Genomic DNA, 112,951 nt, shown 5'->3' with positions numbered 1-112,951 from the left:
GCTCACCGACCTCGCCGCGCTCACCGTCGTCCAGGATCCCGTCCACGCTCACCGCCGACTACGACCTCGCTCACACCCTCCGCCACAAACCACCCCCGCCCTGCTCCACCAACCCCAGCGCGGCCAGTTCGCCCAACGCTCCGAAGACCTCTCCGGGGGTGAGCCCGGCGACCCGCACCAAGGTGTCGACCGACACCTCCCGAACCGCCGGGAAAGCGTCCCGGGTTCGGCGTGCCTCCTCGGAGGCAAGGTCTAGTGGGAGTTCGGGCGCTCGTAGCGGCATCAGCAGTTGCTGCCCCATCGGCGCCACCAACTCCAGCACCTCGGCGGCATCGGTCACCAGCGTGGCTCCCTTGCGGATCAGCTCGTTGGTGCCGGCCGAAGTTACGGACATGACCGACCCCGGAACGGCAGCCACCGGGCGCGCAAGATCACCGGCGTGACGGGCGGTGTTCAGGGATCCCGATCGCAGACCCGCCTCGACCACGACGGTGCCGGCCGTCATCGCGGCGATCAGCCGATTTCTCGACAGGAACCGCTGCTTCATGGCGGTCATCGCCGGCGCGAGCTCCGAAACCACGACGCCGTCGACTCGGATCCGATCCAGCAAGTCCCGATGGCCAGACGGATAAGCGCGATCAACCCCGCAGGCCAACACGGCCACGGTCGGTCGGCCAGCGGCGAGCGCCCCTTCGTGGGCCGCGGCGTCGATCCCGTAGGCCGCGCCTGACACGACGGTCCAACCAGCCTGGGTCAGGTCATGGCCGAGTTCGCGGGCGACCGTAGTGCCGTAGGCGGTCGACGCCCGCGACCCCACGACCGCGACACTGCGACCCATCAGGCCGTCGAGGCGACCGGCGCCACGGACCCACAAGCACCACGGTGGTGCGTCGAGGTCGGCGAATCCGGCGGGCCACTCGGCGTCGCCCGGAATCACCACCCGTATGCGATGGGCGCGGATCAAGCGGCCCATGACGTCTGTGTCGAGCGCGGCCACCCGGGCACGACACCGTTCAAAGCGCACGTCGCCTGGGTCGGTCACCCTTCGCCACGCCTCCGTGGCATCGAGCCCGGCCAGCAGTGGCGTGACGGCCCGGTCAAGCGGTTCGATCACGCTGCTGAGCAGCAGCCTGGCCAACCGATCGGGCATGTCCTTGGCTCGCAGGTCGAGCTCCGTTGAGGTCGCGGTCATGCTGCGGCCTGCCCGGCGCGCAAGGCGAATGCCTGCAGCACGTGGGTGGGTGACGGACGCTGCGCGCCCGCCAAGTCGCCCAGCGTCCACGCAAGACGCAGGCAGCGGTCGTAGCCGCGCAGCGTCAGGACCCCGCGGCGCAGTTGTTCATCCAACGGCGCCGTGGTGGCGGGCGGCAGGAGCCACGGCCCGCGACGCAACGCAGCGCCTGGGGCTCGTCCGTTCGTGGCCCAGGGCTGACCCCGCCAACGCCGTCGCTGTTGCTCCCGCGCCGCGTTGACCCGCTGGGCGATAGTGGCGGTCGGTTCCCCCGGGGCCGCCCCCGAGGCGCGAGTGACGGCGCGCAGCCGCAATTGCACGTCGATTCGGTCCATCAACGGACCGGAGAGGCGGGCGCGGTAGTTGCGCAACACCAACGGCGAGCATCGGCAACTCTTGGTCAGCGCCAGGCCGCAAGGGCACGGGTTTGCGGCGAGCACCAACAGGAAACGGGCGGGAAAATGGGCCGAGCCGGATGCCCGGTTGATGGTGACCGTTCCCGATTCCAACGGTTGGCGCAGGGCATCCATCACGTCGCGTCGGGCTTCGGCGCATTCGTCGACGAACAGCACCCCCGCGTTGGCCTGCGAGACGGCTCCCGGCCGGACTCGGCCGCTGCCGCCGCCGACCATCGCCGCCAGACTCACGCCGTGATGCGGCGCAACGAACGGTGGGGTGCGGATCAGCTCGCCGTCACGGAGCAACCCCAGCACCGAGTGGATCGCCGTGGTCTGCAACGCCTCTGCCTCGACCAACGGAGGCAGCAGCCCGACCATCCGCTCGGCCAGCATGGTCTTGCCCGCCCCCGGCGGGCCGACCATTGACACGTGGTGGAATCCGGCCGCCGCCACCTCGAGCGCGAACCGCGCTTCCGGCTGCCCGATCACATCGGCCATGTCGGGGGTGCGGCCCGCGGTCAGGTCTGCGGCGGGCAGGGGTGGTGGCGCGGGAGGTTCGCGTCGTGATTTCAGGCAGCGATAACGCCCGACGACCTCGGCGAGGGTTTGGACGGGAACGACCTCGATCCCGCTGATCAGCATCGCTTCCCGGGCGTTGCCCACCGGCACTAAGAGGGTGTGGAAGCCGGCCTCGCGGGCCGCAAGCGCCGCCGGGAGCATCCCCCGGATCGGGCGAACCGATCCGTCGAGTCCGAGCTCGCCCAGATGAACCACATCACGCACCAGCGCGGCCTCGATCGTGTGGTTCGTCACCAAGGCGGCGACGGCGATTGCGAGGTCATAGCCCGAACCTTGTTTGGTCAGGTCGGCCGGTGACAGGTTGACGGTGACCCGGACCTTCGGCAGTTCCAGGTCGGTGTTGGCGGCCGCTGCCTTGATTCGGTCGGGCGCCTGCTTGCAGGCGGAATCGGGCAGGCCGACGACCTGCCAGATCGGGGTTCCGGATCCGGTGTCGGCCTCGACGGTCACCACCCGACCGGTGATGCCGTAGACCGCAACGCAGCGGGTCACGCCCAGCGTCACGGCGTGACCTCCCGCAGGTGTTCGACGTCGTCGACGTGTCCCTCGGCGATGACAACGCCGACCAGATCGACCCGAATTACCTGCAATCGGGTGTGCTGCGCGGCGGCCCAAGCAGCACCAAGTCGATAGAGCCGGCGCAGCTTTGCGGGCTTGACCGCCTCGACCGGGCGACCGAAGAACGCCGTGGCGCGGGTCTTCACCTCCACGAACACGATCTGTTCGGATGCGGCGTCGTAGGCCACCACATCCAGTTCTCCGATCGGGCAACGCCAGTTGCGATCTAGCACCCGCCAGCCGAGCGACTCCAGGTAGTCAACCGCCACCTGTTCGCCCTGCTCACCCAGCGTCACGCGAGCCGTCTGTTGCGTCGACTTCTGGGTTGCCTCTTGCGGCGTCCTTTGCGTCATGGACCTCACCTCCACCGCAACCATCCGGCGTAGGTCGACTCCCCCAACAGCGCGCGACCGGCTTCCTGGGGAGGACCGGTCGCGCGTTGGAGGGCTGTGGAGAACTACTCGGGCATCTCCAGCTCGGTGGCCGGGAGCTCCTCGACGTTGACGTCCTTGAACGTCAACACACGGACGTTCTTGACGAATCGCGCCTGCCGGTAGACGTCCCAAACCCAAGCGTCATGCATGCGTACGTCGAAGAAGACTTCGGCGCCTTCACCGCGCACCAGCACGTCGACCTCGTTGCAGAGGTAAAACCGCCGTTCCGTCTCCACCACGTGGCTGAACAGGCTCACGACATCGCGATACTCGCGATAGAGCTGGAGCTCCTGTTCGGTCTCATAACGTTCCAGGTCTTCGGCGCTCATGCGCCCTCCTTCACAGTCGTTACCGACAGATGGGCATCATCAGCGGAGGCCGGCAGGTTGTCCACGACGAATCGTCGCCATGACCGGCGGTGCAGCTCACACGCGCCGTGCTCGTCGATCGCCTGCAGATGATCGGGCGCGGAATAGCCCTTGTTGCCGGCCCAGTTGTAGTGAGGAAAGCGCTCGTGGAATTCCACCAGCATCCCGTCGCGCTCCACCTTCGCCAACACACTCGCAGCTGCCACCGACGAACATTTCAGGTCGGCCTTGATCATCGTGTGGACCGGCGGAACGAGCGGGCGATCCTCGACCAGGGCGAACAGCCCCACCTGTTCTGGGTTGGTCAACCAGTCATGGTTGCCATCGAGAATCACCAGGTCCGGTGTCACGGTCAGTTGGGCGAGCGCCCGCTGCCCGGCCAAGCGCAACGCGGCGATGATCCCGATCTGGTCGATCTCGTCGGCCGAGGCGTGGCCAACAGCGTGATCCAGCGCCCACCGGCGGACCAGGGGCACCATCGCCTCCCGCATCGCGGGGGTAAGCAGCTTGCTGTCTTTGGTGCCGACCGGAGCGCTGCGGGTCGACTCGTCAATCACGACGACGCCGACGGAAACCGGGCCGGCGAGCGCGCCGCGGCCGACCTCGTCCATCCCGGCCAACACCCGGTAGCCGTCACGTTGCAGCGACCGCTCGACGCGCAGACTGGGCCGTTTGCTTGCCATCACTTCACCTTCGAGAAGACCTCAGGGTGTGAATCGACGCTCTGGACCCGACCGACTGGCCAGGCGATGGCGACGACCTCACCAGTGATGTCCTTCTCCGGCACAGAACCGGGAACTCCGGTGCCGTCGTCGTGGCCACGAGAGTCGTACGAGTTGTCACGATTGTCACCCATCACCCACACCTTGCCCTGCGGCACGGTGATCGTGAAGGGGGTTCCGCAAGGGTGCGACCCAGCCTTGAGGTAGGCGGTCTCCTCCAGCGTGGTGCCGTTGACTTGAAGCTTGTCGTTGACACAGGCGACCTTGTCGCCAGGCAGGCCGATCAACCGCTTGACGACATGTTGGCCACCGCCGGGCAGGACGCCGACGAAGGTCAGCGCGTCCTTCAGACCGCGCACCAACGCGTTGCTGTTCTCCGGTCCGGGCGGGCCCCAAGTCGTCGGCTGGACGAAGACGATGACGTCGCCGCGGTGTAGCGGCGCGTGCTGCGGCGTGAACTTGGAGACCACGATCCGGTCACCGACATCGAGGGTGTTTTCCATCGATTCCGACGGGATGTAGAACGGCTGCGCGAGGAAGGTCTTCACCATGAAGGAGATCAACAGGGCGATCGCGGCGATGACCACGAACTCCTGCAAAGCATTCCCGCGGCGCTTCTTGCCGTGGACCTCAGCGCGGGTGGGCACCTCGCCCGGTGCGTATCCCTCGTCAGGGGATGCCGCATCCGTGTCGCGGGGTTCCTGGGCGTCATCGGTCATGCGTTAGGCACCTTGTCGAAAGTTGTGGAGTAGTTAGACAGCCAACCCATTCTGTCCATCGGCCAGGCGATTGCAACCGCCCGCCCCGTGATGCTGGACATGGGCACGGATCCGTCTGCTCCCCCGGAGTCGTTGTCATGGAATCTGCTGTCGCCGGAATCGCTGCGATGGTCGCCCATCACCCACACCTTGCCGTCAGGCACCCGGATGTTGAAGGCACCGTCACAGGGCTGGTCTCCGGGATAAAGGTAAGGCTCATCGATGGCGATGTCGTTGATCGTCAACTTGCTGCCTGGGTGGCAGGTCACGTGGTCGCCGGGAAGCCCGATGACTCGTTTGATCAGGTGGTTGTCGCCCTCGGGGTAGAGACCGACGAACTGCAACGGCCGAACCACGATGCTGCTCAGGGTCGAGCGCTTCACGTTCGGCTCCTCCAGCCAGTGGCCGGTGTCCTCGAAGACCACAACGTCGCCGCGATGCAGCGCCAACGGACCCGGGGTCAGCTTGCCGACGATGACTCGGTCACCGCGCACCAAGGTGTTCTCCATGGATCCGGATGGGATCCAGAACGGTTGAGCCAGAAAGGTCTTGATCAAAATCGACAGCACCAGTGCGACGGCGACAACGATGCCCAGTTCGCGCAGCAGCGATCCCTTGCGCTTGCGCGGCTGCGGCAGCTTGCCGACCTGCTTGCTTCGGGTGCGCCCGACGATCGCGTCGAGCTGCGCGCGCGACATCGATGAGGTGCGATTTTCGTCCGGAGGTTCCGGCAGGCGTACGGGCTCCTGCTTGCGGGCGGCCCGCCGGGCGTCGCGCACGCGCTGAAGCGAGATGGCGCGGGTGTGCTCGTCCTGGCTCACGGCTCCACCTTCCCCATATCGCTGGGCGGCCAATACCGCCAGCCGACCGTACCGATGATGTCCGATGCCTTGACCGTTCCGCCGCCTGGGTCACCGAGGTGATTGCGCGAGTCATCGGAGGCTGCCCGGTTATCGCCCATCACGAAATAATGGCCCGCGGGCACCGTGGCCACGAACGGCTGGTCCGACGCCTTGGTTCCCGCGGCGAGGTAGGGCTCGGTCGCCACGACACCGTTGATCCGCAGCACCCCGCCGTGATCGACCGTGACACGGTCGCCTGGGAGTCCGATGATCCGCTTGACGTAGACCGTCTCGCTGCGAATGCCGAGGAAGTCACCGACGGACCGCAACGGTCCGCTGCCACCACCGGGAATCACGAACGCGTCGTTCGCGACGAAGACGACGACAGCGCCACGCTTCAACTGAGTGTGTTTGAGCACCGCGATGTGATCACCCGGACGCAGCACCGGTTCCATCGAAGCGCTGGGGACCGTGTAGGTCTCCAGCACCATCGGGCGTACGACAACGACCAGGAACGCGACCACGGCCAGGGCGATGATCCACCGGCGCGTACGGCGATTGCGCGGAGCCGCCGAAACGGGGCCGGTCGCGGCTGGCCCCACCTTCGCAGATGACGAAGGCGGCGCCGTGTCATCAGACACAGCGCCGCCCTCGGGGATCACGAACGTCAGGCCTTGGTGGCCGGCGTGTCGCGACGCTCCTTGATCTTGGCGGCCTTGCCGCGCAGGTCGCGCAGGTAGTAAAGCTTGGCGCGACGGACGTCACCGCGGCTAACGATCTCGATGTGATCGACGACCGGGGTGTGCAGCGGGAAGGTGCGCTCGACACCAACGCCGAAGCTCATCTTGCGCACGGTGAAGGTCTCACCGATGCCGCCACCGTGGCGACGGATGACAACGCCCTGGAAGACCTGGACGCGCGAGCGGGTGCCTTCAATGACCTTGACGTGGACCTTGACGGTGTCACCGGCGCGGAACTCCGGAACGTCGGACCTCAGGCTCTGGGCGTCGAGTTCTGCGAACTTGTTCATGCGAACTTCTTCCTGGTGGCGCCACAGGTCGCCACGATCGATCGGGATCGGGTGCTTCTGCCGGTATGAGCCACATGACCGCTGGTCACTCCCCCTGTGGCGGGGGCGGGCAGACGCAATAGGCAAGTTTGCCAGACCAGCGGCGGTTGGCGAAATCCTGAGCGGTCAGCGGCGCTTGGTCAGGTCGACGGTCCCGGGATGCGCACCCTCGCCCGGGCGCACCCGATACCCCGCCTTGCGATAAATCCGCAGGTTCCGCTCGCTCCGCGCGCCGGTGTTCAGCCAGAGGGTGCGCACGTCGCTCGGCGCCTGCCCTTCGGCGAAAGCCAGCAGTTCACGACCCAGCCCACGCCCTTGCAGATAGGGCGCGACCATCAGCCGGCCGATCTGCCACGTGGTCTGGTCAGCGGGATCCCGCCGCGAACGTACGGAGGCCACGAGCCGGTTCTGCGACCGGAACACCCACGTGATCCACCCGTCGAGATCGGCGACGATCTGCTCGAGCGTCTCCTGCCCCGCGCCGAACATCCCGTAGCGCGCAATCTCCGGAGCCCAGCAGGCGCGGGTCAGCACCTGCAGGTCGGCCGCGTCGGCAGCTTCGGCGAGCCGGCCGTCGAGTTGCGCGAGACCTTCGGTGGCGACAGCGGCGGGCAACAGGTCGGGCCGACGAGCGGCGGTGCGGTCGAGCCGCTGCTGGTGGCGCCAGGCCGCGATCCGGCCGTGGTCACCGGACAACAGCACCTCGGGCACCGCCATGCCGTTCCAATCGGCGGGCTTGGTGTAGACGGGGTATTCCAGCAGCCCGTCCTCATGGGATTCCTCGACCAGCGACTGGGCGTTGCCGATGACTCCGGGCAGCAGTCGAGCGATCGCCTCGACCATGGCCAACACCGCGACCTCGCCGCCATTAAGGACGTAATCGCCGAGCGACAGGATGCGGACGTCGTAGTCCCGCCGCGCGTGCTCATAAACCCGCTCGTCGATGCCCTCATAACGTCCACAGGCGAACACCAGGCGCTCGCAGTCGGCCAGTTCGCGCGCGATCGCTTGGCTGAACCGTTGACCGCCCGGGCCGGGGATGATCAGGGTCGGCCGCGAATCTCCTTCGGCGGCAAGGGAATCCAACGCTTCGGCCCATGGCTGGGCTTTCATCACCATTCCGGCGCCACCGCCGTACGGTGTGTCGTCGACGGTGCGGTGGCGGTCGTGAGCCCAGTCGCGCAGGTCGTGGACCCGCAGGTCGAGCAATCCGTCCCGGCGCGCCTTGCCGATCAGCGAGAGATCGAGCGGGGCGAGGTAGTCGGGAAAGATCGAGACGACGTCCAGCCGCACGTCACTCCCCCAGTTCGAGCAGGCCGGGCGGCGGATCGGCAACGACCTTGCCTGCTTCCAGGTCGACCTCCGGCACGATCTCGGCCACGAAAGGCAAATAGGCCGTACGCCCGTCGGGCAGTTCGATCTCCAGCAGATCCTGGGCGGGCCGCGAGTGCAGCGCGGCGACTGTGCCGAGCGGCGCACCGTCGAGGTCAACCACGGCCAGGCCAACGAGGTCGTCCTCATAAAAGCCGTCGTCGTCCTCGTCGTCCGGGGCCGCGAACAGGCGGGTGCCGCGCAGGCCCTCAGCGCCCGTACGGTCGTCGGCCTCGACGAACGACAAGAGCTGAACACCGTTGTGCAGCCTGGCAGTTCGAATCGTCAACGGTCCCCGGTCGGGCTCGGTGGCGAACTGCGCGCCCTCCACAAAACGCTCCTGCGGGTTGTCCGTGTGCGTCTGCACGGTCACCTCACCGCGCAGTCCGTGGGGTTTGCCAATGCGGGCCACCAAGACGTCGTCCATGGCCGACATTGTCCACTGCGCAGGCATCGTTCGACGACTTGGTGTCGCCCGCCCGCGGCCGCCGCAGTTTCGATGGCCATTCAACGACTTTTCGCAGCCTTCCAACGGCATCCGGCTGGCTAGTCTCAAACTCATGTCAGCTGAGCCGACGTTCTCCCCCACGGCCACAAAAGCACTACGCAAAGCCGACCAGCGGCTCCGCGCTGCGGGTCGCGGCCACCACGACCAGCGTTACGCCGCTTGCCGATTGGCCATGAGCCGCTTGAGCGAGCTCAACCAGTTCTACGTCGCGCTCTACCGCGACGAATCGACGGTCGTCTTCCCGTATTCGGTGATGAACGACCAGTTCTGCGCACCGGAGGTCCAACACTTCGGCGCGCGCGGTTTGTGCGCCTGGATGCGGGCCTCGCGCCACACCTACCGCTGGCACGATGACAACGGCGCTTTGATCCTGCGCGGCCAGGACTCCGGGGCCGAGCAGCAACTGCGCGACGGGGTGGTCGTGCCCTTGATGGACCCTGGCGCCGAAGACCCGATCGGCTTCATGGCCTTCCTCAGCGCGGAAGCCGGCGCCTTCGACGACGAGTCGGTGCGCTGCGCCGAGTGGCTGGCGCGCGCACTCGTGGTGAGCGTTCGCCGGGATCAAGAGGACGCGGTCGACCTCGACATCTACCACCTTTATCCGGAGCTCGACAGTTCGGCCGTACGCAGCGAGGAGGACTTGGTCCACCTCGTTGCCGACCGTCTCAGCCACCTCGGGGCCGCCCTGGACGACGTCCTGCGCGCCACCCACAGCGGCGACCTCGGCGCTGCCCGGGCAGCAGCCCGTAATGCGCAATCGGTCTGTGAACGAGCGCAGGTCGAGGCGGCAGAACTACTCGTCCGCCAGAATCCGCCAGCGCCCGACCCGCTGCAGGAACTCACCGAACGTGAACGCGAGATCGCCCTGCTGATCAGTCAGGAGAACCTGCCGAACGCGGCCATCGCACAACGGCTGTTCATCTCGGAGAAGACGGTGAAGGGTCACGTCGGCAATGTCCTGCGCAAGCTCGGGGTGAGTCAGCGGTCGGCGATTGCGTGGATCATCGCGCAGGACCCGGACGAGTCCCGGTCCCTCGGGGACTCGAAGACGGGCCTTGGTCCCGTAGTCGTGACCGCCGGCTGATTTCTACCGTCACCGGATGAGCAATCATTCGGATAACCCAGTCCCGCCGAACCCCGATGACGACGTCGGGAACTGTTGTGGCCGCACACCCTCGGACCTCACGATGTTCCTCAGCCGCGACCTGGCTCGGCTACGAACGGCGCTGTGGGACGTCTCCGATTCGACCGCAGGCACCCCGCTGAGCGTTGACCTGGCGGTGGCGCGGGCGCGCCAAATGGGCGACCAAGCACAAGCTGCCAGCAGCGAACTGGCGGCCGCGCTGACGGCGCGCAAATCGCGCGATCGCTAACCGAAGCACCCTCGTACGGGGTGGACCACCTGCCGGTGGTCCACCCCGTTTTCGATGTCTGGACGAGCGTCAAGGGGTGGTCCCGGGAGAGTCTCGGGTCGGTCCCCGATGAAGTCGGGCCTTGGTCCCGTATCGGCGACTACCGGTTCATTTCTAACTTTCAGGGGTCGGAACAACGCACCTCCCACCACCGAAAAAAGGACTTGATCATGAAGACCATCGCCCGCCGCTCGGCTTCCCTCATCACCGCTCTCACCCTCTCGGCCGGCATCGCCGTTGGCAGCGCAGACCTCGCGTCCGCAACGCCCACCCCGGTCAGCAACCTGCACTCCACCAGCTGCCCCGCCTGGATCCAGTCCGGTCAGACCAGCGGCTGCGTGACCCGGTTGCAGCAGTTGCTCAACACCAAGGAGAACGCCGGCCTGGCGGTCGACGGCATCTTCGGCGCCGCCACCGTCAACGCGGTCAAGAAGTGGCAGTCCGCCCACGGCCTGGTGGCGGACGGCATCGTCGGTGCCGCGACCAAGAACTCGATCGACCCGGTCCCGACCACTTCGCGGAACCAGGCAATTGTCAACGCCGCCAACTCGGCGCTGGCCGGCACCAAATACCTCTACACCTGGGGCGGCGGCCACGGCGCGACCGCGGGGGTCGCCACCCGCGGAAAGCAGAACGCGGCTGGGACGGTCTATGGCTACGGCTTCGACTGCTCTGGTTTCGCCCGACTGGTCTACGGCCGAGCGTTCGGCTACGACAAGCTCGGCTCCGGCACCTCGGCTAACCAGTCGACCAAGGGCGTCATCACGACCTCGCCGCAGCCAGGCGACCTCGTCTTCTTCAGCCGGGCGTACAAGAGCGCTGGCTGGACCTCGGTGAAGAACAACGTCGGCCACGTCGCGGTCTACCTCGGTGGCGGCATGGTCGCGCAGGAGTCCAACTACGGCCACGTGCAGAACAAGGCCTCGGTCGCCTCGGCTGGATCCACCTACGTCACGACGTTCTACGAGCACTTCAGCGGCTGATCGCGAACCTCCTCTCAAACCCGGTGGGTCCGCGACCGCGGACCCACCGGGCACTCCGTCCCTCCGCACCGAAAGGCACGCCCATGACCACGTTCACCCGCCGCAGCGCCGGCCTGCTGACTGCCCTGACGTTGACCGCCGGCATCGGCGTCGCAACCGCAGACGCCACCCCGGCCCCACTCTCCCTGCAATCGACGGCCTGCCAGGGGTGGATCCAGCAGGGCCGCATCGATGGGTGCGTCACCCGCCTCCAACAACTGCTGAACAACCGTCAATACCAACCGATCGCGGCCGACGGGGTATTCGGTTCCGGGACTGCCAGCGCGGTCAAGAAGTTCCAGCGCGACCAGGGTCTGGTGGCCGACGGCATCGTCGGCGCTGCGACCAAAGCCCGACTCGACCCGGTTGGTCCGGGCCATGCGGCCGCGGTCGTCACCGCCACGAATCAACTGATGAGCGGAACGAAATACCCGTACGTCTGGGGCGGCGGCCATGGCGCAAAGGTCGGCGCGACGTACGGCGAATCGAACGCCGCCGGAACGACGTACGCGACGGGCTTGGATTGCTCGGGATTTGTTCGCTGGGCCTACGCCAAGGCGTTCGGCTATGACCGGCTCGGTTCGATGGGCGCGCAGAACCAGGCCTTCCTCGGGACCAAGACGACCAACCCGCAGCCGGGCGACTTGGTGCTATACGCGGCGCGCACCAGCCCGACCAGCTACCACCACATCGCGATCTACCTCGGTGGTGGAACCACCTCAGGACGGATCGCTCAGGAACGCACCTTCGGCAGTACGCAGGTCTACGGCAACCTCAGCACGACGCCCGCCCAAGACCTTTACGTCTTCGTTCACATCCCGGGCTGACAATCGGCTCCGGTCGGCATCACCAGCGACAGCGCGGCGACCACGCAAGCCGCCACCAACGGCAGCAGCATCGCGGTCTGGACCCCGGCCCGATGGACCAACAGGCCCATCGCGCCGGGTCCGATCAATGAGGTGGCATAGCCGAAGGTCACCACCAGCGAGAGCCCGCGCCCGCCGCCGAGCATCCCGGCCAGACCGTAGATCTGCGGCGCCACCAGAGCCATGCCGGCGCCGACCAGCGCCCAGCCGAGCAGCAACAGCCCGAGCGGTTGCACCGTGACCGCGAGTAAATAGCCCAGCACTGCCGTCGCGGCCCCGCAGCGCACGACCATCCGGCGCCCCACTCGCTCGACGAGGTGGTCGCCGCACATTCGGACCACAACCATGCAGATCGAGACGACCGCGAGACCCCAGGCCGCCTGGCTCGAGGAGATCTTCGCGACGTCGCGGACGTGGACCGACGACCAGTCGAAGGCGGTGCCCTCCGCTAATCCGAATCCGATCGCCATCGCTGCCAGGACATACGCCGCCCGCGGCACCGCACGTCGTACGCCGTCGGCATCGTGATGGCTGACCGGCGAGGTGTCGGCCGACCAATGCGCCACCAGCGGAACACAGACCGCGTTCAACACCGCGGCAATAACGAGCACCGCCACCGCAACGGTCGTTCCCGAGGCAATGGCCCCGACGCCGATCACCAGCGCGGCACCGGTGAACGACCCCACCGACCAACACGCGTGGAACCGGCTCATCGAGGAGTGACCCCTGGCCCCTTCGACGCCCACCGCCAAGACGTTCATGGCGGTATCGGTCAGACCGTTTCCGAGCCCGTAGACCAGAATTACCGCGACCGCGATGGGCAGTGTCGGCGCGGCCGCGAGCGCCAACAGCCCTACCGCCGCGGCCGCCATGCCCAGCAGTGTCGGCCGTAGCGCGCCCACCCGATCTGCCACTCGCCCGGCGATGTTGATGCCCAGGATCGCCGCGCAGCCGGCGGCGAACAGGAACAGCCCCAGGCCGCGCGAATCGGTGCCCCAGCGGGTTGCGAACAGGGGCATCAGCGCCCCGATCGAACCGACCGCGACCCCGTTGCACCAGAAGGCTGCAACGACGCAGGCGCGCGCCGGAAATGAGGCTAAACGCAGGGTCCGCGAGGCGTCTTTCGAGAGCATCTCGAGAGTGTCCCGCAGAGTGCCAGCACGGTCGAATCGGTACTCCCTGTGAGACTCCCGGCTTTTACCAGAGAGCAGTTCCGTGCACAATAGATAATTCTGTCGTCTATGGATCGCCCGGGACAGCGCGCGTTCCACGAGGAGAATCCCAGTGCCAGTTCTGGAGGCCCGACACCTGTTCAAGGTGTTCGGAAGCCGGTCGAAGGAAGCAGTCAAGAGGCTCCGAGCCGGTGACGATCCCGCCGTGGTGAGTCGCGAACTCGATGTCACCGCCGCGGTAATCGATGCCGGATTTAGTGTTGAACAAGGCGAAATTTTCGTGGTCATGGGGCTGTCCGGCTCCGGGAAGTCGACCCTGATCCGGATGCTCAACGGTCTGCACTCGACCAGCTCCGGCGAGGTTCTGGTGCATGGCAAGGACATCGCCCGGATGAACCCGGCCGATCTGCGCGCCGTGCGCCGCGATCACATTTCGATGGTGTTCCAACACTTCGCGCTGCTGCCGCACCGCACCGTGCTGGAGAACGCCGAGTACGCCCTGAAGATCAAGGGCGTCGATCCCGCCGAACGCTCGAAGCGAGCCCGCGAAGCGCTGGCCATGGTCGACCTGGAAGGTCAGGAGGACCGGTTGCCGGCGCAGCTGTCCGGCGGTATGCAGCAGCGCGTCGGCTTGGCTCGGGCGCTCGCCGCGGACACCGACATCCTGTTGATGGATGAGGCTTTCAGCGCGCTCGACCCGCTGATCCGTCGCGACATGCAGGATCAGCTGCTCACCTTGCAGAGCAAGCTCGGCAAAACGATCATCTTCATCACCCACGACCTCAACGAGGCCATGCGCCTGGGTGACCGCATCGCGATGATGCGTCACGGCAAAATCGTGCAGATCGGCACCGCCGAGCAAATCCTCACCGACCCCGCCAACGACTACGTCGCGCAGTTCGTTGCCGATGTGGACCGCGCGCGGGTGTTCAACGCCGACGCCATCATGGAGAAGCCGGTCGCCACGATCGGCGAGGGCTCCGGCGCCCGAGCCGCCCACCGTACGCTGCGCGAAAACCAGGTGCCCGGGCTCTTCGTCGTTTCCCGGGACCGCAAGCTGGTCGGTTACGTTCTCGACGACGATGTCGCCGGTCTCAAGGATCAGCCGATGCGCGACGTCATGCACCCCATCGAGTTGGCCGTGCCCCGTCACACGCCGGCCGCCGAGCTGTTCACCCCGTCCGCCGAAAACCGGCTGCCGCTGCCGGTGGTTGATGACGACGGCCGCTTGGTCGGCGTCATCCCGCGCGTCACCCTGCTGTCCAAGCTCGGCGCCGGCACCACCGCGCACACCAATTCCGAGGAGGACATCGCGTGAGCGCGATCCATTCTGAAACTCTCAGTCCGCGCATCCACGTGGGTTCTTGGGCCGATTCGGCCGTCTCGTGGCTTACCGACCACGGCAGCTGGTTCTTCACCGGTCTCGCCGATGCGGTCACCTGGGTCGTCGGCAACATCGATGACGGCCTCCGCAATATCCCGATCGTGCTGCTGGTGATCCTCTTCGCGCTGATCGCTTGGTGGGCCCGTGGCTGGCGCGCGGCCATCGGGTCGGTGATCGGGTTCGTCCTGATCGACGCCCTCGGTGCCTTCCCGCACACCCTCGACACACTCGCCCAGATCCTGGTTGCCAGCGTTCTTGGTGTCCTGATCTCGGTCCCGCTCGGCATCCTCGCCGCGCGATCAGACCGGACCTCCCGCGTCGTACGCCCGGTGATGGACTTCATGCAGACACTGCCGGCGTACGTCTATCTGCTGCCGTTCCTGTTCTTGATGGGCCTCGGTGTGCCGAGCGCTGTGCTGGCCACGATCATCTTCGCGATGCCGCCCGGTGTTCGGCTTGCCGAACTGGGCATCCGACAGGTCGACAGCGAAATCTTGGAAGCCGGACAGTCCTTCGGGGCGACCAAGTGGGAGGTGCTGCGCGGCATCCAGTTGCCGCTGGCCCTCACCACGATCATGGCCGGCGTGAACCAGGTGATCATGTTGGCGCTGTCCATGGTTGTCATCGGTGGCATCGTCGGGGCGCCTGGGTTGGGCTCCGATGTGATGTCGGCGCTGTCCCAGTTGCAGGTCGGCCCCGGTGTCGAAGCCGGACTTGCCGTCGTGATCCTGGCGATCTACCTCGACCGCGTCACCGACGCGCTCGCCAAGCCGCAGCTGGGTCTGCGGTCTGAACTTGCCACCTTCAAGCAGCAGCGCGCCCAACGTGACGTCGCTGTGGCTGAGGTTGCGTGACACGCATGGGAGCAACTGTGAACCGTAGGACCTTCGCTCTGCTGATGGCCGCCGGATTGGGTGGCACAGCCCTGTCCGGCTGCGCCACGGCCAACGACGAGGAGAAGCGTGGCGGTGGTGAAGCCGGCGGGATCGAGGCCAGTTCCGGCAAGGCGATCACCATCGGCTACATCGACTGGGATGAGGACGTCGCCGTCACCCACCTGTGGAAAAAGGTGCTGGAGAACAAGGGCTTCAAGGTGACCATGCAACATGTCACCGACGCCGGCCCCGTCTTCGTCGGGCTCGACAAGGGTCAAGTGGACCTTTACCTCGATGCCTGGCTGCCGCTGACCCACAAGGTCTACTGGGACAAGTACGGCAAGGACCTCACCGACCTCGGTGTTTGGTATTCGAACGCGAAGCTGACTGTCGCTGTCCCGACCTACATGGACATCGATTCGATCGATCAGATCGCCTCGGTCAAGGGGAAGGTCGCCGACAAGATCGTCGGTATTGAGCCTGGCGCCGGCCTGACGAAGGCCGCCAAGAAGGCACTGCAGGACTACTCCCTGTCGGGAGTGACGCTGCAGACGTCGTCGACACCGGCCATGCTGGCTGCGCTGAAGAAGGCGACCGATGCCAAGCAGCCGATCGTCGTGACGCTCTGGCGCCCGCACTGGGCCTACGCGAAGTTCCCGATCAAGGACCTCAAGGACCCGAAGAACTCGATGGGCGACGCGGAGAAGATCCACGCCGTCGGTCGCAAGGACTTCGCCAAGGACTTCCCGGAGATCGCGTCGATGCTGAAGAAATTCACGCTGACCGACCCGCTGCTGTCCGACCTGGAAAAGGTCGTGTTGCAGGACAACGCGAAGAACCCGGCGGCCGGCGTCGAGGCCTGGTTGAAGAAGCACCCGGAGTTTGAGAAGTCGCTCGGCTGAGTAGAGCTCCGATAGAAGAAGGGCCCCGACCGTGTGGTCGGGGCCCTTCTTTTACGGAACTAGCTGACGGAACTCAGCGGGCGCGGTCGGTGTCGACGATGTCGACCCGAATGTTCTGGCCCGCAGCGAGTGCCTGCACGACCGTACGCAGCGCCGAAGCGGTGCGGCCGGACCGGCCGATCACGCGACCGAGGTCGTCGGGGTGGACGCGCACCTCGAGGAGATCGCCGCGGCGAATCTCCTTGTGGCGTACGACCACCTCGTCGTCGTGCTCGACGATCCCCTTGACGAGGTGTTCGAGCGCTTCCTCGAGCACCGGATCAGGCCTCGGACTTGGCGCCCGGGGCCACGAAGCCAGCGGCCTCGGCGGCCTCGGCGGTCTTGAACCAGACCTCGGCGACAGTCGCGTCGTACCACTGCGAGTCAGTGGTGTGGTACTTCATCGAGTCCTTGTTGCCCTTGACCGTGAAGACGGCGGCGTCAGGCGAGCTGCCATCTTCGAGCGGGGCAGCGGAGTCGGCACCAAAGCCACCGTCAACCAGCTTCGCAGCTTCGGCCGGAGCCTCAGCCTTGTCAGCAGCGGGAGCCTCGGTCTTTTCCGCGGCGGCCGGAGCTTCAGCCTTCTCGGTCTTCTTCTTGGCCGTGGTGGCCGAACCCTTGCCCGACTTCTCGGCGCCATCCTGAGCGGCCTTGAGGGCAGCCTCGTAGAGCGACTTCTTGTCCGGCTTCACAGCGGCAACCTTGAGGGTGCCTTCGGCGCCCGGCTGACCCTTGAACTTCTGCCAGTCACCGGTGACCTTCAGCAGCGCTGCGACCTGCTCGGTCGGCTGCGCGCCGACGCCGAGCCAGTACTGCGCACGCTCGGAGTCGATCTGGATGAGGCTGGGCTCTTCCTTGGGCTGGTAAACGCCGATCTCTTCGATCGCGCGACCGTCCCGCTTGGTGCGGGAGTCCATGACGACGACGCGGTACTGCGCATTGCGGATCGAACCGAGTCGCTTCAAACGAATCTTGACTGCCACGAGAGTGGTGTCTCCTGTTTCTGTTGTCAGAGCTCGGCAAGACCGGGGTAGGTCACTCCGGGGGGCCGTGGCTCGGGGTAGGCGCTGCTTTCCGGCACGTTAGGGCGCCGCAAAGCAAACGGGTACGCCGTCCATCATGCCAGAGCATCGCCACCCCGACCGAATCGTCACCGCTCCGGCCGGACGACCTGCCCCAGGAACAGCGGCGCGTTCGTGGTCGTGTCATGAATGACGAAGAAGAACGCCCGGTCGACGACGAAGGATGTGGGCGCTTCGCTGGCACCGGTTGCCGCGACGGCGACGGCGGTGGCAGCCGCCGCTTCGGTGCCGTGCTGGTCGACCTTCACCACCGCCTGGTGCTGCACGAAAGCGACACACAACTCCCCCGGCGCGCCGCACATCCCGCTCAGATCGGCGGTATGCGGGTCGAATGCCGCCCGTAACCCGAGCCCGCGCAGCGCGTCCGCCAAACCCGCAGAGGTGTCGACCGAGAAGGCGGGCATCGACAGATCCACCGGCTGGGCGGACCCTGCGCGCGTCGCCTGCGCGAGCACCCCCGGCAGCTGCCGGCGGGTGGCGGCGAAGGCACCGGCGTCGGGGAGCACGATCGTCATCGCCAGCTGGCCGCCGCGGTAGGGGATCTGCACCGCCTTCCACCCGAGCCCACTGGCGAGCCGGTAGTGGCCTGTCGCGTCCATCATCGGGGTCGTCACCGAGGAGCCATCGGCGGTGGTGAAGCTGGTCGCACCGAACGGGTCGGAGAACTCGTCCTGCCACTTCGCCTTCAAATAGAGCGCGTTGATCAGCACCAGTCGTGTCGAGGAGTCGATCGTTCCCCGCCCGAGCAACTCCGGGATCAATCGGCGGGTCTTCTGGCTGACCCATCCGTTGATCGTTGACCGCGCGCCCTCCGCGTCACGGTCGAAGGCGACTGGCATAGAGGCAGCCGCAAAGCCGGCCGCCAACTGCTTGATGAATTCCGGACGCAGTGTCAGATCTTCTTGCACTGCAACGGTATTGGCCGGGTTGATGGTCATGGCCTTGTCGCTGCCGCGGCCAGCGGCGACCGCGGCAGCGACGGCCTGGTCGATCGCGGTCACAAACCCCGCGGACTGGGTGGCATCCCCACCCAACAGCTGACCGAACTCAGTAGCCGTCGTTCCGCGGGCACCGGCGGCGGTCATCGCCAGAGCCGAGTAGACCGAGTAGGGACTGATTGCCGCGTTGTCGGTGGCGCGGTAGGCGTCGGAAACGAGCAGCGACGCACCGAAGGTGGTCAATCGGGATCCGGCAGCCTCGTCCGGTCCCGCCGCCATCCGCGCCGCGTCAACTCGCATCGGTTCAGGGTGACGAGTGGTCCCCTTACCGGCTCCCGGCTTTCCGCAGCCAGCGAGCATTCCGCCCAGCATCGCCAGCCCTCCGGCTCGCAGCATCGTTCGCCGCCCCATTTCGACCATCGCGTTGCCTCCCTGCGTCGCTGCTGACGAAAGAAGGACGCCTCGGCCCGCGGATGGTTGCCTCCCTACACCCGTAGTAAAGGAATCTGGTCGCAATAACGACCACTTTCCCGGGTCACTGCGGCGCGTGTTTGTCGAGGAACTCGTAAATCTCGGTGTCGTCGACCCCAGGGAAAACCCCTGGCGGCATGGCCGCGAGCAGGTGGGAGTGAACCCGGGCCGACGGCCACGCCTGACCGTTCCAGCGCCCGGTCAACTCCCCCGGCGGCTGCAAGCAGCAGGTCGGGTCGGGGCAGCGCGACTTGGAGCGCTCGTTGGTGTCACGCCCGCGCATCCACTTCACGTGTTGATAGGGCACCCCGACGTTGACCGAGAAGGTACCGGCGGGGGTGCGGTCCACCACCGCGGTGCACCAGTAGGTGCCGGAGCGTGTGTCGGTGTAGGCCTGATAAGCCTGGGTGAGGTCGGGCTGCTCGAACACGCGCCGCGCGGTCCATTGTCGGCAAACGCGCTGACCCTCGATCGACCCTGCGGTGTCGGCCGGGAAGGTGATCCCGTCGTTCTCGTAGGCCTTGTAAACCACACCCTCCTGCGACACCCGCATGAAGTGCACCGGGATGTCCAGATGCCGCGTGGCGAGATTGGTGAAGCGGTGAGCTGCGGTCTCGTAGGAAACCGCATAGGCATCGCGCAGGTCCTCGATCGCGATGTCCTTGTCGACCTTCGCCTGGCGCAGCAACTGCACCGCGTCGTGCTCGGGAACCAGCAACGCCGAAGCGAAGTAGTTGATCTCGACGCGCTGCGACAGGAACTCCGAATAGTCCGCCGGTGGCCGGTGACCGAGCACGAGGTGGCCCACCGCCTGCATCGCCAGCGATCGCGAATCGTGTTGTCCCGCTTCGGGTTGCGGCAAATAAATGCGTTTGTTGCGCAGGTCGGTGACGGTCCTCGTCGAGGACGGCAGGTCGCTGGTGTGAACCAGCTTGTAGCCGAGATGGCCGGCCAACCGATCGACGGCAGCACGGCTGATCGGACCGCCCGGGTGGCTGATCGAGGCCAGCAGGTCAGCCGCGGCCTTCTCGATCTCTCCGAAGTAGTTGTCGGCGTTGCGCATCCGATCGCGCAACTCCGCGTTCGCCCGGCGCGCATGCTCAGGAGTGGCATCGCGATCGGCCGACGCGCTGGCCATCGCTTCATGCATCCCGACCAACGCTTCGAGCGCCTCCATCGGCAATCGCGGCCCGATCTTCACCCGCGGAAGGCCAAGACCTTCGTACGACTCCGCGCGCTGCGCCCGCTCCAACCTGATCTCCAGCGCGGCGCGGCGACTCGGCGGCGCGGTGGTGAGGAACTCCTGGACCGTCGTGTCGAGAACTGCGGCCAGCGCCGACAACACCGACAACCGGGGCTCGCGCTTCCCGTTTTCGATCAACGAGAGGGCGGCTGGCGAAACGCCAACGGCGGAGGCCACATCGCCGAGCGTGCGGCCAGATTCCTGACGCGCGTGGCGGATCCGCCGACCGATGGTCAGCGGATCAGGCCCGCGCGGGTCGACCGCCAGGTTGTCGGGAGCCTCCGGCTCGATGAGCCGCCCCACAGGTGCACCGTTCATGCGTCCCACTGTGCTGCGCTTCTTCACACCTTGACGACGACGGTCAGCTGAAACAGACGTCATGCGTTGATATTAGCGAAAGATCGGCGAACTTTTACGTCGAGAACAGGGTTACTTTCGCGTCAGCGGTGTCAAAGATGGGAATCACAGCAAGAGTTCGACTGATCGAAGGGCAAAGGGAGCCAATGACCGACAACAAGCAGTTGACCGCCGAGAACCTGAAGAAGGACTGGGAGACCAACGAGCGCTGGAAGGGCGTCGAGCGCACCTACACCGCCGAAGACGTCATCAAGTTGCGCGGCAGTGTGCAGGAGGAGTTCACCCTCGCCCGCCGTGGCTCCGAACAGCTCTGGGACAAGCTGCACACCGAAGACTTCGTCAACGCACTGGGCGCCCTGACCGGCAACCAGGCCGTCCAGCAGGTCAAGGCCGGCCTCAAGGCCATTTACCTGTCGGGTTGGCAGGTCGCCGGCGACGCGAACCTCTCCGGCCAGACCTACCCCGACCAGTCGATCTACCCGGCGAACTCCGTTCCGGCCGTGGTGCGCCGGATCAACAACGCCCTGATGCGCGCCGACCAGATCGAGTTCTCCGAAGGCTCGAAGTCGGTTGACGAGTGGGTTGTCCCGATCGTGGCCGACGCCGAGGCCGGCTTCGGCGGCGTGCTGAACGCCTTCGAGCTGATGAAGTCGATGATCGCTTCCGGCGCCGCCGGTGTGCACTGGGAAGACCAGCTCGCGTCGGAGAAGAAGTGCGGCCACCTCGGTGGCAAGGTGCTGATCCCGACCCAGCAGCACATCCGTACGCTGAACGCCGCTCGCCTTGCTGCCGACGTCTCGAACGTGCCGTCCGTGGTCATCGCTCGTACCGACGCCGAGGCCGCGACGCTCATCACGACCGACGTCGACGACCGCGACAAGCCGTTCATCACCGGCGAGCGCACCGCCGAGGGCTTCTACAAGGTGAAGAACGGCATCGAGCCGTGCATCGCCCGCGCCAAGGCCTACGCGCCCTACTCCGACCTCATCTGGATGGAGACCGGCACCCCGGACCTGGAGCTGGCCAAGAAGTTCGCGGACGCGGTTCACGCCGACTTCCCCGACCAGATGCTGGCCTACAACTGCTCCCCGTCGTTCAACTGGCGCAAGCACCTCGACGACGCCACGATCGCCAAGTTCCAGAAGGAACTTGGCGCGATGGGCTTCAAGTTCCAGTTCATCACCCTGGCCGGCTTCCACAGCCTGAACTACTCGATGTTCGACCTGGCCCACGGCTACGCCCGTAACCAGATGTCGGCCTATGTCGAGTTGCAGGAGCGCGAGTTCGCTTCGGAGGCGCGCGGCTACACCGCCACCAAGCACCAGCGTGAGGTCGGCGCCAGCTACTTCGACGCTGTCGCGACCGCGATCGACCCGAACAGCTCCACCACGGCGCTGCGCGGCTCGACCGAGGAAGCGCAGTTCTGACGGCCTGAGGGTCGCCACCTTCCACTCGGGCTCCTGTGATCACCTGGCTCCGGTCACAGGGGCCCGAGTTCCCTTCTCTCACATATCTGTTCGCGGGCCAGACAACGGCAGACAACGCCGGCTTCGACTTCATTCAGGAGGACACCATGTCCGAGACAAACCACGGCATCCCGACCGTGCGCGGCACCATGCACCCCCGCTTCGACGAGATCGTCACCCCGGAAGCCCTGGCATTCGTCGCCAAGCTGGACAGTGAGTTCGCCGGTCGGCGCGCTGAACTGTTGCAGCACCGCCGGGTGCAGGCGCGTCAGGTGAACGCCGGCAAGAACCTGGACTTTTTGGCCGAGACCGCCGCGATTCGTGATGACGCGACCTGGCAAGTCGCGTCGATCGGACCCGGTCTGCAGGACCGTCGCTGCGAACTGGTCTCCCCCGCGAACCGCACCATGGCGGTCCACGCGCTCAACTCCGGCGCGAGCGTTTGGCTCGCCGACCTGGAGGATGCAACCGCGCCGACGTGGAGCAACATCATCGGCGGCCAGCTCAACCTGTTCGATGCGGTGCGCGGTCAGCTGACCTATGACTCCGTCGGCGGCGAGACCTGGAGCGTCGGCGACCACCGCCCGACGCTGATCATGCGCCCCCGCGGCTGGCACCTCTGCGAGAAGCACATCAGCATCGACTCGCGTCCGATGTCGGCGTCGCTGGTCGACTTTGGTTTCTACTTCTTCCACAACGCCCGCAAGCTCATCGAGCTTGGCGCTGGTCCCTACTTCTACCTGCCGAAGATCGAGAACCACCACGAAGCCCGCCTCTGGAACGACGTCTTCGTCTTCGCCCAGGACCTGCTCGGCATTCCCCAGGGCACCATCCGCGCGACTGTGTTGATCGAGACGATCACCGCCGCGTTCGAGATGGAGGAGATCCTCTACGAACTGCGCGACCACTGCTCGGGCCTGAACGCCGGCCGCTGGGACTACATCTTCAGCTACGTTCGCACCTTCGCCCACCGCGGCGAAGAGTTCGTGTTGCCCGACCGCGACAAGATCACGATGACCACGCCGTTCATGCGCGCCTACACCCAATTGCTGGTGAACACCTGCCACAAGCGGGGTGCGTACGCGATTGGCGGCCCCGCTGCCGTGAACCCGACGCTGCAGGACGAGGACCGCAAACACCGCGCGTTGGCCGTCGTCCGGGCGGAGAAGGAACGCGAGGCGGCCGAAGGTTTCGACGGCTCGTGGGTCGCTCACCCGGCGTTGGTCGAAATCTGCAAGACCGCGTACGCCGCCGTGCTCGAGGATCGTCCCAACCAACTCGACGTGCAGCGTCCGGCGCAGATCACTGCCCACGACCTGATCAGCCTGGATGGGGTGCAGCAGACGATCAGTCTGCAGGGCGTTCGGACCAACGTCTCGGTCGTGCTGCGCTACCTCGCGGCGTGGATCGGCGGCCGCGGCGCGGTCGCGATCGACACCCTGATGGAAGATGCCGCAACGGCGGAGATCAGCCGGGCCCAGCTGTGGCAGTGGCTGTTCCATGAGTCCTACCTCGCCGAAGGCCCCGCGGTCACCCGTGACCTGCTCGACCGGGTGGTCGATGAGGAGATGACCAAGCTGACGCGCGGCCTCGACGACCGCCACAGCGAGCGCTACCAGCAGGCGCGCGGGATCCTCGAGGAGACCGCGTTCAGCGACTACCTGCCCGGGTTCTTCACGACCTATGCCTACGTCCGCCACCTGATCGATCGGCCACTGCAGATGAGCGGCCCGCTCGGCAAGGAGGACCTGCGTCAGTCGGAGCAGGTCCACGCTGCGGCGGACGCCGGAGCCGCCTGATCTCCCGAAGTTTGTACGCCGAAGGGCTCGGACCGGTTCGGTCCGAGCCCTTCGTTGTGAGCCCTTCGTTGTGAGCCCTTCGTTGTGAGCCCTTCGCCATCAGCCCTTCGCCATCAGCCCGCGGGGGCGAGCGCTCGCGCCGCGAGCGCGACCCGCGCGATGACTTGATCGGTCACCGGTGTCGAGGTGTCAACCGGGGCCACCTGGCCGAGGGCCAGCGGCCGGGTGTCTGCATCCGTCAGCGCTTCCCACATCGCACGCTCGGCATCGTCACTTCCATGGATCGGGTGTCGTTTCCCACCGGCACGACGCGCCAATGATCGATCGCGGGCGAGCGCGGGCGGAACGTCACACCAGACCTGCAGGACTTGGTCGGGCTCGATCCCCGCCCGCCGCAAACCAGCCACCACGAACGGCAGGTCCGATTGCCGGAAGTTGTTGTCGATCACTCCCCCGGTCGGCGAATCAGCCAGCAGTCGCCAGAGCAACTGGCTCGCTCCCCGACCGATTGACGCGCCCGGACCGGTCGAGGTGAACGCCGCGCGCAGGCTGTCATCCACCGAGTCGTACAACGTCTCTTTGACCGCATCCTTCGACCAAACAGGCACCCCGAGCTCACCAGCGATCCGCCCGGCGATCGAGCTCTTCCCGCTTCCGGGCAGCCCGTTGACCAGCACCACCACACGGGGAAACCCGTTCGGGCCGTATGCGATTGGTCGTTCGTCGGCGGTGAGCGCGAACGACTCGTGGTCGCGCCAGCTCTCCGGCTCGCCACCGCCGTCAAGGAACAGCATCCGCTTCACGTGGCGCTCGCGGCGGAATCCGAGCGAGCGCAGCAGCCCGGCGGACGTTGTGTTGCGCGGCTGCACATTCGCTTCGAGGCGATGCAGGCCCAGACCGTACGGACGGGGCTGGAAACACAGGTCGATGATCAGCCGCATGCCCTCGGCGAAGAGCCCCGCGCCGGCGTACGGGTCGTAGGAGTCGTAGCCCATCGTGCCGGACCAGAACCGGCCCTGGACGATGTTAAAAACGTTGACCTTGCCGACGACGTCGTGGTTGCCCACCGCGTCATACGCGCGGATCAGGAAGGTGCGGAAGTGGTCGTCCTGGCGTCCGATGAGGCCGATCAGGTCGCCCGGATTGACCGGGTTCCACACGCCGACCCGGTCCCGCGACGCCTCGACCGCTCGGCGGTAGGGCTCGATGTCGTCGACCGTCGGTGTGGCGACGCGGACCCGCCGACCGGCGGCGTGCAGGGGCGCGGGTTCGGAGGGCATGGTGGACATCTTCGCATCGCCGATCGAGCGGTCAGCGGGGGCGAAGTTCAGACGATGTGTCCACGCAGGATGACGTGGGCTGGCGCCGCCAAAACGCGTACGTCGTCGCGCGGGTCCTCGGTGTAGACCACCAGGTCGGCGCTTTGTCCCTCCTCGATCCCCGGGCGACCGAGCCAGGCGCGAGCGCCCCAACTCGCGGCGCTGAGGGCCTCGAGGTTGCTCATCCCCGCGCGTACGAGTTCGGCTACCTCCTGCGCGACCAGACCGTGGGGCAGTTGGCCGCCGGCGTCGGTTCCGACGAAGATCGCCACACCCGCCTCGTGAGCGGCCGCGACCGTCTCGAAGCGGCGGGCGTAGAGATCGCGCATGTGTGCCGCGTAGCCGGGGAACTTGTCTTCGCCGGCATCCGCGAATTTCGGGAAGTTCTCGATGTTGACCAGCGTCGGAACGATCGAGATCCGCTGAGCCGCAAAGAGATCGATCGACTCGGTGGTGAGGCCACTCGCGTGCTCGATGCAGTCGGTGCCGGCGGCGGCGAAGTCGAGCAGCGACTCCTCGCCGAAGCAGTGCGCGGTGACCCGAGCCCCCTCCTCGTGGGCCGCATCGATCGCCGCCTTCAAGGCCTCGCGCGGCCAGCAGGGCGCGAGATCTCCGCGGTCGCGATCGATCCAGTCACCGACCAGCTTCACCCAACCGTCGCCGCGCCGAGCCTCCTGGCGAACGTAGGCAACCAGATCCTCCGGCTCGATCTCGTGGGCGAAGTTGCGGATGTAGCGCTTCGTACGAGCGATGTGGCGGCCTGCGCGAATGATCCGCGGCAGGTCGTCGCGTTCGTCGATCCAGTGGGTGTCCAGCGGCGAGCCGGCATCGCGCAGCAACAGCGCGCCGGCGGCCCGGTCGGCGAGCGCGTGTTCCTCAGCCCGTTCGGGGCCAACCCCACCGGTGGCTTCGAGACCGACGTGACAGTGCGCATCGACCAGCCCCGGCATCACGTAGCCGCGCACCGTGTCGACGCTGCCCACCGCGGGCCGGGTAAAGGTGACGCGTCCGTCGACCACCCAGAGTTCGCCGCGGGTCTCGGTCTCGCTGACCAGAATCGGACCGGTGAGGTGCAGCGCGTCACTCATGCTGCTACTCCGGGGAAGCATCGGCCCGGGCTCGTACGATGACTCATGGATTCACCGTAGCGAGCATCCAACCTTCTCGGCGGCTGCCCTGTTGAAGGAACATGAACACCGTGACCATCGGCGAGCGCACCGCGATCCGCGACGACTTCGAGTCGTTCGTCGGCGCGAGCTCCCCTGCATTGCTGCGCACCGCCTGGCTGATGACCGGCGACCCACATGCCGCCGAGGAGATCGTTCAGGAGGCGCTCGCCCGCCTGTTCCCGAAGTGGGAGCGCATTGCCAGTGGCCAGCCGTTGGCCTACAGCAGGCGCATCGTGGTCAACCTGGTCAATGACGGATGGCACCGCCGCAGGCGCGAGGTGCTCACCGCCGAGACTCCCGACCGGGCCTCACCAACCCCGACCGCCGTCGAGGACCGCGATCTGCTGATCCGACTGCTGTCGGGCCTTCCGCCGCGCGAACGCCAGGTGGTCGTCCTGCGCCACTACGACGACTTGTCCGAGCAGCAGGTCGCCGATGTTCTCGGCATCAGTGTGGGCACGGTCAAGAGCACCGCGCACAAAGGGCTCACCACACTACGCACCCGCTACGCAGCATTGGGGATGACCTCATGAACACCGAATTGCTCCCGCCCCTGCACAATGCAGAGGCACCGAAGATGTCAATCTCAGCCTCCGCTGTGATGGATCGTGCAGAACAGATTCACCGTACGTCGCGCCGTCGTCGCGTGTCCGCCGGGCTGGTCGCCGCGGCGGCGGTCGTGGCTGTAGCCGTTGGAGCGACACAAATGCATCGGATCTCCGCCGAGCCGCGCCCGGCGCACTCGAGCACCCATCACTACGGCGCGCTTTTCCAAGCGTTGCCCAGCGACCACAACGGCGCCGTGGGTGGCTACGTCGTGAGCCGGCAGCCGAGCAGCGCACTGCTGATCGCCAAGCAGGAGGGCAGCAGCCTGCGCTCCCTCGGGGTCCGGCAGACCTTCAACGGCGGCTGGCAGGCCGAGGACGGACCCAACAGTGTCCTGGCGGTCGTTGCACCACCCGACGCCGACGCGACTTTCGTGTTTGGTGCCGGTACCTCGCCCCGTGTGGGGTCCACGGTGCCGCCCGGCCCGTTGCCCGTGGTGCTCCCCGACGGCAGCACCGCGGTCCTGACGCAGACCATCCGCTCGACAGGAGCCACGCCGACCGTCGTGGGCTATCGCCGCGCCGACGGTTCGTACGTCGGCTACGGCGGCGGGGTCAGCGGCGTGCGTTTCGCGGGCACGGAGGTCGTGGTGTCTCCCAAAACCCAGCAGGTCTGGAGCGGGACCGCCGATCGCAGCGTCGCGACCTCGTCGCCGTACGAGGTCAGCGGCCTGCCGGCGACCGGCGCGACGATCGACTGCATCATCGGCGAGGTGGCCGGCTCATCCCCCACCCCCGGGTGTACGGCGATCCTGATCCCCGCAGACCAGACCGGCCGCATCACCACGCTGGCGACCGGGGTCCAAACCCAAGAGATGGCCATTCCGAGCACGTCGTGGAAGGTCGCTTTCGGAGTGCGAGTCGCTGGTTCAACCGGCAAACCGTTGATCGCCTACGGCTAGGCGATCACTCGTCATCCCAGGACGACGCGGCACGGCCGGCTCCCTGGGCGGCCGCGTCGCACTCTGCCAACGCCTCGCGCGCGATCTCGCGCTGGTTGGGAGTGCCGACCCGTTCGGCCCACTGTTCGGCCTGCTCGAAATGCTGGCGTGCGACGTCGAACTCTTGGGCGTCGAAGTGGTCCCAGCCGAGGTTGTTGTGCAGCGAGATCAACCAACGCTGGGTCAGCAGATCGCCGTTCTCGGCGAGCCCGATCCCCTGCTCGGCCCAGTCCTCGGCATGGTTGCGGTCGGCGATAGCGAGCATGTGCAGGGCGTCGACCTCCAGGAAGGTCAGCCCGGCCTGCTGGGCATTGGCGCGAGCCTGATGGAACAGAGGGACAGCCAATACGCGGTCGCCGCTGCTGTTCGCGATCCGTCCCTCTTCCAATGCGACGCGGGTGAGCACCACTGCAGCGCCATCGGTGACCGTCGCCAGCTCCGCCCGGGCGTCGGCGTAACGCTCCATCAGTCCCAGGGCCCGAGCCACCTGGGTGGTGAGCTCGGCGCGTTCGGAGGCATCAGTGGTCGCATCGCGGGCCGCGCTCAGCCGGCGCAGGGACTGCTCCGGGTCACCGAAGTCCCACAGCTGTGCGAGCTTTTCTTGATCGAGCATCGTCACTCCTTCACCGCACGTACGAACGGCCGAATCGTGCTTAAGAACACCTCCGGCAGCTGGGAGTGCGGCCAATGACCGGACCCTTTCAGCGTGACCAGTCTGGTGTGTGGAAAGAGTTCGCGCATGGTCTCGGCGTACTTCGGTTTCACATAGGACGATGCACCACCGACGATCCACAGAACCGGACCGCCGTACGTCGCTCCCGGCGGCAGTTCGTTGCCGGGCCAGCCGCCGAGCTGGTCAAGGGACTTCGCGATCAGGTTCAGGTTGGCCGCCCACCGCCATCCCTCGCCGGCGCGCCGCAGGTTCTGCAGCAGGAACGATCGAACGCTCGGGTCGTCGACCCACTCTTTCGCGAATTCGTCGGCATCGGCGCGGGTGTGGACCTGGTCCAGCGGCATCGCCAGCATCCCGGTGACATAGTCCTTGAACGAGGTCAGCCCGTGGTAGTCAACCGGCGAGATGTCGACGACGATCAGCGCCCTGACCAGCTCGGGCTCGAGGAGGGCCAACAGCATCGCCGTCTTGCCACCCATGGAGTGGCCGAGCACTATCCAGGGCTCCGTCGAAATCGAACGGAGCTGCGCCGCAACGGTTTTCGCCATCTCGATATATGAGAGCGACTCGGTCCAAGGCGACTGCCCGTGATTCGGCAGGTCGACCATCGTGCAGCTGAACTCGCTCGACAGTTCCTTAGCGATCCGGGTCCAGTTCCTGCCCTGACCGAACAGGCCGTGCAGGAAAGCGATGCGCGGACCGCTCTCGCCGATCGTTGTGACGTGCAGCGAATCCATGCCTCGGAGCGTACTGTTCCTGGAATTTGTTGCCGCGCGGGGCCGCTCAGTCCTTCTTCGCGTCCGGCCCGAGGAACTTTTCAAAGCCCTTGGGCAGCTTCAGGTTGCTCATGTCAGGCTCTTCTTGCCCACCGAACGCACTGCCAAATGCCTTGTCGCGGGCCTCGGTCTCGCGCTGGGAGGCTGCAGCCTCTTGCTCCGCCCGCTTGGCCGGGTTGCCCGACTTGCCCTTCTTCTTCACCTGCTGCTTGCCGCGCTTGCCCGGGCCATTGCCCATGCCCGGCATTCCGGGCATCCCCGGAATGCCCGCGCCACCGCCGCGCCGCAGCTGGCGCATCATCTTCTGCGCCTGACCGAAGCGTTCGAGCAACTGGTTGACCTCGGAGACGGTGACCCCGGAACCGCGGGCAACGCGCGCCCGGCGCGAACCGTTGATCGCCTTGGGGTGAGTGCGCTCGAACGGGGTCATCGAGCGCACCATCGCCTCGACCCGGTCGAACTCCTTCTCGTCCAGGGCGTTGAGCTGGTCGCGCATCTGAGCCATCCCGGGCATCATGCCCAGGATCGACTTGAGGTTGCCCATCTTCTTGACGGCCTGCATCTGCTGCAGGAAGTCGTCGAAGGTGAAGTCCTCCTCGTCCATGAACTTCTTGGCCATGGCGGCCGCTTGATCGCGGTCGAACGCTCGCTCGGCCTGCTCGATGAGGGTGAGGACGTCACCCATGTCGAGGATGCGCGAGGCCATGCGGTCGGGGTGGAAGACCTCGATGTCTTTGACACCCTCGCCCAGCGAGGAGAACAGGATCGGCTTGCCGGTGACCGTGGCCACCGAGAGCGCCGCACCACCGCGGGCATCACCGTCGAGCTTGGAGAGCACCACCCCGGTGAAGTCGACGCCCTTGCTGAAAGCCAAGGCGGTCTCGATAGCGGCCTGCCCGATCATCGCGTCAATGACGAAGAGCACCTCGTTGGGCTCAATCGCGTCACGGATATCGCGCGCCTGCTGCATCAGATCCTCGTCGACCGCGAGGCGGCCGGCGGTGTCGACGATCACGACGTCGTACTGGCGAACCTTCGCTTGTCCGATGCCGGCGCGGGCCACCCACACCGGGTCGCCGAAACTGCGCGTTCCTTCACCGGACTCCGTGGTGACGTCGTGGCCACCGGTGTTGCCGCGCTCCGGCGCGAAGCAGGGCACTCCGGCGCGCTCGGCGACGACCTCAAGCTGAGTGACCGCGTTCGGACGCTGCAGGTCGGCGGCGACCAGCAACGGGAAGTGGCCCTGGTCGCGCAGGTGGCGGGCCAACTTGCCGGCGAAGGTCGTCTTTCCCGAACCCTGCAGGCCGGCGAGCATGATGACGGTCGGTCCGGTCTTGGCCAGGTTCAGCCGGCGGGTCTCACCGCCGAGGATGTTGACCAGTTCCTCGTTGACGATCTTGACGACCTGCTGGCCCGGGTTCAGGGCAGCACTGACCTCGGCGCCGGTGGCACGCTCGCGGACACGTCCGGTGAACTCACGGACGACCGGGGTTGCGACGTCGGCGTCAATCAGCGCCAACCGGATGTCCCGGATGGTCGCGTTGATGTCGGACTCGGTCAGACGTCCCTTGCCGCGCAGGTTCTTGAACGTGCCGGTGAGACGGTCGGAAAGACTGGTGAACACCGCACAAGGGTAAACGGTCCGGACCAATCGACTGACCGAGCCGCGACAGTCTTCACCGTCCGGGGCCGCGCACCCTCGCCTCAGCAGCTCATCCATGGTTGACTGCCGGTGCGTCGGACGCGAGGAAGTCGGTGAAAATCCGACACGGTCGCGCCACTGTGAAGGGGATTTCGGTCCCCCAGTCAGGAACTCGTCCCGACGCTTGTTTCTGCCCACGGGGACGCGAGATCCCCCGCCGAAAGGTTCCTTATGACCACCATGCCCACGTCCGCGCCTACCCAGGCAGCCGCGACTCCCGTCGTCACCACCGAGGCGCGCGCCTTCCTCTGGCTCGTCGGCGCAGCCGTCTTCGCCCTCGCCATCTACTACTTCGTCGGTGTCGACCAGGGCGCCTACTCGGTGTTCGGCAGCGACACCCACATCCACGAGTTCGTCCACGACTCCCGGCATTTCCTCGGCTTCCCCTGCCACTGACCCGAGCCGGACGGATAACTCGATATGGAACGCGCACTGATCCTGCGCGGCGCTCTCTCCGGCGCCCTCGCGGGGCTGCTCGCCTTTGCCTTCGCTCGGATCTTCGCGGAGCCACAGATCACCGCCGCCATCAACTACGAAGAGGGCCGGCACGCTGCCCAACACCTCTTGGATAAGGCGGCAGGTGTTCCGACCGCGGCCCACGAACACGACGTGTTCAGCCGTACGCTCCAGGCCAACCTGGGCATCGGCGTCGGCATGATCGCGTTCGGCCTGGCCATGGGCGTCATCTTCGCCGTGACCTACACGATCTGCCTCGGCCGGTTCGGCGGCGTACGCGCCCGCGGCCTGTCGCTGCTGGTGGCGGCTGCCGGGTTTGTGGCCCTCTACCTCGTGCCCTTCATGAAATATCCGGCGAATCCGCCGGCGATCGGTCACGCAGACACCATCCGTACGCGGTCGAACCTCTACCTGTTGATGGTCTTGGTGGCTGCGCTCCTCATGGTCGGAGCAGTCCTGCTCGGTCATTGGTTGCGCCGGCGGCTCGGCCCGTGGAGCTCGGTCGTGGTAGGTGGCCTCGCCTACGCGGTGACGGTCGGCGTCGTGATGGCGATCCTGCCGTCGTACGGCGAACTGGCGGCGAACGTTGCCCATTACGGTCACCACGCGACCGAAACGCCTCTGCCACTGCGCGATTCGAGCGGCACCATCGTCTATCCCGGGTTCCCGGCGGACGTGCTTGCGTCGTTCCGGCTCAATTCAGTCGTGGCGCAAGGGATTCTCTGGGGCGCTATCGGCCTGCTGTTCGCACCGATGGCTGAGCGAGCGTTGGCAGGAGCCGGCACCACCCGTACTCTCTCGACGCCGGCGCGCGACGGCGTGTCACCGGCGTGATCGCTCAGAGCGGTCCCGGTGCACTGAGCGCGTGGGGGCCGTTCTTTGCGCTGGAGGACCTGCGCGACCCGCCCCGGGCACCGTGGGTGGCGTTCACCGACTTCTTGCACGACCCGGCTGCCATCCACGAGCGGGTCGAGGTCGTCCGCGCCCTGCTCGCCACGGGTGCGGGGCGGCCGGTCGAGCAGGTCGAGCCGCAAGTCGCGGCGTCCGTCGTGCACCTCGGTCTGGTGGCCCGGATAATCTCGCCATTCCTTGCGCTCAGCACGGTTGACTCCCCGGTCGTTCCGGTGCCTGCCGATCTGTGGTGGCAGCCCACACCCCACAGCGGCTTCCCGCTCGGGGTGCGCGATCTTGCCGCGGTCCCTGCTGTCGAAGATGCCCAGGAATGGGCGGCGCGCGTGGTCAACGGTTTGCTCCACCCACTCGCGCAGGCCCTCGGCGGTTCGCCAAAGGTGCTCTGGGGAAACACCGCCTCCGCAATCAACGGGACGGTCGCGGCGATCCGGGCGACCCGAGCCGACCTCGCGGAACCACTGCGGGTCCGGGCCGAACTGCTGATCGCGGCGCTGCCGGGCGACACTTCCACGGGCGCGGTCGGCAGCGCCGATTTCCGCCGTCGAAGCTGCTGCCTGATCTATCGCGTCGCCGACGGTCCGGCAGCCGCCATTTGCGGCGATTGCGTCCTGCACGACCGCTGAGAGTGGTCGTAATAACGACCAGAATCCTTTACTACGGGGGTAGTTAGTGGCAGGCGTCGATCACGGCGCCGATCAACCCGGCCGCCTCGTGTGGGTGCACTGGCTCGCCGCTGTCTCGGATGACATAGAACGTGTCGAGGGTCTGGCCGGCATAGGTCGCGACGTGCGCCGAGCGCACCGTGAGTCCCTCGCGCCCGATCGCCAGGCCGATGTCGCGCAACAAGCCCGGCCGGTCCGGACTGCGGACCTCGATCACGGTGGCATCAGCCGAGGCGCCATGCACGATCGTCGCGCGCGGTGGTGGCGACCCGATCGGCTGCAGGACTCGGCGGCGCAGCTCCAACGCCCGCAACGGCGTACGGTCCCCGCCGGCAAGGCGGTGCAGGGCGCGCGCCAGTTCCTCCTCCCGCGGCAGGTCGCCATGGGGCGCCTCAATGGTCCAGACATCGACGGCGATGCCACCGACCGTGTGCAACCGGGCCGACCGAACGAGCAACCCGAAGCTGGCCAGCAGCCCGGCACTGTCGGCGAACAGCCCGAGCCGGTCCCGGTCGCCGAGCACCACTTCCGCGCCACCGGCCGTGGCGGTGATCTGGACGAACGAGGCCCCACCGAGCACCGACGCGGTGACCGCTTCGACCAGCGCGTTGTCCTCGGCAACCGGCTCGGGAGCCGGCAGCACCTCCCCGTCTCGCAACGCGGTCCGCGCGCGGTCGACCAGCTCGGCGACCAGATTCGAGCGCCACGGGGTCCACGCCTTCGGCCCGGCGGCGATCGCGTCGGCCTCGGTGAGCGCCGCCAGTTGTTCCAGCAAGTCGTTCCGACCGTCCACCGCCTGCAACAGCGCAGCGACCGTTCCCGGGTCGGTGGGGTCGCGACGGGTGGCCAACTCCACCAGCGTGAGGTGTTCGCGGACCAACCGCTCCACCACATCGACGTCTTGCGGCGCCATCCCCATCCGCCGCGCAATGGTGGCCGCGACCGGCGCACCCTCGACCGCGTGGTCCATCACTCCGGCAATCTTGCCGATGTCGTGCAACAACGCGACCAGTAACAACAGGTCTGGGCGAGCGACGTCGCCGCGGTGGTCGTAGGCCTGCACGACGGTCTCAACGAGGTGCCGGTCGACGGTGAACCGGTGGACCCCGTTGCGCTGCGGGCGACTGCGAACAGCGCGCCACTCGGGGATCCATTGCTCGACCACGCCGGCCAGATCGAGGGATTCCCACACGCCCACCAGACCCGGGCCGGTCGCGAGAAGGTCGAGGAAGGCGTCCCGCAACACCTCGGGCCACTGCCCGTGCAGCGGGCGCAGGGTGCGGGTGAGGTTGTTGATCGTGCTGGGGGACAACGGGATTCCCGATCGCGCTGCCACGCGCGCGGCGCGTAGGAGCAGCAGGTGATCCGACTCTGTCGGGGTCACGTTGGGGCCGAGCACCACCTCGCCGTCGTGTTCGTACAACCCGAAACCGAGCGGGCTGAGCACGGGCCGTCGGGGCCCAATCCGGGGCGTACGGGCCCGCTGGCTCTGCGTTGCACGCCGCAGGGTGCCGTCCAGGGCGTGGCTGATCCGGCGACCGGCCTGCACCACGTCGGTCAGCAAGGCGTCGCCGTCGGGCAGACCAAGCAGCGCCGTGACGGCGTCCTGATCCTCCAGGTTCAGTCGTTCGCGACCTCGCCCCGTCGCGACATGCAAGGCATCGCGCACATCTAGCAGCCGGGCGTACGCGGTGTCGACGTCCCCATGTGGCCGATCGGCCAGCCAGGCTGCGGTCACCGCGCGCAACACGGCCATGTCGCGCAGGCCGCCGCGCGCTTCCTTCAAATCCGGCTCCAGGGAGGTGCTCAGGTCGCCGTTGCGTTCATGGCGTGCGCGCAGGGAGTCGACCAGTTCCGGCAGCCGCTGCCGGGCGTTGGAGCGCCAATCGTGGGCGATCCCGTTGCGGACACCCGCGACCAGAACTGCGTCGCCGGCAACCGGTTCGATGTCGAGCATGCCCACCGTGGCGCTCAGGTCGGCGGAGGCGACCCGGCGGCACTCCCCCAGCGTTCGTACGCTGTGGTCCAGACGAATTCCGCTGTCCCACAACGGATACCAGATCGCGTCCGCGACCCGGGCGATGTCAGCGGCGGAGTTCGTGCGGCCGTCATGGAGCAGAATCAGGTCGAAGTCACTCAACGGACCGGCGTCGCCGCGGCCGAGGCTGCCGACCGCCGCCAACGCGATTCCATCGTCGGCTCGGCGACCGAGCGGGGCGATCGCCTCGGTCCACAACTCGCCGAGCACACCCATCGCGTACGACCTCAGTCGCGCCCGCCGATGGGGCCCAGAGTCGGTCAGGGCGAACTCTCGAGTGCCGGCGAGGTCGAGTCGCTGCGCCGCGTGATCGGTCGACATGAGGTCAGCTCCTTGCGCGTTTCGATGACGTGGGTGGTGGCCGGCGCTGCTTCCAGCCCCGGCCACCGCTCACCTGTCGGATCAGAGCGCGGTTGCGCCGCGCTCCCCTGTGCGAACCCGAATGACGTCGTCGACCGGCATGATCCACACCTTGCCGTCGCCGATCCGGCCGGTCTGGGCCGCCTTGACGATGACGTTTGCGACACTCGCGGCGTCATCGGCCTCGACGATGATCTCCAGACGCACCTTCGGCACGAAGTCGACGTTGTATTCAGCGCCGCGGTAGACCTCGCTGTGTCCGCGCTGGCGGCCGTAACCGCTGGACTCGCTGATCGTCATGCCGGCAATGCCGTAGGCCTCCAGGGCCTCCTTGACTTCGTCCAGCTTGAACGGCTTGATGATGGCGGTGACGAGCTTCATGCCGTGACCTCTGCTTCCTTGCTCGCGTGACGGGATGCACCCTCGGGACGGTTCTGGCCGATGCGCTGGCCGCCGCCGAAGCCACCGAAGTCGTAGGCCGACTCCGCATGTTCGGTGGTGTCGATGCCAGCAACCTCATCGTCCTCGCTGATCCGCCAGCCCATGGTCGCCTTCAACCCCAGGGCAATGATCGCGGTGACGATCGCGGTGTAGGCCAGAGCCGCCGTCGCAATCACCAACTGAACGATCAACTGCTTCCAGCCGCCGTAGGTCAGACCGGTGCCGCGGGCGAAGACGCCCAGGGAGATCGTGCCCCAGAACCCGGCGACCAGGTGGACGCCGACCACATCGAGCGAGTCGTCGAAGCCGAACTTGTATTTCAGACCGATCGCGAAGGCCGATAGGACACCGGCGACAGCGCCGACGCCAATCGCGCCAAGCGGGGTGACGTTGCCACACGCCGGGGTGATCGCAACCAGGCCGGCCACGATTCCTGAGGCCGCGCCGACGGAGGTCATGTGACCTTCCCGGAAGCGTTCGACAACCAACCACCCGATCATCGCCGCGCAGGTGGCAACGGTCGTGTTGACCCAGACCAGCGCCGCGGACTCATTGGCGCCGAGAGCGGAACCGGAGTTGAAGCCGTACCAGCCGAACCACAGGATGCCCGAACCGAGCATGACCAGTGTGACGTTGTGCGGGCGCATCGGCTGCTTACCGAAACCAACCCGCTTGCCGATCACCAGGGCGAGAACCAGACCAGCCATACCGGCGTTGATGTGGACCACGGTGCCACCGGCGAAGTCGATCGGTGCGACGGTGGCAAGGTTCCCGGTCATCCCGAACAACTTGCCCGCGATGCCCGAGCTGGAACCGCTGAGCAGGCCACCGCCCCAGACCATGTGGGCCAGCGGGAAGTAGGCCAGGGTGACCCACAGCCCAGAGAAAACCAACCAGGTGCTGAACTTCACGCGGTCGGAGATGGCCCCGCTGATCAGGGCCACCGTGATGGCCGCGAAGGTGAACTGGAACCCGGCGAACACCAGCGTCGGAATGCCCGCGCCCATGATCGTCGTGGCTCCTGGCTCACCAGGCAGCATGCCCTTGAGGCCGAAGAACTCGAACGGACCGGCGAACAGGCCGCCCATGTCGTGGGAGCCGAAGGACATCGAGTAGCCGTAGAGGACGTACAAGATGCCGATGACCCCGAAAGCGCCGTAGGACATCATCATCATGTTCAGGACGCCCTTGGCTCGGTTCAAGCCGCCGTAGAACAGCGCGAGACCGGGGATCGTCATGAACAGGACAAGTGACGCCGACACCAACATCCATGCGGTGTTGCCCGTGTCCAACGGGATCGGCGCGTCGGCCGAGAGGGTTGCAAGAGTGTTCATGACCGCAAACATTCACAGTGCGGCGTTTCCGTCGACTCGGCCTTGTGTTTCGGTCGTGTGACAAACCGGACGCCCTTGTGAACACTCGGTTTCACGTCGGTGCGACGATGAAACGGTGAATCCCGCCCGCGCTTTGGAATCTGCCGCCCGTCGGCGCGCGGCCGACACGTTGCGTGATCGACTGGCCAGCGGCGACCCGAGCAGCCACGCCCAGGCCATCTGGGGCAGCCCCGGAGCGCGCCGATTCACCGCGGCTGATCCGGTGTGGCGGGTTCATGCCCACGGCTCGATGTTTCTGGCGGGGCTGCGGGCGCTGATGCTGCAGGCGCTCCACCCGGTTGCGATGGCCGGCGTGACCCAGAACTCGAGCTACCGCGAGGACCCCTGGGGTCGCCTGCGCCAAATCAGCGGGTTCATCTCGATGACGACCTATGGCCCCACCGCCGAAGCCGATCGCCTGATGGCGCGCGTACGAGGCGTGCACCGCCGGATTGGCGGAGAGGTTGACGGCCGCGCCTATCGGGCCAGCGATCCGGACCTGCTGACTTGGGTCCACTGCGCCGAGATCGACAGCTTCCTGGATGGATACCAGCGCTTCTCAGGCACACCGCTCACGCCGGCCGAGGCTGATGTCTACGTCGCGCAGGCCGGCGAGGCGGGCAGCGGGATCGGTGTTCCCGATCCGCCTCGTACGGTCGCCGGGTTGGGGCGGACGCTCGCCGCGTTTCGCCCTGATCTGCGCGGTGGACCGGACGCCCGCGACGTCGTGGACTTCCTGCGCTCCCCCAGCGATCTCGACCGCGCGGGCATGGTCGGCTACCGCAGCCTGTTCGTCGGCGCGGTGGCGACCCTGCCGCCGTACGCCCGCCAGATGCTCGGCATCAATTGGTCGCCCTTACTCATCAATGCCGCGACCCGGGCGGGACAGTCGGGGGTTCGGGCGATGGCGTGGATGCTGTCGGATCCGAGCGTGCAGGCAGACCGACGACCGTACGCCGAACGCGGGGCGCGCTGAAACCAGCAGTGCTGCCCGCGACCGGATGGTGCTCGGCGTAGTCGCGGCAGATCAGCTCAGCACGGCGTCGACGAACGCCTTCGGATCAAACGGGGCCAGATCGTCAGGGCCTTCACCAAGGCCGACCAACTTGACCGGAACACCCAGTTCGCGCTGAACCAACACCACGATGCCGCCCTTGGCGGTGCCGTCGAGCTTGGTGAGCACCACGCCGGTGATGTTCACGGCCTGGGCGAAGACCTCGGCCTGTCGCATGCCGTTCTGACCGGTGGTCGCGTCGAGAACCAGCAGGCACTCGTCGATCGGGCTGCGCTTCTCGATGACCCGCTTGACCTTGGCCAGTTCGTCCATCAGGCCGACCTTGTTGTGCAGGCGGCCGGCGGTGTCGATGATCACGACGTCGACCTCCTCTTCGTTTCCAGCCTTCACGGCGTCGAACGCGACAGCAGCCGGGTCGGCGCCATCCTTGTCGGAGCGCACGGTGGCGACCCCGACCCGAGCGCCCCAGGTCTCGAGCTGGTCGGCGGCAGCGGCGCGGAAGGTGTCGGCGGCGCCGAGCAGCACCTCTTTGTCCTCAGCCACCAGCACCCGCGCGAGCTTGCCGACCGTGGTGGTCTTGCCGGTGCCGTTGACGCCCACCACCATGACGACCGCGGGCCGGTCACCTTGGCGGCTGGCAGCGATCCGCCGGTCCATGTCGGGATTGACGAGGGTGAGCAATTCGGTGTGGAGCCAGTCCTCAAGCTGATCCGGGCTGGCCGACCCCTCGACCTGGACGCGCTTCTTGAGATTGTCGACCAGTTCGGTCGTGGCATCAACGCCGAGGTCGGCGCCCAACAGGGTGTCCTCGACTTCCTCCCAGACGGCGTCGTCGAGAGTGCCGGCGGACAGGATGCCGAGCAGGCCCTTGCCCATCGCGTTGTTCGAGGCTGCCAGCCGCGAGCGCAATCGGGTCATCCGGCCCCGGGCTGATTCGGGACGTTCTGTGGTCTCGGTGGTCTCGGTCGATGCCTCCGCGCCGGGCTCCGTCGCTGGCACAGTGGGCGGCGCAGTCGTGTCTGCAGTCGAAGGCTCGGTCGCGAGCTCTTCCGGCGGCGCGGGTGTGGCAGGGCGCTCACGCAACGTCGGCGCGGCGGTCTCAGCGGTGGGTGCCGAAGGCGTTGCCGGGCGTTCTTCCGTGGGCTGCGCTGCGGGCGGAGCCGTAGGCCCAGTCGTAGTCGCTCGATCAGCTGGCACCGCCGGAGTCGTTGGGGCGCTGCTGCCTGGCGCGGTGGCCTTGTCGTCGACACCCGGCTTGACCGGCTTCGCGGGCGCCGGCGCGGCACCCTTGCTGGTGTCGATCTTCATGCCCGCACCGGCTTGATAGGTGTTCTTGGTGCGGGTTGGGGCGTCCTTCGCGGCCACGGGCGGTGGTGCGGTCTGCGGAAGATCCTTCGACTTCCCGCCCCTGCCGCGAACGAACGCGACGATGAAACCGAGGCCTGCAAGCAGGATGACGGTCAGCGCTACCAAAATCTCCCAGAGCGTATCCACGACCCCATCATGGCAAACGGGACCGACAACACGTCGGTCCCGTCCGGGCGGAGTCAGGCGGCCGCAGCTGCTGGGCAGCGCCGCTGCAGGTCAGGAGGCGTCGGCGCGCTCGCGCTTGACGCTGCCGACCACAGAGCCGGCACGCTGGGAGACCTTGTCGGTCGTCTCCGAGACGGAGTTCACGACGCGCTCACCGCGCTCGGTGAGCAGCGGGCGGCCCTGGCGGCGCGCCGGGACGGCGACCATCCCGAGCACCGCAGAAGCGAGCGCAACACACACGACGAGAGCGAGAATGAGCCAGAGCATGTCGTCATTCTCGCCCCTGAGGGCTTGACTACCCAAACCGAAACGCGGTATTGAGAGCGAAATCTCGGTGAACTCGGACCTTCCGCACAGTTGCGGACCCGTGGGGCCTCGCGTCGCAGGGCGTCTGTCGACGACTCATCGGGGCCTCAACAGCCGCTATTACGACGAACCGCTTGAACTGTTCGACCTGACCCGCGAACAGTGGTTGGCCGCTCGCCGGCGGCCCGGCGACAAACCAGCCTGACCGACACTCAGCCGGCCTCGGCCTCCGGCACGATGTCCTTCATCCGCTGCGACACGACCGTGGTGACACCGTCACCGCGCATGGAAACGCCGTACAACGCGTCGGCAACCTCCATGGTGCGCTTCTGGTGAGTGATGACAATCAGCTGGCTTGATCCGCGCAGCTCCTCGAAGAGGGTGATCAGTCGACCCAGGTTCGCGTCGTCGAGCGCCGCCTCGACCTCGTCCATGATGTAGAACGGGCTCGGCCGCGCCTTGAAAATCGCCACCAACAGCGCGACCGCGACCAACGAGCGTTCGCCACCCGACAGCAGCGACAACCGCTTGATCTTCTTGCCCGGCGGGCGCGCCTCGACCTCGAGGCCGGTGGTCAGCATGTTGTCGGGGTCGGTGAGGATCAGCCGGCCCTCACCGCCGGGGAACAGCCGGGAGAACACACCCTCGAACTCGCGAGCGGTGTCCTCAAATGCGCTGGCGAAGGCTTCCTCTACCCGCTGATCCACCTCGGCGACGATCTCGAGCAGGTCCCGCTTGCTGCTGCGCAGGTCCTCCAGTTGCTCGACGAGGAACTTGTGACGTTCCTCCATCGCCGCAAACTCTTCCAACGCCAACGGGTTCACCCGGCCAAGTTGGTTCAGCTTGCGCTCGGCCGACTTCAGGCGCTTCTCCTGCACGCCGCGCTCGAACGGCGCCGGCTCCGGCAGAGCCTCCGGGTCGTCGTCCGGCCCTGGGATGTGTGGAATCAACTGGTGCGGCCCGAACTCCTCGGCGAGCGCCTCCGGCGAGATCCCCAACTCCTCGATCGCGCGCGTCTGCAGCGCCTCGATCCGCAGTCGCTGCTGGGCCCGAGCGACCTCGTCGCGGTGCACCGTGTCGGTCAGATCGCGTAGTTCGTCGGTGATTGCGGTGACGTCTTTGCGCTGTCGGGCCAGTTCCTGGTCGCGTTCGGCGCGCGCTCGATCGGTGTCGGCGCGACGTTGCGTGGCGATCTGCAGGGCCTCGACGACGTGGGCCGACAACTCGGTCGCCGCCGCCTGCACGGCGCTCGCAGTGCGGGCTTCGGTGGCCCGACGCTCCCGGCGTACGCGGGCCTTCTCGCGCGCTTCCAACTCGCTGCGGGCAGCCGCGTCGAGCGAATCGGCTCGACCAGAGAGTGACCGCGCCTGCTCTTGTTTAGTCCGCAAGCTGAGGCGTACGTCGGTCTCCTGCGAACGCGCGGCCGCGGCCTCCGCGGCGAGCCGGTCGCGCTCGTCAGTGGTCGGCTCCTCCTGGCTCGGGGCTTCCTGGGCGCTGGTGAGGCGCTGCTCCAGGTCGGCCAGTTCAGCGCGGGTAGCGGCCAGATTCGCCTCGACACTGCCGCGCGCTTTCACCAGGCGTTCCTGCTCGGCCCGCGCATTGCGCAGGCCCTGACCGAGCCGGCTCAGCTGCTCCCCCACTGACGCCATCCGAGCGTCGGAGGCGTTCAACCGTTCCAATGCTGCGTCGAGCACGCTTTGGTATTCAGCGACCTGCGCTTTCGCCTGCTCGACCGCGAACTGCGCTCGCTCGCCCCTACCCGTTGCGTCCTGCACGACGGCCCGGCTCTCGTCGACCGCGGCCTGGATCTCCAAGAGGCTTGGCGCAGCCGTCGAGCCGCCGCGCACCCACCCCGACGCAAAGACGTCACCGTTCGGCGTCACCGCGACGAGCTCATCGTGAGCCGCGACCAGTTCGGTTGCGGCAGAGTCACTTTCCACCAGCACAACGCCGACCAAAAGCGCGTTGACTGAGCGCAGGAGACCGGCATCGGCCGAGACCACCTCGGCTGCCCACCGGGCCCCGGTCGGCAACGAGACTGTCACCTCGCGAGGGGCGCCGCCACCGGCCACGAGCAGCGTCGCTCGGCCGGCGTCATCGGAGCGCAGCGTCGCCAACGCGGAGGACCCCACGTGGAGGTCGTCGACGACCACGGCATCCGCAGCCCATCCAAGGGCCGCGGCGATCGCCGCTTCGCAACCGCTCTGGACGGTGAGCAATTCGGTCAACGACCCGCGTACGCCGTCACGCTCGGCTTGGCCGAGCAGGTGCGCCGCGCCGTCCTTGCGGCGCAGGCTCATCTCGAGGGCTTCAACGCGCGCTTGAGCGGTGGTGCGGTCGGTTTCCGCGGCGGCGAGGTCGTCCTTAGCGGTCTGCAACGCGGCGCGGGCGGCGTCGATCTTCGCTTCCGCCTGGTCGTAGGCGGCGTCGAGACCTTCCTCGCCTTCCTCGTCCTGGGCGATCGTCGATTCGAGCTCGGTGTGGTCCTTCTCGATCGCGGCAACGCGGGCGGCGACCTCCTGCGCGGTCGCGGCCATTCGACCGAGTTCGGACTCGCCCGCTTCGATCCGACTGCGGCGGGCGCCCACCTGGCCTTCGAGCTTGGCGAGGCCCTCGCGTCGATCCGCTGCGGCCCGCGCCAGCCGGGTCAACCGCTGCTGCTCCGCGGTGTGGGCGTTCTCCAAGCCCTCGCGACGCTCCATCGACTGCGCCAACGTGCGCTCAGCTTGCTCGATCTGAGTGTTCAGCTGGGTGAGTTCGTCCCGCAGGCGGGCGGCCTGCACCTTCAGCTGTTCGGGATCCCGCCCGGAGGTTGAGGCGTCGTGGGCTTCATCGTCGGCCAGCAGCCGTACGCGTTCGGCCGCCAGGCCAGCCGTCGCCTCGACGCGCTCCTTGAGGGAGGACAACGCGAACCACTGGTCCTGGACCAGCGACTGCAGCGGAGCAGCCTCCTGAGCCTGGGTCTCTAGTTCGGTCAGGGCCGCCTTGGCGTGGTCAAGGCGCGCCTGCACCCGACGTTGCTGCTCGATCAGTGCCGTTTCGTCGGCGACTTCCTGCTCGAGGGTGGTGGTCAGCTGCACCAGATCATCGGCCAGCAGGCGCAACCGGGAGTCACGCACCTCCGCCTGGATCGTGGCGGCTTTGCGGGCGGTCTCGGCCTGCCGGCCGAGCGGTCCGAGCTGTCGGCGGATCTCCGCGGTCAGGTCGCCGACCCGATGCAGGTTGCCTTCCATCTGCTCGAGCTTGCGCAGCGCACGTTCCTTGCGCTTGCGGTGCTTGAGAACCCCGGCGGCTTCCTCGATGAACCCGCGCCGCTCCTCCGGTGTCGCGCGCAACACCGCGTCAAGCTGTCCCTGGCCGACGATGACGTGCATCTCGCGACCAATTCCGCTGTCGGACAACAGTTCTTGTACGTCCAGCAACCGGCAACCGGTGCCGTTGATCGCGTATTCGGACCCGCCGCCCTTGAACATGGTGCGGGTGATCGTGACCTCGGTGTAGTCGATCGGCAGCGCACCGTCGGAGTTGTCGATCGTCAGTGAGACCTCCGCGCGGCCCAGCGGCGGGCGGCTGGGGGTGCCGGCGAAGATGACGTCCTCCATCTTGCCGCCGCGCAGACTCTTGGCGCCCTGCTCGCCCATCACCCACGCGAGCGCGTCAACGACATTGGACTTGCCGGAGCCGTTCGGACCCACGATGCAGGTGATGCCGGGCTCGAGCTTCATCGTGGTCGCCGAGGCGAAGGACTTGAAGCCCTTCAGGGTGAGACTCTTGACGTACACGAGTGACGGTTCCTCCGGCGGTGGTCAGGTGCAGGTCACTCTAGCGGCGTGGCGCGCCAGTTCGGAGCTGATCGAGCGCCGCAGACGCCCTCGTGTCAGCGACGTTGCGTCAGCACCAGCGGACCCTGGTCGGTGACCGCGATCGTGTGTTCGCTGTGGGCACCACGCGAACCGTCGGCGCTGCGCAAGGTCCAGCCGTCGGGGTCGGTGAACAACTCGTCGGTGGTCATCATCAGCCAGGGTTCGATCGCAATGACCAACCCGGGCTGCAGTTTCAACCCACGCCCGGGGCGACCGTCGTTGGCGATGTGCGGGTCACCGTGCATGGTTCGGCCGACACCGTGGCCGCCGAACTGGGTGTTCACCTGATAGCCGGCGCCCTTGCAGACGGCCGCGATCGCGGCGGAGATATCGCCGATCTTGTTGCCGACCACGGCTGCGCCGATACCCGCTTCGAGGGCCTGCTCGGTCGTACGGATGATCCGCAGGTCTTCGTCGCGGGCGGCGCCGACGACCATGCTGACCGCAGAGTCGGCGACCCAACCGTCGACGGAGGCGGCGAAGTCGACGCTCAGGAGGTCGCCATCCTTCAACGTGTAGTTGAACGGGAGGCCGTGGAGCACCGCATCGTTGACGCTGGTGCAGAGAACCTTCCCGAACGGCGACGCACCGAAGCTGGGGTGGTAGTCGATGTAGCAGGACTCCGCGCCGCGCTCCCGGATCATCCGGTGAGCCAAGGCGTCCAGGTCCATCAGGTTGACCCCGACGGCCGCGGCCTGCTGCAGGGCGGTCAACACCGAACCGACGAACTCACCCGCCGGGCGCATCGCTTCCAGTTCGGTCTTGCTGCGCAGCTCGATCACCGTGGTGCTCCTGTTCTCCAGATGAGGGTCAGCGGGCTAACCACGCGGCATAGGCGTCGAAGGTGTAGGGCCGACCCAGGAAGTCCTCGACCAAGTCGGCCGCGTCCTTCCGGCCACCCATCGCGAGGATCCGATCACGGTATCGCGCCGCGATCTGCTCGTCGAAAAGGTCCTCCTGATCGAACGCGCTGAACAGGTCTTTGGCGATGACCAGGCTCCACATATACGTGTAGTAGCCCGAGCTGTAGCCATCGAGGTGACCGAACGAGCAGTGGAAATGGTTGCCGTCGAGATAGGGGAAAACGGAGTATTTCCGCTGGGTCTCGATGAGGTAGGCGGTGATGTCGTCGGGGCGGTCGACGTGGAGGCCGTAGGACAGGGCCGCGTAGAACATCTGGGTTCGGGCGAGATAGCCCTTTCCGAAGTCCTCCGCCTCACGCATCCGGGCGACCAGATCGGCCGGGATCGGTTGCCCGGCCTCGTCGCGGGCGAAGGTCGCCAGCACCTGCGCGTCCCACGCCCACTCCTCCAACATCTGGCTGGGCGCCTCGACGAAGTCCCACTCGGTGGCCACACCGGAGAACCGAGCCCACTGCTGGTCACCGCCAACGACGTGGTGGATCAGGTGGCCGAACTCGTGGAAAAGGGTGACGACCTCGTCATGTTCCATCAGTCCCCGGCTGAAGTTGCAGACCAGCACACCCTCGGGCAACTGGCGGCCGCGCAGACCCTCGGTGAGGGTGAACTGGGCGGCGTGTTTGAACTTGCCTTCGCGCGGGTGCAGGTCGAGGTAAATCCGACCGATGCGGGTTCCGCCGCGCAGCACGTCGTATGCCGTCACATCCTCATGCCAGACGGTGGCGCTCGCGATCGGCTGCCATTCCAGCCCGAACAGTCGGCTGGTCACGTCGAGCAGACCCTGTCGGACCGCGTCGAACGGGAAGTAGCGGCGCACCTGCTGAGCATCAACCGAATGCTGCTCCTTGCGGACCAGTTCGCCGTAGTAGCCGGTGTCGTAGGGCAGCACGTCGTCGGCGTCGGCAACGTCTTGGCGCAGCCGCTCCAGCAGCACCTGCTTATCGGCCTGCGCGCGCTCAGCGGCAGCCTCGGTGATCCGATCGATGAACGGCCGGATCGCGCTCCCCTTGCCGATCATCTTGACCTCGGCGTCATAGTCGGCCCAGTTCGCATAGCCCAAGAGCTCGGCGTGTTCCTGCCGGAGGGTGAAAAGTCGTTGCAGCACACCGTCGTTGACCGGCCAGGCGATGTTGTTGCGCTCGTTCGACAGTTCTGCGCGCACCGACCGGTCGGCACCGAAGGTCATCAGCGGCACCGAGTCGGGGTAGTCGGTAGTGACCTTCACCAGGCCGTCGTCGCCGGCAGGACGGGCGTCGAGCCAGTCCTGCGGCATGCCCGCCAACTGCTCGGGGCGCACCGAGATCGACCGGACACCCTCGCGGATGTTCTTTCCGAACTCCTGGCTCGCCTTCAGTTCCAGATCCGCCAGTTCCTGCAGGCGGTTGCGGGTCGCTTCGTCGCGATCGACGCCGGCCCGCCGGAAATCGCGGCGGACCAGGGACAGCAGTCGCTGCGCATCGGGATCGGCCGGTTCCGGCGTTGCATCGAGCACCGCGTAGAGCTCTCCGTCCAAGCCGAGCGAGGTGGAGTAGGCGTCGACCTTCTGGGCGGCCTCGTCGGCGGCATCACGGACCGCTTCGTCGGGGTGAACCTCGGCGAAGAGCGAGGCGGCCGCGGCGGCATTGCTCAATTGGAGCGCAACCTCGTTCCACGCCGCGAGCGCGTCATCGACGCCACCCTTGAGCGTGTCGACATGCTCGCCCGCTGCGGCGAGGGCGTCATCGCAGCGGCGAACGAGCCAGTCACGGAAATCGGTCGAGGGCAGTTCCAACGGTGTCGTCACGTCGGTCAGCCTAACCAGCGCCACCGACACCAAGCGGCGTACGGATGGGTCAGGGACGCGCCGCGCGCGGCCGCGGCTGACAGACCGGACACGAGAACGACGAGCGATTCATGAAGTGTTCGCGCACCATCAACGTTCCGCAGCGACGGCAGGGCTGGCCCTGGCGCCCGTACGCATTCAGGCTTCGTTCGAAGTAGCCGCTCGCCCCATTGACGTTCACGTAGAGCGCATCAAAGCTGGTTCCGCCCTTCCCCAGCGCGGCGGTCATGACCTCCGTCGCGTGGCCGAGCACCTCCCGCGCTTGGCCAGCAGTCAGGCGATCAGTCGCCCGCTCGCCGTGCAGGCGGCTGCGCCAGAGCGCTTCGTCGGCATAGATGTTTCCGATGCCCGACACCAGCGACTGGTCGAGCAGCGCGCGCTTGAGCTGGGTGTGTTTGCGCCGCATCCGGCGGCTGACCTCGACCGCGTCGAAGGCCGGCTCGAGCGGGTCGGCGGCGATGTGGGTGATGACCGACGGCACGGTCGAGGAGGGTTGGTAAGGGTCAGGCGCCGCGTCGACCAGTTGCAGGCCCCCGAAGGTGCGCTGGTCGACGAACCGCAACTGCCGCCCGTCGTCGAGGTCGAACAAGGCGTGGGCATGCTTCTCCCGGGGAGCATCCATCGGCTCAACCAGGAGCTGACCGCTCATGCCCAGGTGGACCACCAGGCATTGCCCCGTGTCCAACTCCAGCCAGAGGTATTTCCCGCGGCGGCGGGCGGCATCGACCCGAACCCCGGTCAACTGAGCGGCCAGATCGGCCGGGCCCGCGACATGTCGGCGGGCCACTCGGGCGCCCAGCACCTCGGCGCGCAGCAGAGTGCGGCCGACAACGTGGTCGGCGACCCCGCGGCGTACGACTTCCACCTCGGGCAGTTCGGGCATGTCAGCTCGAACCGGTGCGGGCCTTGAGTGCCTTCCAGGCGACCTCGGCAGCCAGCTGTTCTGCCGCCTTCTTGTTGCGCCCTACGCCTTGGCCCAACGCCTGATCGCCCACCAAGACCGTGGCGGTGAAGACCTTGTCATGGTCAGGACCCTCGCCCTCGACCTGATAACTCGGCGCGCCGCGTCCATCGGCCGCAGCCAGTTCCTGCAGCGAGGTTTTCCAGTCGAGACCTGCACCAAGGCCAGCAGCGCCGGCGATCAGATCGTCGACCAGGGAGTGAACGAATCGGTCCGCCGCGGCCATGCCGGCGGACAGGTAGACGGTGCCGATGACCGCTTCCACAGTGTCGGCGAGGATCGAATCCTTGTTCTGCCCACCAGTGGCCATCTCGCCGCGACCGAGCAGCACGAACTCGCCCAGTCGCAGATCGCGTCCGACCCCGGCCAGCGCACGCGCGTTGACCACGGAGGCACGGAACTTGGCGAGCTGCCCCTCGGGCAGGTCGGGATGACCACGGAACAACGCCTCGGTCACCACGACTCCCAACACCGCGTCGCCGAGGAACTCCTGGCGTTCGTTGTGTGGCAGACCGTCGTGCTCGTAGGCGTACGAACGGTGGGTCAGGGCACGCAGCAGCAGCGGCTCGTCGATGTCCGCGCCGCACAGTTGCTTCAACTGCGCGGCAAGATCACCGACGGGCCGCTGCGAGACCTTGGCGTCGGCCGCCCGCTTCGACGAACTCACGTCGATCGGGTGACTCAGGCCTGGTGCTCGGTGCGCTCCGCGGCGCCGTAGTGACGACCCTTGTACGTTCCGCACGACGGGCAGGCCATGTGGGCCTGGGCCGGGGAGCCGCAGTTGGTGCAGGTCGTCAGGGCAACCGGGGTTGCCTTCCAGTTCGCACGGCGCGAACGGGTGTTGGAGCGCGACATCTTCCGCTTCGGGACGGCCACGTCAGTTCCTCTTCTCGTCGTTCTCGGCGTCACCGGAAATCCCGGTGAGTGCCGACCATCGGGGGTCGACCACATCATGGTGGTGGTCAAGGTCGTCCGCCAGGCGAGCTCCACATTCGGAGCACAAACCCGGGCAGTCTTCCTCGCACACCGGCTGGAAGGGCAGTGCAGTGACCACCACATCCCGCAACACGAGCTCCAGATCGGCCAGTTCGCCGTCCAGAACACGCAAGTCTTCGTCTTCTTCGCCCGCAACCTCATGGTGATGGGCCGCGCGATCGGAGTAGGCGAACAGCTCCTGGAACGCCACGTCCACATCTTCATGGACGGGATCCAAGCACCGCACGCAAGCACCGGTCGCAGTGGCGCGAGCCGAACCCGTGATCAGCACACCTTCCATCACCGATTCGATGCGCAGATCGAGCGCAATCGGCTCGCCCTCCGCAATCTCGATGACCTCGTTGCCGAGGTGGTCGGGCGCTGGCACGCTCTTCTCGATCTCCGCCATCTGACCGGGACGGCGACCCAACTCCTTGGTATCAAGGACGAGAGGGTTACGCGGGTCGAGGTGCATGATCGCTTCAATGAGTAGGGAGAGTGCGCGGACTCGGCCCACATCGCGTGCGACGCAGACCGACACACAAGGTTACCGGCCAGGGACGCTTTCCCCAAACCGGCCGATCAGGGCTTCGGGAACCGCTCGGCGAAGGCCTCGGCCACCGGCGGCGGCACCATCTGCGACACGTCGGCGCCGCGCTGGGCGCAGACCCGCACCAGCGACGACGCGTAGTGCGAAACGGCCGGTGACGCGGGAAGGAAAAGGGTTTCCACGCCGGTCATTTCGGTATTCATCTGAGCCATCGGCAGCTCGTAGCCGAAGTCGGTCTCGTTGCGCAGGCCCTTCACCATCACGCCCGCGTCGAGCTGTCGACAGACATCGACGGCGAGCATCGCGCCGAACGCCTCCGCGCGTACGTTCGGCAGGGCGCTCACCGACTCCTCAATCAGCCGTACGCGATCAGCAGGTGTGAAGGTGCCCTGTTTCTCGGGGTTGTGGATGACCGCGACGACAACCTCCTCGAACAGTCGAGCCGCGCGACGGATGACGTCGAGGTGGCCGACGGTGATCGGGTCGAACGATCCGGGGCAGACCGCGCGCCGGGGGTCGGCAGTATTTGTCATGCGACGTCTCCTTCGGGAACGAATTCGGCGAACCAAATGGTGGTTTCGCCGTAGCGACGCGGGCCGATCAGTTCGACGTCGGCCGGCCAGACGGGCTCGCCTGACCGAGTGGAGCGTTCGACGACCAGTAGCGCGTCTTGCGCGAGCCATCCCTGGGTGAGGGCCGCGAGCACCTGCTGCAGGTCCTCATCGCCGACGGCGTAAGGCGGGTCGAGGAACACCAGGTCGAACTGCTCGCTGGCGGCGCTGCCGACGAACCGCTGCACCGAATCGGTTCGTACGACGGTGTCGGGCAGTTTCAGCTCCCGGATGTTTCGTTCGGTCACCGCCGCAGCGCGACGATCCTTCTCGACCATCACCGCTCGCACTGCGCCACGACTGGCCGCCTCCAACCCCAGCGCGCCAGAACCGGCGTAGAGGTCCAACACCCGCGCGCCAGCAAGCGCATCGAGGTGGTCAAGTCGGGCGAACAACGCCTCGCGTACGCGCTCGCTGGTGGGACGGGTGCCGTCGCCGGGCGGGGTGGCCAGGCGGCGCCCACCGGCAGTGCCCGCAATGATCCGGGTCATCAGCCACGCTCCAGGAAGGCTATTTGATCTTCGTCGAGGCGCTGGGTGAGCAGGTCAGCAAGCGCCGGGTGGTCGTGCAGGTGTGGGTCGCGCGCGATGATCTCGGCCGCATCCTGCCGGGCAAGGTTGATCAGTTCGACATCGGCGGGGTGGGTGAGCCGCAGCAATTGCAGCCCGGACTGCCGGCCCGATTGGCTCTTGCCCAGCACGTCGCCCTCCTTGCGCAGCGACAGGTCGAGATCGGCGAGCTCGAAACCGTTGGTGGTGGCGGCCACGGCGGCCAACCGGTCCATCGTGTCGGCGTTCTCCGTGGCGGTCACCAGCAGGCAGAGGCCACCGGCGCTGCCTCGGCCAACGCGGCCGCGCAACTGGTGGAGTTGGGAGATGCCGAACCGGTCGGCATCCATGATGACCATTGCGGTCGAGTTCGGAACATCGACGCCGACCTCGATGACCGTGGTCGAAACGAGAATGTCGATGCGGCCAGCGGAGAACTCCCCCATCACCGCGTCTTTGTCGTCCGGGGTCATCCGGCCGTGCAGCATGTCGATCCGCAGCCCGCTGAGGGCCGGCTCGGAACGCAACTGCTCCAGCAGGGTCACCACCGAGGTCAGCGGTCGCTTCGCCGGCCGCGCCTCGGCGCTCTCCCCCGACTCGTCCTCGACGTCGTCGTAGGACTCCAATTCCAGCAGATCTTCGGGTTCGTCGTCACCGATGCGCGGACACACGACGTAGGCCTGGTGACCGGCCGCCACTTCCTCGGCCAGTCTGTCCCAGACCCGCTGCACCCATCCGGGCTTCGCAACCGGGACGACGTGGGAGACGATCGGCGCACGCCCGGCCGGCAACTCGGCGAGCTCGGAGGTCTCCATGTCGCCGAAGACGGTCATGGCGACCGTACGGGGAATCGGTGTTGCGGTCATGACCAAGACGTGTGGCGGTCGAGCAGCCTTGCCACGCAACGCATCCCGCTGCTCCACCCCGAAACGGTGTTGCTCGTCGACGACGACCAAACCAAGGTCCATGAACTTCACCGTGTCTTGGATGATCGCGTGGGTGCCGATCAGGATCCCGGTATCGCCGGTGATCACCCCGAGCAACACCTGTTCCTTCTGGGATCTGGTCATCGATCCGGTCAGCAGGCCAACTTGGGTTCCGTTGTCGGCCCCACCGAGCATCCCGCCCTCGGCGAGGTCGCCGAGCATCCGCCGAATAGACCGATCGTGTTGGTGAGCCAAGACCTCGGTCGGGGCCAGCAGTGCCGCTTGCGCGCCGGCATCCACGGTGGCCAACATCGCGCGCAGGGCGACGATTGTCTTTCCCGAGCCGACCTCGCCTTGCAGCAACCGGTTCATCGGACGCTCACGGGCGAGGTCAGCGGCGATCTCTGCGCCGACGGCCTGCTGACCCCTGGTGAGCTCGAACGGCAGCCGTTCGTCGAACGCCGCGAGCAGCCCGCCCTCGCGAGCCACCCGGGCCGTGGCAGGTTGGGCATCGTGTTCGGCCCGGCGAGCGGCCAGCGCGGTCTGGACCACCAGCGCCTCGTCATAACGCAGACGACGTCGACCAAGACCGGCCTCGCCCTGCGAGGTGGGCAGGTGGATCATCCGGTAGGCATCGACTATCCCGACCAGGTCGTGAGCTTTGCGCAACTCTTCGGGCACCGGATCGGCGCCATCCCAAGCCGCCAGCACCTGGCGCATCGCAATCGACACCGCCAGGTCGTTGACCTTGGGGATCGGTAAGTAGGTCGGGATCATCCCGGAGGCGAACAGTCGTGCTTCCTCCGAATCTCCGGTGATCGCGGTGTATTCGGGGTGGGCCAGCTGGCGCATCTGGTTGTAGGACTGCAACTTGCCGCGGAACAGCGCGCGAGTTCCGGGAACCAGGTTCTGTTCGTGACCGGCGGCCCGGAAGAAGACCAGCGAGGCGGTTTGCCCGTCGGCGTCCTCGATGGTCGCGGTGAGCATCCGCTTGCCGTTCTGCATGCGGCGACCCTGCGCCTTCACCACTGTCGCGATGAGCACGGCCATGTCGCCAAAACTGAACTCGGACAACCGCCCGGCAGCGTTCACGTCGAGATAACGGCGGGGCAGGAAGTCCAGCAACTGCCCGACGGTCTCGATCTGTCGGGATTCTCCGATCCGGCCGGTGAAATGGTCGCTGACAATGCCCTTGAGCGGGGTGGTGCGGGTGATCGGCTTCATTCCACCCCGATCGCCAGAACGTGGGGACCGCGCCCGTCGACGACGCTGACCTCGACATCGGGATGCCGCCGGGCAAGGTCGACCCGCAGCGTGTCGGCCAGCGCCGCGGGAGCCTGCACACCCGTCACGAGGGTGACCAACTCGGCATCCCGTTCGGTGATCAGCAGTTCGAGCAGCCGCGCCGCGACCGGCAGCGCCTGCGCGGCATGGGTGATCACCTCGCCGTCGATCGCGCCGTAAAGCTCGCCTCGAGGACACACGCCCTCGACCGTCTCCAGTTCGGCTTCAGCCACCTCGACCACTGCCGTCGACAGATCTATCAACGCCGAGTCGACCGCGGCCAGAACGTCGTCACCGGAACTGTCCGGATGGGCGACCGCCAGCGCGGTGAGGAACTCCACTGGCCCGGAAGCACCCGGCCGGATGACGCGAATACCTTTGTCCCGCAACGATTTCTGCAGAAGATCGCAGGTCTGCGAGGCGATCTCACCGTCGGCGATCAGCAACACCTCGGTCAGTCCGGTCTCGCGCATCGCGCGGGTGGCGGTGGAGCGCGCCAACCGTCCGGCGTCGGCCGCGACGACGGTTCGGCCCTCGGATCTGGCCAATTCGGCCAGCCCCTCAGCCTCGGCAACCGCAACGACGAGGGTGCGCGCATCGTGGGTCACCGGCATGTGCAGGGTCCGGGTCAGCATCTCGTCGGCGAACCGGGTGATGGCGAACCGGTGGGGACGGCCCGCCTCCACTCCGGCGTTGAGGGCCGCGCCGACATCGTCAACGTGCACGTGGATCGACCAGGTCTGCGGGCCACCCGCGACCACCAACGAGTTGCCGAGTTTGTGCAGGGTCGAGCGCAACCGGTCGACCCGCTCGCCGGTGGTGTCCGAGAGCAGATACATGACTTCGTACGACGGGCCGTCGAGTTCACCGTCGTGGCAGTCGAGCGTGGTGAGGGCAACGGAAGGTTCGCCCAACCAGTCCGGCGTCTCGTGGGCCGCGCCCACCAGACCGGTGTCGGACTCGACGACGCGCTGCAGTGACTCGAGGATCAACAGGTAGCCCGCTCCCCCGGCATCAATAACTCCGGCGGCGCGCAGGGCCTCGAGTTGGTCGGTGGTGTGGAGCAGTGCGGCCTTCGCGGAGGCGACCGCGCCATCAACCACTGCGGTCAGCGAAGCGCTGTCGGCGAGTTCCGCGCCATCGGCTGCCGCGGCGGCCACGGTGAGGATGGTTCCCTCAACCGGGCTACTCACGCTGCGCCAGGCGTAGTCACTCGCCCGCCGCAAGGCACGAGCCAAGTCTGCTGGTCCGATGCAGCCATCAGCCGATGCGGTGAGCACCTCGGCGACTGCCCGCGCCAATTGCGACAGGATCACCCCGGAGTTGCCGCGCGCCGCCATCAAAGTGGCCGTGGCGAGGTCGTTCGCGGCCGCGCCCAGGTCGTCGGGGTCTTCGAAGGTGAGCGATCCCATCGCACCGTCGAGAGTGAGCAACAGATTGGTGCCGGTATCGGCGTCGGGCACCGGGAACACGTTCAGCGCATTGATCCGGTCGGCAAACTGGGCCAGATCGGTGCGCGCCACGACCACCCACCGTCGCAGCGCGAACAAGTCCAGGGTCGCGAGCGCCATGTGTGATCCTTCCGCCGGCTACTGCAAGTGCGCGGCCCGAGCCTAACCGGCGGCACCGACGCCACCGGGAGTTGTCCGGCACAATGGGCCAAGCCCAAGGACCGAACACCGCTGCCCCGCAGCCTGCCTGGTGCTCGGCATTCGCTCGGTTTGGTCGCTGGCGCACTCACCGGTACGCTTACGAAGTTCCCAACGCGAGCCACGGGTGTTCATCTGTGCCCGCATCCGGGAGTAAAAATTATCGACCAACTTCAGGAGATCACCGTGGCTGCCACTTGCGACGTCTGCGGCAAGGGACCCGGCTTCGGTCACAACGTCTCGCACTCGCAGCGCAAGACCAAGCGCCGCTGGAACCCCAACATCCAGCGCGTTCGTGCGCTCGTGGGCGATGCCGGTGTGACCCCGAAGCGTCTCAATGTCTGCACCTCGTGCCTGAAGGCGGGCAAGGTCAAGCGCTGACCTTCCTCCTTCACACGTAACGACCGATCCCATCCGGGGTCGGTCGTTTTCGTTGTCCGGAGCCGCCGTCTGGGTTCGTCGTGGCCCGTTCGTCGTGCGCGCCGCCCGCTCGCAGTCCGGCCATTGTGACGACACAGCAGGCACACAGCGGCCTCCGCAATCGTGGTCGTCATGACCCTCATGCCACCCGCGATACGGCTGCCCGACACCGCCGTACGCCCCCCGCGCAGCATTGCGCGACCCTGGTGGCGTGACGCCGCCGGCGCTCTGACCTGGGCGAGTTTGCTGTTCGTCGTTGCCCTCTGGCTCAGTCACGGCGGTATCGGCCAATTCGGTTCGTGGACCGAAGGATGGACGAGCATCGGCCGACTCAGCGGGCTGATCGCTTCAGATCTGCTGTTGATCCAGGTCTTGCTGATGGCGCGCATCCCGTTCGTCGAGAAGTCCTACGGTCAAGACGAACTCGCGCGCCGCCACCGGCTGCTGGGGTTCTCCAGCTTCACCCTGTTGTGGGTTCACGTCGTGACCATCCTTGCCGGCTATGCGTCGGCGCGCTGGTCGCAGTTGTGGTCGACCGCCGTCGATCTCACGCTCAACTACCCGGCCATGCTGCTGGCGGAGGCGGGCACCATCGCGTTGTGTCTGGTGGTTGTCACCAGCATCCGCGCCGCGCGGCGCCGGTTGCGCTACGAGTCCTGGCATCTCCTTCACCTCTATGCCTACCTCGGCGCCGGGCTGGCACTGCCCCACCAGCTCTGGACCGGCCAGGACTTCACTGCATCCACCGCCGCAACGGTGTTCTGGTGGTCGCTGTGGGCGTGCACCGCGCTCGCCGTCGTGGTCTTCCGCCTCGGACTTCCCTTGCGCACCGCCCTCACGCACGACCTGCGAGTCGCCTCGGTGGAACGTCTCACCGGCGACGTCGTCACCGTGACGGTCACCGGTCGCGCGCTGCACCGATTGCAGGTCAGCCCCGGGCAGTTCTTCCAGTGGCGATTCGCCGGCCAGGGGCGCAGCCGCGCCAACCCCTACTCGTTGTCCCACGCTCCCGACGGTCGGTCGCTACGCATCACCGTGGCCGAGGTCGGCGGCGGGTCGGCCCGCCTGGCAACGCTGCAGCCCGGCACCAAGGTGTGGATCGAGGGACCGTACGGCCGCCTGCACGAGGGCGTACGAACCCGCCGCAAGGTGCTGCTCATCGGCGCCGGCATCGGCATCACCCCGCTGCGAGCACTGTATGAATCACTGCAGTCGGAGCCTGGCGACATCACTCTGATCCAGCGAGCAAGTAGCGCCGAACAAGTGCTGTGGGCCGACGACCTGGAGCGGATCGCGGCGCACCGCGGTCACCGTCTGGCATTCGTGACCGGCCCGCGGGCGCACCGATCCGGGAAAGGACCGGGCTCCTGGTTACCGCAGAACGCGGCGCACCTGAGCGACCTGGAGGCGCTGCTGCATCTGGTGCCCGACGTGCGCGACCACGACGTCTTCGTCTGTGGTGGCGAGGCCTGGATGACCGCCCTCGAGCGAACCCTGCTCGATGCGGGTGTGTCACCCCAACAGATACATATCGAACGATTCTCCTACTGAGGTATTCCGATGAAACGAATCACTGTCTGGATCATGAGCACGCTCACTGTCGTGGTGCTGCTGTTCAGCTATCGCACCAGCTTGAGCTCCTCGATGGCCAGTGGCACTGCGGTCCACCAGAGCGGCACAGGCCAGACCGCGCAGGCGGAGACCGCCGCCAATGCTGGCAGCTCCTCCGCGACTCCTACCTCGAGTGGCAGTTCGTCCACCTCGGCCACCGGCACCGCGACCTATACCGGTGACTCGGTCGATACCCGGTGGGGGCCCGTTCAGGTGCAGATCACCGTGACCAACGGGAAGATCACGGCGTCCCAGGCGGTTGTCTACCCCAACGGGAATGGGCGCGACGCCGAGATCAACAGCCAGGCGTTGCCGACCCTGAACCAAGAGGTCGTCAACAAGCAGAGCGCCTCGATCGACATGGTCAGCGGCGCCACGGTCACTTCCGACGGCTACGTCCAGTCCCTGCAGTCAGCGATCGATAAGGCGAACCTCTGATGCTCACTCAAACTCTCCCCAAGCGGGCTTTCGTCGAGCAGATCATGGGTCTGCCGGTCTCCATCCACGTGCGCGGACCTGAGGTCCGTAGCGCGATGGTGGAGGAGGTCGTCGACCGCGCCTTCCGCCGACTGCGCTGGATCGACTCGGTGTTCTCCACCTATGAACCGAACAGTCCGGTCTCCCGACTGCGCCGCGGGGAGGTCGAGCTCGATCAGCTCACCGGGGCGGTGGGTTACATCGCCGATGTCTGCGCCGCCGCTCAAGAAATCACCGGGGGCGCCTTCGATGCCTACCTGCCCGATGCCGACGGCACGCTGCGGTTCGATCCCAGCGGTGCGGTGAAGGGTTGGGCGATCGGCCAAGCGGCCGCCATCCTGGACTCGTTGACCGGCCATTCCTATTGCGTGAATGCCGGCGGCGACCTCCACGCGGGCGGCGCGGAGCACGAGCCGTGGCACGTCGGGGTGCAAGACCCGGCGCAGCCGGACATCATCGCTCGTACGGTCGCTCTCGGCCACGGCGGCCTGGCCACCTCCGGGCGCTACGCCCGCGGCAACCACCTCATCGACCCTCGTACGGGGCAGCCGGTCGATCGGGCGGGTTCAGTCACCGTCGTTGGTCCGGACATTCTGTGGGCGGACGTGTGGGCGACGGCGCTGTTCGTCGGCGACCAGGACACCCTGGCCCGGTTTCACGACTGGGACTCCCGCTACGACCTGATCACGCTGCCTTAGGCGGTCACCGACCGAAGTGGTCCCACCCTCCGCTGCCAAGTTCGTCGCCGTCGAGGCCGACACCTTCACCCGCGGTGACCCGGCCGATCGGCGTCCAGCTGCCCGGCACCGATTTGTCGTCGGGGAAGCAGGCGAGCAGGGTGTGTTCCTCGCCCCCGCTGAGCACGCAAGCCCACGCGTCGTCGTCGACCGCCGCCGCCAGCTGGGCGACGAACGGCTCAAGGTCATCGCGACCGAGCTCGATGCGTACGCCACTGGCGGACGCGATCCGACGGGCGTCACGGACGAGGCCGTCGCTGATATCGATCATCGCCGTGGCACCTGCGGCCGCAGCCTGCGGACCCGCCGTCAATCGGCACTGCGGGCGACGGTGGAAGTCGACCAGCGCGGGCGCATCAGCGGCGCGACCCTGCTGCAAGAGACGCAGCCCGGCATCAGACCGCCCGAGGGCGTCGCAGACGGCGACCACGTCACCGGCCCGCGCGCCGGAGCGCAAGACCATCGTTCCCGGCAGTTCGCCCATCGCGGTGATGCTGACGACCCGGGAACCGTGCGGCGCCGAACTCAGGTCTCCGCCAACGACCGCAACGTTTGCCTCCGAACAGCCTTGGGCCACACCCTCGTTGAAGTCTTTGCACCACTGCACGGTGGTGTCGTGACCGGCCATCAACGAGACAACGACCGCGGTTGGGTAGCCACCCATCGCGGCGACATCGGCCAGGTTCTGAGTGACCAACTTGCGGCCAACGTCGACGCCGTCGGACCACTCGTCCAGGAAGTCGCGACCCAGCACCATCGAGTCGGTCGTGATCAACACGGCACCACTCGGCACGGCCAGCAGCGCGGTGTCGTCACCGACGCCGAGCCGGACCTCCGGCCGGGTCGGCAAGGTCGGGAAGATGGCTGCCAACAGGTCGTCCTCGTGGATGTCGGCAAGTGTTCGGGCATCCATTTGCCCCATTCTGGACCCTGCCCTCGCGGCGGACCGCGGCACGGTAGCGTCAAGCCTGCACATTCGATGAGCGCAGCATCGCGCGGCGCTCGGAACCCCTGGGAGACGTCATGGTGCAGGCCTACATCCTGATCCAGTCCGAGGTCGGCAAGGCACACTCCGTGGCCACCGCCGTCGCACAGATCAACGGGGTGGTGTCGGCCGAGGACGTCACCGGCCCCTACGACGTGATCGCCCGGATCGAGGCCACCTCGGTCGACGAGCTCGGTCGTCTGGTGATCGCCCGGATCCAGGAGATCAACGGCATCACCCGCACCCTCACGTGCACCGTCGTCAACGTCTGAACACCTCCCGCTGGCTCGGCGTCGCCGTCGTGGCCACGCTCGGCCTGACCGCCTGCGGCGGCGCGGTCGAGGTGGTCTCCGCCCCCAGTCACGGGGATCCGTTGTGTGCGAAAGTCGCGGCCGCCTGGCCTCGTACGGTCGCCGGAAAGAAGGCGCGCGATGTCTCCTCCGGCGCGGACGCCGCGGCAGCGTGGGGTGACCCGGCGATCATCGCCCGCTGCGGAACCGTGACGCCCGCCCCTTCACCGAACTGCCTCACTGTCGACGATGTCGACTGGGTGCTGACCACGTTGTCCGACGGCACCAAAGCAGAAACCTACGGTCGCTCCCCGGCGATCGAGGTGCTGCTGCCGAAGCAATATCTACCCGAGGTGTTGGCCTCGTTCACCGCGGTGGCGCGACTGATCCCGCAGGGCGAACACCGCTGCAGCTGAGCCCAGTTCGAACGCCGTGGGGTCAGGGCGGCCCAGCGCCGGCGCGTCAGCGCAGACCGACGCGCCGCTCCAGAGCAAGCTCGATGAGCTCGGTGATCAGCGCCGGGTAGTCGGTTCCGGCCGCCGCCCACACCCGCGGATACATCGATGACGGGGTGAAGCCGGGCATCGTGTTGATCTCGTTGAGAGTCAGGCTGCCGTCGGGTCCGTAGAACCAGTCGACCCGGGAGAGTCCCTCACAGCCGGCCGCTTCGAAGGCCCGGATCGACATCTGCTGGATCTGCTCGACCGCGGCTGCCGGGAGGTTCGCCGGGCAGCTGAGACTGGCGGAGTCGTCGAGGTATTTCGCCTCGAAATCGTAGAACGTGTGGTGGTCGTGGGAGACCACGATCTCCCCGATCGGGGATGCCTTCGGCCGGTCGCTGCCGTGGCCCTCGAGCACTCCGCACTCCACCTCGCGGCCCTCGATCGCGCCCTCGATGAGCACCTTCGGGTCGTGCTGGCGGGCCAGTTCGATCGCCTCGGCAAGCTCCTGCTGGTTCGTCGCCCGGGAGACGCCCTGGCTCGACCCGGCGCGGGCCGGTTTGACGAAGACCGGCCAGCCGAGAGCAGCCACCGGATCCATCGCGGCCGCCTGGTCGCGCTGCCACTCCTTGTCCGTGATCAGAACGTACGGTCCGACCGGCAGACCGGCCGCCCGGAACACCACCTTCATGAGGTGCTTGTCCATCATCACCGCCGACGCGGAGACGCCGGACCCGACATAGCGGGTGTCCGACAATTCGAGCAGACCTTGCAGGGTTCCGTCTTCGCCGAACGGCCCATGCAGCAACGGGAAGACCACGTCGACCGCACCGAGTTCGCGCGGGATGTCCCCGGGGTCGCGGACGAGGATCGAGCGGTTCGCCGGGTCAGGGCTCAACACGATCTCGCGCTCGCCGCTCACCTGCGGACGCTGATCAGCGGTGAGGCGCAACGGTGTCGGATCATCTGCCATCAAGACCCAGCGTCCGCCAGGAGTGATGCCGATCGGCACGATGTCGAACCGGCTGCGGTCGATCGCCTGCAGCACGCTCGCCGCGGTCGCACACGAGACGGCGTGTTCGGAGGAACGGCCGCCGAACACGAGGGCAACGACCGGCTTGCGGCCGGTCCCTGAGGTCGGGTCGGTGGACACGGGGTCGGTGGGCTCGATGTTCATCGCCGGAAGCCTAACCGGACGGGCGCCGAGACCGTTGAAGACGCTCCGCCCCAATCTGCCACCCTGAACCTATGAGTCGCCCCGACCCGAGCCACCAGCCGCTGTCCCCCGCCACCCGCATCGTCGCGAGCGGCCGCCCGCCGCGCGTTCCGGGCGCCAGCGTCGGTCCCTCCGTCGAGTTCACCTCGACGTTCGTTGCCGGTGGCGACAACTCCTACGCCCGCTTCTCGAATCCGACCTGGGTCGCCTTTGAAGAAACCGTCGGTGGGTTGGAGGGAGGGTCCGCACTCGCGTACGCCAGTGGGATGGCCGCGATCGCGGCCGTCACTTCCACGGTGCCCCAAGGCGGAGCGGTCCTCGCGCCGCAACATTGCTACAACGGCACCAGTTCGCTGCTGCAGCAGCTGAATGATGCCGGCCGACTCTCGCTGCGACGGGCGGACATCGCCGACACCGCGACATTCATCGACGCGATGGATCACGTCGATCTGGTGTTTCTGGAGTCGCCGACCAACCCGATGCTGGAGGTGGCCGACCTTGCGACGCTGGCGAAGGCCGCACGCGAATCGGGGATCCGCACCGTCTGTGACAACACCTTCGCCACCCCGCTGCTGCAGCGTCCGCTCGACCTGGGCATCGACGTGGTGCTGCACTCGGCGACCAAATACCTCGCCGGTCACTCCGACCTGGTCCTCGGTGTCCTTGTCACGCGCGACGAGGACCTACGAGCGGCCCTGCACTCCGCTCGTACGCTCGGCGGCGCAATCCCCGGGCCGATGGAGGCGTGGTTGGCGCTGCGCGGTCTGCGGACGTTGCATGTTCGTTTCGAGCGGGCCTGCGCCAACGCGGCCGAACTCGCGCGGCGGCTGGACGGCCATCCGGAGGTCTCGCGGGTGCGCTACCCCGGGTCGGGGGCGATGATCGCGATCGAGGTCCGCGGTGGACGCGAGGGGGCCGAAGCGGTCGAGCAGTCGGTCGACCTGTGGCTGCCCTCGACAAGTCTCGGCGGCGTCGAGTCGATGCTCGAACGGCGTCGACGCCATGCCGGCGAGCCGGCGACGGTTCCCGAGGAGCTGCTGCGGCTCAGCGTCGGGATCGAAGACGTCGAAGACCTCTGGCGCGACCTCGACGCAGCGCTCAGGTCGTCTCGAGCTTCCTAGCTCGCGACATCAGCGCTCCGACCACATCGGCGGTGCTGCGCCCCTCGTAGACGACAGCCTCGACGTTCTCGACGATCGGGACGTCGACGCCAGCGGCGCGCGCAAGATCCAAGAGGGAGCGGCAGGACTTCACGCCCTCGGCGACCTGCTGGGTCGCCGCGATTGCCTCCTCGAGGGTCTTGCCCTGCCCGAGGGCATAACCGAAGGTGCGGTTGCGCGACAGCGGCGAGGCACACGTTGCGACCAAGTCGCCCACCCCAGCAAGGCCGAGGAAGGTCGCCGGGTCGGCGCCCAGGGCTGTTCCGAGCCGGGCCGTCTCGGCCAGTCCGCGGGTGATCAGGGAAGCGAGCGTGTTGTCGCCCATGCCCATCCCCGATGCCATGCCACAGGCGACAGCGATGACGTTCTTGGTGGCACCGGCAATCTCGGTGCCGATGACGTCGCCACCGAGATAGGGGCGGAAGTAAGGCGTCGCGCAGGCCTCGGCAACGGCAGCCCGCATCCGCGGGCTCGTGGAGGCAACGACCGCGGCGGCCGGCTGCCGGGCCGCGATCTCCTTCGCCAGGTTGGGGCCGGACAACACCACGACGCGGGCGGGATCGAGATCACCGGCGTCGGCCAGCACCTCGCTCATCCGCTTGGTGGTGCCCAGCTCGACACCCTTCATCAGCGAGACAACCGGCGCCGAATCACCAAACACGGCGCCCCAGCTCACGAGGTTCTCGCGCAAGCTCTGCGAGGGAACCGCGACCACGATCACATCGGCACCGTCGGTCGCCTCGGCCACATCGGTCGTCGCCCGCAGAGTGTCGGGCAACCGCAGGTCCGGCAGGTAGCCGACGTTGCAGTGGTCGTCGTTGATCGCGGAGACGACCTCAGGCCGGCGGGCCCACATCGTCACGTCTTGACCAGCGTCGGCCAGGACCGACGCGAACGCTGTGCCCCAACTCCCGCTACCGATGACGGCGGCCTTTGTCACTGTGGTGCCCCTTCGCTCTTGGTGGTCGGGGCCGATTCTCCCCGAGCCACCTCGAGTTGTGTGGTGATTGCCGCCATCAGTCGACGGGTGGCCTCGCGCACCGCCTCGCCTGACACGTTGCCGTGCAGGTCGTCGAGGTCCACTGGGGGGCCTGCATAAACCTTGACGGTTTTGCGCGGCAGCAGCCTGGGAACCATCCCGCGGTAGGGATAGAGGATTTCTTGGGTTCCCCAGGTGGCGATGGGCACCAACGGGCAGCCGGTGCTCAGCGCGATCCGCGCGGCGCCGGTCTTGCCGCTCATCGGCCAGAGGTTCGTCTCGCGGCTGAGGGTTCCCTCCGGCAACACACAGACACAGTCGCCGCGGCGAATCGACTCCAGCGCGGCGTCGTAGGCATGCACCGCCTGCGACGAGCCTCGTACGACGGGGATCTGGCCCGTGCCGCGCATGACCGACTTCAACACCGGGAAACCGAACAGCGACGACTTCGCCAGGTAGCGCGGAGCGCGACCGTTGGCGACCAGGAACTGCGCAACGGTCAGCGGGTCGACGTACGAGATGTGGTTAGAGGCCGCGACGAAGCCGCCCGTCGTCGGGATGTGTTCACCGCCGCGCCAGTCATGCTTCCAGGTTCGCTGGAACGTCGGCCACAGGCCGCCGATGATGTGTTGGTACATCGGGGTGATGTCTTCGTGGATGGCAGGATGCGCCACCGGGACCTCCTTGGGGATGTGATCTGTTCATCATGCTGTGAACCCGCTCACGATGTCGACCAGGGCCGGGTCGTGGTGTGTCTTGGCCGTCAGCCGTGGAAAACTGGAGAGGTGAGTGAGCCCCTGACCTCGACCTGGCAGATCGTTCTGCCGGTCAAGAACACCGCCCGCGGCAAGAGTCGCCTGACGCCGCCGCCGGGGATTCGACGGGCCGACCTGGCGTTGGCGATCGCGCTCGACACCATCGAGGTCGTGCTGGAGGTCATTCCCGCTGCTCAGGTCGTGGTGGTCACCGACGACGACGTAGTGCGCAGCAACAGCGAGGCTCAGGGCGTGACGGTGCTCGACGACCCAGGCCGCGGGCTGAACCCGGCGATCGAATCGGGCCTGCGCTGGATCCGCTCGGCCGCCCCCGGGCGGGCCACCGCTGTGCTGCTCGCCGACCTTCCGAGCCTCACTGCTCAAGCGTTGTACGACGGGCTACGCGCTTGTGCCGCAACGGAATCCAGCATCGTGCCCGACCAGTCGGGTCACGGAACAGTGTTGCTGACTCACCATGACTCCGAGCGCCTTGTCCCCCGCTTCGGCGGGTCGTCGGCGGCGCGTCACGGGCGCACAGCGACGGTGCTGACCCTGGACCTCCCCCAGTTGCGTACGGACGTCGACGACTTGGACGCTCTCAACCGCGCCCGCGACCTCGGTGTCGGCCCGCGCACCGCCGGAGTGCTCGCGACCGTCGCGGACACGGCAAGCTGAGCTCATGCAGGCCACCGTTCACACCTTTGACCCCGACGATCACACCGGCACCGTGTTGACCGACAACGGGCGCAGCCTGGCGTTCACCGCTGCCGCCTTCGCCGCGTCGGGCCTGCGCCATGCGCGCCCCGGCCAGCGCCTCAACATCGAAGTCGGCGCGGATGGCATCTCGCGGATGTGGGTCGTCGGCATCGGGCCAGGTCAGCGCATCCGCTGACTCGCGCGGCCTTCTTGCCCGACCCGCGCGGCGCCTCCCCTCCAAACGCTGCACCTCCGTACGAACGCTGCCGGTATACATGCAGCGTTCGTACGGAGGTGCAAGGTTTGCGCTGGGGTGCGCAGGGTCCTCTTGAGGTCTACTTGGCGGTCTTCTTAGCGGTCGTCTTCGCGGTCGTCTTCTTGGCCGCGGTCTTGGCAGCTGCGGGAGCCGCCTTCTTGGCTGCCGTCTTCTTGGCGACGGTCTTCTTGGCGACGGTCTTCTTAGCCGCAGTCTTCTTCGCCGCGGCGGGAGCAGCGGTGGTTGCGGAGGCGCGGCCACCAGCGTTGCCGGTCTTGGGCAGCGCGCTCGGCTTGGCGACGACGTTGCGGAAGCCGGTTCCGGGCCGGAACTTCGGCACCGCCGTCTTCTTGATCGGGACGGTTTCGCCGGTTCGCGGGTTGCGTCCGGTGCGGGCCGCGCGGGACACCTTTTCGAAGGTGCCGAAGCCGGTGATGCTGACCTTCTCCCCCTGGGCGACCTGCCGAATGATCGTGTCCAGCACGGCGTCAACCGCGTCGACCGCCGCCTTCTTGCCACCCAGTCGGGTTTCGATACTCGCGATGAGATCTGCCTTGTTCACAGGTGACACCCCTTCAGTGTCCAGCCCCCCGGCCGACGGCCCGGTTGCGTGCCAATGTCGTTGACCTGAGACAGAATCCACCCCGGCCAGAACTGACGTTAGGACCACGACGCCGCCCTGGCAACCATTACGCGTCCGCAATTCGTTGTGCCGCAACAACTTTGGACGGCTTTGCGGAACCGTCGCACGCTCATCTGCGCGCTCATCGGAAACCTCTACGAAGAACGGATCCCGTTGCAGCGCAACGGGATCCGTTCAATTCCGGACGTTCAGAAGGCTCGTTCAGAGGACCCGACTAGCCGACTTCGACGGTCGGCTTCCAGCTCGGGCGCTCCTTTTCGAACTGCTCCACAGCGTCAGCGTGTCGCAAGGTGAGGCTGATGTCGTCGAGGCCTTCGAGCAACCGCCACCGGATGTAGTCATCGACCTCGAAGGGGAAGACATGTTCGCCGGCGGTGACGGTGCGCTCGACCAGGTCGACGGTCACCTGGGTGCCGGGTTCGTTCTCGATCAGCTTCCAGATCAGCTCGATGTCGTCCTGTCGCAACTGGGCGGTGAGGAGTCCGGCCTTGCCCGAGTTGCCGCGGAAGATATCGGCGAACCGGCTGGAGAGCACCACTCGGAAGCCGTAGTCCATCAACGCCCAGACCGCGTGTTCGCGCGAGGAGCCCGTTCCGAAATCGGGGCCGGCGACCAGCACCGAGCCCTCGGCGTACGTCGGGTTGTTCAAGACGAACGTGTCGTCGCCGCGCCACGCGGCGAACAGGCCATCTTCGAAGCCGGTGCGGGTGACTCGCTTGAGATAGACGGCCGGGATGATCTGGTCGGTGTCGACATTGCTGCGGCGCAGCGGAACGCCGACCCCGGTGTGCCTGGTGAACTTCTGCATCATCGACTCCTTCAGTTCAGGTCTGCGGGACCGGACAGGGTGCCGCGCACCGCGGTGGCCGCAGCGACCAGCGGGCTGACCAGGTGGGTGCGACCGCCCTTGCCCTGCCGTCCTTCGAAGTTGCGGTTCGAGGTGGACGCGCTGCGCTCACCGGGCGCAAGCTGGTCGGGGTTCATGCCCAGACACATCGAGCAACCGGCCAATCGCCATTCGGCGCCGGCCTGTTCGAAGACCTTGTCCAAGCCCTCGCCCTCGGCCTGCAGCCGAACCTTTGCCGAGCCCGGCACCACCAGCATGCGTACGCCGTCGGCGACCTGGCGGCCCTTGATCAGCTCGGCGGCAGCGCGCAGGTCCTCGATGCGGCCGTTCGTGCACGATCCCAGGAAGACGGTGTCGACCTTGATCTGCTTCAGCGGCATCCCGGGCGTCAAACCCATGTAATCGATGGCCTTCTCGGCAGCGAACCGGGCGGTGTCGTCGCCGATGTCCTGCGGGCGGGGAACGCTCGCGCTCAGCGGGAGACCCTGGCCGGGGTTGGTACCCCAGGTGACGAACGGGGTCAGCTCGGCGGCATCGAGGTCGACCTGCGCGTCGAACGTCGCGTCGTCATCGGTGGCCAACTGTCGCCAGGCTTCGACCGCGGCGTCCCAGTCGGCGCCCTTCGGAGCGTGGTCACGGCCAGCGAGGTAGTCGAACGTGGTGTCGTCGGGCGCGATCATGCCGGCGCGCGCGCCGGCCTCGATCGACATGTTGCACATCGTCATGCGCGCTTCCATCGACATCGCCCGGATCGCCGACCCGCGGTATTCGAGCACGTAGCCCTGTCCGCCGCCGGTGCCGATCTTCGCGATGACGGCCAGGATGACGTCCTTGGCGGTGACACCCTCGGCGAGTTCCCCGTCGACGTTGATCGCCATGGTGCGGAACGGCTTGAGCGGCAATGCCTGGGTGGCCAGAACGTGTTCGACCTCGCTGGTGCCGATACCGAACGCGAGGGCGCCGAACGCGCCGTGGGTCGAGGTGTGGCTGTCGCCGCAGACGATCGTCATGCCCGGCTGGCTGAGGCCCAACTGCGGACCGATGATGTGCACGATGCCCTGCTCGGCGTCGCCCATCGGGTAGAGCTTCACACCGAACTCGGCGCAGTTCTTGCGCAAGGTTTCAACCTGCGTACGGCTGACGATGTCGGTGATCGGGCCCGGCGTCGTCGGGACGTTGTGGTCCTCGGTGGCGATCGTGAGGTCCGGTCGGCGCACCGGGCGTCCCGCGAGGCGCAGGCCGTCGAACGCCTGCGGGCTGGTGACTTCGTGCAAGAGATGCAGGTCGATGTAGAGCAGATCGGGCTCGCCGTCTGCCCGTCGTACGACATGCTGTTCCCAGACCTTTTCGGCCAGCGTGCGTCCCATGCGGTCAGGACCTCCTCGTGATCGTCGCCCGAATCTGTGAGCAGACTCTCCTACCGATTCCGGCAATGAACTTGCGTCTCGCTCAGCGAGACGGCAATATCAGTACATGGACAACTCTAGCGGTGTCGGCGTTCTGGACAAGGCTGCCGTGGTTCTCGCGGCCCTCGAAGCCGGCCCTTCCACGCTCGCCCAACTGGTTGCGCACACCGGCCTGGCCCGCCCGACGGCCCATCGCCTTGCCGTCGCGCTCGAGCATCACCGGCTGGTCGCTCGCGACCTGCAGGGCCGGTTCGTGTTGGGGCCACGCCTCAATGAGCTCGCTTCCGCCGCCGGTGAGGACCGCCTGCTCGCGGCCGCAGGACCTGTGCTCGGCGCGCTGCGCGATCACACCCATGAGAGCGCTCAGCTGTTCCGCCGGCAGGGTGATCAGCGCATCTGTGTGGCCGCGGCCGACCGCCCGATGGGCCTGCGCGACTCGATCCCAGTCGGCGCGACGCTCTCGATGAGCGCGGGTTCGGCGGCTCAGGTGCTGCTTGCCTGGGAAGAGCCGGACCGTCTGCACCGCGGCCTGCAGGGCGCCAAGTTCACCGCGACGATGCTGTCCGGCGTACGACGTCGTGGCTGGGCCCAAAGTGTCGGCGAACGCGAGCAGGGTGTCGCGTCAGTCTCCGCGCCCGTACGCAGTCCGTCTGGTCGGGTGATCGCCGCTGTGTCGATCTCCGGTCCGATCGAGCGGGTTTCTCGCCAGCCCGGCCGCCTGCATGCCGCGACCGTCGTCGCCGGCGCCAACAAGCTCACCGAGATCCTGGCGCGCGCTCACGCCGCCGGCCAGCGTCGAACGATCGACGCCGGCTGAGCCAGACCATTCGTCACGAGGCCGTCGCGCTGCCGTCCAGACCGGACAGGTACGCCGCGACGGCCTCGTCGTCGAGGTGGTGGGTCTCGCGCAGGCCACGCGCAATCGTGGCGAGGTAGGCCGCGTTAGGCGCGTTCGGTGCTGGCCGATGGGCAGCCGGACAGGTGAACGTCACCACCGGCAGGTCATCGAGTTCGTCGACCACCAACAGCCGCTCATAGCGGCCTTGGCCGAGCTCCCACGCTGCGGTGGTGCCTCGCGATCGCAACACCGCCGCCACCATCCGCTCCAGGTCGGGGTCGGCACCAACCGGTCTGTGCATCTCCTGGGCGACCAGGTCCGCGAACTGTTCCCGGGTGATCAGATAGGCGGTCGCCAACGCCCGGCCGACGACATCCGGGTCGTAGAACGCGACTCCCCCACCGCCCCAGGTGCTCGACCGCCAGCCGAAGAAGACCGAGCCCGGCAGCTCGATGGGGCGCATATCGCGCGGCGGCGTCGCATCGCGCGCGCCCTGCATGGATCGGTCGGCCCCCGGCGGTCGACCGCCCTGGAGATAGTGGGTGAAGCGCTCCAACGACAGGTTGGAGCCATACGCGGCGTACCAGAGAAGATCGGTCACGGCAGGCGACCTTAACAAGCTTGTAGAAATGCCGAAACCCCCTGGGATTCAGGGGGTTTCGGGCAGTTGTAGCCCCGACGGGATTCGAACCCGCGCTACCGCCGTGAGAGGGCGGCGTGCTAGGCCGCTACACAACGGGGCCGCACTTTTTTGTGCCGAAGCACGTGGAGGAACTTTACCGGAATGGCGCAGAAACTCCGAATCGCCGACCATCGGCGCGAAGCGCCGCTGCGAAGAGCGATGCGCTGGGGTACCAGGACTCGAACCTAGACTAACTGAACCAGAATCAGTCGTGCTGCCAATTACACCATACCCCAAGGGGGTTTATCCGCTCGCGCGCCACGGCGGGCCTTCGAGCGGGTGAACCGAGGCGAAACTCTACCCGAGGTCGGCGCGCTGCCCAAATCGCCTCTCCCCGTTGCGGGTCGAGGTCAACTCATCGCCAGGTGAGCGACGATCGCGTCGACGATGACCTGCACCGGTTCGGGCTCGAACACCATCGCGTAATGGTCGGTATCGACCGAAATCTGGCGCAGCGAGGCGGGCAATCCGAGGGCGTCGAGCCGCGCTTTTCCGTACAACCCCGGGGTTCGGGCCATCAGGTCTCGAGCCGCCCACACCAGCGTCATCGGAACCTCGTGTGCTGCCAACACCGAGACAGACTCGCCGATCGCGGAGTCGACCATGATGTCGCGCCCGTCGGCTCGTACGACCGCTTCTTGGCACGACGAGCGCAGGCCGCCGCCGGGAGCGGGGATCAGGTCGTAGAGCAGGTAGTCACGGACCGCCGCGGCGTGGTCGCCGGCGAGCAGCGGGCCGACCGCCGGATGATCGGCCCAGAAGTCCAGGTAGGCCGCCTCGTCGGCGAACGTCATCGACAGGCGCGCCATCGCCGGTCCGACGACCGCATCGATGGCCTGGTCGGGAGTTAGCCCGTCGGGCAGCGGCAGGTAAATGCCACCGTCGACCAGCACCACCGCCCGGAACCGGTCCGGGTGGAGGGCTCCGGCGAGCGCCGCCACGAATGCGCCCATCGAGTGGCCGACCAGCAGCGGCGGCCCGCCGTAGGCAAATGCCGAGGCCACCGCGCTCACGTCATCGGCGTGGGCCCGCAGCCCAGCCGGGTCGGTGACCTCCCGGCTGCCGGCTCGCCCCCGCAGATCGGGCGCGATGAGCCGCACCTTCTCCCCCAGGCGCGACCGCAACTGCTCGGCCACCGCAGACCACGTCAGCGCATTCGCCGTGATGCCGTGGACCAGCACCACGGTCGGCGCCGTCGCGTCGACCTCGGGAGCGGACAGATCGTGGACGACGAGATCGCCGCCCTGCACCGGAACCTGGTAGGTCTTCACCCGTGCGACGCTACCCGCGCAACACCTGGCGGGGAACCCTCAGAGCTCGCCCTGCAGACGCTTGAGCCGGGCCAGCGTCGAGGCCTTCCCGAGGATCTCCATCGACTCGAACAGGGGCGGCGAGACCTTCTGCCCTGAGACCGCCGTACGAAGCGGGCCGAACGCCAGCCGGGGCTTCACCCCAAGACCCTCCACGATGCCTTCGCGCAGCGCCGCCTCGATCCGCTGCGCGGTCCACTCCACACCGTCGCCGAGCGGGGTGCCGAGAGAGCCACTGATCGGCTCGAGCGCCGTGATCGCGGCCGCGAGCACGTCCTTGGCGTTGTCCTTGAGGTCCTTGCGCGCCTCGTCAGAGATCTCCAGCGCGTCGTCGGCCACATAGAACGGGCGGACCAGCGGGGTTGCTTCATCGAGCTTCACAATGCGGGTCTGGACCAGTTCGGCGACCGCCTTCAAGCGCCCCAACTCCGGCAGCGACGGGTGAGCATCGAGCACCCCGTCGGCATGCAGGAACGGCAGCAGCCGGCTCGCGAAGTCGCCGACCTCGAGCTCGCGGATGTAGTGACCGTTGAGCCAGCCGAGCTTGTCGAGGTTGAACATCGACCCGGCCGGGTTGATCCGATCCCACTGGAACCGCTGCGCGAACTCATCGAACGTGAAGATCTCCCGTTCGCTGCCGTCTTCTTCCAGAATCGGCGGATAACCCTGCAGCGCAAGGAAGTTCACCAACGCTTCCGGCAGGTAGCCCTGTTCCTGGAACCAGGTGAGCCGCGCCCACGGGTTCTTACGCTTGGAGATCTTGGCCTTCTTCTCATCCCGCAGCAGCGGCATGTGGGCGAACGCCGGCGCCTCCCAGCCGAGCCACTTGTAGAGCAGCAGGTGCTTGGGGGTGCTGGAGATCCATTCCTGACCGCGCACCACGTGGGTGATCTTCATCAGGTGATCGTCGACCACCACGGCGAGGTGATAGGTCGGGAAGCCGTCGGCCTTCTGGATGACCTGGTCGTCGGGCCGCGGGGCGTTGGTGCGCCCCAGGATGAGGTCGTCGAACGCAAGCTCGACATCGTCAGGCACCAGCATGCGTACGACCGGGGTCTCGTTGAACCCGGGCAGTTCGGCGCGCTCTTCCTTGGTCTTGCCATAACAAAGCCGGTCATAGCCGGTCGGCTGCTTCAGCTTCTGCTGCCGCTCGCGCATCTGGGTGAGGCGCTCACTGGAACACCAGCAGAGATAGGCGTGGCCGTCGGCGAGCAACTGCTCGGTGTACGGGCGGTAGGTGTCCAACCGCTCCGACTGGCGGTAGGGGGCGTAGGGGCCGCCCTTGTCCGGACCCTCGTCCCAGTGCAGACCGAGCCAGCTCAGCGTGTCGTAAAGCTGCTGCTCGGAGTCCTCGCGGAAGCGGGCGCGGTCGGTGTCCTCGACCCGCAAGACGAACTGGCCGCCCTGCTGGCGGACGAACGCGAGATCGAACATCGCCATGTAGGCGGTGCCGACGTGGGGGTCGCCGGTGGGCGACGGCGCAACGCGGAGACGGACGGGACCGGTGTGAGAAGGCTTGGTCATGGTGGCCCAATCCTACGCAGTCGCCGAAACCGCCTTCGGGAACATCGAATCGGGGGCCAGGACCGCGATCACGGTGCCGTGGCAGTCGATGAGCGAGGCGATCAGCCCGCCGTAGACGAATCCCGGAATCGCGGTGTACCGCTCTTGCTCCTATTCCATCAACGCGATCGCGAGAGATTCCTGCAGCCAGGTGAGGAAGTCGTAGTAGAGCCCGATCGCGAGGCGCTGGTCGACCGGCCCGTCGGGGTCCATCGCTTGCAGCTCCTCGTGCAGTCGGTCGCTGTCCTCGTCGGTGCGCAGTTCCAGTCGCTCACCCAGCGCGAGGCGGGTGTCGGCGAGTGCCATCATCAGGTCGACCGCTTGGGCGTTGGTCAGGCGTACATCGTCGTCTGTCGGGGCTGCGTGGAGCAGAACTTCCAGCGCGACCTGCAGGCGGGCGGATTTCTGCTCTCGCAGTCCGTGTTCGGTGGCGGCCCGGAACTCCGCCGCGGCCTCGGGGTCGTCGCGGTGCCCGTCGGGCAGAATCCGGCGCACGACCGGGTCGCGTTCGGCCACCTCTTGGGCGTCATAGGTGTCGTCGAGACCGGCGACCAAGTTCATGAACTCATCGCCGGTGTCTGGCCGCTCGCGCGGTTCGATCATGGTCTTGGTCTGGCTCAGCAACTCGGCCACGATGGTGCGCTCGTTGAGGTCAAGGCCTCCGGTCAGTTCATCGTCGCCCGTGCGACGGAATGCGACTGCCATCAGTCGTCCTTCGCGAACGTCGCCCACAGCGAATAACCATGCATCGCAACGGTGTCGGTTTCCATCCGTTCGCGGCTACCGTGGGACACCACGGCCTTGCCCTTCTGGTGGACATCGAGCATCAGGGCATCGGCTTTGGCCTGGTCGTAGCCGAAGTAGGTGCGGAACACCCACGAAACGTACGACATGAGATTGACCGGGTCGTTCCAGACGATCGTGACCCAGCCCTTGTCGAGATCGAGCGCTGAATCGAGCTGCTCGATCTCATGGACATCGGGGGACGCAGTGGACACGGCTCCACCTTAGGCTGAGCGCCGTGACTGCCGAACAGACCACGTCGACCGCCCTGCTGACCGACCACTACGAGCTCACCATGGTCGAGGCCGCCCTGCGAAGTGGCGCCGCCCAGCGCCGCAGCGTCTTCGAGGTATTCGCCCGGCGGCTGCCGGACGGGCGCCGTTACGGCGTGTTCGCCGGCGTCGCACGGCTGCTCGACGCCATCGAGGAGTTCCGGTTCGGGCCGGCCGAGATCGACCACCTGCGCAGCGCGAAGGTGGTCGACGAGCAGACCCTGCAGTGGCTGGCCGACTACCGCTTCAGCGGACGGATCACCGGCTACGCCGAGGGTGAAACCTACTTCCCGAACTCACCGCTGCTGGAGGTCGAGGCAAGCTTCGCCGAAGGCGTCGTTCTCGAGACACTGATCCTGTCAATCCTCAACCACGACAGCGCCATTGCCGCCGCAGCCTCGCGGATGACCGCAGCCGCCGACGGGCGCCCCTGCATCGAGATGGGCTCACGCCGTACGCACGAATGGGCCGCCGCTGCGGCCGCGCGGGCCGCGTACCTCGCTGGTTTTGGGACCACCTCCAACCTGGAAGCCGGACGGTCGTTCGGCGTTCCGACCGGCGGAACCGCTGCCCACGCCTTCACCTTGGTCCACGACGACGAGCGGGCCGCATTCCAGGCGCAAGTCGACACCCTCGGACGCGGCACCACGCTGCTGGTCGACACCTACGACGTGACGAACGCGGTCAACCTCGCGGTCGAGGTGGCCGGCCCCGAACTGGGGGCGGTGCGCCTGGACTCCGGCGACCTGCTGATCCAAGCGCGCGAGGTGCGCGCCCAGCTGGACTCCCTCGGCGCGACGAATACCAAGATCGTGGTGACCTCCGACCTCGATGAGTTCGCGATCTCCACCCTTCAGGCCGCACCGGTCGACGTCTACGGCGTCGGCACCAGCCTGGTGACCGGATCGGGAGCGCCGACCGCAGGCATGGTCTACAAGTTGGTGCAGCGCGCCAATGACAGCGGCGAGATGATCGGCGTCGCGAAGAAGAGCAAAGACAAGGCGTCGGTCGCCGGCCGCAAGTACGCCCTCCGCCGGCTTGGTCCGACCGGAGTCGCCGAGGCGGAGATCGTCGGAATCGGCTCAGCTCCGAAGGATGACGGCGACGACCGCCCGTTGATGGTCGAGCTGATGGCGGACGGCAAACGCATCGACGCTTCCACGCTCGAGGACGCGCGCGCTCGCCACGCTGCGTCGCGAGCGGAATTGCCGGCCAAAGCACTGCAGATGTCGCGCGGCGAGGCAGCGATCCCGACCGTCTTCGCGGGCTGAGGACACCCAAGGTTCACCCGGGCGTCGCCCAATGAGGAGCCCCTTCCCAGCAACGCCGAAGAAGACGTTCAGTGCCCCTCGGTTCGGTGGAGTCACCACACCCCACCTGCACAGGAGCTCCACATGTCTCAAACCAGCCGTCGTCTCGCGGCGCTGATCGCCGCGTCCGCAACGTTGGGAACGGCGGCAGCGCCAGCCCTGGCGTCACCCTCGCACCGTCGGGCGGTGACCCAGCACGTACTGCTGCTGTCCGTCGACGGGCTTCACCAGAGCGACCTCGACTCTTACGTGCGCAACCACCCCGGATCTGCCTTGGCCTCCCTGGTCCACAGCGGCACGTCCTACACCGAGGCACTCACCACCGCGCCCAGCGACTCCTTCCCCGGTATGGCCGCGCAGGTGACCGGCGGCGGCCCCGCAACCACCGGCGTCTACTACGACGTCTCCTACAACCGCGCGTTGCTCGCGCCGGGAACCACCCACTGTGCGGGTGTGCAGCCAGGCACTGCCGTGGCCTACGACGAAACGCTCGACAAGGACCCCACTCGGATCGACGCGGGCCAGGGCCTGACCGGGCTGCCGGGGTCGATCCTGTCGATGACGGGCAACCCGCGCCAGGTGATCGACCCGGCGAAACTGCCCGTCGACCCGGTGACCTGCAAGCCGGTCTATCCGCACAGCTACCTCAAGACGAACACGACGTTCGACGTCCTGCACGCGGCAGGGCTTCGTACGGCGTGGAGCGACAAGCACGCGGCGTACGACCTGCTCAACGGTCCTTCTGGCAACGGAGTCGACGACTTCTTCACCCCCGAGATCAACTCGGATGCGCCCGGCGGCGGCGACTGGACCACCAACAACGCCAACACGCAGCAGTACGACGGTTACAAGGCGCAGGCGGTCATCAACGAGATCAACGGCCTCGACCACTCGGGCAAGCATCACCTGGGAGTCCCGGCACTGTTCGGCATGAACTTCCAGTCGGTTTCGACCGCGCAGAAGCTGCCCACGTCCAATGGAATGACCGGTGGTTACAGCGCACCGAACGTTCCTGGACCGCTGCTGAGCAACGCGCTGGACTTCGTCAACAGCCGCATCGGCGCGATGGAATCGGCGTTGCGCAAGTCCGGCATGGCTTCATCCACCACGATCATCCTGTCGGCCAAGCACGGTCAGAGCCCGACCGACCCGGCTCAGCTCACCCGGATCGACGATGGCGCGATCATCGATGCGGTGAACGCGGCGTGGGCCAAGACTCACCCGGCGAACACGAAGCTGATCACCTTCAGCTCCGACGACGACGGGATGCTCATCTGGCTCTCCGATCGTTCCGCCGCCGCCCGCACCTTCGCCAGCGGTTGGTTGATGAACCACGCCGCCACCGGCAACACGATCACCAAGACCGCTCGCACCCTGCAGCACTCCGGGCTGAACTCCGTGGTTTCCGGCGAGAAGTTCTTCAAGGTCTCGGCCGCTGAGCCGCGCCACCCCGACCTGGTCGGCATCTCGCAGGTTGGCGTCGTCTACACCGGCGGAACCACGAAGATCGCTGAACACGGCGGCATGAACGCGCAGGACCGCCACGTCCCGCTCGTGGTGGCCCGCGCCGACGGTTCCGGACGGCAACACACGTTCGGGCAGCAGGTCCTGACCACGCAGATCGCACCAACGACGTTGCGTCTGCTCGGATTCTCCCCGCGCGCATTGCAGGCCGTACGCATCGAAGGCACTCGCACCCTGCCCGGCACCCGCTGATCCTCCGGTTGTCCGCCACTTCGCTGCGGACACGCCACCGAAGTGGCGGACAACCGGCGTGAGCGCCAGGACTTCGGAGCACAAGGCACAATCGGGCGGTGTCCGAACTCAGCATGCCCGAACTCAGCGTGTCCGAACTCAGCGTGCCCGGCGATCTGTGTCTCGGCCCAGCATGGGTCGACCGCTCTCCCGTTCTTCGTTTCGAGGGTCGGGCCCCGCTCGATCTGATCGATCGCCGGTTGGCATTCGAGGCGGGTCCGCAGCGCGAATGCACCGGTGCGAGCGTGGCCGATGAAAACGGTGCGTTGACTCACCGCGGATGTCCGCGTGGCCGGCCAGCGACCCGTGGTCGGCAGTGCGCCGAGTGTGCCGCCGACGACCAGTTCCGCTTTGCTCATCACGCTCACCGAGGCGGCTACGTTCCTCCCGCGCTCGCCTCCTATCTGGAGGCGCCACATCTGGTCTACATCGCCACCTTCGCCGACGGGGTGAGCAAGGTCGGCACCGCCGTACATCACCGGAAGGTGGGGCGTTTGGACGAGCAGGGTCCGCTGGTCGCGACCTACGTGGTGGATGCACGCGATGGTCGACAGGCCCGACTGCTCGAAGATCTGGTCAGTGAGCGCCTCGGACTCACCCAGTTCAAGCACCGCAGCTCCAAGGTGGCCGCCCTGCTGGCCGATGTTCCGCAGGCGGAAGTCACCAAGCACCACGAATGGACAGTGAGCGAGGCCCTCGATGCGCTGGCGACCGAGCCGGACGCCGACCTGATCCGGGAGAGCTGGAATCCGCCTGCCGCCCAACAGAATCTGCTGGAGTCACTGACTCGACACCCGGTCAGCGCCTATCCACATTCGTTGGTCGAGGGCGATCACTGCCTGACCGTCCGCGCGATGGCCGGAGCGACCGCTGTGGTGAACGTCAACGATGACGACACTCCGTTCCTGGCCGACCTCGGCGCGCTGGCTGGGCATCGACTTCGGCCGGCCGACGTGCGGTCGGCTCCGGTGCCTACCCAACTCGGCCTGTTTTGAGCGGCCACCGACTTGGCTAGCCTCAAGGCATGACCCGCGCGCTGATCATCGTCGACGTCCAGAACGACTTCTGCGAGGGCGGCTCGCTGGCAGTGGCCGGCGGAACGCAGGTCGCCGCGCAGATCGCCGACTACGTGCGCATTCAAGGCGCCGACTATGCGGCCGTCGTGGCCACCGCCGACTGGCATATCGATCCGGGCAGCCACTGGGCAACCGATGCCGAACCGGACTTCGTCGATAGTTGGCCGGTGCACTGCAAGGTCGGCACCGCGGGAGCTGACTTCCGGCCTGAGATCGCCCCAGCCATCCAGTCCGTCGATGCGATCTTCCGCAAGGGGGAACATGCCGCTGCCTACAGCGGATTCGAAGGACACAGCGGCAACGGGGAGGAACTCGCCGGCTGGCTGCGCGAGCGCTCCATCACCTCGGTTGACGTCGTCGGCATCGCCACCGACTTCTGTGTGAAGGCAACAGCGCTCGACGCCCACCGGGAGGGCTTCACCACCAGCGTGCTGCTCGAACTGACCGCCGGCGTCTCAGCCGCAACGACCACGGCCGCGCTCAGCGAACTGCGCGCGGCCGGGGTCGGACTGACCGGAGTTCCGGTCGTACGGTCCTGATTCAGTCTTGAGTCAGCGCAGGCGTTTGTGGATGTCTTCGCTCATCCGCACCGTGGCGAGGTAGAACTCGAGCGTCATCCGGATGAAGGTCAGGTAGAGCAGCGCGACGAGCGGGCCGACGATCAGGACGAACAGGATGAAGAGCGGGCCACCGGCTTTGGCTGCCGCGAGCAGGGCGACCAGCCAGGACAGAACAATGGCCACCAGCGCCACCACGTAGACGAACTTGACCACCTTCGGTGTGACGAAGTGTGAGAACGAGAAGTCGAACAGCGCCTTGAAGAAGCCCGCGGCATCGGTGTTCTGAACGACGGGCTGGGTCTGCATCGGCCCGCTCTGCCAACTTGGCTGCTGATAGCCGCCCTTCGACCCTGGCTGCTGATATCCGCCCTGCGACCCTGACTGCTGATATCCGCCCTGCCACTCTGACTGCTGCTGGCCTTGCGGCCGCCCATCCGGTCCGTTGCCCCATGCCTGGTGGCCCGAATTGTCGCTCACTTTGCTCCCCTTCGATTGTCTCGACTCAACAGCGCCAGATCATAGGGATTCCAGCTTCTTCGCGAACGGATACGGCCAAACTGATGAGACCCGCGGACCATCGTGTGTGGTCCGCGGGTCTCATCAGCGCCCTCTGCCCAACGGCTCAGGCGGTGTTGCTCACGCCGTGACGGTCAGCGGGGTTGTGCCGTAGGTCAGCTTCCAGTCGATCGTGTGGAAGGTCGACGGGTCGATGGTCTTGTTGGCGGTGACCCAGTCGATGATCAACTGGCGAATTTCGTTCTGCCGGTTGTAAACCACTGGCGCGGTGGTCACGCCCGGGAAGCCGCCACCACCGGACTGGCGATAGTTGTTGATCGCGATCACGAAGCTGTCCGAGTCGGCGACCAGCTTGCCGCCGTAGGAAAGGTTCTTGATTCGCGCTCCGCTCGGCACCGACAGGTCGATGTCGTAGGTGAGCGCTTGGTCGAGGCCACCCATGACGTCGTAGTTGTAGTCCGGTGTGCCGTTCGGCGCGGTCGGGGTGACGGCGTTGGTCACCTGGTCCGACGGCAACGGGCCGGCGCTGCTGACCTGCTTGAAGTAGCCGGCCGAGGTCTCCAGGTAGGCCTTGACCTGCGCGCCGGTGAACTTGATGCCCAGCAGGGTGTTGTCGTAGATGTAGAGACCAGCAACGTCGCGCACCGTCACCGCACCGGCCGGGATATTCGCCGTACGGCTGAACGGCGCCGCAATCGACAACACCGGGGTCTTCTCGTCGGCGGTGCCGACCAAACCGGCCTTGACCGCCTGCGCCTGGACGAGGTTGATCAGGTCGACGGCAGCCGAGTCCTCCCAGCAGGCGGTGGTGCCGGTCATCGCGGCGGTGCTGTTGCCGATCACCGAGTTGACGTAAGCGAGCACCTTTTCGTGTGCCGGTCGAACCAGTGCAGCGACCTCGGAGTCTTCCGGTGCCGTGTTCGCGTTCAGCAGCGTCGAGGTCGATGATTCGACGGTCCACTGACCGCGCACCTTGACCAGGTTGAGGTCCATCACAGTGACCCGCATGCCCCAGTAGTAAGGCTCCGAGAGCAACACCTGCTTGCCGCTCTTGAGGTTGGTGACGTAGCGCTGCGGGATCTCCAGGTGGGCGTGGCCCACCAGGATCGCGTCGATGTCGGCAACCTGCTCGGCCAACTGGCTGCTGGCGTTCTCCGGCCACGGCAAGGCATCACCGTACGAGGAAGACGGAGTCGCGCCGGAGTGGCACGACACGATCACGACGTCGGCTCCGGCGGCCTTGACCTGCGGAATCACCATCTGCGCCTGCTCGACAATGCCGTTGAAGGTGACCTTGCCTTCGACGTTCGCCTTGTCCCAGATCGCGACGCCCGGAGTCACCAGACCGACGATGCCGACCTTGATCGGCTTCTCACCCTTGGGCTTGATGGTCTTGATGACGTACGACGGGAAGACGGCCTGGTGGGTGTTCCAGTCGAGCGCGTTGGCGCCCAGGAGCGGGTGGTTCAGCTGCGACTGGAAGGTGCGCAGCAGGTCCATGCCGTAGTTGAACTCGTGGTTGCCGAGGGCCGCCGCGTCGTAGCCGATCGCGTTCATCGCGGTGGCCATCGGGTGCTCGACGGTCTTGCTGATCGGGGTGACCTTGGCGTAGTAGTACGCCAGCGGGGTGCCCTGAATCGTGTCGCCCGCGTCGAGCGTGATGCAGGTGTCGGCGCCGCGCTCGGCGCGCATCGCCTTGATCAAGGTCGCGGCCTTGGCGACACCGATGTCGTTGCCAGCCTTGTCGTCGTACTCCACATTCCGGAAGTAGTCCCAGTTGAAGACGTTGCCGTGCAGGTCGGTGGTGCCGAGCACGGTCAAGCGCACCGACTTGCTGGGTGAAGCGGCGGCGGAGCCGGCACCGGCAGCGAACAACGCGGTGCCGCCGACGAACGCCAGTCCGAGCATCTGTCGGCGGGAAGTGTCGGGGGTGGGTGACATAGGAACTCCAGGGGAATCGGAACGGGGGTGGCTCGACGCTACCGATTTAACGGCCGCCGAGGTGACCTCCGCACGCTCGATTGCGCACTGTTCACCGAGTGGTCATCGATCAGTCCTGCGGGCGGCCGCCCACCCAGCTCCAGGCGTACTTCCCGTCGTCGACGGACAGTCCCGCGCTGCCCAGTTCCAACGGACGGAAGGTGTCGACCATGACCGCGAGTTCGTCGAATGAATCGGCCCCGATTGACCGCTCGTACGCTCCGGGCTGCGGGCCGTGCGCGTGACCGCCGGGGTGCAGCGAGATCGAGCCCTTGCCGATGCCCGACCCCTTGCGCGCTTCGTAGTCGCCGTCGACGTAGAACATGACCTCGTCACTGTCGACATTCGAGTGGTAGTAGGGAACCGGGATCGACAGCGGGTGGTAGTCGACCTTGCGCGGGACGAAGTTGCAGACGACGAAGTTGGCACCCTCGAAGACCTGGTGGACCGGCGGCGGTTGGTGAACCCGGCCGGTGATCGGTTCGAAGTCGGCCACATTGAAGGCGTAGGGGTAGAGGCAGCCATCCCAGCCGACAACGTCCAGCGGGTGGAAGGGATAGGTGTAGATCGTGCCGACGATCCCGTTCGACCCGCGATGCTTGATGTGCACCTCGGTCGATTCGCCAGGGTCCGCGCCGATGTCTTCGGCCAGCAGGGGTCCGTCAGGCCCGCGCAGGTCCCGCTCGCAGAACGGCGCGTTTTCCAACAGTTGGCCGTAGCGCGATAGATAGCGCTTCGGTGGCGCGATGTGGGAGTTGCCCTCGATCGTGTAGGCCCGCAGCGCCTCGATGTAGCCGTCGTCGCCCGCGACCAGCGGCAGCCAGCGATGCGTGGTGGCGCGCGGAATGATCAGGTAGTCGCCGCTGCCCACGACAAAGGCACCGAACACGGTCTCCACGCGGGCCCCGCCGCGCTCGATGAAGACACACTCGTCGCCCATGCCGTTGCGATACCAGGGGCTCGGCGCGTCCGCGACGACGTAGGAGATCCGCACATCGCCGTTGCCGAGCACCAACCGGCGGCCGGTCACGACGTCGACGCCGGTCGCTCCGGGCTCGAAAAGGTCGTGCAACTTCAGGTGGCGCGGCAGCATCGGATGGTTCGGCGTGGTCCGCAGGGCCTCGGTCAGGTCCCAATCGCGGGCATCGCTGATCGCCGATGGGATCGAGCGGTGATAGAGCAGCGAGGAGTCCGAGGAGAACCCCTCCTCCCCCATCAGCTCCTCGTAGTGCAGGGTGCCGTCGTCGGCGCGGTGCTGGGTGTGGCGCTTGGGCGGGATGTAGCCCTGCGCGCGGTAGTGGGCCACGACGGACCGCCCCCTTGAATGTCCGATGATCGGACGTTGGTGTATGTATTGTCCATCGAGCATTGTGTAGCGTGGGTCACATGTCAACGTCCCCGCGGGTCGCGGGTCTCGCCGTTCTTCCGGTGACCGACCTCTTCAGCCTCGACAACCTGCCCTACGGCGTTGCCGCCAAGCCCGGCCACGCGCCCCACGTCGTGGCCAGGATCGGTGACCACGCCATCGATCTGGCGGGGCTGGCCGCAACCACCGGTGGCGAGCAGTGGGCCGAGGCCTTCGCCCAGCCCACGCTGAACGCCTTCATCGACACCGGCCACGACTCGTGGACCGCCGCGCGCCGCTGGCTGCAGGAGGTCCTGCGCGACCGTACGGCCGAGGCCCTGCCGTTCCTGCACTCGCTGTCCGAGCTGACGATGCTGCTGCCGATCCAGGTCGCGGACTATGTCGACTTCTACGCCAGCGAACAGCACGCCACCAACGTCGGGCGCGTCTTCCGCCCCGACGGCGATGCCCTCACCCCGAACTGGAAACACCTGCCGATCGGATATCACGGTCGGTCCGGAACGATCGTGGTCGACGGGACCGACGTCGTACGCCCGTGCGGGCAGCGCAAGGATCCCGCCGACGCGGCCCCGACGTACGGCCCCAGCATTCGCCTCGACATCGAGGCCGAGGTGGGCTTCGTGGTCGGCGGCGCGACCGCGATGGGTGATCGGGTGAGCATCGAGCAGGCGGGCGACCACCTGTTCGGAGTCGCCCTGTTCAACGACTGGTCGGCGCGCGATCTGCAGGCGTGGGAGTACGTCCCGCTTGGCCCGTTCCTCGGCAAGTCGTTCGCGTCGTCATTGGCTGCATGGGTCACTCCGCTGGAAGCCCTCGAACCGGCGAAGATCACACTGCCACAACAGAATCCGCAGCCCCTGCCCTATCTGCGGGGCGACCTGTGGGGGCTCGACCTGGCCATGGAAGTGGAACTCAACGGCGTCGTCATCAGCCGGCCGCCCGCCGCGGGGCTGTATTGGTCGCCCGCCCAGATGCTGGCCCACCTCACGGTGAACGGGGCAAGTCTGCGCACCGGCGACCTGTTCGCCTCGGGCACGGTCAGCGGCTCCGAACCGGGTTCGCGCGGCTCGCTGCTGGAACTGACCTGGAACGGCACTGAACCGATCGAACTACCCGACGGCTCGACTCGCGCCTTCCTGCAGGACAACGACCAGGTGGTGCTGCGCGCGACCGCGCCCGGGTCGAACGGTGGCCGGATCGGGCTGGGCGACGTCGGCGGACGGATCTCCCCCGCGCGCTACTGACGCCGCGGCGGTTGCTGCTGGGAATTCGGCGCTGAATTGGGCGCGGACTTCGGCGCGCTGCGCACCACGTAGGTCGTGGCCCAGCGGTCGTGGAAGGACTGCCGGTGGGGGTCCGAAAGCGGACGCCGGAAGTCGATGATCTGGAAGACCAGCCCGGCCAGGCCAAGGAGCGGAATGGCGCTGGTGAGCGAGTTCAGGTTCTTGATCAGGGTGCGGTAGAGCGCGGAACCGAGGTTTGGTGGGCGGTCTTCGGTGGTGCGACGCACCCGGATACCGGCGCAGAGTTTGCCGAGCGTTCGGCCGGTAAATGCGGTGAGCAAGGTTTCGTAGACCACGAAGACGATCGCGGCGATCAGCGCGAACTGCCAAGGGAACTGCTGCGCGAGATAGCTCGGGATGGCCGGCTGCGCTTGGTTGTGCTGCGCAGCGTCCATCGCGGTGCGGAACCAGTCGGCATAGTCGCGCACCCAGGGCCCGAGCCACGGCCAGCTGAGCGGAAAAGAGATGAGCGTGCAGAGCAGGCCATCAATCAGCAGCGCGAAACCACGACGCCACCACCCGGACAGCTCTTGGCCGTCGGGGGTCTGCGGAATCTGCTTCTGCGGGGCGGGAGCGTAAGGCCCGCCGTACGGCTGCGGGCCACCGCTTGGCGGCTGGGCCGCGGCGTGCTGCGGCTGCTGCGGGTGTTGTTGAACCTGAGGCGGCGTCGCGATCGTCGAGTGCTCCAACCCCGGCTTGATCCGCGGCATGGTCCGGTCGGTCCACAGGATTCCGTCCCAATAACGCAGCAGGGAGTCGTCGTTCTGATCCGGGTACCAGCCGGACGGGCGCTCGCTCATGCTCGCATTCTGTCAACCTCGTTGAGCCGTCGTCGCGACCGGCATACTCGGGCGCGTGCAGCAAACGATCATGGCGCGGGTGCAGGCGGGCGGTCGACGCCTTTCCACCTCCCCTGTCGGCCGGGTCTACGGCCGATCCGTACGCCTCGAACTCGGCACCCACTCCCTGGCCTTGGCGGCGCAGCATGTGTTGTGCGCGGCGCCCTTCTTGGTGGCGATGTCGGCACTGTCGCGCACCTGGGGCTTCGGCGACGTGGGCCATCTCCTGTCGGACACGATGGGGCTGCAGGGCGATGCCCAGAACGAGTTGATGGCGTTGTTCCGCACCCGCGCCCACGAGACCGTCGGGTCGTTCGTCATCGGGTTCGTCCTTGCGTTCTTCTTCGCGACCGGCGTCTCGGCCACCATGCAACGCACCTTCGAGCGAATCTGGGATCTGCACCACGCCGACTGGACGGCGGCCTGGCGCCACCTGGCGTGGGCCGTTGCCACCACGGTGTTGTTCGGGTTCGCCCTGTGGGTGAACAAGGCGACGCACACCTGGCAGATCGGGACCACCACCGAGGTCCTTCTTGAGGCAACCGGAACCGGGGTGGCCGCGTTCGTCTACTACTGGTGGACCCAGCACGTCCTGCTCGGTGGGCGAATAGCCGCGCGCCGACTGTTGCCGGGCGCGGTCTTGATCGGGGTGGGAACGGTCATCCTGATCGTCGCCACCCAGGTGATGGCTCCGGCGCAGGTCACCGAGCAAGTTGCCGACTACGGGTTGGTCGGCGCCGCGTTCATCCTGGCCACCATCCTGGTGGCGTTCAGCACGACCGTCTTGTGGGGCGCTTACCTCGGCCGTGAGTGGGAACGCCGCCACCACATGACCGGGCTGTCAGACATCGTGGAACCGGCGGTGGGTGGCGATCAGTAGCGCAGCGGCGAGCAGCGCGCTGATTCCGCAGATCGCCCACACCACCAAATAGCCGGTCAGGGTCGCGTGTTTCGCGGCCGCCTCGGTGTCGATCGAACCTCCCGCAGACAGGGCAATCGCGAAGACGCTGCTGGCGATGGCGCCACCGACCGTCTTGGTCATGTTGGTCATACCGGTCACGAACCCGGTGTGCGATGCAGGCGCTTGTTGCGCTGCCGCAGCCGGGAGGGCAGCGACCAGCAGCCCCGAGCCGACACCGGCGATGCCCATATTGACCATCGCGTTGGCGAGGCTGCCATGCAGTGGCAGGAACAGCAGGTAGCCGAGACCGACCAAGCAGGCGCCACCCGCCAGCGCCACCTGCTGGGCAACCAGTCGGGAGATCGGCGCGAGAAGACCCGCGCCAAGGGCGAGGGTGATGACGTAGAGGCCGACGATCAACGACACCCGTTCGGCGCTCACGCCCAGCCCGTAGCCGGTCACGGCGGGGTCCGTTCGCGCGAAGGTCGACAGTGGAATCTGTGCACCAAGAACCGATACACCGAGCAGCGCCGCAGTCACTTGAATCGGCCATTGCCGCGGGGCGCCAAGGATGGACAGATCGACCAGCGGTTGGGCATGACGGCGCTCTGTTCGTACGAACCCGGCGACGGCCGGCACGGTCAGCAGGGCGGCGCCGATGGCCCACCACCACTGGTCGAGCCGGATCAAGATGAGCGCCGCCATCAGCAGACCAATGCTGGCGGCGAGCTGGCCGAAGCCGACCAGGTCGACCCGCCCACCGGCGCCGGTGGGCGCCACCGAGGGCACACCGAACCAGATCGCCGGGAAGGCGATGGTGACCATCGCGGCCGGCACGGCGAGAACCACGGTCATCGAATTGCCGTCGACCAGGATTCCGGCCAGCACCGCGAAGACGATGACGCTCAGTTCGAGGGCGATCACCAGGGCGGCCGCCGCCGCACGAGTGCGCTTGGGGTCTCCCGCCGTACGCCCGTGGATGATGGCGATCTCCAGCGGCAGCCACACGACATAGAACCCGGCCAGCGCCCACGCGACCAGGAAGGTGGCAAAGTTCGGCGCGAGGGCGACACCCCAACTAGCCACCGCGGTGACGGCCGTTGCGCCGAGCAGCACGCGCCGGTGACCGTGCAGATCACCCAGCCGAGAGAGCAACGGAACGCAGATCGCAGACACCGCCAATTGGGCGGCCTCGAACCAGTTGACATCGGCGTCGTGGATATCGAGATGGCGGGCAATGTCGGTGAACAGCGGTGTGTAATAGCCCTGGAGGGCCCCGCTGGCGATCTCGACGCAGACCAGAAAACCGACGATGCTCGCGATGCTTTGTTTCGCGTTGACCGTCACAGTTTCTCCAGCAGCGCGCGATACCAGCGAACGCCGGTGGCGAATGAATCGATTTCAAGGCGCTCGTCGACGTTGTGCAGACTGCCGCGCTGCTCGGGTGACATCCGGAACGGCGTGAAGCGGTAAACGTCGCGCCATCGTTGTTGAAAGTGGCGCGCGTCGGTGGTGGCCATCACGACGTAAGGGACGACGACTGCTTCGGGCAGCTCTCGGGCGCAGGCTTGTTGAATCAGGGCAAAGGCCTCGCCCGTCGTGGAGGCCGTCGGGGTGGGTTCGGAGCGGGTCAACACGCTCACCTCGACGTCCTTCCCGACCGTACGGCGCAGTCGTCCCACCGCTTGGTCGACGCTTTCGCCGATGGCGATGCGCAGATTCACCGTCGCTGACGCGGTGGAAGCCAAGACGTTTCGAGCGGGTGAGCCGGTCAGCGTGGTGACGGCGTAGGTCGTGCGCACCATTGCCGCGGTCTCGGGGCCGAGCCGGGCGAACGTACGCGCCAACGCTGGTCGGATCGAACCCGCGCGGCCGACGACCTGGCGCAGCGGCTGGCCAGCATGCGGCGCAACCTGTTCGAGCATGGCGACGGTGGCATCGCCGAGGGAGGAGGGCGCAGGGTGACGCTGCAGGGCCATGATTGCCTTGGCCAACACTGCGGGAGCGTTGCGGCGAGGCGGCATCGACGCGTGTCCGCCGGGCGCATTCGCGGTGATTTGGACGTCGGAGTAGCCCTTCTCGGCGATGCCGACCAGCGCCAACGGCACGGACACGGTCGGGAAAGCGCCGGCGGCCACGGCGCCACCCTCATCGATCACCAGCAGGGGGTCCACGCCACGCGCAGCCAACGCCTCGACGGCGGCGGGAGCGGTGTGGCCGGTGACCTCCTCGTCCGAACCGAACGACAACCAAACGTCGCCCGCCGGAACGAACTCCTCGAGGATCAACTCCTCGACCGCAGCGCAGATCGCGATCAGGGACCCTTTGCAGTCGAGCGTGCCTCTGCCCCAGAGGAATCCGTCAGCAACCACGGCATCGAAGGGCGGGTGGGTCCAGGTGTCATCAGGGTTGATCGGAACCACGTCCTGGTGAGCCATCAACACGACCGAGCGCTGCGGGTCGTGACCGGGCCAGCGCAGCAAGAGCGCGTGATCGGGCAACGCCACCTGTTCACAGGTCGCGAATAGGCGCGGGAAAAAACGGCGCAGATCGTCGTGCAACGCATCGAACTGCCCGTCGTCCTTGCCAGGTCCGGCGAGCGTACGGCGTGTGATGACGGCGCGCAGCGCCTCGAGAGCCTCCACCATGGTCGCGACCCTAGTGCCGCGCGGCGAGCGTCGGCGGCGGTTCGGTTGAGCCGTTCTCAGCAAGGCGCCGCACCCGCGGAACGAGCAGGGCCGTGGCCGCCACGGTGATCAGTGCGCCGAGCAGTAGGGCGGTCGCTTCGCCGCTGATCAGCACCCCCGATGCGGAGCCAAGAGCGGCCGCTGCCACCGGAACTCCGAGTTGGCCGGCCGTCATGGTGGCCGCTGGCCAGGGCTGTCGCAGCAGCGCGGGAAGGGCGTGGACCAGGAGGGCGGCGAGGCCGAGCACGACCCCAAGGCCGACCGCCTGCGGATGGCGCGCGAGGGCGCGCAGGTCGAGCGAGGAGCCCAACCAGACGAAGAAAATTGGCCCGAAGAAGCCCTCGGTCAGGGCGAACAGCTGGGTCGCCAACCGGCGCGGCTCCCCCATCGCCGCGACAACCAGACCAGCGGCGAATCCAGCGAGCATCACCGACACGTGGAAAGCGACGGCGATCGCGGCAAGGCCAAAGAGGGCAGTGAGTGAGATGCGTAGTTCGAGGGCGAGTCGGCGCGCCTGGGACAGGCGGCGTACGCGGCCGATGCGGCCTTCCGCTGCGGCCCACCGCAGGGCTGCGTACATCAGTGCGGCGGCGGCCCACACCACCACAGCACCCAGCGCAGCGCGCGCCGCGTGAGTCGGGTCGAGCGCCAACGGCAGAGCAACGATGCAGGCGGTGTCGGCGATCGCGAGTTGCGCCAGCAGGCGCGCCATCACCGGACCGTCGGCCGGCACCCCGTCCAGCGCCGGCATGACCAAGCTCGCCGACGACGAAGCGAGCAACACCGCGTAGAGCGCGGTGTGTCCGGTGTCGAACAGGCGGGCGATCGACCACGCGACCGGCAGGGCGACCGCCGCCACCAGGACTGCGCGAGCGGCACCCACGCGCCACCCGGACCGCAGAGCGGCCGAACGGAGGGGCACGTGGGTGCCGGCCACGAACATGACCAGCGCGAAGCCGATCTGCGCCAGGAACGCGAACGTCGGCGCGCTTGGATTGAGCCAGGCAGCGCCCGTACGGCCGACGGCGACGCCGATCAGCAACTCGCCGACCACGACGGGCAGCCCGATCCGGCGCGGCAGTGAAAGTAGCGGACCGAACAGCCCGACCGCGCAGATGAGCGCAAGCTCAGCGAACGTCATGGACCGATTCTGCTACCGGCCAACGACATTCGCCGCGGATCAGAGATTGCCGCGCTTGTCCTGTTCGCGCTCAATCGCCTCGAACAGGGCCTTGAAGTTGCCCTTGCCGAAGCCGAGGGAGCCGTGGCGCTCGATCAGCTCGAAGAACACCGTCGGACGGTCGCCGAGCGGCTTGGTGAAGATCTGCAGCAGGTAGCCGTCCTCGTCACGGTCGACCAGGATGCCGCGCTTCTGTAGTTCTTCGACCGGAACACGTACCTCCCCGATGCGCGCCCGCAACTCGGCATCCTCGTAGTAGGAGTCCGGGGTGTCCAGGAACTCAACTCCGTTGGCGCGCAACGCATCGACCGTGGTCAGGATGTCATTGGTGGCCACCGCGAGGTGCTGAGCGCCGGCGCCGCGGTAGAACTCGAGGTATTCGTCGATCTGCGACTTCTTCTTAGCGATCGCCGGCTCGTTCAGCGGGAACTTCACCCGGTGGTTGCCGTTCGCGACCACCTTGCTCATCAGCGCCGAGTAGTCCGTGGCGATGTCATCGCCGATGAACTCGGCCATGTTCACGAAGCCCATCACCTTGTTGTAGAAGGCGACCCACTCGTCCATGTGGCCGAGCTCGACGTTGCCGACGATGTGGTCGAGCGCCTGGAAGAGGCGCTTTGGCTGACCCTCACGCTTGACGATGGTCGAGGTCGCGGCGGTGTAGCCGGGCAGGTATGGGCCGTCGTACCGGCTGCGGTCAACGAGCGTGTGGATGGTGTCGCCGTAGGTCGCGATGGCCGCGATCCGGATAGTGCCGTGGTCGTCACTGACGTCCTCCGGCTCCCGTACGACGGTGGCACCGGCGCGACGCGCCTGGGCGATGCACTTGTCGACGTCGGGCACCTCGAGCGCGATATCGATGACGCCGTCACCGTGGGTGCGGTGGTGATCGGCGAGCGGGCTCTCCGGGTCGACCGCACCGTTGATGACGAAGCGGATGGATCCCGAGCGGAGCACGAACGACTTGTGGTCACGGTTGCCGTTCTCCGGGCCGGAGTAGGCAACGAGGTCCATGCCCCAGACGCTCTGGTAGTAAAGCGCCGACTGGGTGGCATTGCCCGACACGAAGACGATCGCGTCCCAGCCGGTGACCGGGAACGGGTCCTTCTGCTCGTCGTAGTCGACCAGACCGACCAACTGCTTGAGCTGGTCGAGGTTCAGGTCGGCTTCGCGTTCCTGCGGGGTGAGTTCGATGGTGTCGCTCATTCCACCACTGTGGTCTGCCTCACGTCGATGATCAACCGGGATCACTCCTGCTGGGCATCGTGTGCATGATGTCTCTGTCTGGCACCACAAAGCAGTACATTTTGCTCATGATCGACGACCTGGATCGTGCCATCCTTCGCCTGCTCTCCGACGAACCGACCATCGGAGTGCTCGGCGCCTCCCGCCGGCTCAACGTCGCTCGCGGCACCCTGCAGGCGCGCCTGGACCGGCTGCGTACGCGCGGTGTGATTCGCTCCGAGGCCCCACACATCGACCCCGCCGCGCTCGGTTTCCCAGTCACCGCGTTCTGCACCCTTGCCATCAGTCAGCGACAGGGCAGCGGCAAGATCGTCGAACACCTCGCGACGATCCCGCAGGTGCTCGAGGCCCACACGATCACCGGCGAGGGCGATGTGTTGGTCCGCATCGTCGGCCGCGACAACACCGACCTCCAGCGGGTGCTGGATCGGGTGCTGGCCACCGACCTCGTCGTTCGTAGCTCGACAGTCATCGCCCTAGCCGAACTCCTCCCCCACCGCACCGGCCCGCTGGTGGAAAACGCGTGACAGTCGAAGCGCCCGTTGTCTCGGCCGGCGAAGCCCCCGTTGGCTGAGCCCGCGCCGCACCCCGTTGGCTGCGCGCGCGCCGAACCCTCAGCTCAACGCTTCCGCTATCCGTTCGCACGCCGCGACCAACGCCGGGCCGATCGCCTTCTCGTCGAACGCCGACATCGCGACCAAACCCACTGAGGCTTCCAGACCCACGACCCCGAGAACCGGCGCCGCCAGCCCGTGGGCTCCCGGCTGCAGTTCGCCATCGCTGCCGACCCAGGCCGGTCCACCGTCGCGCCCAACCAGGATTGCGCGACCGGCCGCACCGACGCTGAGCGGATGCCGCGTGCCCTCCCGGTAAGAGACGTGCAGCCCGGTCCAGCGCGGCTCCACCACGGTCATCGCGAGAGCCTCGCCGCGATCAGCAACCGTGAGGTGGGCAGTCAGGCCGGTGTCCTCGGCGAGGTTGCGCAGCACCGGCGTGACCACCTCGCGCAGACCGGGCCACACCGCGTTCGCCAGCTGCAGCAGTCCGACACCAAGGGCGATTCGGCCGTCGGCCCGCCTGGTCACCAGATCGACCCGCGCCAGTGACGCAACCAACCGATAGACGACCGGCCTACCGACTCCGAGCCGGCCGGCCAACTGGGTGACAGTCAGCCCACCAGTGTTCTCGGCATCCGCGAGCACCCGCAACACCGCCAGTCCGCGGTCCATGGTCTGCGAGGTCTCGCCTCCGAGATCGCTCGACGCCTTCTTCATGCAGGACAACGTAACGCCCACCGGGAACCGGAGGTAACGCCCGTCGGCAACCGGTAGCGTCGGTCGCCATGGTGGAGAACAACCGCGCCCCGCTGCCCGTCGACCTGCTCGAGGATCGACTCCCCCACGGCCCCCGTGACACGATCTGCGACGTCGACGGCGTACGGGTCGGTCACCGAACGCTGATCGGCGACGACCTCCGTACGGGTGTCACTGCTGTTGTGCCCGATCCCCTGCCCACACCAGCGCGACCACTGCCCGCCGCTTTGGCCGTGGGCAACGGCCACGGCAAGTTCGTTGGTGCGACCCAAATCGACGAGCTCGGCACCCTCGAGACCCCGATCGTTCTCACCAACACCTTCGCGACCTACCGGGCCGCCGACGCGCTGCTCGGGTGGATGCTCGAACAACCCGGGCTGGAGCAGACGATCACCCTCAACCCCGTCGTCGGTGAATGCAACGACTCCTGGCTTTCGGACATCCGGGCCAGGCCGATCACCGAGGCCGACGTGCGCGCCGCTCTGGACAGCGCCGACGACAACCCCGAGCTGGGCGCGGTGGGTGCCGGAACCGGCACCCGCGCACTCGGTTTCAAGGGCGGGATCGGTTCGGCCTCCCGGACCACGCCGGATGGCGTAACCGTCGGGGTGCTCGCCCAGACCAACTTCACCGGGCGGCTGCGATTGAAGGATCGTACGGTCGAGCCTGCGGATCCCACACGCCCACAAGGGAATTCGTGTGTGATCGTGGTCGCCACCGATGCCGCCGTGGATGCTCGTCAACTCGGCCGCATCGCGCGCCGGGCGATCTTCGCGATGGGCGTCGTCGGGGCTGATTACGCCCACGGCAGCGGCGACTACGCGATCGCGTTCACCACGAACACGACCACGAATACGCTCGTCGATCTCCAGCTCGACCCGCTGTTCGCCGCGACCATCGAAGCGACGACCGCGGCGTTGCTGTCGTCGCTGTGGCATGCGCCGACGACAGTCGGTCGCGCCGGCAATACGGCGCGCGGTTTACAGGATGAGCTGCGCCGGAAGTAGCTCAGCGCCGCCCGACGAACCACTTGCGGATCAACGCGATGCGCGCATCGACCTGCTCGGTCGAGGCGGTGTCGAGCGTCGGCCCGCCACACGACTGACGCAGGTCGTTGTGAACAATCGCGTGGGCCTTGCCGGTCTTCTTCGCATAAGCCGCGACCAGCGAGTTCAGCTCCTTGCGCTTTGCAGCGAGCGCGCGGTGGGCGGCAACTGGCCGATCCTCGGCGGGCTTGCGGCGACCGGACTTCACCTGCTTGTCCTGCCGCTGGCGCAACAGCTGGGTGACCTGGTCGGGTTCCAGCAGACCCGGCAACCCCAGGTAGTCATCCTCGTCTTGCGACCCGGCGGCCCCGCCCAGACCCCACTGCTGGGCGTCGAAGAGAACGTGGTCGAACTCGGCTTCGGACTCCAACGCCTCGAAGCTCTGCTGTTCGTCGGCGAGAGCACCCTCGGCCTCGTTCGCCTTCGCCAGCAGGCCGTCTTCCTCGGACCACAGCGGCTCCTCGCCGTCCTTCTTCGGCCGGTCGAGCGCGTGGTCGCGCTGCTCCTCCAGCCGGGCGGCGTGTTCCAGGATCAGCGGCACGCTGGGCAAAAACACCGACGCGGTCTCGCCACGACGTCGGGCCCGGACGAAGCGTCCGACGGCCTGAGCGAAGAACAGCGGCGTCGAGGTCGACGTCGCATAGACACCAACACACAACCGCGGCACGTCGACGCCCTCGGAGACCATTCGGACCGCGACCATCCAGCGGTCCTCGGACTCGGCATATTGCTCGATTCGCGCCGATGCGCCGGCGTCGTCGGAAAGCACCACCGTGGGCTTCACCCCGGTGATCGATTCGAGGGTGCGGGCGTAAGAGCGCGCGGCCGTCTGGTTGGAGGCGATCACCAACCCGCCGGCATCGGGAACGTGGCGACGCACCTCGGTCAGGCGCTTGTCGGCGGCGCGCAACACCGCCGGGATCCACTCACCCTGCGGGTCGAGGGCGGTGCGCCAGGCGGCCGCCGTGACGTCCTTGGTCATCGGCTCGCCCAACCGGGCCGCCACCTCATCGCCCGCGCGGGTGCGCCAGCGCATCGCGCCGCCATAGGCCATGAACAACACCGGCCGCACCACGCCGTCGCGCAACGCCTCGGCGTAGCCGTAGCTGAAGTCGCTGGTCGAGCGGCGAATGCCGTCGGAGCCGGTCTCGTACCGGACGAACGGGATCGGGCTGGTGTCGGAGCGGAATGGGGTTCCGGTGAGCGCCAATCGGCGCGTGGCGTGTTCGAAGGCCTCCCGGATCGCGTCGCCCCAGGACTTCGCGTCACCGCCGTGGTGGATCTCGTCGAGGATCACCAGGGTGGGCCGGGCGGCCGTACGAGATCGGTGCAGTGCCGGGCGGCTCGCGACGCCCGCGTAGGTGACGGCGATGCCGTCGTAGTCGGCCGCATGGGCCTCCTGGGCGTTGGTGAACCGCGGGTCGATGCTGATGCCGACCCGCGCAGCCGCATCGGCCCACTGCACCTTCAGATGCTCGGTCGGGGCGACGATCGTGACCTGCTCGATGATCCCGCGGTTCATCAGCTCGGTCGCCAGACGCAACGCATAGGTCGTTTTGCCGGCCCCAGGTGTCGCCACCGCCAGGAAGTCTCGGGGCTGGTCACGGAGGTAGGCCTGGACCGCCTCGGCCTGCCAGGCCCGCAGCTTGGAGGCGGTGCCCCAGGCAGCGCGCTCGGGGAAGGCCGGCGACAGATGGGAAGCGGCCGACATACTCACGGTGAGGAACTCTAATCGCCGCCGGTGACAGCCACCGAATGCGCTGGTCACGGGCATGGGAAAGGCCGGCGAACCCGAAGGACGCCGGCCTTTCGCCGCTCATGACCTCAGCCGCGGTAGGTCAACCACTGGTTCTGCATCCGGGTCGTCTGGCCCGGGGTGAAGCTGTTCATGCAGTTGTCGTCGGTGTAGTCCATGAAGTTGGTCACCGGGTCGACACCTGGCTTCGCCGTGCAGGAGTCCTGGCCGATCGGGCAGCCAAAGGCGGGAGCCGCCTCGGCCGCGGTGTCGGCCACGTAGTCACCGTTGCCATTACAGCCACCCTGGAACGTGTGATAGAGCCCGAGCCAGTGACCGATCTCGTGAGTCGCGGTGTCGCCCTCGTTGTAGGGCGCCGCGCTACCGCCCGGCAACGACTGGTCGAGCATCACGACACCGTCCATCGCGCTGGCCTTCTTGGCCGGGAAGGTCGCCCAGCCCAGCAGACCGCCGCCGAGATCGGCGGTGTAAAGGTTCAGGTCACGCATCGTGCCCTTGTGCAGCGCGGTCTTCATCTGCTTCTCCGCGGCGGTGCCGTCGGTGATGCCGTTGTACCAAGCAGCGTTGTTGGTGACGTCGGTGGCGGCGAGTTTGAACGAGAAGCCCGAAGCGCCGTACGCAGCATTCAGAACGCTGATCTGGTTGTTGATCATCGTGCTGGACAAGCTGCCCTTCGCGCCGTCGGTGATGACGTGGAAGTAGACGTTGACGGTGGCGGGGGCGAACGCCGGGCTGCCCTTCTTCGTCAGCTTTCCGCTGGCGGTGGCGGTCAGACCCTTCGCGCCGGCGGCCGCGGTGAACGACTTCTCCTGGGCGGCCTGCTGGGCGGGGGTCAGTTCGTTCGGGTCCTGGCGACCGGAGTCGTGGCGCACCCGGGCTGTCGCAGAGGTGTCCGACTGCGGGGCACACGCGGTTGTCAAGGAGCCGGCGTTGCCGATGGCGGCGGAGCCACCGAACGCGGGCGGTGCGGCGGCGTAGGAGGTGCCGGCGGCAACAGCAACAAGGGCCGCGATGGAGAGTCGACGAGTCATGAAGAAACGCCTTTCGGGGAGGGTGACGGGCCACACCGGGGAGATGTGGTGTGGCCGAAACTACGACCCCGAGGGTGGGCAGCGGGTCAAGAATGGGCAAAATCCGCCCGCCCGCTGCCCGGGCTCACTCGTCGTCCTTGCCGCCGAACTTCATCGTTTCGTAGATCTCTTTGCAGGTCGGGCAGACCGGGAACTTCTGCGGGTCGCGGCCTGGAACCCAGACCTTGCCGCAGAGCGCGGTGACCGGCTCGCCGGAGAGCGCACTCTCCATGATTTTGTTCTTCTCCACGTAGTGCGAGAAGCGCTCGTGATCGCCCGGCTCCTGAACTTGCGGGATCACTTCCTCGCGCTCCAGCACACCGGTCGAGGTGGTGGGGCCGCTGGGCTGGGAGAGACGTTCGAGTTCGTCAGGTCCTGTGGTGCTCATGTCGCCAGTCTAAGTCGGGGTTTGCCACAATGGCCGACCATGACCGACCAGACGCGCAGCGGGACGGCCTTCGGCCCGTACCGGCTCGGGCGGTTGATCGGCCGCGGTGGGATGGGCGAGGTCTACGAAGCGCGCGACACGCTGCGCGAACGCATTGTCGCGCTGAAGCTGCTTCCCTCCGCACTGGCTGAGGATGCCAACTACCGCACCCGCTTCGAGCGCGAGGCCCGGCTGGCCGGCATGCTCAGCGACCCCCACGTCATCCCGATTCACGACTTTGGCGAGATCGACGGGGTTCTTTACATCGACATGCGGCTCGTACGCGGTAGCGACCTGAGCGAGATCCTGCGGCGCGACGGACGGCTCACCCCGCAGCGGGCGGTCGCGATCGTGCGCCAAGTGGCCGGCGCATTGGACGAAGCCCACCGCAGCGGTCTGGTTCATCGCGACGTCAAGCCGGCGAACATCATGCTGACCGGCGACGACTTCGCCTATCTGGCCGACTTCGGCATCGCGACGCGCGATACCGACGACCGCATCACCGACGACGGCAACGCGGTCGGATCGTTCGCCTACATGGCGCCCGAACGTTTCGAGGGCCACCAGGCAACACCCCGCTCCGACGTCTACAGCCTCGCGGCCACTTTCCACGAGCTAATCACCGCCGCACCGCCGTTCCCCGGTCGATCGATCAGCGAACTGGTCCGCGCCCACCTGTTCGAACCACCGGCGAGTGTGACGGCGTACGACGTCGATGGCGCCTACGACACCGCACTGCAGCGCGCACTGGCGAAAGACCCACATGACCGGTACGCGACTGCCGGCGACTTCGCCACCGCGCTCACCTCGGTCGCCACGACCGGGTCGAGCGCGGTCGGGGTCACCAGCCAGGCGGAGGCCGAGACACCGGCGAACGACACGCTGCGGCACCGCTCAACGGCGCTGCCGATGGCAATCATCATCGTCGCCGCCATGGTGCTGGCCGGGGTCGGGATCTTTGCGTACCTGCGCAAGGACTCCCCCACCGACGCCGGGACGGCAACGTCCAGATCCGCGTCGCTCGGGTCGTCGGGTTCCTCGTCTGGGTCATCCGGGCCGGCGAGCCTCGGCCGTACAGTGTCGTTCTCGAGTTCCACCGGGTTCACCGGCTGCACGATGAACGCCAGCAGCGGAGTGACCTGTGTGTCGTTCCGCCGCAATTACAACCCGCCAGCAACGGCTCGATCCGGCTGCGGCTGGTCTGTCCAACTCGGCAACGGATCACCCGAATTCGTCTGCGACCCAACCAGTTTCCCGAACGACTCCGATAACGGACGCTCGTTCGGCGCGAGCAGCCAACACAGCACCGCGATCGGCACCTACCCGGTGTTGGCGGTCGGCCAGGCCGCCGCGACCGGCCCGTATGTCTGCTCAATGACCAGCGACTACGTCACCTGCCGCAACTCGCTGACAGGCTCCGGATTCCGGATCGCCGGGTCGAGCTACCGGCTCACGCCGTAGCCGCCGCGTTCAGTTCGCCGACGGGTCGGCAGGAAACGTCGCAGCGAAGGCGGTGTGGCCGCCCTGTCGCAGCAGCACCTCGCGCCACAGCCGGGACGGGTCGGCGCTGAACGGATCAGCTGCCTCCGCATCGACCACGAACCACGCTCCCCGAGTGACCTCCGCTTCGAGCTGACCCGACTCCCATCCGGAGTGACCAGCGAAGATGCGCAGCGCAGCAATCTCTGGCACGACCACGGTCGGCGGCGCGTCGAGGTCGACGAGCCCGACCCCGCGGAAGAGTCGTTTGAGGCCGAGCGATTCGTCGTCGCCCGGCATGGAGACCAACCCGAGGGCCGAGTCGAGGCCGACCGGCCCACCCTGGAAGAGCGCGCCCGGCGCCGAAACGTGGTCCTGCCACCCCGGCAACACCGCATCGACATCGGCGTCGAGCGGCCGGTTGAGGACGACCCCGTGGGCGCCGTCATCGTCGTGGTGCAGCAGCAGGACGACCGACCGGTCGAACACGTCCTCCTCGTCGGTCTCCTCGGCCGCGCGCGGCACTGCCACGAGCAGGCGGCCGGTGAGGTTCTCCATCCGACCATTGTCGCAGCGCTGGCCGGCACCGGCGAACTTGCCCACTCCGGCGTACAGACGAAAGGAGGGTTCCTCGAGCAAAGAAGGGTGAATCACCCTCCTCAGCTCGAAGAACCCTCCTCCGAGTCCCGGTTAACCCGGGATTGGATCAGTAACGCTCGCGCGAACCGCCGTAGTTGCTCCGGCCGCGACCGCCGCCGTAGCCGCCGCCACCCTGACGACCGCCGCCACCCTGACGACCGCCGCCGTACGAGCGACCACCGCCCTGGCGGCCACGGCCACGGCCGCGGTTCGGCACCAAGATGTCCTGCAGGTCGTCGTCGGTGATCGGCGCGCCGGTCGGGGTGGAGCCACCGGTGCTGGCGATGATCTCGTCGCCCGGTTCAGCACGCTGCAGTTCGACGCCGGCACCGGCATCGTTCAGCAGACGCTGCATGGTGCGGCGCTGGTGCGGGAGCACAAGGGAGACAACGACGCCCTCTTCACCCGCACGGGCCGTACGACCGGCACGGTGGGTGTAGTCCTTGGCATCGGCCGGCGGGTCGATCTGCAACACGACGCCCACGTCATCGACGTGGATACCGCGAGCGGCAACGTCGGTTGCGACCAACACGGGAACACGGCCCTCGCGGAACGCAGTCAACACCCGGTTGCGCTGGCTCTGGTTGAGACCACCGTGCAGCGCAGCAGCGAGCACGCCACTGTCACGCAGCTCACCGGCGACGCGGTCGGCGCCGAGCTTGGTGCGGGCGAACACGACCGTACGGCCGGGGCGGTTGGCCACCTCGGCGGTCACCGTCTTCTTGTCCTGCGGGTTGATCAGCAGGGCGTGGTGGGACATCGTCGTCACGGCCGCGCCGGCGTCGTCGGTCTCGTGGACCACCGGGTCGGTGAGGTACTTCTCAACGACGGTGTCGATGCCGCGGTCCAGCGTCGCGGAGAACAACAGACGCTGCCCGTCGCGCGGAACCAGGTCGAGGATCTCGCTGATGGCCTCGAGGAAGCCCATCTCGGCCATGTGGTCGGCCTCGTCCAGAACCATGATCTCGACGCGGGACAGGTCGGCCGCACCGCGGTCGATCAGGTCCTTGAGCCGGCCCGGGGTGGCGATCAACATGTCGACGCCGCGCTCCAGCGCCTGCAGCTGGGGCTCGTACGGCATGCCGCCGGCGACCAGCTTGTGGCGCAGACCGATGACGTGAACCAGCGGCTGCAACGCGTCGCTGACCTGCATGGCCAGCTCACGGGTCGGCACCATCACGATCGAGCGCGGCTGGTTGGCGCGCGCCTTGCCGCCCTTGGCCAGGCGGGTCAACGCCGGCAGGCCGAAGGAGAGCGTCTTGCCGGAACCGGTGCGGCCACGGCCGAGCACGTCGCGACCAGCAAGGGCGTCCGGGATGGTCGCAGTCTGGATCGGGAACGGGGTGGTGATGCCGTCACGGGCCAACCGGGCGACGAGCACCTCGGGCAGGCCGAGATCAGCAAAGCCGTTGCCGGTCAGCTCGATCGGCGCATCGGTCGTGACCTCCGCAGCGTCATCGGTGCGCTCGGTCCAACCGAAGGCCTCGTTGGTCGGCTCGAGATCGCGCTCGAAGCCACCGTCAACAGTCGGCTCGCCCTGGTCGTGGCGCGGGCCACGGTCATCGCGGCGCTCGAAGCTGCGTCCACCGGAACGGTTGTCGCGGTTGAAGCCGCCACCACCACGGTTGTCGCGGTTGTATCCGCCACCACCACGGTTGTCGCGGTTGTATCCGCCACGGCTCTCGGGACGGCTCTCGCGGTCACCATCGAAACGACGCGGGGCGCGGTCGTCGCGGTTGAAGCCGCCACCACCACGGTTGTCGCGGTTGTATCCGCCACCACCACGGTTGTCGCGGTTGTATCCGCCACGGCTCTCGGGACGGCTCTCGCGGTCACCGTCAAAACGACGGGGGCCACGGTCGTCACGGTTGAAGCCGCCACCGCGGTTGTCCCGGTTGTCGGAACGGTTGTCGCGGTTGTATCCGCCACGGTTGTCGCGGTCACCATCAAAGCGGCGCGGGGCGCGGTCGTCGCGGTTGTATCCGCCACGGGTGTCGCGGTCACCATCAAAACGGCGCGGGGCGCGGTCGTCGCGGTTGTATCCGCCACCACGGCTGTCACGGTCGCCGGAACGGTTGTCGCGGTTGAAACCGCCACGGTTGTCGGGACGGTTGTCGGGACGGTTGTCGGAGCGCTCGGCGCGGCCGTAGCCACGACGCTCGCCGCCACGGTCGTCGCGACGGTCGGCGCCACGCGGGCTGTCCCCGTCACGGCGGTTGTCACGACGGCTGTCGCCGCCTTCGAAGGAACGCGGGCCACGGTCGTAGCCACGATTGTCACCACGGTCCGGTCCACGACCATTGCGGTCGTCGCGACGGTCGCGGTCGAAGCTGCGGCCACGCTCACTGGAGGGGCGACGCACCTCGGAACGGCGGGCTTCGGTCTTCTGCGTACGGGTCCAGCGGACTTTTTTACCGCCGGAGGCAGCGTTGTTCTTGGGGGGCATGAATGCCTCTTTCTTCGTCGTGGCATCGCAAGGCGGCGCAATCGGCGCGCTCGCAAGGTGGGTCCGCAGCTCTGATGTCTGGGAACAGTGATGCCGGAGATCTCGGCGCCCACGAAACGAAGGTAAGAAAATGAACGCAAGATCGGTGAATGGTTTGTCCACTCTAGCGGCCACCACCCCATCCTTCGAAATCGAAGCAGCCTCGAGCCTGGTGACATCGCCCACATTCGGCCGGTCCGCTGCCGATCCGCGCAGGGGCGGCAACCGCCCAGCGGAGTGCCCTCTTGAGCGCTCGCTCAAACGAGCGTATGGTGCCGATTGAGCAACTGCTCAATATCTCAGGAGGCGAAATGAGATCAACCAACTACTGGCTGTTCGGGCTGTGGATCCTGGTCGGCAGCTGCGGCATGCTCACCCTGCTCGGCGCGTTCACTATCGGCATCTACTTCGCTCCACTGGCCGTCATCCTCTTCACACTCGCGACGATTCTCAGTGTCCGCCGACCGGGGCGGGTGCATTCGACCCTCGGCGTGCTGCTGCCACTGCCCTGGGCCTTCGTTCTCGTGGCGTCCTTCGCCGCGCCGGTGCCCGAATTCATCGGACTCGTCGCGATGGCTGCGCTCGCATCGGCGGCTCTCGGTGTCGCCTTCGGCGTCTGCGAAGGTCGGCGCATGTCGGGCCTCCTGGCGTGAACGACACCCGCAGCCGGCTGATCGCCGCAACGATCGAGTTGATCCGAGCTCAGGGTCTCGCGGCTGTGTCAGCGCGCTCGGTCGGCCGGGTTGCCGAGGCGAATCAGGCGCTGGTCTTCTACCACTTCGGCACCCTTGGCTCATTGATCGAGTCGGCCTACGACGCCGCCGTCCTCGAAGCAACTGCTACCTACGCTGACGAGCTCGCAGCAGCCACCGGCGTCGGCGATCTGCTGGCGATCGCACAGCGGATCCGCGCCGCCGAACAGGGCCGCGGGAACGTTCAGTTGATGGCCCAACTGCTCGCCGGTGCCCAACACGACACCGCTCTCCAGGCAGTGGCCGAACGATCGGTCGAGGTCTGGGCTGCCGCGGTGGAGCCGGCCGTACGCCGCACGCTCGCCGAGGGGGTGCTGCAGGACCTCGTCGACCCCGAGGCGCTCACTCGGTTGGTGTGTTCGGCCCTCATCGGGTTCGAGCTCTACAACGGCGTCGACCCCGAACGCGCGGATGGCGCATTCGGGGCCTTGGCCGATCTCGCCGCACTCGCCGAGGTGATCGACGACCTGCCGGCACCCGCCGTACGAGCGGTGCGCAGCGGGCTGCGGCGGCGACTCAGTCGTCGGTAGGTTCGCCGCCGCGTTCGGCGCGGGCCGCCTGCTCAACGGCGCGAGCGACCACAGTCGAAATGTCGGGCTGGAAAACGCTCGGCACGATGTAGGCCGGGTTCAATTCGTCAGCTGACACGACGTCCGCAAGGGCCTCAGCCGCGGCGAGCATGATCGCATCAGAGATGCCGTTGGCCTGTGCATCGATCAGGCCACGGAACACACCCGGGAAGACCAGCACGTTGTTGATCTGGTTGGCGAAGTCACTGCGGCCGGTCGCCACAACGGTGGCGTGCTGAGCCGCGGCAGACGGGTCGACCTCAGGCTGCGGGTTAGCCAGCGCGAAGACGATCGCATCGTCGTTCATCGTCGCGATGTCGTCGCCGTCGAGCAGGTTGGGAGCCGAGACACCGATGAAGACGTCGGCGCCGCCGATCACGTCCTTGAGGGTTCCAGACAGGCCACGCTGGTTGGTGTTGTTGGCCACCCAGGACAGGAACTGGTCGTCACCCTCGACGATGTCGGCCCGGTCTCGCGTGACCACACCGTTGATGTCGGACACCACGACGTCCTTGGCGCCGGCGTGCAACAGCAGCCGGGTGATCGCGGTGCCGGCGGCGCCTGCACCGGACTGGACGATCCGCACCTCACTCAGTTCCTTGCCGACCACTCGCAAGGCGTTGCGCAAGGCAGCCAGCACCACGATCGCGGTGCCGTGCTGGTCGTCGTGGAACACCGGAATGTCGAGTTCCTCGCGCAGGCGACGTTCGATATCGAAACAGCGCGGGGCTGCGATGTCCTCCAGGTTGATCCCGGCGAAGACAGGCGCGATGGCCTTCACCGTCCGAACAATCTCGTCCGGGTCCTTGGTGTCGAGGCAGATCGGGAACGCATCGATGTCGGCGAACCGCTTGAACAACGCCGCTTTGCCCTCCATGACCGGCATGGCGGCCAACGGGCCGATATCGCCCAGACCCAGAACAGCGGTTCCGTCAGTGACGACAGCGATCGTGTTGCGCTTGATCGTCAGACGCCGGGCGTCTTCAGGGTTGTCATGGATCGCCATGCAGACCCGCGCCACGCCCGGGGTGTAGATCATCGACAAGTCATCCCGGTTGCGGATCGGCTGCTTGGAACGGATCTCGATCTTTCCGCCAAGGTGGGCTAGGAACGTGCGGTCGCTGACCTTGTGGACCACGACACCCTCGACACCACGCATGGCTTCGACGATCTGGTCGGCGTGGTCGCTGTCATGCGGAGCGACCGTCACGTCGATCCTGAGGCGGTTGTGGTCGGAGGATGTGATGTCGAGGCCGGTGATCAGGCCGCCGGTGCGTTCGATCACCCCGGTGAGTTCGCTGATCGCCGTCGCGCGACCGGGAAGTTCAAGGCGGACGGTGATCGAGTTGGAGACCGAGGGAATCGCTGTCATGGCACTTTCATACCGCGTTCCGATCCGACTGCGGCAACTGGCTCCCCGTGCAAGGGTGGAAACATGAGACAGCACCCACCCGGAGTCACCGTCGTAGGCAATGCATCTGTAGCTATCGCTACGACACACGTTCGTCTGTCGATCGCGGTCGAATCGCTCGCTGCGACCGCCGCGCCAGCTCTCGACGACAACGCGGTGGCGGCCCGTCGATTGCTGGAGAGCGTCTCGACGGCCGGCGTCCCCGACGCTCGCGTCCGCACCCTAGGTCTGACCCTCGACGCGCATTGGGGCGACGGACAGGTGATCACCGGCTACGTCGCGCGTCAGCGGTTTGCCATCGCAGCGGCCGACGTCGCGACCGTGTCGAATTTGCTGAACGATCTCAGCAGCGTGCTCGGCGACCGATTGCGGGTCGAGGGCGTCGAGATGGTGCAAGAGCACTCCCCCGAGGCAGTCCGCGCCGCCGAACATGCGGCGTACGAGGATGCGGCCGTCCGTGCCGCGGCGCTCGCGGCCGACGCCGGGCGGGCACTAGGGCAGGTGGCCTCGGTGAGCGTGGAGTCTGGCGAGAGTGGCGGCGGTCCGGGACCGCGCGCGATGGCCGCAGCGAAGGCGTCGATGGCTCCTGGCGAAGGATCGCTAAGCGCAAACGTTCGGGTCACCTGGGAATGGGAGTGACCTGCACAACGTGACGTGTCCGGGAGTGGTGGAGGTGGCGGGAATCGAACCCGCGTCCGCCAACCGTGAGAAGGGACTTCTCCGGGCGCAGTGCGCTATGGATTTTCTTGGCCCCAGGGCTCGCGCGCACACGTTCCCTGACAGGCCCAGTCGAGTAAGAGTCCCGCGTCGTCCCTCGACATGACGACGCAGCAAGTTCTCTAGCTGACGCCAGACACTGAGTCGAGAACTACCTCAGGCTGACGGACTTCGGAGCTCGCTCAGGCGGCGAGGGCGAAGTCGGTGCGCGTGTTGTTGGCACCTATTAGTTTGCACGGATCGTTAACGAGATAACCGTGCATCCTCGGCCCGCTTCTTCCTTGACGGCGATCGACGTCGAAACCGATCACCCCCGTGGGGTGGACACGTCACGCTGTGCAGTTGTCAACCAGTGGATCCTAACGACACAACCGGGTCACTCGCGACTTCATTCCGCGGTCGCGCGCCGCGCGGCACTGCCGCGCACCGCCGAATCAGCTGAAATCGGGTCGCAACGGGTAGGCCGCGACACCGTCGCCGTCCAGCTTCTGCCCCAGAATCTGGTGGAGCTGAATGTTGTTGTGTTCAAACCCGATCGACGACCCGGCGAGGTAGAGACCCCACACCCGGGCGGTGCCGATGTCGGAAAGCTTCACGCATTCGTTCCAGTTGGCCGAGAGGTTTCGCGCCCAGGCCCGTGTGGTGCGCGCGTAGTGCTCGCGCAGATCCTCCAGGTGACGCACTTCGAAGCCCGCCTGCTGCATCATCAACACCAGCAGACCGGCCGGCGCCAGTTCCCCGTCGGGGAATACGTAGCGGTTGATGAACCCGCCCTTGGCCATCCCGGTGCGGTTCGCGTCGGCGTAGGTGATGCAGTGGTTGAGCAGCCGCCCGCCCGGCTTCAGCTTCGCGTAGAGCGACCCGAAGTAGGCCGGGTAGTTCTTCACCCCGATGTGTTCGGTCAGCCCGATCGAGCTGATCGCGTCGAAGTCGCCCTCGGCAACGTCGCGGTAGTCGCTGAACCGAATCTCCGCACGATCGCTGAGCCCCTCGCGCTCCAGCCAGGCCTGGCCGTACGACGCCTGTTCCGCCGACAGCGTGGCGCCGATCGCGGTGACGCCGTAGTGCTTGACCGCGTGGCGCACCATCCCACCCCAGCCGCAACCGACGTCCAGCAGGCGCATGCCCGGCTCCAACCCGAGCTTGCGACAAACGAGGTCGAACTTGGCTTCCTGGGCCTGCTCGAGGCTCGCCTGATCACTCGGGTAGACAGCGCAGGTGTAGGCCATCGACGGGCCGAGCACCAGTTCGTAGAAGGCGTTGCTGACGTCGTAGTGGTACTTGATGGCCTCGGCGTCGCGCCCGCGGGAGTGACGCGCTCCAGACAAGATCCGGCGCCACTGCGCCGGCCGCTCCTGCGGCGGGAGCTCCGGCGGAGCGAACGCCTTCAGGCCCAACGAAGGCAACATCTTCGCCACATCCGCTGGCTTGGCCTTCAGCGGCTGGAAGTCGCCCAGGAAGTTGCTCAGGAAGTCGTAGGGGTCGCCCGGATCCATGCCGTCGATGCCCAGGTCACCCATGATGTAGGCGCGGGCAAGGCCCAACTCCCCCGGCGCCGTGACCAAATAGCGCATCGCGCGCTCGGTGCGCAGGTCGACCTCGAACTGCGCTTTGGGGTTGCCGCCCCGCGACCCGTCATAGGCCTTCACCCGGAAGGGCACGTCGGTGCCGAGCAGGGTGTCCGAGATCTGAGCGATCGATGCGTGCGCCGTGTTCGTCATCGGCGTTCCACCACCTTCGTGTAGAGGTCGGGCAACCGTCCGGCCGGGTCGTAGCGCTGTTTGAGTTCCGCGTAGGCCTCGCCGCCGTACATGCTGGCGAAGTCCGCGCGGGAGTAATAGGCGTCGCTGTAGAGCGACTTGTGGCCGTCGTGGTCGGCAACGACTCGCTCGATAAGCTTGTTGGTGTCGCCGTCGTGGCCGCCCTCGGGGATCTCGACGGTGCCCCAGAAGCCGACATTCACGTAGGGCTCACCGGGCCGCATCGGATACAACGGCCACGGGACATCGCCCGCACCCTGCTCACGAACGGCCATGGGGCACAACCAGATCGGTCGCATGTCAATGGTGTCGAGGAACCAGGCCAGGAAGTCGGCGGTGCGGTTCAGCGGCACCTCGACGTCCTGCACCACTCGCTCGCGCGGCGGCTTGCCGCGTCGCGCGTCAAGGCTGGTCATCCAGCCGTGGCGGTTCTCGAAACGGATCAGCTTGCCGTAGGTCTCGCTGCGCAGGTAGCGGTTCGGGACGACCCTGCGCACCAGCGGCCGCTGCACCCCCAGCGCTTTGCTGCACCAGAACCAGTCGGTGTCCCAGCGCCACAGATAGTCGTGGATGGTGAGGTAGTCCTCGGCCTTCTCGCGCAGCGAGAGGTAGAACGGTGAGGAGAGGTATTCCGAGGTCTGCGGCGCTTGCGCGACCTTCTGCCCGAGCACCAACACCAAATCGTCGCGCTCGAAGGCGACGCCGTCGACAAAGTCGACCGGCTCCCCTGCGTACGACCCCGTGATGGCCTCGGCCATCGCATCGACGAACGCGGTGATGCTGGTGAAGCGCATGTTGCGCAGGCGTACGAAGGGCTTCACCGGCTCGAGCTCGACCCGCAGCCGCACCGAATAACCCAGCGAGCCATACGAATTGGGGAATCCGCGGAACAGGTCGGGGTTCTGATCGCGGCTTGCGGTGATGACCTCGCCGTCACCGGTCAACACATCGAGGTCGAGGACCGATTCATGGGGCAGCCCGTTGCGGAAGGAACTGCTTTCGATGCCCAGACCCGTCACGGCCCCACCGAGGGTGATGGTGCGCAGCTGCGGAACCACCAGCGGCATCAGGCCGTGCAGCAGCGTCGCGTCCACAATCGTTTCGTAGGTCGCCATGCCCTGGACCTGCGCGATGCGGGCATCGGGGTCGATGTCGATCACCGAACCCAGCGCGCTGACGTCCAGACCCTTGGAGCCGGTTGCCTGGCGCGGCCGGAACAGATTCGAGGTCCTCTTCGCGAGCCGAATGGGCGCGGCGTCGGGCATCGATCGAAGCTGCTCCTGCAGTGCGGCAACAGCCCGCTGATGGGCTGCTTCGCCGATCGGCGTCGCGCCAGATTGCTGCACCGACCGCCTCCCAATATTGATAGTTGCGCTCACCATTCAATTCTCCCACTCGATCCACGGCCGCCGATCAGCCGGGTCACCAACTGCTCGAACCGCCGCCGCCGCCACCGCCGCCGGAGAACCCGCCGCCGCCGCTGAACCCGCCACCACCGAAGGCAGAACCGCCCGAGGAACCCGGAGTCGCGGCGAAGGTTCCGGCCGCGATCGTGCCGAAGTCGTCGAGGCTGTCCCCGATGCCACCGAACCCGCCGAAGTCACCGTTGAGCGGGATATACCAGGTCGGCATCAGCAACGGACTGCCCGCAGCCTCAGCCGCCGCGGCCACCTGAGCGAACTTCCCCGCCCACTCCCGAGCGATCCCAAAGACGACGGCGTACGGCATATAGCGGCTGAACAGGTCGGCCGCCTCGTCGAACTTGATCTGGTTCGCCTCTGCAGTCACGAGGTATTGCTTGAAGCCCAGGGACTGCGCGGTGACGGCAGCACCGGCCGCTGTGCGCGAGGCCATCCGCCGCCCCATGAACATCACGATGAGTCCGGCCAGAACGAGGCCGATCGGCAGCCCGATCGCCGCGAACGCAATCTGCGGCAGAACGAAGAAGCCGAGGACGGCCGCGCCGATGAACAGCATCCCGAGGAACTGGAAACGGGTGCGGACCGCCTGCGGCGAACTGCGGAACCAGCCGCGCTGCACCGTCTCGGTATACATCTGGTCCTGCGCGCGAGTCATCCAGGACTTCAGGTGATTGCGCAGCTCGGAAAGCATCACCGGTGTTCCGAACTGGAAGATGCCATCCCAGAGGGTGCGCTCGTAGGGCAACAAGTCGTCGGCCCCCGGTTGACGCGCGACCGCAAGCTCCCAGTCCGAGCGCTTGAAGACGTTGCCCGACTCGACCTGACGCATGGTCAGGTGGCCGCGGATCGCTAGGTCCACGATCGTGGCCGACAGGTCAACCAGCCCGGCGTCCTCGTCGATGACGGTGCCCATCAGCCCAGGCCGGATGCCCTGCGGGGGCTGGAACTGAACGGCGATGATCTGCTTCCCGCCGCGTACGACGGTGGCGTCTTGGCCCGGCGCGGGCTCGAGGCCGGGGGTCACCCCTGCGTAGCGCTCGTCGCGCCCGCGCTTCCAGAACGCGACGCCCATGGCGCTCGCGGCCACCAGCGGCAGGCCGACCCCGGCGCCAACGCCCACCGCGCCGAGCGCTCGGGAGGTGTCGGGTGACAGGCCGTCGTTGCGGCTCCCCCACGAGTTGTCCGAACTGTCGGTGGACCCCGCATCGACCAAATCAGGTGCGGTGTCTGTGAAAGCGGTCGCCGGCATCTCCGCGGCGATCGTCACCTGTTGGTTCGCCGGCAAGGCGCTCGCGGAATAGTGGGCAGTCGCGCCAGGCGAGGAGGTGCAGGTGCGGTCGGAGGTCGTGACCCCGAAGAAACAAACCGCCCGTGAACTCGCTGCCGGCCCGGTCACCGTGGCGCTGTAGGAGTCGATCGGCACGTCGTTCTGGTCACCGGTGGAGTTCCAGTAGAACTCCACCGTGTCTGCGGACTGCGCATTCACCACATGGCCCAATGTGTAGTGCAGAACGTAGGTCTGAACTCCGCTGACCGTGCGGTTCGGGTCGCCGATCCGGATGACACTGGAAGCCCCTTGATCGCTCACCGAAGTCTGCGCGGGGGCACCCGACGGGCTGGTCACCGACACACCGCTCAGTGCGTAGCGGCGGGCTTTGCTGGGGTCTGGCGAATATCCCTGCTCGGTCACCAGCATTCGCTGCAGACCGTGGGAGCCACTGCCGAGGAACTGGTATTTCAACGTCTCCGTCACCTGCACAGAGCCGTCGGCTTTGACCGCATAGGCGGCATCCCAACTCAGATACCGCTCACCGTCGGCCGCCCGCGCCATCGACACCGGTCCGAAGACCAGCAGCAGGGACCACGTCAGAGCCGCAAGGGCCGCCCAGGCACGTCGCATGCTGTGAGCTTATGCGCCGGCGCCCTCGCTGGGGAGGTGAGCTGGCAGCAGCGCGGCGGCAACAAAGGTCACGGCTGCCAGGACGACCATCGACCAACCCGCCACAGGCGCTCCCCCATCGGTCACGGTGAATCCACACGGCACCACCAGGACGTTCCACACCAGAGTGGGGGTACGGGCGGCGGAGCGACGATGGATGAGGAACCACGCAAGTGCCCCACAAAACGCCGCCAACGCCCATAACGTCACACCGAACGAAATCGACCGACCTGTGGCGTCAACCATTGAAATGACACCGATAAAGACCAGGGCCAGCGTCTGAAATGCCATAAACACAGCGGCAATGACCCATGGTCGACGGTGGCCGGGCCGTTCAATATCCGACAATGAACAACCTCGCGCATCTGTCAATGTGACGAAGGGAACACCTTCGAAACGAAAAGATTCGGTCAAAACCCTTGTGCCACACGGCCGCGTCTGTGAATCTAGAACGTCGGTGGTCCGACCATGATTATCCACGTGCGCGACTCTTCGCGCCGAGCACCCTCATCGGACCGCCACCCGACCCACTGGACGTTCGAAGGAGCACGACCACTATGGATTGGCGCAACCGCGCTGCTTGCCTCGAAGAGGACCCCGAGCTGTTCTTCCCGATCGGAAACACCGGGCCCGCGCTGCAGCAGATCGAGGACGCCAAAGCCGTTTGTCGTCGCTGCGAGGTCATCGATACCTGCTTGAAGTGGGCTATCGAGACCGGTCAGGACGCTGGCGTCTGGGGCGGGCTGTCTGAGGACGAACGTCGGGCCATGAAGCGTCGAAACGCGCGCGCTCGTCGAGCCGGCTAACACCTCATCCCACCGCCCGCGGGATATCCCGCAACAGGGCGCTGAACCGTACGGCTGTCCCTCGGGGCAGCCGTTCCCATGTGATCTCCCCCCGCAGGTCGGACACCAGCGATCGGACGATCTGCACCCCGAGGCCACCGTCTTGGGGCGTGAATCCCGCCGGCAACCCGGTTCCGTCGTCGGTGACCGACACGTGCAAGGAGTCACCGGTGGTCGCCGACTCACGGCGAACGGCCACGACCACCTCGCCGGAGGCCCGAGCCGCCAGTCCGTGTTCGACCGCGTTCTGACACAACTCGGCCAACACCATCGCCAACGCAGTCGCGTCCTCCGAGCAGAGCGTGCCGAACGACCCCTCGAGCCGGCCGCGCACCACGGCGCCGGATCTGTTGCCCAGTTCGAGCGAGGCTTGCAGAGTGCGTCCGGCGATCCCGTCGAACTCCAGATGGTCGTCCAGTCGCGAACTGAGCGTCTCGTGGACGGCGGCGATCGTCGCAACACGGCGTACGGCGTCGTTCAGGGCCGCCCGCCCGCGCTCATCATCGATCCGCCGAGCTTGCAGGCGCAACACCGCCGCGACGGTCTGCAGGTTGTTCTTCACCCGGTGGTGGATCTCCCGGATGGTGACGTCTTTGGTCTCCAATTCCCGCTCTCGGCGGCGCAATTCGCTCACGTCGCGAGCCAGCAGCACCGCGCCGAGATTGCGCCCATCGTCGAGCAGCGGGATCGAACGGAACACCACCGTCGCCGAGCGGGTCTGCACCTCGCACCGTTCCGCCGCGCGGCCGAGCAACACCTGCGTCAACTCCTGGTCGACCGGTCCACGCGGATGCAACAGAGTTCGTACGACCGAAGCGAGGTTCGCACCAATCAGGTCGCCGTCGAACCCGAGGCGGTGAATGGCCGACACCCCGTTGGGGCTGGCGTAGGTGACTTTGCCGAGGGCATCGATCCGCAAGACCCCGTCACCGACCCGCGGGGCGCCGCGATACCCGGCTCCGTCGCCGTCCTGCGGGAAGCTGCCGGCGCAGATCATCCGGCAGAGCGCGTCGGCCGTGGCCAGGTAGGTGACCTCCAACCGACTCGGGGTACGCATCGAGGCGAGGTTGGTGTGGCGGGTCATCACGGCGACGACCCGTCCCCCTCGGACCACCGGGATCGCCTCTTCACGAACCGGCGTATCCCCGCGCCAAACGGTCTGTCCGGCTCGGACGATCCGGCGGTCGTCATAGGCCTGCTGCACCGTTCGCGAGCGGGCCGACACGATCGGGTCACCGACGAGGTCCTCGCTGAACACCCCGACACCGGTGGTCGGTCGGGCGTGAGCAGCGGCAACCCAAACACCATCGCGGCCACGCACCCACAACACGAGGTCGGCGAACGACAGGTCGGAGATCAGTTGCCAGTCGCCCACCAACAGGTGGAGCCAGTCGGCATCGACGGCGTCCACCTGGTGGCTGCGCATGACGTCACTCATCGTGGGCACCCTCGAAGGATAGGTCGGCCACTCTCCTTCGGCGCGAGCCGCCGGTCAGTTCGAGCTGCGAATAGCACCACGCAGACTGCGCAACGCCACCGAAAGTGGCGCCAGACCGGCTTGCTTGAGTCCGCGCACACCCTCCAGCGACTTCAGCACCCGGCCGATCGAGTCGGGGTTCGCCGCTTCCCAGGACGCGACCCGCTCCAGCGGCTCAGCCTCCGATGACGTCGCAGACAGCACCGCCGCGGTGAACGATTCGAGGACGACGTAGAGGTCGTCTCGCATCGCGCCACGAGCCAGGGAATCCCACCGGTCTTCGCGAGGCAGCCCGCTCACCGCGCCCAGCATCGCGTCGATACCGATCCGTTCGGAGACCGCGAAGTAGGTCGTGGCCACCGCCGCCGGTTCCTCACCGGTGGACGCCGCAAGCTCGGCCACATCCAGCAACGAGAAGGTATCGAGCAGACCGGCAGACCGGCCCGCCAGCTCCTCGCTGATCCCGGTCGCGACCAGACGGTCCCGGTTTCGCTCCCACCGCTCACGCTCACTGCCGCGCAGCAGATCCGGCACCGAGGCGGACAGCTGTTCAACGACCGGCCGGAAGCGCTCGATTTCAGCACCGATGTCGAGACCGGACGGGCGGTTGTTCAGGAGCCAGCGGGTGACTCGATCGATCAACCGGCGGAACTCGAGGTAAAGCGCGGTTTGCGCCGACGTTGTCACCTGGTTGTCCAGGTTCTCCACGCTGCTGACGAATCCGCGCAGGTCGAACACCTCGCGCGCGATCACATAGGCCCGCCCGATCCGCTCAGGTGATGCTCCGGTCTCCTCGAGCAACCGGAAAGCGAAGGTAATGCCGCCGCGGTTGATCATCGAGTTGACGACCGAGTTGATGATGATCTCCGACCGCAGCGGGTGGCCGGCCAAATCGGCGCTGAAGCCATCCCGGATGCGTTGCGGGAAGTAGTCGCCCAAGGTGCGGTCAAACCAAGGATCTGCGGTCAGTTCGCTCGCGCCGAGGTCGTTCTTCAGGGCCAGCTTCGCGTAGGCGACCAGCACACTGAGCTCCGGCGAGGTGAGGCCCTCACCGGCGTGGATCCGGCGACCCAACTCCTCGTCGGACGGCAGGAACTCCAGGGCGCGGTCGAGTTCGTGGCGCCCCTCCAACCATTTGATGAGCCGCTCATGGACCGAAGCCATCAGCCCGTTCTGCGCCCGGGCGTTCCCCAAGAGTGTGTTCTGTTCGTAGTTGTCGCGCAGCACCTGCTGACCGACCTCGTCGGTCATCGAGGCGAGGATCTCGTTGCGTTCGGCTAGATCGAACCGGCCGCGGCGCATCAGATCGGTCAACAAAATCTTGATGTTGACCTCGTGGTCGGAGGTGTCGACACCGGCCGAGTTGTCGATCGCGTCGGTGTTGACCCGCACCCCCTGTTGGGCCGCCTCGATGCGACCCAACTGGCTGGCGCCGAGGTTTCCGCCCTCACCGATCACCTTGCAGCGGACCTCGCTGCCGTTGATCCGGATCGAGTCGTTGGCGCGGTCGCCGATCTGGGCGTTCGATTCCTGGCTGGCCTTGATGTAGGTGCCGATCCCGCCGTTCCAGAAGAGGTCGACCGGAGCCAGGAGCACCGCGTGGATCAACTCGTTCGGCGCCAATGCGGTGACGTCGTCGGCCAGTCCGAGAGCGGCCCGCACCTGCGGGGTGATCGGCACTGACTTCGCGGTGCGCGGGTAAACCCCGCCGCCTTGGGAGATCAGCGAGGTGTCGTAGTCGGCCCACGACGACCGCGGCAGGTCGAACAGTCGGCGGCGCTCGACGTAGGACTTCGCCGCGTCGGGAGACGGGTCGAGGAAGATGTGACGGTGGTCGAACGCCGCCATCAAACGGATGTGTTCCGACAACAGCATGCCGTTGCCGAAGACGTCGCCACTCATGTCGCCGACGCCGACCACCGTGAAGTCCTGCGTCTGGACGTCGTGACCCATCTCGCGGAAGTGCCGCTTGACCGACTCCCAGGCACCACGCGCGGTGATGCCCATGCCCTTGTGGTCGTAGCCGGCCGAGCCACCCGATGCGAAGGCGTCGTCAAGCCAGAAGCCGTAGGACTGGGCTACCCCATTGGCGATATCGGAGAACGATGCGGTGCCCTTGTCGGCCGCGACCACCAGGTAGGTGTCGTCCTCGTCATGTCGTACGACATCGCGCGGCGGCACCACGTCGCCGTCGACCAGGTTGTCGGTGAGGTCCAACAAGCCAGCGATGAACAACCGGTAGGCAGCCTTGCCGGCCTCGAACCAGGCATCACGATCGACGGCCGCATCCGGCAATTGCTTGGCGAAGAAGCCGCCCTTGGACCCGGTCGGAACGATCACTGCGTTCTTGACCATCTGGGCCTTCACGAGGCCGAGCACCTCGGTTCGGAAGTCCTCCCGGCGATCACTCCAGCGCAGCCCACCACGGGCAACCTTGCCGAACCGCAAGTGGACGCCCTCGACCTGCGGGCTGTAGACCCAGATCTCGAACTTCGGTCGCGGGTGGGGCATGCCGGGGACGCTCG

The 112,951-nt window shown here is 67.0% G+C and carries 108 protein-coding genes, 2 tRNA genes, 1 other RNA gene and 1 riboswitch (1 of these 112 cut by a window edge); of the genes, 38 read left to right on the top strand and 73 right to left on the bottom strand.

Annotation, left to right across the window (positions count from 1 at the left end):
• Nucleotides 1-70: 70 nt before the first annotated feature.
• The 11 genes from dprA to rimM all read right to left on the bottom strand — a co-directional run bounded on the left by dprA (nt 71) and on the right by rimM (nt 8,757).
• On the bottom strand, nt 71-1,192 hold the full coding sequence (gene dprA, locus ACYU98_RS01925; RefSeq protein WP_460466490.1) for a DNA-processing protein DprA: 1,122 nt from the start codon (nt 1,190-1,192) through the stop codon (nt 71-73).
• Nucleotides 1,189-2,712, bottom strand: coding sequence for a YifB family Mg chelatase-like AAA ATPase (locus ACYU98_RS01920; protein ID WP_460466489.1), 1,524 nt, complete (start codon nt 2,710-2,712; stop codon nt 1,189-1,191). Before ACYU98_RS01920 ends, dprA begins: the two co-directional genes overlap by 4 nt.
• Nucleotides 2,709-3,119 (bottom strand): YraN family protein, encoded by a 411-nt coding sequence (locus ACYU98_RS01915; protein ID WP_460466488.1) that lies wholly within the window; start codon nt 3,117-3,119, stop codon nt 2,709-2,711. Before ACYU98_RS01915 ends, ACYU98_RS01920 begins: the two co-directional genes overlap by 4 nt.
• A gap of 104 nt (nt 3,120-3,223) precedes the next feature.
• Entirely contained in the window at nt 3,224-3,529 is a 306-nt protein-coding gene (locus tag ACYU98_RS01910) for a DUF2469 domain-containing protein (RefSeq protein WP_460466487.1), read from the bottom strand.
• Nucleotides 3,526-4,251: a ribonuclease HII gene (locus tag ACYU98_RS01905; RefSeq protein ID WP_460466486.1), complete on the bottom strand. Its 726-nt coding sequence runs from the start codon at nt 4,249-4,251 to the stop codon at nt 3,526-3,528. The genes ACYU98_RS01910 and ACYU98_RS01905 overlap by 4 nt, the downstream gene beginning before the upstream one ends.
• Nucleotides 4,251-5,009, bottom strand: a complete 759-nt coding sequence (lepB, locus tag ACYU98_RS01900) for a signal peptidase I (RefSeq protein WP_460466485.1) — start codon at nt 5,007-5,009, stop codon at nt 4,251-4,253. Before lepB (ACYU98_RS01900) ends, ACYU98_RS01905 begins: the two co-directional genes overlap by 1 nt.
• Entirely contained in the window at nt 5,006-5,869 is an 864-nt protein-coding gene (gene lepB / locus ACYU98_RS01895) for a signal peptidase I (protein ID WP_460466484.1), read from the bottom strand. Before lepB (ACYU98_RS01895) ends, lepB (ACYU98_RS01900) begins: the two co-directional genes overlap by 4 nt.
• On the bottom strand, nt 5,866-6,531 hold the full coding sequence (gene lepB, locus ACYU98_RS01890) for a signal peptidase I (protein WP_460466483.1): 666 nt from the start codon (nt 6,529-6,531) through the stop codon (nt 5,866-5,868). Before lepB (ACYU98_RS01890) ends, lepB (ACYU98_RS01895) begins: the two co-directional genes overlap by 4 nt.
• Nucleotides 6,532-6,557: 26 nt before the next feature.
• A complete protein-coding gene (rplS, locus tag ACYU98_RS01885; RefSeq protein WP_460466482.1) occupies nt 6,558-6,920 on the bottom strand; it encodes a 50S ribosomal protein L19 in 363 nt (120 codons plus the stop codon).
• 165 nt (nt 6,921-7,085) lie between these two features.
• Nucleotides 7,086-8,252, bottom strand: coding sequence for a tRNA (guanosine(37)-N1)-methyltransferase TrmD (gene trmD / locus ACYU98_RS01880; RefSeq protein ID WP_460466481.1), 1,167 nt, complete (start codon nt 8,250-8,252; stop codon nt 7,086-7,088).
• Between the two features lies 1 nt (nt 8,253).
• Nucleotides 8,254-8,757, bottom strand: a complete 504-nt coding sequence (gene rimM / locus ACYU98_RS01875; RefSeq protein WP_460466480.1) for a ribosome maturation factor RimM — start codon at nt 8,755-8,757, stop codon at nt 8,254-8,256.
• A 133-nt stretch (nt 8,758-8,890) separates the two neighbouring features.
• Between rimM and ACYU98_RS01870 the strand changes: the two genes are divergently transcribed.
• The 4 genes from ACYU98_RS01870 (at nt 8,891) to ACYU98_RS01855 (ending at nt 12,099) form a co-directional block, all read left to right on the top strand.
• Nucleotides 8,891-9,922, top strand: coding sequence for a LuxR C-terminal-related transcriptional regulator (locus ACYU98_RS01870; RefSeq protein ID WP_460466479.1), 1,032 nt, complete (start codon nt 8,891-8,893; stop codon nt 9,920-9,922).
• A gap of 16 nt (nt 9,923-9,938) precedes the next feature.
• Nucleotides 9,939-10,211, top strand: a complete 273-nt coding sequence (locus tag ACYU98_RS01865) for a hypothetical protein (protein ID WP_460466478.1) — start codon at nt 9,939-9,941, stop codon at nt 10,209-10,211.
• A 209-nt stretch (nt 10,212-10,420) separates the two neighbouring features.
• The gene (locus ACYU98_RS01860; RefSeq protein WP_460466477.1) at nt 10,421-11,233 is read left to right on the top strand and encodes a C40 family peptidase; all 813 of its coding nucleotides are present in this window, start codon (nt 10,421-10,423) and stop codon (nt 11,231-11,233) included.
• A gap of 83 nt (nt 11,234-11,316) precedes the next feature.
• Nucleotides 11,317-12,099 (top strand): C40 family peptidase, encoded by a 783-nt coding sequence (locus ACYU98_RS01855; protein ID WP_460466476.1) that lies wholly within the window; start codon nt 11,317-11,319, stop codon nt 12,097-12,099.
• On the opposite strand, the gene ACYU98_RS01850 is transcribed toward ACYU98_RS01855, so the two are convergent.
• Complete coding sequence (locus tag ACYU98_RS01850) at nt 12,084-13,271, bottom strand: MFS transporter (RefSeq protein WP_460466475.1); 1,188 nt, start codon at nt 13,269-13,271, stop codon at nt 12,084-12,086. The genes ACYU98_RS01855 and ACYU98_RS01850 overlap by 16 nt on opposite strands.
• Before the next feature lie 151 nt (nt 13,272-13,422).
• Here ACYU98_RS01850 and ACYU98_RS01845 point away from each other — a divergent pair, with 151 nt between their 5' ends.
• From ACYU98_RS01845 to ACYU98_RS01835, 3 genes are read left to right on the top strand one after another with little or no spacing between them, the layout of a single operon-like run.
• The gene (locus ACYU98_RS01845) at nt 13,423-14,628 is read left to right on the top strand and encodes a quaternary amine ABC transporter ATP-binding protein (protein ID WP_460466474.1); all 1,206 of its coding nucleotides are present in this window, start codon (nt 13,423-13,425) and stop codon (nt 14,626-14,628) included.
• Entirely contained in the window at nt 14,625-15,548 is a 924-nt protein-coding gene (locus ACYU98_RS01840) for an ABC transporter permease (protein WP_460466473.1), read from the top strand. The genes ACYU98_RS01845 and ACYU98_RS01840 overlap by 4 nt, the downstream gene beginning before the upstream one ends.
• Before the next feature lie 17 nt (nt 15,549-15,565).
• The gene (locus ACYU98_RS01835; RefSeq protein ID WP_460466472.1) at nt 15,566-16,471 is read left to right on the top strand and encodes a glycine betaine ABC transporter substrate-binding protein; all 906 of its coding nucleotides are present in this window, start codon (nt 15,566-15,568) and stop codon (nt 16,469-16,471) included.
• A gap of 73 nt (nt 16,472-16,544) precedes the next feature.
• On the opposite strand, the gene ACYU98_RS01830 is transcribed toward ACYU98_RS01835, so the two are convergent.
• The 4 genes from ACYU98_RS01830 to ACYU98_RS01815 form a co-directional block, all read right to left on the bottom strand.
• Nucleotides 16,545-16,787, bottom strand: coding sequence for an RNA-binding protein (locus ACYU98_RS01830; RefSeq protein ID WP_460466471.1), 243 nt, complete (start codon nt 16,785-16,787; stop codon nt 16,545-16,547).
• Between the two features lie 4 nt (nt 16,788-16,791).
• Nucleotides 16,792-17,493, bottom strand: coding sequence for a 30S ribosomal protein S16 (gene rpsP, locus ACYU98_RS01825; RefSeq protein ID WP_460466470.1), 702 nt, complete (start codon nt 17,491-17,493; stop codon nt 16,792-16,794).
• Between the two features lie 167 nt (nt 17,494-17,660).
• Nucleotides 17,661-18,830, bottom strand: coding sequence for a serpin family protein (locus ACYU98_RS01820; RefSeq protein ID WP_460466469.1), 1,170 nt, complete (start codon nt 18,828-18,830; stop codon nt 17,661-17,663).
• Between the two features lie 235 nt (nt 18,831-19,065).
• Nucleotides 19,066-20,562, bottom strand: coding sequence for a helix-turn-helix domain-containing protein (locus tag ACYU98_RS01815; RefSeq protein ID WP_460466468.1), 1,497 nt, complete (start codon nt 20,560-20,562; stop codon nt 19,066-19,068).
• 185 nt (nt 20,563-20,747) lie between these two features.
• Here ACYU98_RS01815 and aceA point away from each other — a divergent pair, with 185 nt between their 5' ends.
• Both aceA and aceB read left to right on the top strand, forming a co-directional pair.
• Nucleotides 20,748-22,028: an isocitrate lyase gene (gene aceA / locus ACYU98_RS01810; RefSeq protein WP_460466467.1), complete on the top strand. Its 1,281-nt coding sequence runs from the start codon at nt 20,748-20,750 to the stop codon at nt 22,026-22,028.
• Between the two features lie 146 nt (nt 22,029-22,174).
• Entirely contained in the window at nt 22,175-23,866 is a 1,692-nt protein-coding gene (gene aceB, locus ACYU98_RS01805) for a malate synthase A (RefSeq protein ID WP_460466466.1), read from the top strand.
• Between the two features lie 113 nt (nt 23,867-23,979).
• Here aceB and ACYU98_RS01800 read toward each other — a convergent pair whose 3' ends face one another.
• Together ACYU98_RS01800 and ACYU98_RS01795 are read right to left on the bottom strand one after the other, a co-directional pair.
• Nucleotides 23,980-25,146, bottom strand: coding sequence for a GNAT family N-acetyltransferase (locus tag ACYU98_RS01800; protein WP_460466465.1), 1,167 nt, complete (start codon nt 25,144-25,146; stop codon nt 23,980-23,982).
• A gap of 47 nt (nt 25,147-25,193) precedes the next feature.
• On the bottom strand, nt 25,194-26,273 hold the full coding sequence (locus tag ACYU98_RS01795; protein WP_460466464.1) for an amidohydrolase family protein: 1,080 nt from the start codon (nt 26,271-26,273) through the stop codon (nt 25,194-25,196).
• Nucleotides 26,274-26,374: 101 nt separating this feature from the next.
• Here ACYU98_RS01795 and ACYU98_RS01790 point away from each other — a divergent pair, with 101 nt between their 5' ends.
• Together ACYU98_RS01790 and ACYU98_RS01785 are read left to right on the top strand one after the other, a co-directional pair.
• On the top strand, nt 26,375-26,887 hold the full coding sequence (locus ACYU98_RS01790) for a SigE family RNA polymerase sigma factor (protein ID WP_460466463.1): 513 nt from the start codon (nt 26,375-26,377) through the stop codon (nt 26,885-26,887).
• 68 nt (nt 26,888-26,955) lie between these two features.
• Nucleotides 26,956-27,861: a hypothetical protein gene (locus tag ACYU98_RS01785; RefSeq protein WP_460466462.1), complete on the top strand. Its 906-nt coding sequence runs from the start codon at nt 26,956-26,958 to the stop codon at nt 27,859-27,861.
• Between the two features lie 4 nt (nt 27,862-27,865).
• Here ACYU98_RS01785 and ACYU98_RS01780 read toward each other — a convergent pair whose 3' ends face one another.
• The 3 genes from ACYU98_RS01780 to ffh are packed head-to-tail and all read right to left on the bottom strand — an operon-like array spanning nt 27,866 to nt 30,973.
• A complete protein-coding gene (locus ACYU98_RS01780) occupies nt 27,866-28,513 on the bottom strand; it encodes a hypothetical protein (protein ID WP_460466461.1) in 648 nt (215 codons plus the stop codon).
• A gap of 2 nt (nt 28,514-28,515) precedes the next feature.
• Complete coding sequence (locus ACYU98_RS01775) at nt 28,516-29,310, bottom strand: alpha/beta fold hydrolase (protein WP_460466460.1); 795 nt, start codon at nt 29,308-29,310, stop codon at nt 28,516-28,518.
• A 46-nt stretch (nt 29,311-29,356) separates the two neighbouring features.
• Nucleotides 29,357-30,973, bottom strand: coding sequence for a signal recognition particle protein (gene ffh, locus ACYU98_RS01770; RefSeq protein ID WP_460466459.1), 1,617 nt, complete (start codon nt 30,971-30,973; stop codon nt 29,357-29,359).
• 97 nt (nt 30,974-31,070) lie between these two features.
• Nucleotides 31,071-31,218, top strand: a riboswitch (adenosylcobalamin (AdoCbl) riboswitch).
• 4 nt (nt 31,219-31,222) lie between these two features.
• Here ffh and ACYU98_RS01765 point away from each other — a divergent pair.
• The 3 genes from ACYU98_RS01765 to ACYU98_RS01755 are packed head-to-tail and all read left to right on the top strand — an operon-like array spanning nt 31,223 to nt 33,042.
• Nucleotides 31,223-31,447 (top strand): CbtB domain-containing protein, encoded by a 225-nt coding sequence (locus tag ACYU98_RS01765; protein ID WP_460466458.1) that lies wholly within the window; start codon nt 31,223-31,225, stop codon nt 31,445-31,447.
• Nucleotides 31,448-31,471: 24 nt separating this feature from the next.
• Nucleotides 31,472-32,341, top strand: a complete 870-nt coding sequence (locus ACYU98_RS01760) for a CbtA family protein (RefSeq protein ID WP_460466457.1) — start codon at nt 31,472-31,474, stop codon at nt 32,339-32,341.
• Nucleotides 32,338-33,042 (top strand): (2Fe-2S)-binding protein, encoded by a 705-nt coding sequence (locus ACYU98_RS01755; RefSeq protein WP_460466456.1) that lies wholly within the window; start codon nt 32,338-32,340, stop codon nt 33,040-33,042. Before ACYU98_RS01760 ends, ACYU98_RS01755 begins: the two co-directional genes overlap by 4 nt.
• Before the next feature lie 43 nt (nt 33,043-33,085).
• Here ACYU98_RS01755 and ACYU98_RS01750 read toward each other — a convergent pair whose 3' ends face one another.
• The 3 genes from ACYU98_RS01750 to ACYU98_RS01740 all read right to left on the bottom strand — a co-directional run bounded on the left by ACYU98_RS01750 (nt 33,086) and on the right by ACYU98_RS01740 (nt 37,254).
• Complete coding sequence (locus ACYU98_RS01750) at nt 33,086-35,440, bottom strand: [protein-PII] uridylyltransferase (RefSeq protein WP_460466455.1); 2,355 nt, start codon at nt 35,438-35,440, stop codon at nt 33,086-33,088.
• Between the two features lie 81 nt (nt 35,441-35,521).
• Complete coding sequence (locus ACYU98_RS01745; protein ID WP_460466454.1) at nt 35,522-35,860, bottom strand: P-II family nitrogen regulator; 339 nt, start codon at nt 35,858-35,860, stop codon at nt 35,522-35,524.
• Nucleotides 35,857-37,254 (bottom strand): ammonium transporter, encoded by a 1,398-nt coding sequence (locus tag ACYU98_RS01740; RefSeq protein ID WP_460466453.1) that lies wholly within the window; start codon nt 37,252-37,254, stop codon nt 35,857-35,859. Before ACYU98_RS01740 ends, ACYU98_RS01745 begins: the two co-directional genes overlap by 4 nt.
• Nucleotides 37,255-37,369: 115 nt before the next feature.
• On the opposite strand from ACYU98_RS01740, the gene ACYU98_RS01735 reads away from it, so the two are divergent.
• Nucleotides 37,370-38,269, top strand: a complete 900-nt coding sequence (locus ACYU98_RS01735) for an oxygenase MpaB family protein (protein WP_460466452.1) — start codon at nt 37,370-37,372, stop codon at nt 38,267-38,269.
• A 51-nt stretch (nt 38,270-38,320) separates the two neighbouring features.
• Here ACYU98_RS01735 and ftsY read toward each other — a convergent pair whose 3' ends face one another.
• From ftsY to ACYU98_RS01670, 13 genes are all read right to left on the bottom strand, one after another.
• Nucleotides 38,321-39,802 carry a signal recognition particle-docking protein FtsY gene (gene ftsY / locus ACYU98_RS01730; protein ID WP_460466451.1) on the bottom strand — a complete coding sequence of 494 codons (1,482 nt, stop codon included), beginning with the start codon at nt 39,800-39,802 and terminating at the stop codon, nt 38,321-38,323.
• A gap of 90 nt (nt 39,803-39,892) precedes the next feature.
• Nucleotides 39,893-40,108: a hypothetical protein gene (locus ACYU98_RS01725; RefSeq protein WP_460466450.1), complete on the bottom strand. Its 216-nt coding sequence runs from the start codon at nt 40,106-40,108 to the stop codon at nt 39,893-39,895.
• Nucleotides 40,109-40,359: 251 nt separating this feature from the next.
• Nucleotides 40,360-43,929 carry a chromosome segregation protein SMC gene (smc, locus tag ACYU98_RS01720; protein WP_460466449.1) on the bottom strand — a complete coding sequence of 1,190 codons (3,570 nt, stop codon included), beginning with the start codon at nt 43,927-43,929 and terminating at the stop codon, nt 40,360-40,362.
• A 95-nt stretch (nt 43,930-44,024) separates the two neighbouring features.
• Nucleotides 44,025-44,792, bottom strand: coding sequence for a type I methionyl aminopeptidase (gene map, locus ACYU98_RS01715; protein ID WP_460466448.1), 768 nt, complete (start codon nt 44,790-44,792; stop codon nt 44,025-44,027).
• A 28-nt stretch (nt 44,793-44,820) separates the two neighbouring features.
• Nucleotides 44,821-46,713: a M3 family metallopeptidase gene (locus tag ACYU98_RS01710; protein ID WP_460466447.1), complete on the bottom strand. Its 1,893-nt coding sequence runs from the start codon at nt 46,711-46,713 to the stop codon at nt 44,821-44,823.
• A gap of 49 nt (nt 46,714-46,762) precedes the next feature.
• The gene (mutM, locus tag ACYU98_RS01705) at nt 46,763-47,635 is read right to left on the bottom strand and encodes a bifunctional DNA-formamidopyrimidine glycosylase/DNA-(apurinic or apyrimidinic site) lyase (RefSeq protein WP_460466446.1); all 873 of its coding nucleotides are present in this window, start codon (nt 47,633-47,635) and stop codon (nt 46,763-46,765) included.
• A 1-nt stretch (nt 47,636) separates the two neighbouring features.
• Nucleotides 47,637-48,380: a ribonuclease III gene (gene rnc / locus ACYU98_RS01700; protein WP_460466445.1), complete on the bottom strand. Its 744-nt coding sequence runs from the start codon at nt 48,378-48,380 to the stop codon at nt 47,637-47,639.
• 14 nt (nt 48,381-48,394) lie between these two features.
• Nucleotides 48,395-48,589 (bottom strand): 50S ribosomal protein L32, encoded by a 195-nt coding sequence (rpmF, locus tag ACYU98_RS01695; protein WP_460466444.1) that lies wholly within the window; start codon nt 48,587-48,589, stop codon nt 48,395-48,397.
• Between the two features lies 1 nt (nt 48,590).
• Nucleotides 48,591-49,163, bottom strand: coding sequence for a YceD family protein (locus ACYU98_RS01690; RefSeq protein WP_460466443.1), 573 nt, complete (start codon nt 49,161-49,163; stop codon nt 48,591-48,593).
• A gap of 107 nt (nt 49,164-49,270) precedes the next feature.
• Nucleotides 49,271-49,771: a pantetheine-phosphate adenylyltransferase gene (coaD, locus tag ACYU98_RS01685; protein ID WP_460466442.1), complete on the bottom strand. Its 501-nt coding sequence runs from the start codon at nt 49,769-49,771 to the stop codon at nt 49,271-49,273.
• Complete coding sequence (rsmD, locus tag ACYU98_RS01680) at nt 49,768-50,340, bottom strand: 16S rRNA (guanine(966)-N(2))-methyltransferase RsmD (protein WP_460466441.1); 573 nt, start codon at nt 50,338-50,340, stop codon at nt 49,768-49,770. Before rsmD ends, coaD begins: the two co-directional genes overlap by 4 nt.
• Nucleotides 50,340-52,547 carry an ATP-dependent DNA helicase RecG gene (locus ACYU98_RS01675; RefSeq protein ID WP_460466440.1) on the bottom strand — a complete coding sequence of 736 codons (2,208 nt, stop codon included), beginning with the start codon at nt 52,545-52,547 and terminating at the stop codon, nt 50,340-50,342. Before ACYU98_RS01675 ends, rsmD begins: the two co-directional genes overlap by 1 nt.
• Nucleotides 52,544-54,178, bottom strand: coding sequence for a DAK2 domain-containing protein (locus ACYU98_RS01670; protein ID WP_460466439.1), 1,635 nt, complete (start codon nt 54,176-54,178; stop codon nt 52,544-52,546). The genes ACYU98_RS01675 and ACYU98_RS01670 overlap by 4 nt, the downstream gene beginning before the upstream one ends.
• A gap of 264 nt (nt 54,179-54,442) precedes the next feature.
• Here ACYU98_RS01670 and rpmB point away from each other — a divergent pair, with 264 nt between their 5' ends.
• From rpmB to ACYU98_RS01650, 4 genes are all read left to right on the top strand, one after another.
• The gene (gene rpmB, locus ACYU98_RS01665) at nt 54,443-54,637 is read left to right on the top strand and encodes a 50S ribosomal protein L28 (protein ID WP_460466438.1); all 195 of its coding nucleotides are present in this window, start codon (nt 54,443-54,445) and stop codon (nt 54,635-54,637) included.
• A 171-nt stretch (nt 54,638-54,808) separates the two neighbouring features.
• Nucleotides 54,809-56,227 carry a ferredoxin reductase family protein gene (locus ACYU98_RS01660; protein WP_460466437.1) on the top strand — a complete coding sequence of 473 codons (1,419 nt, stop codon included), beginning with the start codon at nt 54,809-54,811 and terminating at the stop codon, nt 56,225-56,227.
• A gap of 33 nt (nt 56,228-56,260) precedes the next feature.
• Entirely contained in the window at nt 56,261-56,725 is a 465-nt protein-coding gene (locus ACYU98_RS01655) for an FMN-binding protein (RefSeq protein ID WP_460466436.1), read from the top strand.
• Nucleotides 56,725-57,462, top strand: coding sequence for an FAD:protein FMN transferase (locus tag ACYU98_RS01650; protein ID WP_460466435.1), 738 nt, complete (start codon nt 56,725-56,727; stop codon nt 57,460-57,462). The genes ACYU98_RS01655 and ACYU98_RS01650 overlap by 1 nt, the downstream gene beginning before the upstream one ends.
• A gap of 4 nt (nt 57,463-57,466) precedes the next feature.
• On the opposite strand, the gene thiL is transcribed toward ACYU98_RS01650, so the two are convergent.
• Nucleotides 57,467-58,414 (bottom strand): thiamine-phosphate kinase, encoded by a 948-nt coding sequence (gene thiL / locus ACYU98_RS01645; RefSeq protein WP_460466434.1) that lies wholly within the window; start codon nt 58,412-58,414, stop codon nt 57,467-57,469.
• A 110-nt stretch (nt 58,415-58,524) separates the two neighbouring features.
• On the opposite strand from thiL, the gene ACYU98_RS01640 reads away from it, so the two are divergent.
• Both ACYU98_RS01640 and ACYU98_RS01635 read left to right on the top strand, forming a co-directional pair.
• Nucleotides 58,525-58,758 carry an Lrp/AsnC family transcriptional regulator gene (locus ACYU98_RS01640; protein ID WP_460466433.1) on the top strand — a complete coding sequence of 78 codons (234 nt, stop codon included), beginning with the start codon at nt 58,525-58,527 and terminating at the stop codon, nt 58,756-58,758.
• Entirely contained in the window at nt 58,737-59,192 is a 456-nt protein-coding gene (locus tag ACYU98_RS01635; protein ID WP_460466432.1) for a DUF3515 family protein, read from the top strand. Before ACYU98_RS01640 ends, ACYU98_RS01635 begins: the two co-directional genes overlap by 22 nt.
• A gap of 46 nt (nt 59,193-59,238) precedes the next feature.
• Here ACYU98_RS01635 and ACYU98_RS01630 read toward each other — a convergent pair whose 3' ends face one another.
• Nucleotides 59,239-60,393 carry a D-alanine--D-alanine ligase family protein gene (locus tag ACYU98_RS01630; RefSeq protein WP_460466431.1) on the bottom strand — a complete coding sequence of 385 codons (1,155 nt, stop codon included), beginning with the start codon at nt 60,391-60,393 and terminating at the stop codon, nt 59,239-59,241.
• A 71-nt stretch (nt 60,394-60,464) separates the two neighbouring features.
• On the opposite strand from ACYU98_RS01630, the gene ACYU98_RS01625 reads away from it, so the two are divergent.
• Nucleotides 60,465-61,553, top strand: a complete 1,089-nt coding sequence (locus tag ACYU98_RS01625) for a trans-sulfuration enzyme family protein (RefSeq protein WP_460466430.1) — start codon at nt 60,465-60,467, stop codon at nt 61,551-61,553.
• Here the strand turns inward: ACYU98_RS01625 and ACYU98_RS01620 are convergent.
• A complete protein-coding gene (locus tag ACYU98_RS01620) occupies nt 61,531-62,532 on the bottom strand; it encodes an NAD(P)H-dependent glycerol-3-phosphate dehydrogenase (RefSeq protein WP_460466429.1) in 1,002 nt (333 codons plus the stop codon). The genes ACYU98_RS01625 and ACYU98_RS01620 overlap by 23 nt on opposite strands.
• On the bottom strand, nt 62,529-63,245 hold the full coding sequence (locus tag ACYU98_RS01615; RefSeq protein ID WP_460466428.1) for a lysophospholipid acyltransferase family protein: 717 nt from the start codon (nt 63,243-63,245) through the stop codon (nt 62,529-62,531). Before ACYU98_RS01615 ends, ACYU98_RS01620 begins: the two co-directional genes overlap by 4 nt.
• Nucleotides 63,246-63,356: 111 nt before the next feature.
• Here ACYU98_RS01615 and cofC point away from each other — a divergent pair, with 111 nt between their 5' ends.
• Together cofC and ACYU98_RS01605 are read left to right on the top strand one after the other, a co-directional pair.
• Nucleotides 63,357-64,001, top strand: coding sequence for a 2-phospho-L-lactate guanylyltransferase (gene cofC / locus ACYU98_RS01610; protein WP_460466427.1), 645 nt, complete (start codon nt 63,357-63,359; stop codon nt 63,999-64,001).
• A 4-nt stretch (nt 64,002-64,005) separates the two neighbouring features.
• A complete protein-coding gene (locus ACYU98_RS01605; protein ID WP_460466426.1) occupies nt 64,006-64,218 on the top strand; it encodes a hypothetical protein in 213 nt (70 codons plus the stop codon).
• Between the two features lie 139 nt (nt 64,219-64,357).
• Here ACYU98_RS01605 and ACYU98_RS01600 read toward each other — a convergent pair whose 3' ends face one another.
• The 3 genes from ACYU98_RS01600 to leuC all read right to left on the bottom strand — a co-directional run bounded on the left by ACYU98_RS01600 (nt 64,358) and on the right by leuC (nt 67,135).
• Nucleotides 64,358-64,849 (bottom strand): HU family DNA-binding protein, encoded by a 492-nt coding sequence (locus ACYU98_RS01600; RefSeq protein ID WP_460466425.1) that lies wholly within the window; start codon nt 64,847-64,849, stop codon nt 64,358-64,360.
• Between the two features lie 286 nt (nt 64,850-65,135).
• Nucleotides 65,136-65,729, bottom strand: coding sequence for a 3-isopropylmalate dehydratase small subunit (leuD, locus tag ACYU98_RS01595; RefSeq protein WP_460466424.1), 594 nt, complete (start codon nt 65,727-65,729; stop codon nt 65,136-65,138).
• An 11-nt stretch (nt 65,730-65,740) separates the two neighbouring features.
• Nucleotides 65,741-67,135 carry a 3-isopropylmalate dehydratase large subunit gene (leuC, locus tag ACYU98_RS01590; protein WP_460466423.1) on the bottom strand — a complete coding sequence of 465 codons (1,395 nt, stop codon included), beginning with the start codon at nt 67,133-67,135 and terminating at the stop codon, nt 65,741-65,743.
• A 106-nt stretch (nt 67,136-67,241) separates the two neighbouring features.
• Here leuC and ACYU98_RS01585 point away from each other — a divergent pair, with 106 nt between their 5' ends.
• A complete protein-coding gene (locus tag ACYU98_RS01585; protein ID WP_460466422.1) occupies nt 67,242-67,991 on the top strand; it encodes an IclR family transcriptional regulator in 750 nt (249 codons plus the stop codon).
• A gap of 13 nt (nt 67,992-68,004) precedes the next feature.
• Here the strand turns inward: ACYU98_RS01585 and ACYU98_RS01580 are convergent, their stop codons facing one another.
• The 7 genes from ACYU98_RS01580 to clpS all read right to left on the bottom strand — a co-directional run bounded on the left by ACYU98_RS01580 (nt 68,005) and on the right by clpS (nt 72,565).
• Nucleotides 68,005-68,613, bottom strand: a complete 609-nt coding sequence (locus tag ACYU98_RS01580) for a histone deacetylase (protein ID WP_460466421.1) — start codon at nt 68,611-68,613, stop codon at nt 68,005-68,007.
• Nucleotides 68,614-68,682: 69 nt separating this feature from the next.
• A tRNA-Glu gene (locus ACYU98_RS01575) sits at nt 68,683-68,755 on the bottom strand.
• Between the two features lie 103 nt (nt 68,756-68,858).
• Nucleotides 68,859-68,930, bottom strand: a tRNA-Gln gene (locus ACYU98_RS01570).
• Between the two features lie 114 nt (nt 68,931-69,044).
• Nucleotides 69,045-69,965 carry an alpha/beta hydrolase gene (locus ACYU98_RS01565; protein WP_460466420.1) on the bottom strand — a complete coding sequence of 307 codons (921 nt, stop codon included), beginning with the start codon at nt 69,963-69,965 and terminating at the stop codon, nt 69,045-69,047.
• A 39-nt stretch (nt 69,966-70,004) separates the two neighbouring features.
• Nucleotides 70,005-71,528 carry a glutamate--tRNA ligase gene (gene gltX, locus ACYU98_RS01560; RefSeq protein ID WP_460466419.1) on the bottom strand — a complete coding sequence of 508 codons (1,524 nt, stop codon included), beginning with the start codon at nt 71,526-71,528 and terminating at the stop codon, nt 70,005-70,007.
• 150 nt (nt 71,529-71,678) lie between these two features.
• Nucleotides 71,679-72,272 (bottom strand): DUF2017 family protein, encoded by a 594-nt coding sequence (locus ACYU98_RS01555; protein ID WP_460466418.1) that lies wholly within the window; start codon nt 72,270-72,272, stop codon nt 71,679-71,681.
• Nucleotides 72,272-72,565 (bottom strand): ATP-dependent Clp protease adapter ClpS, encoded by a 294-nt coding sequence (gene clpS / locus ACYU98_RS01550; protein WP_460466417.1) that lies wholly within the window; start codon nt 72,563-72,565, stop codon nt 72,272-72,274. Before clpS ends, ACYU98_RS01555 begins: the two co-directional genes overlap by 1 nt.
• 23 nt (nt 72,566-72,588) lie before the next feature.
• Here clpS and ACYU98_RS01545 point away from each other — a divergent pair, with 23 nt between their 5' ends.
• From ACYU98_RS01545 to ACYU98_RS01530, 4 genes are all read left to right on the top strand, one after another.
• The gene (locus tag ACYU98_RS01545) at nt 72,589-73,893 is read left to right on the top strand and encodes a nicotinate phosphoribosyltransferase (RefSeq protein WP_460466416.1); all 1,305 of its coding nucleotides are present in this window, start codon (nt 72,589-72,591) and stop codon (nt 73,891-73,893) included.
• Between the two features lie 225 nt (nt 73,894-74,118).
• On the top strand, nt 74,119-75,648 hold the full coding sequence (locus ACYU98_RS01540; protein ID WP_460466415.1) for an alkaline phosphatase family protein: 1,530 nt from the start codon (nt 74,119-74,121) through the stop codon (nt 75,646-75,648).
• Between the two features lie 98 nt (nt 75,649-75,746).
• On the top strand, nt 75,747-76,682 hold the full coding sequence (locus tag ACYU98_RS01535) for a hypothetical protein (RefSeq protein ID WP_460466414.1): 936 nt from the start codon (nt 75,747-75,749) through the stop codon (nt 76,680-76,682).
• 29 nt (nt 76,683-76,711) lie between these two features.
• Nucleotides 76,712-77,302, top strand: a complete 591-nt coding sequence (locus ACYU98_RS01530) for an isochorismatase family protein (protein WP_460466413.1) — start codon at nt 76,712-76,714, stop codon at nt 77,300-77,302.
• 12 nt (nt 77,303-77,314) lie between these two features.
• Here ACYU98_RS01530 and ACYU98_RS01525 read toward each other — a convergent pair whose 3' ends face one another.
• The 3 genes from ACYU98_RS01525 to ACYU98_RS01515 all read right to left on the bottom strand — a co-directional run bounded on the left by ACYU98_RS01525 (nt 77,315) and on the right by ACYU98_RS01515 (nt 81,125).
• Nucleotides 77,315-77,800: a DUF4282 domain-containing protein gene (locus ACYU98_RS01525; protein ID WP_460466412.1), complete on the bottom strand. Its 486-nt coding sequence runs from the start codon at nt 77,798-77,800 to the stop codon at nt 77,315-77,317.
• A gap of 159 nt (nt 77,801-77,959) precedes the next feature.
• Complete coding sequence (locus ACYU98_RS01520; RefSeq protein ID WP_460466411.1) at nt 77,960-79,780, bottom strand: bifunctional metallophosphatase/5'-nucleotidase; 1,821 nt, start codon at nt 79,778-79,780, stop codon at nt 77,960-77,962.
• Nucleotides 79,781-79,889: 109 nt separating this feature from the next.
• Nucleotides 79,890-81,125 (bottom strand): homogentisate 1,2-dioxygenase domain-containing protein, encoded by a 1,236-nt coding sequence (locus ACYU98_RS01515; protein WP_460466410.1) that lies wholly within the window; start codon nt 81,123-81,125, stop codon nt 79,890-79,892.
• 80 nt (nt 81,126-81,205) lie between these two features.
• Between ACYU98_RS01515 and fahA the strand changes: the two genes are divergently transcribed.
• Nucleotides 81,206-82,429, top strand: coding sequence for a fumarylacetoacetase (gene fahA / locus ACYU98_RS01510; RefSeq protein ID WP_460466409.1), 1,224 nt, complete (start codon nt 81,206-81,208; stop codon nt 82,427-82,429).
• On the opposite strand, the gene ACYU98_RS01505 is transcribed toward fahA, so the two are convergent.
• On the bottom strand, nt 82,423-83,268 hold the full coding sequence (locus tag ACYU98_RS01505; protein ID WP_460466408.1) for an RDD family protein: 846 nt from the start codon (nt 83,266-83,268) through the stop codon (nt 82,423-82,425). The genes fahA and ACYU98_RS01505 overlap by 7 nt on opposite strands.
• Nucleotides 83,269-83,323: 55 nt before the next feature.
• On the opposite strand from ACYU98_RS01505, the gene ACYU98_RS01500 reads away from it, so the two are divergent.
• Nucleotides 83,324-84,187 carry a hypothetical protein gene (locus ACYU98_RS01500; protein WP_460466407.1) on the top strand — a complete coding sequence of 288 codons (864 nt, stop codon included), beginning with the start codon at nt 83,324-83,326 and terminating at the stop codon, nt 84,185-84,187.
• On the opposite strand, the gene ACYU98_RS01495 is transcribed toward ACYU98_RS01500, so the two are convergent.
• Genes ACYU98_RS01495 through hppD form a run of 4 tightly spaced genes read right to left on the bottom strand, consistent with a single transcriptional unit; the run spans nt 84,149 to nt 89,281 of the window.
• Entirely contained in the window at nt 84,149-85,555 is a 1,407-nt protein-coding gene (locus tag ACYU98_RS01495) for an MFS transporter (RefSeq protein ID WP_460466406.1), read from the bottom strand. The two genes, ACYU98_RS01500 and ACYU98_RS01495, sit on opposite strands and share 39 nt — an antisense overlap.
• Nucleotides 85,552-86,856, bottom strand: a complete 1,305-nt coding sequence (locus ACYU98_RS01490) for a M20/M25/M40 family metallo-hydrolase (RefSeq protein ID WP_460466405.1) — start codon at nt 86,854-86,856, stop codon at nt 85,552-85,554. Before ACYU98_RS01490 ends, ACYU98_RS01495 begins: the two co-directional genes overlap by 4 nt.
• Nucleotides 86,857-86,866: 10 nt before the next feature.
• Complete coding sequence (locus ACYU98_RS01485; protein WP_460466404.1) at nt 86,867-88,036, bottom strand: cation:proton antiporter; 1,170 nt, start codon at nt 88,034-88,036, stop codon at nt 86,867-86,869.
• A 39-nt stretch (nt 88,037-88,075) separates the two neighbouring features.
• Nucleotides 88,076-89,281 (bottom strand): 4-hydroxyphenylpyruvate dioxygenase, encoded by a 1,206-nt coding sequence (gene hppD / locus ACYU98_RS01480; protein ID WP_460466403.1) that lies wholly within the window; start codon nt 89,279-89,281, stop codon nt 88,076-88,078.
• Nucleotides 89,282-89,388: 107 nt separating this feature from the next.
• Between hppD and ACYU98_RS01475 the strand changes: the two genes are divergently transcribed.
• Nucleotides 89,389-89,847 carry an Lrp/AsnC family transcriptional regulator gene (locus tag ACYU98_RS01475; RefSeq protein WP_460466402.1) on the top strand — a complete coding sequence of 153 codons (459 nt, stop codon included), beginning with the start codon at nt 89,389-89,391 and terminating at the stop codon, nt 89,845-89,847.
• 87 nt (nt 89,848-89,934) lie between these two features.
• Here the strand turns inward: ACYU98_RS01475 and ACYU98_RS01470 are convergent, their stop codons facing one another.
• Entirely contained in the window at nt 89,935-90,594 is a 660-nt protein-coding gene (locus tag ACYU98_RS01470; RefSeq protein ID WP_460466401.1) for an IclR family transcriptional regulator, read from the bottom strand.
• Nucleotides 90,595-90,662: 68 nt separating this feature from the next.
• On the opposite strand from ACYU98_RS01470, the gene ACYU98_RS01465 reads away from it, so the two are divergent.
• Nucleotides 90,663-91,640, top strand: coding sequence for a P1 family peptidase (locus ACYU98_RS01465; protein WP_460466400.1), 978 nt, complete (start codon nt 90,663-90,665; stop codon nt 91,638-91,640).
• 1 nt (nt 91,641) lies between these two features.
• Here the strand turns inward: ACYU98_RS01465 and ACYU98_RS01460 are convergent, their stop codons facing one another.
• From ACYU98_RS01460 to ACYU98_RS01450, 3 genes are all read right to left on the bottom strand, one after another.
• Nucleotides 91,642-93,396 carry a DEAD/DEAH box helicase gene (locus ACYU98_RS01460; RefSeq protein WP_460466399.1) on the bottom strand — a complete coding sequence of 585 codons (1,755 nt, stop codon included), beginning with the start codon at nt 93,394-93,396 and terminating at the stop codon, nt 91,642-91,644.
• Nucleotides 93,397-93,503: 107 nt separating this feature from the next.
• Nucleotides 93,504-94,466, bottom strand: coding sequence for a zinc metalloprotease (locus tag ACYU98_RS01455; RefSeq protein ID WP_460466398.1), 963 nt, complete (start codon nt 94,464-94,466; stop codon nt 93,504-93,506).
• Nucleotides 94,467-94,590: 124 nt separating this feature from the next.
• Entirely contained in the window at nt 94,591-94,893 is a 303-nt protein-coding gene (locus ACYU98_RS01450; RefSeq protein ID WP_460466397.1) for a DUF3039 domain-containing protein, read from the bottom strand.
• Between the two features lie 39 nt (nt 94,894-94,932).
• Between ACYU98_RS01450 and ACYU98_RS01445 the strand changes: the two genes are divergently transcribed.
• The gene (locus ACYU98_RS01445; RefSeq protein ID WP_460466396.1) at nt 94,933-96,393 is read left to right on the top strand and encodes a serine/threonine-protein kinase; all 1,461 of its coding nucleotides are present in this window, start codon (nt 94,933-94,935) and stop codon (nt 96,391-96,393) included.
• Between the two features lie 9 nt (nt 96,394-96,402).
• On the opposite strand, the gene ACYU98_RS01440 is transcribed toward ACYU98_RS01445, so the two are convergent.
• Both ACYU98_RS01440 and ACYU98_RS01435 read right to left on the bottom strand, forming a co-directional pair.
• Nucleotides 96,403-96,969, bottom strand: coding sequence for a YqgE/AlgH family protein (locus ACYU98_RS01440; RefSeq protein ID WP_460466395.1), 567 nt, complete (start codon nt 96,967-96,969; stop codon nt 96,403-96,405).
• A gap of 148 nt (nt 96,970-97,117) precedes the next feature.
• Nucleotides 97,118-99,496, bottom strand: coding sequence for a DEAD/DEAH box helicase (locus ACYU98_RS01435; RefSeq protein ID WP_460466394.1), 2,379 nt, complete (start codon nt 99,494-99,496; stop codon nt 97,118-97,120).
• Between the two features lie 350 nt (nt 99,497-99,846).
• Here ACYU98_RS01435 and ACYU98_RS01430 point away from each other — a divergent pair, with 350 nt between their 5' ends.
• Together ACYU98_RS01430 and ACYU98_RS01425 are read left to right on the top strand one after the other, a co-directional pair.
• A complete protein-coding gene (locus ACYU98_RS01430; RefSeq protein WP_460466393.1) occupies nt 99,847-100,188 on the top strand; it encodes a hypothetical protein in 342 nt (113 codons plus the stop codon).
• The gene (locus tag ACYU98_RS01425; RefSeq protein WP_460466392.1) at nt 100,185-100,817 is read left to right on the top strand and encodes a TetR/AcrR family transcriptional regulator; all 633 of its coding nucleotides are present in this window, start codon (nt 100,185-100,187) and stop codon (nt 100,815-100,817) included. Before ACYU98_RS01430 ends, ACYU98_RS01425 begins: the two co-directional genes overlap by 4 nt.
• Here ACYU98_RS01425 and ACYU98_RS01420 read toward each other — a convergent pair.
• Complete coding sequence (locus tag ACYU98_RS01420; protein ID WP_460466391.1) at nt 100,804-102,228, bottom strand: malic enzyme-like NAD(P)-binding protein; 1,425 nt, start codon at nt 102,226-102,228, stop codon at nt 100,804-100,806. The genes ACYU98_RS01425 and ACYU98_RS01420 overlap by 14 nt on opposite strands.
• Before the next feature lie 63 nt (nt 102,229-102,291).
• Between ACYU98_RS01420 and ACYU98_RS01415 the strand changes: the two genes are divergently transcribed.
• Nucleotides 102,292-102,906 (top strand): SIMPL domain-containing protein, encoded by a 615-nt coding sequence (locus ACYU98_RS01415; protein WP_460466390.1) that lies wholly within the window; start codon nt 102,292-102,294, stop codon nt 102,904-102,906.
• Nucleotides 102,907-102,932: 26 nt separating this feature from the next.
• Here the strand turns inward: ACYU98_RS01415 and ssrA are convergent.
• The 5 genes from ssrA to ACYU98_RS01390 form a co-directional block, all read right to left on the bottom strand.
• Nucleotides 102,933-103,299: a transfer-messenger RNA gene (ssrA, locus tag ACYU98_RS01410) on the bottom strand.
• 119 nt (nt 103,300-103,418) lie between these two features.
• Entirely contained in the window at nt 103,419-104,705 is a 1,287-nt protein-coding gene (locus ACYU98_RS01405; protein ID WP_460466389.1) for a class I SAM-dependent methyltransferase, read from the bottom strand.
• Nucleotides 104,702-106,090: an FAD-binding oxidoreductase gene (locus ACYU98_RS01400; RefSeq protein WP_460466388.1), complete on the bottom strand. Its 1,389-nt coding sequence runs from the start codon at nt 106,088-106,090 to the stop codon at nt 104,702-104,704. Before ACYU98_RS01400 ends, ACYU98_RS01405 begins: the two co-directional genes overlap by 4 nt.
• A gap of 76 nt (nt 106,091-106,166) precedes the next feature.
• On the bottom strand, nt 106,167-108,065 hold the full coding sequence (locus tag ACYU98_RS01395; RefSeq protein WP_460466387.1) for a DUF2207 domain-containing protein: 1,899 nt from the start codon (nt 108,063-108,065) through the stop codon (nt 106,167-106,169).
• A 9-nt stretch (nt 108,066-108,074) separates the two neighbouring features.
• A complete protein-coding gene (locus ACYU98_RS01390) occupies nt 108,075-108,518 on the bottom strand; it encodes a hypothetical protein (RefSeq protein WP_460466386.1) in 444 nt (147 codons plus the stop codon).
• A 143-nt stretch (nt 108,519-108,661) separates the two neighbouring features.
• Here ACYU98_RS01390 and ACYU98_RS01385 point away from each other — a divergent pair, with 143 nt between their 5' ends.
• Nucleotides 108,662-108,910 (top strand): WhiB family transcriptional regulator, encoded by a 249-nt coding sequence (locus tag ACYU98_RS01385; protein ID WP_460466385.1) that lies wholly within the window; start codon nt 108,662-108,664, stop codon nt 108,908-108,910.
• Nucleotides 108,911-108,914: 4 nt separating this feature from the next.
• Here the strand turns inward: ACYU98_RS01385 and ACYU98_RS01380 are convergent, their stop codons facing one another.
• Together ACYU98_RS01380 and ACYU98_RS01375 are read right to left on the bottom strand one after the other, a co-directional pair.
• Nucleotides 108,915-110,387 carry a sensor histidine kinase gene (locus tag ACYU98_RS01380; RefSeq protein WP_460466384.1) on the bottom strand — a complete coding sequence of 491 codons (1,473 nt, stop codon included), beginning with the start codon at nt 110,385-110,387 and terminating at the stop codon, nt 108,915-108,917.
• Between the two features lie 54 nt (nt 110,388-110,441).
• Nucleotides 110,442-112,951, bottom strand: the 3' portion of a protein-coding gene (locus ACYU98_RS01375; RefSeq protein WP_460466383.1) for an NAD-glutamate dehydrogenase. Its footprint extends 2,338 nt past the window's final position; the window shows 2,510 of its 4,848 coding nt (coding positions 2,339-4,848); its start codon lies beyond the right edge, outside the window; its stop codon occupies nt 110,442-110,444.

This window comes from Calidifontibacter terrae, from assembly GCF_054778835.1.
Note: the sequence above shows the minus strand (reverse complement) of the source record. Positions and strands in the feature narration are given on the sequence as shown.

What these genes read in the sequence shown, in the direction of transcription:
- dprA (WP_460466490.1), bottom strand. Translation starts at nt 1,192, where the DNA reads ATGACCGCGACCTCAACGGAGCTCGACCTGCGAGCCAAGGACATGCCC.
- ACYU98_RS01915 (WP_460466488.1), bottom strand. Translation starts at nt 3,119, where the DNA reads ATGACGCAAAGGACGCCGCAAGAGGCAACCCAGAAGTCGACGCAACAG.
- ACYU98_RS01910 (WP_460466487.1), bottom strand. Translation starts at nt 3,529, where the DNA reads ATGAGCGCCGAAGACCTGGAACGTTATGAGACCGAACAGGAGCTCCAG.
- ACYU98_RS01905 (WP_460466486.1), bottom strand. Translation starts at nt 4,251, where the DNA reads ATGGCAAGCAAACGGCCCAGTCTGCGCGTCGAGCGGTCGCTGCAACGT.
- lepB (WP_460466485.1), bottom strand. Translation starts at nt 5,009, where the DNA reads ATGACCGATGACGCCCAGGAACCCCGCGACACGGATGCGGCATCCCCT.
- rplS (WP_460466482.1), bottom strand. Translation starts at nt 6,920, where the DNA reads ATGAACAAGTTCGCAGAACTCGACGCCCAGAGCCTGAGGTCCGACGTT.
- rimM (WP_460466480.1), bottom strand. Translation starts at nt 8,757, where the DNA reads ATGGACGACGTCTTGGTGGCCCGCATTGGCAAACCCCACGGACTGCGC.
- ACYU98_RS01870 (WP_460466479.1), top strand. Translation starts at nt 8,891, where the DNA reads ATGTCAGCTGAGCCGACGTTCTCCCCCACGGCCACAAAAGCACTACGC.
- ACYU98_RS01865 (WP_460466478.1), top strand. Translation starts at nt 9,939, where the DNA reads ATGAGCAATCATTCGGATAACCCAGTCCCGCCGAACCCCGATGACGAC.
- ACYU98_RS01860 (WP_460466477.1), top strand. Translation starts at nt 10,421, where the DNA reads ATGAAGACCATCGCCCGCCGCTCGGCTTCCCTCATCACCGCTCTCACC.
- ACYU98_RS01855 (WP_460466476.1), top strand. Translation starts at nt 11,317, where the DNA reads ATGACCACGTTCACCCGCCGCAGCGCCGGCCTGCTGACTGCCCTGACG.
- ACYU98_RS01850 (WP_460466475.1), bottom strand. Translation starts at nt 13,271, where the DNA reads ATGCTCTCGAAAGACGCCTCGCGGACCCTGCGTTTAGCCTCATTTCCG.
- ACYU98_RS01820 (WP_460466469.1), bottom strand. Translation starts at nt 18,830, where the DNA reads ATGCGAGTTGACGCGGCGCGGATGGCGGCGGGACCGGACGAGGCTGCC.
- ACYU98_RS01815 (WP_460466468.1), bottom strand. Translation starts at nt 20,562, where the DNA reads ATGAACGGTGCACCTGTGGGGCGGCTCATCGAGCCGGAGGCTCCCGAC.
- aceA (WP_460466467.1), top strand. Translation starts at nt 20,748, where the DNA reads ATGACCGACAACAAGCAGTTGACCGCCGAGAACCTGAAGAAGGACTGG.
- aceB (WP_460466466.1), top strand. Translation starts at nt 22,175, where the DNA reads ATGTCCGAGACAAACCACGGCATCCCGACCGTGCGCGGCACCATGCAC.
- ACYU98_RS01800 (WP_460466465.1), bottom strand. Translation starts at nt 25,146, where the DNA reads ATGCCCTCCGAACCCGCGCCCCTGCACGCCGCCGGTCGGCGGGTCCGC.
- ACYU98_RS01795 (WP_460466464.1), bottom strand. Translation starts at nt 26,273, where the DNA reads ATGAGTGACGCGCTGCACCTCACCGGTCCGATTCTGGTCAGCGAGACC.
- ACYU98_RS01790 (WP_460466463.1), top strand. Translation starts at nt 26,375, where the DNA reads ATGAACACCGTGACCATCGGCGAGCGCACCGCGATCCGCGACGACTTC.
- ACYU98_RS01785 (WP_460466462.1), top strand. Translation starts at nt 26,956, where the DNA reads ATGGATCGTGCAGAACAGATTCACCGTACGTCGCGCCGTCGTCGCGTG.
- ACYU98_RS01780 (WP_460466461.1), bottom strand. Translation starts at nt 28,513, where the DNA reads ATGCTCGATCAAGAAAAGCTCGCACAGCTGTGGGACTTCGGTGACCCG.
- ACYU98_RS01775 (WP_460466460.1), bottom strand. Translation starts at nt 29,310, where the DNA reads ATGGATTCGCTGCACGTCACAACGATCGGCGAGAGCGGTCCGCGCATC.
- ACYU98_RS01765 (WP_460466458.1), top strand. Translation starts at nt 31,223, where the DNA reads ATGACCACCATGCCCACGTCCGCGCCTACCCAGGCAGCCGCGACTCCC.
- ACYU98_RS01760 (WP_460466457.1), top strand. Translation starts at nt 31,472, where the DNA reads ATGGAACGCGCACTGATCCTGCGCGGCGCTCTCTCCGGCGCCCTCGCG.
- ACYU98_RS01750 (WP_460466455.1), bottom strand. Translation starts at nt 35,440, where the DNA reads ATGTCGACCGATCACGCGGCGCAGCGACTCGACCTCGCCGGCACTCGA.
- ACYU98_RS01745 (WP_460466454.1), bottom strand. Translation starts at nt 35,860, where the DNA reads ATGAAGCTCGTCACCGCCATCATCAAGCCGTTCAAGCTGGACGAAGTC.
- ACYU98_RS01740 (WP_460466453.1), bottom strand. Translation starts at nt 37,254, where the DNA reads ATGAACACTCTTGCAACCCTCTCGGCCGACGCGCCGATCCCGTTGGAC.
- ACYU98_RS01725 (WP_460466450.1), bottom strand. Translation starts at nt 40,108, where the DNA reads ATGCTCTGGCTCATTCTCGCTCTCGTCGTGTGTGTTGCGCTCGCTTCT.
- mutM (WP_460466446.1), bottom strand. Translation starts at nt 47,635, where the DNA reads ATGCCCGAACTGCCCGAGGTGGAAGTCGTACGCCGCGGGGTCGCCGAC.
- ACYU98_RS01690 (WP_460466443.1), bottom strand. Translation starts at nt 49,163, where the DNA reads ATGCACCTCGACCCGCGTAACCCTCTCGTCCTTGATACCAAGGAGTTG.
- coaD (WP_460466442.1), bottom strand. Translation starts at nt 49,771, where the DNA reads ATGACAAATACTGCCGACCCCCGGCGCGCGGTCTGCCCCGGATCGTTC.
- rsmD (WP_460466441.1), bottom strand. Translation starts at nt 50,340, where the DNA reads ATGACCCGGATCATTGCGGGCACTGCCGGTGGGCGCCGCCTGGCCACC.
- ACYU98_RS01675 (WP_460466440.1), bottom strand. Translation starts at nt 52,547, where the DNA reads ATGAAGCCGATCACCCGCACCACCCCGCTCAAGGGCATTGTCAGCGAC.
- ACYU98_RS01670 (WP_460466439.1), bottom strand. Translation starts at nt 54,178, where the DNA reads ATGGCGCTCGCGACCCTGGACTTGTTCGCGCTGCGACGGTGGGTGGTC.
- ACYU98_RS01660 (WP_460466437.1), top strand. Translation starts at nt 54,809, where the DNA reads ATGACCCTCATGCCACCCGCGATACGGCTGCCCGACACCGCCGTACGC.
- ACYU98_RS01655 (WP_460466436.1), top strand. Translation starts at nt 56,261, where the DNA reads ATGAGCACGCTCACTGTCGTGGTGCTGCTGTTCAGCTATCGCACCAGC.
- ACYU98_RS01650 (WP_460466435.1), top strand. Translation starts at nt 56,725, where the DNA reads ATGCTCACTCAAACTCTCCCCAAGCGGGCTTTCGTCGAGCAGATCATG.
- thiL (WP_460466434.1), bottom strand. Translation starts at nt 58,414, where the DNA reads ATGGATGCCCGAACACTTGCCGACATCCACGAGGACGACCTGTTGGCA.
- ACYU98_RS01640 (WP_460466433.1), top strand. Translation starts at nt 58,525, where the DNA reads ATGGTGCAGGCCTACATCCTGATCCAGTCCGAGGTCGGCAAGGCACAC.
- ACYU98_RS01630 (WP_460466431.1), bottom strand. Translation starts at nt 60,393, where the DNA reads ATGAACATCGAGCCCACCGACCCCGTGTCCACCGACCCGACCTCAGGG.
- ACYU98_RS01625 (WP_460466430.1), top strand. Translation starts at nt 60,465, where the DNA reads ATGAGTCGCCCCGACCCGAGCCACCAGCCGCTGTCCCCCGCCACCCGC.
- ACYU98_RS01605 (WP_460466426.1), top strand. Translation starts at nt 64,006, where the DNA reads ATGCAGGCCACCGTTCACACCTTTGACCCCGACGATCACACCGGCACC.
- leuD (WP_460466424.1), bottom strand. Translation starts at nt 65,729, where the DNA reads ATGCAGAAGTTCACCAGGCACACCGGGGTCGGCGTTCCGCTGCGCCGC.
- leuC (WP_460466423.1), bottom strand. Translation starts at nt 67,135, where the DNA reads ATGGGACGCACGCTGGCCGAAAAGGTCTGGGAACAGCATGTCGTACGA.
- ACYU98_RS01585 (WP_460466422.1), top strand. Translation starts at nt 67,242, where the DNA reads ATGGACAACTCTAGCGGTGTCGGCGTTCTGGACAAGGCTGCCGTGGTT.
- gltX (WP_460466419.1), bottom strand. Translation starts at nt 71,528, where the DNA reads ATGACCAAGCCTTCTCACACCGGTCCCGTCCGTCTCCGCGTTGCGCCG.
- ACYU98_RS01555 (WP_460466418.1), bottom strand. Translation starts at nt 72,272, where the DNA reads ATGGCAGTCGCATTCCGTCGCACGGGCGACGATGAACTGACCGGAGGC.
- ACYU98_RS01530 (WP_460466413.1), top strand. Translation starts at nt 76,712, where the DNA reads ATGACCCGCGCGCTGATCATCGTCGACGTCCAGAACGACTTCTGCGAG.
- ACYU98_RS01520 (WP_460466411.1), bottom strand. Translation starts at nt 79,780, where the DNA reads ATGTCACCCACCCCCGACACTTCCCGCCGACAGATGCTCGGACTGGCG.
- fahA (WP_460466409.1), top strand. Translation starts at nt 81,206, where the DNA reads ATGTCAACGTCCCCGCGGGTCGCGGGTCTCGCCGTTCTTCCGGTGACC.
- ACYU98_RS01505 (WP_460466408.1), bottom strand. Translation starts at nt 83,268, where the DNA reads ATGAGCGAGCGCCCGTCCGGCTGGTACCCGGATCAGAACGACGACTCC.
- ACYU98_RS01490 (WP_460466405.1), bottom strand. Translation starts at nt 86,856, where the DNA reads ATGGTGGAGGCTCTCGAGGCGCTGCGCGCCGTCATCACACGCCGTACG.
- ACYU98_RS01485 (WP_460466404.1), bottom strand. Translation starts at nt 88,036, where the DNA reads ATGACGTTCGCTGAGCTTGCGCTCATCTGCGCGGTCGGGCTGTTCGGT.
- hppD (WP_460466403.1), bottom strand. Translation starts at nt 89,281, where the DNA reads ATGAGCGACACCATCGAACTCACCCCGCAGGAACGCGAAGCCGACCTG.
- ACYU98_RS01475 (WP_460466402.1), top strand. Translation starts at nt 89,389, where the DNA reads ATGATCGACGACCTGGATCGTGCCATCCTTCGCCTGCTCTCCGACGAA.
- ACYU98_RS01470 (WP_460466401.1), bottom strand. Translation starts at nt 90,594, where the DNA reads ATGAAGAAGGCGTCGAGCGATCTCGGAGGCGAGACCTCGCAGACCATG.
- ACYU98_RS01465 (WP_460466400.1), top strand. Translation starts at nt 90,663, where the DNA reads ATGGTGGAGAACAACCGCGCCCCGCTGCCCGTCGACCTGCTCGAGGAT.
- ACYU98_RS01455 (WP_460466398.1), bottom strand. Translation starts at nt 94,466, where the DNA reads ATGACTCGTCGACTCTCCATCGCGGCCCTTGTTGCTGTTGCCGCCGGC.
- ACYU98_RS01450 (WP_460466397.1), bottom strand. Translation starts at nt 94,893, where the DNA reads ATGAGCACCACAGGACCTGACGAACTCGAACGTCTCTCCCAGCCCAGC.
- ACYU98_RS01445 (WP_460466396.1), top strand. Translation starts at nt 94,933, where the DNA reads ATGACCGACCAGACGCGCAGCGGGACGGCCTTCGGCCCGTACCGGCTC.
- ACYU98_RS01440 (WP_460466395.1), bottom strand. Translation starts at nt 96,969, where the DNA reads ATGGAGAACCTCACCGGCCGCCTGCTCGTGGCAGTGCCGCGCGCGGCC.
- ACYU98_RS01435 (WP_460466394.1), bottom strand. Translation starts at nt 99,496, where the DNA reads ATGCCCCCCAAGAACAACGCTGCCTCCGGCGGTAAAAAAGTCCGCTGG.
- ACYU98_RS01430 (WP_460466393.1), top strand. Translation starts at nt 99,847, where the DNA reads ATGAGATCAACCAACTACTGGCTGTTCGGGCTGTGGATCCTGGTCGGC.
- ACYU98_RS01420 (WP_460466391.1), bottom strand. Translation starts at nt 102,228, where the DNA reads ATGACAGCGATTCCCTCGGTCTCCAACTCGATCACCGTCCGCCTTGAA.
- ACYU98_RS01415 (WP_460466390.1), top strand. Translation starts at nt 102,292, where the DNA reads ATGAGACAGCACCCACCCGGAGTCACCGTCGTAGGCAATGCATCTGTA.
- ACYU98_RS01405 (WP_460466389.1), bottom strand. Translation starts at nt 104,705, where the DNA reads ATGACGAACACGGCGCACGCATCGATCGCTCAGATCTCGGACACCCTG.
- ACYU98_RS01395 (WP_460466387.1), bottom strand. Translation starts at nt 108,065, where the DNA reads ATGCGACGTGCCTGGGCGGCCCTTGCGGCTCTGACGTGGTCCCTGCTG.
- ACYU98_RS01385 (WP_460466385.1), top strand. Translation starts at nt 108,662, where the DNA reads ATGGATTGGCGCAACCGCGCTGCTTGCCTCGAAGAGGACCCCGAGCTG.
- ACYU98_RS01380 (WP_460466384.1), bottom strand. Translation starts at nt 110,387, where the DNA reads ATGAGTGACGTCATGCGCAGCCACCAGGTGGACGCCGTCGATGCCGAC.